Source organism: Undibacterium sp. 14-3-2 (assembly GCF_016595265.1).
Taxonomy (GTDB): domain Bacteria; phylum Pseudomonadota; class Gammaproteobacteria; order Burkholderiales; family Burkholderiaceae_D; genus Undibacterium; species Undibacterium aquatile.
Window position 1 is genome coordinate 1 of the sequence record NZ_JAENGS010000007.1, and the last position, 115343, is coordinate 115343.

Genomic DNA, 115343 nt, shown 5'->3' on the forward strand with positions numbered 1-115343 from the left:
CGAAGGTTTGTTTGACAAACTCAAAGTCGAAGCCGTCAAAGTACCGCAACCGGAAGTCCATATTCGTGGCGACCAGAATGTGCGTTACGAATTCGTTGGCAAAACCATCCTGACCGCCCAGCGCGCCGGGATCACCAAGGTCGGGTTCGTGATCGAACCACCACCACGGAACTAAGGAAAAGGACCAGATATGGGAATGCAAATAGGCTCAGGCAGCTCCTCCGCCGATCCTGAAGTGATGATAGAAATGAACATGACGCCGTTAATCGACGTCATGTTGGTGCTGATCATCATGCTCATCATCACAATCCCGATTCAGAATCACTCCGTGAATCTGAACATGCCGACGAACACCCCGAGTAAGCCGACAGAACCACCGGTCGTGATCAACATCGACGTTGACTTTGACGGCACGGTATTGTGGAACGGTGTGGCCGTGGCCAGCCGTAACGAACTCGAAGCGAAGCTGGGTGAAGTGGCGGCACAGCCGAATCAACCGGAAGTGCATCTGCGTCCGAACGCGGTGGTGCCGTACAAATCGGTGGCGGCGGTAATGGCCTCGGCGCAGCGTCTTGGGGTGACCAAGATCGGTATGGTCGGCAATGAGCAGTTCTTGAAGTGATCCATATAAATCAAATTTCGGACACTTCAATGGTCAATTCTTGATGTATTATAAAAAATGGCAGGGGCATCCCTGCCTTTTTTCATATTTGCCAGAATGTGTACTTTCGGGTCACGAATATGTACCTTTCTGAGTTTATTTAATTTATTGATTGAGAGATCAACATATGAAGCAACTTCGCTTTTCTCGTATCGCTGCCGTGTTTGCAGCAATCGGCTTTGCTGCCGTACCAGAATTAACCAATATCGCAGCTAATACTGCTTATGCACAAGAAGCAATGCGTCCTGAAATTGGTCGTATTGTGCAGGCGGCAGGTGAGTTGTTTAAGGCGAAGAAGTATAAAGATGCTTTGTCTAAGATTCATGAGGCTGATAGTGTCAGCGGTAAAACTGTCAATGAAAATTTTACGATTGAGCGTATGCGCTTGTCGATTGCATCTGCTGCTGGTGATAACGACACTGTGATCCGTGCTGCCGAAACGATTATCGCAGCCGGTAAGTTGCCTTCAAAAGATCAGTTGCAGATGATACAGGTATTGGCAAATGCTTATTACAAGTCGGGCAATTACTCCAAAGCTGCTCAATGGTATAACCGCTATTATGCCGATGGTGGTACAGACCAGTCCTTGCGTCCTTACCTGATCCAGGCAATGAATCAGGGTGGTGACAGCGCTAAAGCGCTCAAGGAAGTAACCGCCGATCTGGCGGCAGATGAAAAAGCTGGACGCACACCTAGTCTGGCGAATCTGGAATTCTATGCTGACGCGGCGCGCAAACAAAAAGATATGGCTGGTTACTCCAGTGCGCTGGAAAAAATGGTGGCATATCATGGCAAAAAAGAATATTGGGTGAATTTGCTGAATAACGTTGAGCGTAAACCTGGTTATTCTGCTCGCCTGAAACTTGATTTGCTCCGTCTGAAACTGGCTCTGGGTCAGGTGACGAAAGCAAACGACTTCATGGATTTGTCTTTGATGGCAATTCAGGCTGGTTACCCTGCTGAGGCAACTAAAATTATCGAAGCAGGTTATAAGGCGGGTGCTTTAGGTGCTGGTAATGATGCTGAGCGACATAAGCGTTTGCGCGATATGGCAGCCAAGGCGCTTGATGAATCAAATAAAGGCGCAGCGGCCGCAGAAGCTGAAGCAAAACAAAGCAAAGATGGTAATGGTCTCGTTAGTCTGGGTTATGCCAGTGTCACAGCAGGTAAATTTGATCAGGGCCTGGCAATGATGGAAGAGGGCATCAAAAAAGGTTCTCTGAAAAATCCGGAAGACGCTAAATTGCATCTGGGTATTGCGCAATTCCAGGCTGGTAAAAAAGCCAATGCAATCAAAACCTGGAAAACCGTGCAAGGCAATGATGGTACTTCAGATCTGGCGCGTTACTGGACAATTTACGCGAATCAGAAATAACGCATTTTTACTTGTAAAAAAGGGTGCTGATCACGGCACCCTTTTTTTATTGACTCAGCCTTACAGGTTCATCATGCGTTAATGAAAACCGCAATTAACCATGAGGCTTCCTGCTGCTTTTTGCATTCGCGACTAATGTTTTTCCGCTTGATACCACAACCTTATTGCGATGTGCCGGCTTAGAGTGAGAGGCAACTGTAATGTGGCGGGATTTTGCGAGAACAGGGACCTGGATTTGCAAATTTTGTCCTGCGTTGACGTTATCACGCTTCAGATTATTCCAGCTCTTTAAATCGGCAACGCTGACCTTGTAGCGCTGGGCGATGCTATTCAGATTGTCTTTTTTGCCAACGCGATAATGTAATTGGCGCGTTGCGATTCCTTTTTCTATGACTAACTGAGCTTTGTCGGCAATTTCGGGCGATATATCCTGATCGGGGGCTTTTTCTGACTTTGGAACCAGAATGGTTGAGCCTGCTTTGACCAGCATGCTTGCCGGAATCATGTTCACTTCACGGATAAATTCCGGTTTGTGCCCAAGTTTATGCGCGAGTGACTCAATTTTTTCAGTTTTTGCTACTGTATAAGTGGACCAGCTTGACAGCGGGCCTTGCCACTTACTGAGGTTTTCCTTAAACAGTGCAGCATTGTCTGTCGGTAATAAAATCTTGGTGTCGCTGTTGCCGGTAATGACCGGGCGGTTGAATTGCGGGTTGAGTGCGGTGAACTCATCCATCGGCAGTTCTGCCAACTGCGCAGCGACGCGAACATCAATGTCCCGGGTTTTTTCAACGGTCACAAAGTAGGGCTGATTCTCTAACTTAGGCAGTGCAATATTAAATTGCTCAGGGTGGCCGATGATGTTTTTGACTGCTTGTAACTTCGGTAGATAATTTCTTGTTTCCGCTGGCATCAGCGCGGACATGCTGTCGAAGTCCACAGGTAAGCCCAGCGCCTGCTGTTTTTTGATCGCGCGTTGAACCGAGCCTTCACCCCAGTTATATGCGGCAAGAGCGAGTTGCCAGTCGCCGAACATCCCGTACAGACGTTCAAGATAATTCAATGCTGCGTCTGTCGAGTCGAGGACACCGCGTCTGTCATCCTTAAACATGTTTTGTTTAAGATTGAAATCTTTCCCGGTGGCAGCCATAAATTGCCACATGCCGCTGGCTTTTGCGGTTGAAATCGCCTGCGGATTAAAGGCTGACTCGATAAATGGCAGTAACGCCAGTTCAGATGGCATGCCGCGCTTTTCCAGCTCTTCAACGACATGATACAGATAGCGCGATCCGCGCTGGACCGTGCGCAAAATGTAGTCGGTTCGCGTGCTATACCAGGTCAGTTGATTATCCACTAGTTTGTTGCTCAGATCCGGTATCGCATAACCAGCGCGTATACGCTCCCACAAATCGGCTTCCTGATTTGTATAAACGAAAGGCGTGATTTCGGCCGGAGAACTAACTACAGAGGGGGAAGTGTTGCGGCTGATGCTGGCTTCTGGTGCATTACTCAGAACAGCGAGTGAAGATGAATCTGCGTGGCTGATATTAGGAAGTGCCCAGAATAGTAAGGCAGAGGCCGTAAAAGCAATCAGAGGGCGGGTTTGGTGTCGTAATCGTTTCATAGGCGGGATGATGTGCTCATCGACCATGGTCGACTTTGATAGAAGAATCGTAAGAGTGTACGCAAGGGCAGGCGGGTGCGTCAAGGGAAATGTCATTGTGCTGACATTTTAATTGGCCTCATAAAGGAGATGCGTGGAGTTGGCGTCTCAATGGCACTACGTTAGATATGACTTGGATGAAGATGCGGCTTTTGTAATTTTTTGTGACTGTTTTAGTGCTTCTTTTTTAGCTCTTTTACGATGTGCGGATAGGTAGCGCACGGATGCAGAATCCTCGATGTCTATTCCGCCATTTATCCTACAATGTCAGCCTGTAATTTTCCGACTGGCTCTTTATGATTTTAATTGAAACAGGTTTGTCTTTGATCGCCGTGACGGTTTTGATGTCGATATCAGCGTACGCCACGGCTGATACGATGATTGAAAATGCGAATGGTTACACATTAAATCGTCAGCAAAAGTTGATCCGCTTTGATGCGATTGTTTTTGATGATAGTGGAAAAATCACCGCAGTCGGACGTAGTAAAAAACTGCTCCGGCAATTTCCTCTGGCGCAGCGTATTAATCTTCACGGCAAAACCTTGTTGCCCGGACTGATTGACGCACACGGACATGTGCTGGCGTTGGGGCACCACCAGGCGCAGTTAAGTTTGCGCGAAACGCGGACGTTGGCTGAGGCGCAGGGGAGCATCAGCGATTACGCACAACGCTTTCCGTCACAGCAATGGATACTTGGCGGTGAATGGAATCAGGTTAACTGGGATTCGGGTCGCTTTCCAACCGCACACGATATTGACGCCGTTGTCAGCGACCGTCCGGTCTGGCTGAGCCGGGTGGATGGCCATGCAGCGTGGGCAAACAGTCGTGCGATGCAACTGGCCGGTATTGGCCGTGATACGCCTGATCCCGTTGGCGGCAAAATAGAGAGAGATGCGCAGGGCAATCCTACCGGTATGTTGATCGACAATGCGATGGATCTGATTCAAGCGGTCATCCCTCACGCCAGCGATGCCGGTAACCGTATGGCGTTGGATGCAGCTTTACTCACACTTGCGCAGTCCGGCCTGACCAGCGTGCATGACGCCGGTGTGTCTGCCGAAGCTGATCGTTTGTTCCGTGAATACGCTGCAAATGGCAAACTCAGTGTTCGTATTTACGGCATGATCAGTGGCACCGATGATTTTTTTGAGCGCATTTCCACAGAGGGGCCTTTACTCAGCGATGGACAGGATCGCTATGCTTTGCGTGCCGTCAAATTGTTTGCGGACGGTGCGCTCGGTAGTCGTGGTGCAGCGCTGGCGGCGCCGTATTCCGATGCGCCCGACACTTCGGGCTTATTGTTTCAAACGAAGTCGGCTATGGCTGCGATGATAAAAAAAGCGGCTGACAAAGGCTATCAGGTCAATGTGCATGCGATAGGTGACGCGGCCAATCGCCAGATACTGGATGGTTTTGCGGCTTTACCTGCAGCAGCACGAAAGTTGGCGCGGCACAGGATAGAGCATGCGCAAGTCCTTGCTGTTGAGGATATTCCTCGTTTTAAGTCGCTCAATATTATTCCCTCTATGCAGCCTGTACATGCCACCTCAGACATGACGATGGCTGAGCAAAGGGTAGGGCATGAACGCATCAAGGGGGCGTATGCATGGCGCCGCTATTTAAAGCAGGGATCGAGGATCGCCTGTGGTTCCGATTTTCCGGTTGAGTCAGCCAATCCGTTCTGGGGGATACACGCGGCAGTAACGCGCCGCAGCCGCGATGGTGAACCTTTGCATGGCTGGTATGCCGATCAGGCAATGACGCTGACCGAAGCTTTCCGCTGCTTCACGCTGGATGCCGCGTATGCTGCCCATCAGGAAAATATCATCGGCAGTCTGGAGAAGGGAAAATGGGCAGACTTTATCGTTGTTGATCGTGACATGTTCACGATCCCGGCTCAGCAGATCCATCAGATTCAGGTAGTGCAGACCTGGCTTGCGGGGAAAGTGGTTTATCAGAATGAAGCGCTTTCTCTGAAATAAGCTCTTCGTCAGATCAGTCGCTCTGTGAATCGTATGTTGAATAAGTGCGCCTGCATTCTCGCCGGGTTATGCGGCAGGAATGCAGGCGTCCTTGATCAGGCACTCATACAGAATACGTTCAGTTTATTGCCATCGAGGTCACGGAAATATCCGGCGTAAAATCCACTGTCTCCGCGCGGGCCCGCAGCGCCTTCATCTTTGGCGCCGAGTTCAATGGCTTTGTTGTACACCGCATCCACTTTTTCTTTTGAATCGACGATCAGTGCGACCATCACACCGTTGCCGACTGTTGCTGCTTGTCCGTCGTAGGGTTTGATAATACTCAGTCTGGCCTGATTCGGGCCGTTGCCCCAGGCGATGAACTCCGGTGTTTCAAACAAACGTTTGGCACCGATTACTGCCAACAAATTGTCGTAGAAATGAGCTGCGCGTTCAAAGTTGTTTGTTCCCAGTGTGACGTAGCCGATCATATGTTCTCCTTTGGTGTCATGTCAGGCGCAGTTGTGCATGTTTTTATTGCATCGTCATTGTGCCAGTAAAAATACGGAATTGTTGGCTCAGGCATGTTCTGACGCCAGATTAAATTGCAATGCAGCCAGTTTGGCATAGACACCACCTTGCGCAACCAGACTGGCATGGGTGCCGGTTTCAACGATGCGACCATGTTCCATGACGATGATTTTATCGGCCCGCTGCACCGTTGCCAGGCGGTGCGCAATAATCAGCGTGGTGCGGTCTTGCATCGCGACTTCCAGTGCACCTTGCACCAGACGTTCCGATTCGGCATCCAGCGCACTGGTGGCTTCATCCAGTAACAGTAATGGCGGATTTTTTAGTAAGGCGCGGGCGATCGCAATCCGCTGCCTTTGTCCGCCCGACAGGCGCACGCCGCGCTCGCCCAGAAATGACTGATAGCCTTCCGGCAGCTTTTCTATGAATTCATGGGCTGCCGCCATTTTTGCGGCGGCGATCACTTCGGCATCGCTGGCGTCAGCGCGGCCATAGCGAATGTTGTCCATCGCATTCGCCGAAAAGATGATGGTCTCTTGCGGCACGACGCCAATTGCATTGCGCAGTGTGTGTAAATCGAGATCGCGGATGTTCACACCATCGAGTTGAATTTCTCCGCTTTGCGGATCATAAAAGCGCAGCAGCAATTGAAATAAGGTAGTTTTCCCTGCGCCGGAAGAACCGACGACAGCGATCGTCTGTCCGGCGGGAATATCCAGCGTGACGCCTGCAATCGAAGCAGTATCCGGGCGGGATGGATAATGAAAGCGGATGTCGCGTATCGATAAACTGGCGCCGCCCGCTTGCTTCACCGTACGTTGCGGCAACTGCAGCGGACGTGCCGGATTTTGTATCGGTGACTGCACTTCCATTAATTCCAGCAGACGTTCAGTTGCGCCAGCAGCACGTTGGGCGTCGCCCATGACTTCTGATAACGCGCCCAGCGCACCGGCGACGATAGAGGCATACAGAATGAATTGCCCGAGTTCGCCGCCGCTCATCGTGCCGTCCATGACCGCACGGGCACCCAGCCATAGCACGAAGACGATGGCGCCGAACACCAGCAAAATCGCCGTCATGGTCAGTAGCGAGCGTGCGCGGATGCGGCGCATGGCAGTGCCAAACGCGTTTTCGACCGAATCTGCAAAGCGTCGTGCCTCGATGGTTTCGTGAGTAAATGCCTGTACCGTCGGCATCGCATTCAGAATTTCACCGGCAATCGCAGACGCATCAGCGATTTTGTCTTGCGAATCGCGCGACAGCTTGCGAACCCGTCGGCCAAACAAAATGATTGGCAACACCACCAGTGCCAGCATCACGATGATGATGGACGAGAGTTTGATGCTGGTGATAAATAGCATCACCAGACCGCCGATAAACAGCAGGACATTACGCAGCGCCATCGAAATGCTGGTGCCAACCACCGTCTGTATCAACGTGGTGTCGGTGGTCAGGCGCGACAACACTTCGCCGGTTTGTGTGGTTTCGAAAAACTGCGGACTCTGCGTAACCACATGCGAATACACCGCATTGCGGATATCGGCGGTGACACGTTCACCCAGCCACGACACCATGTAAAAGCGGGCGGCCGTCGCGATGCCAAGAACGCAGGCAACAGCAAACAGCGCGAGGAAAGTCAGATCCACATGCTGAATGTTGCGCTGCCCGTTGTGACCGAAGCCCAAATCGATCATCTGCCGAAAGGCTGCCGGAATCGCCAGCGTCGCACAGGCGGCGACCAGTAAAGCGATACCGGCAAGGATGAACTGGCGGCGATAGGGGAGCAGGAAAGGGAGCAAACCTTTCAGTGTGCTCAGGCTGCTGCGTTCCTTGGGGATGTCAGTGCTCATAGTGGATATCGACCGTTTGAGTGTATGTGAAATAGCGAAACAGCTACATGAAGACCTTCAGCAGGAAATCAAGCGCGTGGAATGAGGAAGCTGGTATAGAAATGTAACAGGCCGCTGCGGCCTCTGCTGGCGAATATGCTTTGAATATGTTTTGCGCTTTCGGCTGGTGAGGTACGCGTGTTTGTTTTATCTTGCTGTCAACAATGTTGCAGTGGCAGCCGTTGTAGTAATTCTTCCGGACTTCTCTCTTTTTCATCATGCGCCTTTCTGATTATGGATTACGTACATTACTGACTTGCTGCGCCATGACAGGCGTGCTGTTACTGAGCGCTTGTCAGAGCACCATCAATCGTATGAATGACTGTCGCAGCGGTGACTGGCAACTGATAGGCAACAAAGATGGTAAGGATGGTCTGAACAGAAATTTTGAAGAGCGCCGACGTTTTTGCGCCTCGGTGGATGCCGATAAAATCCGTGCTGAATCCGCCGGTTTGTATGAAACAGGCTGGGTGGCCGGTAACCAGCAATTCTGGTATCAACTCGGACGGGACGATGGTCGCAAGGCTTTTCCGGTGACACAATATCTGGTGCAAAGCACTTCTGCGCGTATCCGCGATCAGCATACGCCTTTAAATCAGCCATCTTACGAACAGGGCTGGCAGCAGGGCATCAATGACTACTGGTTTAATACCGGCATGAACGATGGTAAGGCCGGGCGCAATGCCAGCGAAGAAAAAGTGCATGCGACGAACCTAGGCAGCGCGGGTTTTCGTGCCGATGCTTATCGTCAGGGCTGGAGCGAAGGTAATTACAGCTATTGGGAAAACCTCGGATATCAGGATGCACACGTAGGTATACCTGATTCGACATTGACAAGCCATGCTGCAGCGGCGAAAAGTCGTGAGCTGCTCGTGCGTGAAGACGCGTATCACAATGGCTGGAATCGCGAGATCGTTGAATACTGGAAGCAATTGGGTTGGAATGATGCCGTCAGCGGACGCGATATTCAGCTGCGCCGCGATGATGCCCGTCGCCGTGGTTTGAAAATCATGGAAGCAGAATATCAGCAGCAGTGGCAGCGCCGGCTGATGCAATACTGGGAAGAGGCGGGAACGGCGGACGGTTACGGCCAGCCTTTCCAGCTTGAACAACGTATGAACAATGCGCGCAACGATCAGGTGTTCGTCATACCGCAGACGCGCGACATCTATACGCAAGCGTGGAACCGCCAGAATGCCGCTTACTGTACGGTCGATAATGCGTTTAACTGGGCGCGCCAGAATCAGCGCATGGCGATAGAAGTCTGCCCGGTGTCTTTGCAATTCCGTCTGCAGCAAGCGCAGATGAGCGGGCGCGATTATGAAGATATCAGTCACCGTTCGCGATCCTTGCATCGCGAGCTGGGCGAGCAACAGGACAAATACCGCGACACCGAGCAAAGGCTGAATCGTATCGAAGCAGAAATACGTCGCAATCAGGACGACAAGAATCGCCCGAATAATCAGGATAACGTGAATGCCGACCGCAGAAATGAACGTGACCGCAACGAGCTGCGCGACCAGTTACAGTCACTGCGCCGCCGTATCGACGATATGCGCAGCCGCGAATCTCGCTATGAACAGCAATTACAGCAAATAAAACGGGATCTGCGTTTTTGATCGGGCTGACACCGTGTTTTGCAACTGCCGGATTGCTACGTAATGGCTACTCAGCGCTATTTTTGCGTGAATTTTCATATACTCCCCCCATTATTTGATGTTTTTGCCCTCATGTCCTTATAAAAAAAGGGCTTCAAAATATACTGGGGGGAGTATATTTTTGCCCCAAAACGGCCTCTGCAAGCATTTCCTGCATCACCTGCCTGTAATGAGACGTTTGTCTCGTTTCGCCGAAATAATTGGCTTCCGCTGGCGGCAAACCTATCCAAGCCGATCTAAGCCTTATATAATCGTGCGACTTGATCGGGAGAGTGCCGTGACATTAATGCTATGCACAGCCGCCGAAGGGGCTACAACCCAAAAACTCTCAGGCAAAAGGACCGGTCAGCGGGGCATGCAGATGCCTCACACTCTGGAGAGCGGTAGCGGCAGATATGTTTATTTTTATAAATATTCGCCGTACTACCCACCGAAGGTGCGCACGAGACTGCAAATGATTTTGCACTCGTAATCTCTCAGGTATCAGGACAGAGGGGTATGCGATTTTTCGCATGCGGCGAGCTATGTTCGTCAGCGTGCGTTTGTTCGTCCCTTCTAATCTGGTAACGAGGCATTCATGACGCAAGCAGCGACATCACTCAAAGTAACTCCTCTCAATGCAGCCCATCGTGCGGCTGGCGCAAAAATGGTTGATTTCGGCGGCTGGGATATGCCTGTCAACTATGGTTCCCAAATCGAAGAACATCATGCGGTACGTACTGATTGCGGTATGTTCGATGTGTCACATATGTGCGTGGTCGATCTGCGTGGCGAGAATGTCCGTTCTTTCCTGCGCGGTCTGGTTGCCAATAACGTCGATAAACTGCAAGTACCTGGTAAAGCGCTGTATTCCTGCATGCTGAAACCAGAAGGCACCGTCATCGACGATCTGATCATTTACTTCTTCAGCGAAAACTGGTTCCGCCTCGTCGTCAATGCTGGCACGGCAGAAAAAGATGTGGCCTGGATGAATGCCCGCAACGCCGCGACAAACAGCGGTATCACGATCACTCAGCGTCGCGACGGCGCAAATGCGTTTGCTCTGGTCGCAGTACAAGGCCCGAACGCGCGTGCCAAAGCATGGGAAGTGCTGCCGGAAACCAAAGCTGCCAGCGCCGACATCAAACCATTCAATGCCATCATCGTTGAAGGCACTGCATACGGTGAAGTGATGGTGGCGCGCACTGGTTACACCGGCGAAGACGGTTTTGAAATTGCAGTTGCGGCAGACCGTGTGAATGATTTGTGGAATGCGCTGACTGCCGTCGGCGTCAAACCTGCCGGTCTGGGCGCGCGCGATACCTTGCGCCTGGAAGCCGGGATGAATCTCTACGGTCAGGATATGGATGAATCCATCAACCCACTCGATGCAGGTCTCGCATGGACGATAGATCTGGTCAGTGAACGTGATTTCACCGGTAAGCAAGCTTTGCTGGAACAAGGTCAAAAAGCGCAGTTCCTCGGCCTGATTCTGCGCGAAAAAGGCGGCATCCTGCGTGCACATCAACAAGTCGTGACAGCACAAGGCAACGGCGAAATTACCAGCGGTACTTTCAGCCCGACCATGCAACAAGCGATTGCGCTGGCGCGTCTGCCTATGGGTGTTGCCATCGGCGACACTGTGCACGTGGTGATCCGCGATAAACAACTCGCGGCAACGGTCGTGAAATTACCGTTTGTACGCAACGGTAAAATTCTCGCTGTCTGATTTTTAAATATTATTTTTTAGCATTTCCTTTTTGAATAATTAACACTCCGGAGTCCACCATGAATGTACCAGCAGATCTGAAATACACTTCCTCCCACGAATGGGTACGCGTTGAAGTCGATGGCACGCTGACAGTCGGCATCACCGACTTCGCACAAGATGCATTGGGCGATATCGTGTATGTTGAATTGCCAAAAGTTGGCTCAACTCTGACTGCAGGAAAAGAATGCGCCGTGGTTGAATCCGTCAAAGCTGCTGGCGACATCTATTCACCAGTCAGCGGTGAAGTGGTTGGCGTGAATGAAGCATTGGCAGATGCACCTGAATCAGTGAATACCGATGCATTCGGTGCATGGTTGTTCAAGCTGAAACCAGCGAATGCAGCAGACGTTGATGCTTTGCTGAGTGCTGACGCTTACGCTCAGAACATCGGCTGATCCTGACGCAACTATTTTTCTGACCGGCGCTGGCAACGATGTCAGCGCTGGCGGATTTCCCCAGAACACTTCCTGCCGTTCATCTACCATGACCCGTCCATCTTTGTCTCAACTGGAAGCCACTGACGCTTTCATTTCCCGCCATATTGCCCCGTCTGACGCTGAACAAGCGAAGATGCTGGCAGTGCTTGGCTATGCTGACCGCACCGCGCTGATTGATGCGATTGTGCCTGCCAACATTCGTCGTCACGATGTCTTGCCGCTGGCTGACTTCACTGAACCGAAAACGGAGCAGGCTGCGCTGGTGCAATTGAAAGCGCTTGCCGGTAAAAATAAAGTGCTCAAGTCTTTCATTGGACAAGGCTATTACAACACGCATACACCGGGCGTGATTCTGCGTAACATCTTTGAAAATCCAGCCTGGTACACCGCTTATACGCCTTATCAACCTGAAATTTCTCAGGGACGTCTGGAAGCGATGTTGAATTTCCAGACCATGATCACCGATCTGACTGGCATGGATATAGCGAATGCTTCCATGCTGGATGAGGGAACAGCGGCAGCAGAAGCGATGACGCTGATTCAACGTGTCGGCAAATCCAATTCCAATGTGTTTTATGTAGCCGCAGACGTGTTGCCGCAAACCCTGGAAATTATTCACACCCGGGCAAAGCCGCTGGGCATAGAAGTCCGTATTTGCAATGGTACAGATGCGCTGGAAAACGAGTGTTTCGGTGTTCTGCTGCAATACCCAGGCGTGAATGGCGATATCCGTGATTATCGTGAATACGCCGCCGCGATCCATGCGAAAGGCGGTATGGTGATTGCTGCCGCTGACTTGCTGGCGCTGACCTTGATCACGCCACCGGGCGAGTGGGGCGCTGATGTGGTTGTCGGTAACAGCCAACGTTTTGGTGTGCCGCTGGGTTTTGGTGGCCCACATGCAGGCTACATGTCGACACGCGATGCGTTCAAGCGCAGCATGCCGGGTCGTCTGGTTGGTGTGACCGTGGATGCGCAAGGTCAGCAAGCTTATCGTCTGGCATTGCAAACGCGCGAACAACATATCCGCCGCGAAAAAGCGACATCAAATATTTGTACAGCGCAGGTCTTGCTGGCGGTGATGGCGTCGATGTACTCCGTCTATCACGGTCCTGACGGTCTGCGCCGCATCGCCCAGCGCGTACAGCGTTTCACGGCAATTCTGGCAGCAGGCGTGCAGCAGATAGGTCTGAGTCTGGCGAACAGCACTTACTTCGATACGCTGACCATTAATGTGAGCGATGCGGGTGCGGTGCATGCAGCAGCAACGGCGGCGGGTATGAATTTGCGTCAGATCAGCAATACACAAGTCGGCGTCTCGCTCGACGAAACCGTGGTACGTGAAGACATCGTCAGTTTGCTGACGGTGCTGGCGCAGGGTAAAAATGTGCCTGACTTCGCTGCACTTGAAGCGCAGGCCAGCGATGCTGTGCCTGCATCTCTGTTACGTAGCAGCGCCTTCCTGACGCATCCTACTTTCAGCCGTTATCATGCAGAGCATGAAATGCTGCGTTATCTGCGCAGTCTGGCCGATAAAGATCTGGCGCTGGATCGCAGCATGATTCCGCTGGGCTCATGCACGATGAAGCTCAATGCGACATCCGAAATGATTCCGGTGACCTGGCCTGAGTTTTCCAATATCCATCCGTTTGCGCCGAATGATCAGACCGTTGGTTATCGCGAAATGATAGCTCAGCTCGAAGCGATGTTGTGTGCAGCAACGGGTTACGCGGCTGTTTCCTTGCAACCGAATGCCGGTTCGCAAGGTGAATACGCCGGTTTGCTGGTCATCAAAAAATACCATGAATCGCGTGGTGACCATCACCGCAATATTTGCCTGATTCCGTCGTCCGCCCATGGCACCAACCCGGCGTCAGCAGCAATGGCCGGGTTAGAAGTCGTGGTGGTGGCATGTGATGAACGCGGCAATGTGGACTTGGCAGATTTGCAGGCGAAAGCAGAAAAACACAGCACCAATCTGGCTGCCGTGATGGTGACTTATCCATCCACGCACGGGGTGTTTGAAGAAGGTATTCAGCAATTATGCGAGATCGTCCATCAACATGGCGGTCAGGTGTATGTCGATGGCGCGAACATGAATGCGCTGGTCGGCGTAGCGGCACCGGGCAAATTCGGTGGTGACGTCAGCCATCTGAATCTGCATAAAACATTCTGTATTCCGCATGGCGGCGGCGGACCTGGTGTTGGCCCTGTTGCCGTTGGTGCGCATCTGGCGCAATTCCTGCCGAATCAGACGTCGACCGGTTATGTTCGTGGCGAAGCAGGTATCTCTGCCGTCAGCGCCGCTGCGTTTGGCTCTGCATCGATTCTGCCTATCTCATGGATGTATATCGCCATGATGGGCGCCGAGGGCTTGAAGGCGGCTACGGAAACAGCAATCCTGGCAGCGAATTACATCGCTAAGCGCCTGGCACCGCATTACCCTGTGCTATATGCAGGTCATGACGGTTTGGTAGCGCATGAATGTATTCTCGATCTGCGCCCATTGACCGATGCAACAGGCATTTCGAATGAAGACGTGGCAAAACGTCTGATCGACTTTGGTTTCCATGCGCCGACCATGAGCTTCCCAGTTCCTGGTACGCTGATGATAGAACCAACAGAAAGTGAATCTCTGGCAGAACTGGATCGCTTCATCGACGCGATGATCACGATTCGTGAAGAAATTGCCAAAGTGGCCAGTGGTGAGTTTGATGCGAAAGATAATCCGCTGAAACACGCGCCGCATACCATCCAGACTTTGTTGTCTGCAGAATGGAATCATGCATATAGCCGTGAAGTCGCGGCTTATCCGGTGGCCAGCCTGCGTCATCAGAAATACTGGGCGCCGGTCGGTCGTGCTGATAACGTGTATGGTGACCGCAATCTGTTCTGCTCTTGCGTACCGCTGTCGGATTATCAGTAATCTGTATTGAGTCCGTAAGTAAAAAAAGGCTGGTGCAAACACCAGCCTTTTTTATTTGTATTCCCGAGTAGCAGAAATTTTACACAAATGATTTTCAGATAAAGTTAAAACACCTGATGTGTTGGTGTTCTCTACTTCCGCATCAGCACCGTAAAATCATCCGGTAAATAGCCGGAAATAATCTCAGTAGCCGGGTCAAGTTGACGACAGAAATTCAGGACTTCGTTCTGATCGTAAGCGCGTAAAACCTCATCGCTTTCAAACTGTGCCGCATCAAGTAAATTAAACACTACGCCCTTGTTTGCGGCTTCCCACATACGGCTGATGCTTTGCCACGGATGCAGGGCATTCTCGGAGCGATAGTTCAGACTGCCTGAGGCGATAACGATATCTACCTCGGGTAAGCCTACTGTCAGAAAGTCTGCCTGAAAAAATTGGGTATTGGCTAATTCGCCGTAACGCAACTGAGCACCCTCGATGAACTCTTTTAAAAAGTCGACACCGAGGTAAACAAAGTCTTTGTAATGCTGATCCAGAAAAGCTTTCAGATCACCAAAGCCGCAGCCTAAATCTAATACCGAACAGTGTGAAAAATCCCCCAGTTGTAGTAAGGACTGAAAGCGCCGGGTCTGGCTTTCCTGACTACGATACCCAAGCGCCTGTATGGTGCTGCCGTTTAGCCTGCTGCGGTGAAATGCCTGCACCGTTGCTTTTTCTATGAGGTGCATATTACGAAGCTCAGATGGTCAGGAAAGTAGTCTTGTTTCATTTCAGTAGCCACCTGTACTCAGTGATGATATTTCTTTTCCATTGCTGAGCCAGTGCTCGTTATTGGCCGAGCAGTAAGTGATGTTCACCTTTAACTGGTGCGCCTGTAATTTCACATCAAAGGCGGTCGCCGCTTCGGGGTCACTGATAGCCAAACCAATCACAGTCTCACCGGGCATGATTTTCTGTCCGATCAGGGGCATGCTGTTCCATTGCAGATTGTTATCGGGGCCTAACACTGCCTCCAGTGCAGTCTTGGCATCGGCAATTGCCTGCCCATCCAGCAGTATTTCGACTTTCTTGATGATGGCATAGCCAGTTCCCTGATTTCTGATAACCCAGCGGAACCCTTTATCATCGTCTTGCAGCGACCACATAATGATAGGAAATCCTAGTCCTTGGCGCTGTGGCAGGGCATTTTGCCGTAATGGCACGTCACGTTTTGAACGCAGATAAAGATAACCAAAGAAAATGCCAGAGATAATAATCAGCAAGGAAATAATGAACGGCAATTTTCCTTTCGATAAATTGACCATATAGGGATCATAGAAAAGCAGTAAAGTAAAAAGCAGGAAGATGGGAATCAGCATCAGCGCTAATACCCATAAAAAGTATTTCTTCACCAGATTCTGCACTTCACAATACTTGAAATAGAGTATGGCTAAAGTAATTGCCAGTAACACTAGCAGTGTCAGCATTAATTGTAGATAGCCGCGATAGACGCAGGTGAATTTTTCGATAACGGAAGGCTGGTTTTCTACCTGATCTTGTTCCCGGATATTTTTCAATAAACACAAAGCGATGTTTTTAGCGTTGTTGCATGACTGCGTCATATCAGTGATGGGCGTTGCCAGATTGTTGAAATCCGGCGCCCATAAACCAACCCCGCCAAAATTATCGCTTGCGTACACGATATCGTCTTCCAGTTGCTGCCAGTTATGATTGTCAAACTGCACAACCGGAATCACCCGACGCAAAAACCTCGCACGTCTTTCCCCATGTAAGCCCGCTTCATTCTCGATATCACCTTGCAGACGTTTCTTTGCATCGGAACTGGGCTCTTCTAACAAAACCAGTATGTATTCCTCGACGACAGGTTTATTACCGCCGGAACCGCTTAATTGCAGATCCGCCTTTTTCTGCAAGTTCACCAGATTGGACAAGCTTAAAGCGCTGCGTTTATTTTCCTGACTATTGGTAAAGGTGTCTTGTGATACCAGAATATTGAGCCAGACTTTATCCTGCGCTAACTCTTTACGCAGGTCAGCATAAAACTCATTGAAGAGCAGTACAGCGTCGGCATCTTGCGGATAGTTTTGAAAATATATGGTAACGCCGTCCCCACGCGTCGGTGTTTTTGCCAGACCGAAACTGGTGTACGGTCTTAATTTAGAAGCGGTATCGGTCAGTCTGGTATGCAATAACAAGGCAATATTACTCACCAGTTTTTTAAACACAGCTTGTTTGTTTGCCCTGGATTGTTTGCGCCAATCGCCATTCCAGTCATTTTTTTGTATCACCCAATCTACTTTTGAATTGTATTGACGTGCAGTATTCAAGAACTGATTTTCTTTGGCACTGCCATTTCTTATATCAAAATTGTCTGACCCAAGATGCAGTTCGCCAACGTTGTCTACCGTTAAACCATAGTAAGCAACCCGGTTCAGTACCTGGAAGTTGATGGTCTGCGGCGTTTTCTGATTGTTCCAGTATGGGTAAAAACCATAAACTGTTCCGGAAAATTCATCTAAAGCGCAACCGCAATCGCTGCCTTTTATCTGTATCGGAGAAATTTCGTCAGGGATGCGTTTTTTTGCGATGTTTTCAATCGCAACTCCCAGATAAGTCTGATAAATGCTTTGCACCAGAGTTCTGGAATTTCGCAGAGTATCGCTATCGCAGACACTGAGCTGGGCACGCAGTTTTTCCAGCTCGCTGAACGCGTTATCGATGCTGTTTCCTATCGTGTTTTTTCCATCGATCGCTTGTACTTGCAAACTGCTAAGCTCTTTTTTTAGAAGAGAAAATTCTTCATCGCTCATTCTGAGTGTGCCGACAAAGCTGTTATTGGATGGCGAATTCAGCTTGCAGGCACCGATACTCATCGCGATTTTAGAAATCGCAGCAGTCCTGAAAAGGCTTACTTCCGGATAATTGACATCTTTAATTTGTTGTAAAGCACGAACGATAACGGCGGGCAGGCCGGTATTCTGTATGTTGCCTTTCAGCTCGCTTTTAATGATATTGATCGACTGTTCCGTCAGGTGTACGTTGTCGAACACCAGCGCTGCATTGGCAATACTATTGCGTTCATCGTCAGAGAGCGGTATGACTGTTTCACCGAGTACTTTCAGAAACTTGTCGAAATCATCCTTTTCCTTGAAGTATTGTGTTCCCTGTAAACGCAATTCATCGATGACGGCGGCAGGGAACTCGCTCGTCTGTTTTAACTTCGTCAGTGCCGCTTCATTGATGAGATAGCCATCGAATACACCTGCATTTCTTTCGATTAAAGGCCAAAGTTGCCGGATGAAATAATCGCGCCCGCCCATTGCCTGAGATACGGCAACCCTGAGTGCTTCGGTTGAATTGAATTCTTTATCCTTTAATGTGCTCAGAATCTGAATTACCTGATCTTTACTGCCAAGAACTTCAAGATCTGCCTGGCTCAGGCTATAAGTAAAGTAAGCACTTTCATCGATGTTTCTGTTTTGGGCGATTCGTGGCGCCGTTTTTCTGCTACCGCGAAAGCGATTAACGAGATCTATCAGTTCGCTGTCATTTCCCTGGCGGCGGATCTGATAGTCTTTTGCTTTGATTTTCTCTGACTGAGATGAATCCCAGCTTTCAAATTCCGGGCTTACTAAAATTTGCAATTCGCTTTTGTGTTTCTCACCGAAAGCTGCGATGCGGTTAATATTGTCGGCGAAGGCATTCGCATAATCACCTTCCGTATTGACCTTGAAATTAAATCCGAATCGTTGCAGCCATGAAAGCGTGATGGGGCCGACGACGCCGTCACTTAAGGGGGCCTGTTTGAGTGCAAAGTCCCGCTTCCATTCAGCCAGATCCTGGTAGATCAAACCCAGTTGTTTTTGCATCTGAAGAACACTAGTTTTACTCATACCTTTAAAGTGTTCTTGCCGGATATGACGGTTGTAACCCGTGACGGCTACCACTTGTGTATTTGTAGCCGCTGTCGTTTTCTGTATCTCAGCAGGTTTATTGTTTTCTGCGCCTTTGCTTGAAGTTGGCGTTTCTGCTGACGCGACGGGGGCGCTGGCAGATGCGCTCTGGGCGTGACTGACACCGGCAGTCAGCAACAGCAGACTGGTGATTAGGGTGAGATTTCTCAGTATTACGCCCGGATTCATTCGTAAACGAAAAAACGCATCTGTCCGGCGATCTTCTTTTACTTGTGTAATATGGAATAGCGGTTTCACAATGTTTTCCCATCCTTCATCAATTCTCTGCTGATACCCGCCAGCAGGTCGTCTTGTATGATTACATCCCGATGATTTCTGACTGCCCGGATCGCAGCATAACGAGCCACATTCAGTAGTGCGCCACCGGCAAGTTCATAGCGCTCCGCAATCTCTCCGAAATTCACATCTGGTGCCAGCTTTCCTGTGGTTCCGAAAAGACCTTGCCAGAGCCGCTCCCGCTGTTTTGCATCCGGCATGGCGAAATAGACTTCACTCTGAAAACGACGCGAGAATGCGGCGTCAATGTTGGCTTTCAGATTGGTTGCGAGGATGATGACCCCGGGGAAATCTTCGACCCGTTGCAGCAGATAAGAGATTTCCTGATTCGCATGCCGGTCATTCGAATTACTCGTCTGTGTGCGCTTTCCAAAAAGAGAGTCAGCTTCGTCGAAAAACAATATCCAGCGTTTGTTCTGTGCCTGATCAAAAACGCTGGCCAGATTTTTTTCAGTTTCACCGATGTACTTTGATACCAGCATCGACAAGTCAATGCGGTAAACATCGGCATTCACGGCTTTGCCGATCAAGCTCGCAGTGAGTGTTTTACCGGTTCCGGGCGGGCCGTAAAATAATGTGCGATAACCGGGTTTCAGAGATTTTTCTAATCCCCATGTCTGTAGAATCTGGGTTGGTTGTTGCAGCCAGGTGACGATGTTTTCCACTTCTTCCATGACGTCGGCATTTAAGACCAGATCAGACCAGGTCAGTTGCGATTGCATCAGCTTGGCTGGAAAGCTGGCGCTGAAATCAGGTTTGTGAATTTCTCCATCTGCCAGACGTTGCAGGTATTCGTTGCTGAGCGACAGGGCAGAGTTAAAGAAGGGTTCGCCACTGTCTTTCTGTTCCAGTTTGAGTATTCCATGCTTGTGAAAAAAATGCTCATCTCTGAACAGGCGGGCAACGGCAAAACGTTTTGCAAGGTCAGTTCCTGCCAGAATAAACGAAGCAGTTTCGCAGGTAGGTAAAAAGCCAATGTGACTCTTTCCATGCCAGCCGCCAATTTCGCTATAAGGGCGTCCCAATACGGCATTCTGCATAGAAAAAATATCGAGCACCTGTGGTCGTAAATGAGGAATGAATGCGAGCATCAGTACGATACGCTCATAAAAACTCATGTTGTGTTCACGTACCAGACTCGCGTAGGGGCTGGGAGACTGCGAGATATCTGGTGCAGGACAGCTTGCTTCCAGATCGATCTTTTTTTCGCTCTGCTGGAAATACGCATTCATGCGGGTCTCACAGACACGGCTGAACCAGGCAATTTCTTGTTCCAGACAATCGGCAATAGTATTTGTCATCATCATAAGAGCCATGATCAGTGATTAACGCCAGGTAACGTGCAAGGGTTCGGGCATCCACGGGAACTTAATGGTGGAGAAGCTCCAGGGAAGACGATCTAACAGCATGTCGAACGTTGCTGATGGAATATGTAATTGCCAGCTTTCTTCTTGCTTGAATAAATGTCCTTCTCTTTGCAGAAACGTTTCACGCAGGCCCTGGATCGACGTTTTTCCGATCGCGCTCCAGTGTGTAATTACGCCCACCAGCATTTGCTGGATTACTTCCTTTTCATGCTCCGTCATCTGTATTCCTGCAACGATGGGGACGCCTCCATGTACGCCGCATAATAGTTTGTTCAAGGTCAATTGATATTCTGGTGTTTGTTCTTCGCCTGTGACGACGTACTGTAAAAGATGTATTGCTCGTTGCGCGGCAGCGTCGTCGATAAAGGCCGCATTTTTTGTAAGTTCTAAAATACCGAACAGGCGTTGAATGTATGGCGCGACGATAACCAAGCCAGCATTCAAGACATATGAATCTCTATTGAACATAGCCTGTTCCGCCGGAATCTGTGCCGATGTTTCGGTGCTTTGAGGGTGTGTTTGCACTACTTTTTCAATTTCAGTATGTTCGCGATATTCCTTGAGTAACTGCAGGCAGATATCAATGTCTGGCAACGGATATACACTGCACAGCTCGCGTAGGAAGCGAGTGACAAATTCCTGCATTGTCAACGGACGTGACTTGGCAAACTGAGCTCGATAAATTGCTAACCACGTCTGCTTTAAAAAAATGGTTTGAGTTAGCTTCAGGTTGATTCCCAGCGCATTTTCTATCTGTGTTACTAACTCAGGTAATCGCATATCCAGTTCCGGCATAAGACAATGACATAGTCTTTGCAGGGTTGCGCAGGACGCTGCTTCAACCAGCCTGGCGACAGCGACTTCCGAATGCAAGGCGAGCGATATTTCTTCACGGGTGGAAGAGGGCATCTCAAAGATTTTATCTAAGATAAAGTTCAGAAATTGTTCATCACGCATCGATAGAGGCGCATGCTTTTGCAGCAGCAATACACATTGTGAAATCCAGTTTTCCAGTGTTGCTTGTTTCGCCTGCGTACCATTCGCGGTCTTACTTACATTGCCATCAGACGATAGCAAAGATGGCTTCGTCAATTTCAACGCAGCCATTACCATCGCCTGGTAGATATAGTCAGGGTTTCCTGCTGTCTGAACAGATGCCGTATGCTGGGTATTGATCAGGGAGCCTGGAGCGTTGTCTGTGACATGAGCCCTGGCAGTATCGGTTTTTCTGCTGGTTTCTTCATGCAATACATTGGCTGGCGCAAGCTGAACAGTATTCCTTTCCAGATGTCGGGCAAGGCTTTTCCAGAATTCTCTGGTGACTGTCGGATCGCTTTGCTTTAAACGGCGACGTAACTGTTGTTGCCACTCTTGCTTGTGCCAGTCTGTCTCAGGAAATAGGACCTGAAGGGCAGTAAACCAATGCGGTGTCTGTCCGTGTTGGCTCGCCGCTTTCCAGTAAATGGCGATTTCTTGCGTAAGGGGATGAGACAACGGCTTTTCCGTCAGTGCCGTCAGAATTGTGGCGGCGACAGCAGAGACATCTTCTGAATCTGTCTTTTGCTCGAGAAGAGCATTAAACATGGATGCCAGGCTCTTCTGTTGGCACGTCATTAATGACATGTCGTTTCGTAACGCTGGTCGATAAATTTCCCATTGATGCCATAATTCTTCGAGAAGATGGGCTGCCGTCTCAGACAGCGCAGCGATCAAGTCCTTCAGTATCGCCGGATCGTGATCTGTGATCAGTTTGCTGCGCAGATCGATACGACGTAAATAACGCCACTGCGCTTGCGCTAACAGATCACCATGATATTGAATCAGTTCAGGCCAGATATGACTCAGCTTGTTTAACTGACTATGCAACAAAGCATGGGCAAGCTGCCCGGTCAGTGTCGTTTGCGTGCTCATAGGCAGAGGCGACTGATGGCTCGCTGTGACGTTATCAGGGGTATTGTCCCGCGTTGACGAGAACTCATCAGACGTGATTCTGTTCCAGGGGACCTGATGAATGAGCTCGACACATTGCTGATAGGCGATCTCATCTGCCGAATTATTCCGGCCACGCTTGTTTATGAGTGACCAGAATTGTTTATCCAGATGGAAGCTGGCATCGGCAATTTCCTGAAACGTTTTTACGATAGATGCTGGCGCCGTGTTGTTGATTGCTTGCAGTAAGTTCGTAAAAATTTCTGTGGATGTATTTGAAAAGTTAATTTCGAGTTGCAATTCATCTGGCGGGTTTTCGTCAAGAAATGAGGATGCGGTTAAGTTCAGCCATTGATAAACCCACTGACGAAACACCAGTTTATTCAGAGTTGGTAAAAGCTCTGTTGAGTAATTCGTCGTATCAGATACCTGCTTTGCGTGCCAATTTTCTCCGGTGATACCGATGCTATTGATAACAGATGGTTGGGGGCTATTTATCGACGAGGTAGCTGATAATAACTGCAGCAATTGTGAGTTGAATGACGTTTTATCCTTCGTTGCGGCATCTGGTTTAGTCATGGGGATATACTCTGCTCCAGTAAGACCGCTCAACGGTAACTGACGCCGATCATCAATGGCGTATGTGCTTGTTTCCGTTAGTTTTCCACGCAGTGTTTCCAGGTTCGGCAGATTGCCATTTTTTTCATTCAGGAGTTGCCGGATGATGTTGATATAAAAAAGACGAATGGATTTTGTTGTCAACGCCAGATTTTCCATTTCATCTAAAAATACAGATGAAATGCCTTTACTCGCAGCCTGATTCACCCATGTTGAAATGAACCGATGTAATTGGGCGCTGCGTAATATTGTCAATACTTCCGGCTGCCGTTTCAGCAGTGCAACGACGTCACTCCAGCCTGTCTCTGACAATAAAGCCTGATCAACTTGATTAAGTAACTCAATATTTTCCATGAGTGTGGGTTGGGTTGCACTTGTCTCGTGGTTAGCAGAGGCGAAGTATGCTTCGTCTAGATTTTTCGGACGGTTTTCAGCAGGATCGTCAGTCGTTGATTCGAAAGCTTGAGCTTGCTGGCGCGAGGTGGTTGGCTGATTTTCTGCTTTTTTTCGTAACGACTCTATGTCAACGTTTTCGCCATTTCTGATCGCTTCAAGTACGTATTGCAGGAAAAGCTCTGGTGCGCTGGAATGTTTTTCCGCTTCTTTGATACTGGCTAACATCAGACTGAAATCTTTTCCTTCGTTAGCGTTTTGATGCCACATCAGCCAATGTAAATAGCGAAGTAATTCATTTCTGTTGAGACCTAAATTCTGCAGTTGTATCCTGTCTTGGTGCCACGCCCTGAAACTATCTGCCAAGGGCGTGCTCTCGTTTTTCAAAGATACGTTTTCAGAAGGAAAAATATGACGCAGATACTTTGTATCAGCTAAGCGGGCGTCGTTACAGACGCGCCGCAAGCTATTTTCGTCAATGTTCGATTTGTCTGCGAAAGCCACCATAAAAATATTTTTAATCGTCATTTTTTCCGACGATGACTCTGCCTGCAAACAAAATGTGCATACCTTGTCCAATATGACGTTGGCGGAAATTTTTTCTGCTGCCAACGAAATTGTTGCTCTGTTATCCGAGATAATGTTTGCCAGCGCAGTGGCGTAAACACTCATTTCTTTTACATAGTGCGCAAAGTTCGGATGCAAAATCTGTATCAAGACAAGCTGTTTTTCTATCGGCAACTGGACAATTAATGTATTTCTCTGATCATTGGTGAGTGAGAACCACGTAGTTTGTAATTGTCTGGTGTGACTCGCAATCAGTGCAGGCCAGATTGCGTTTATCCGATGCATGTCTGCGCGCTGAAAAGCAATAGTTAGCTCATTCAGCTCATCAGGAACAGCGTTAGTGTTTCCGTTATTTCTGATGGGAGTGTTGGTCACCAGCCTGGCGTTGTCAGCGTCGCTGCTCTCAAGTGGTTTTTCATCCAACGCAATAATCGCGTTGAGTTGTTCTCTGCTGAAAGAATTTTCTGGGCTGGCTAACAGCAAGGGAAGAAGTCTCTCTACGGTAGAGAAAGAAATGCCTTTTTTTGCCTGCAATATTGCCTGAAGTTCAGGGCGTATCGATGCATGCAATTGAAGAATGAGCAGGTGAAGCAGATGTTTCGGCAGGTTTTTCCACCACCTGCGCCAATGCTGATGTCGGATGCGAATCAGCAGAGGCATATCGTTTGCCAACGCGTATTCAATTGCATTGGAAAGCGTGCTTACATCGTTGCTGCAAAGTGCTGATTGCAACGTAGATATTGTTGTGTAGTTATCCGTCTCGTTATCAACAACTGTAGTAGCAAGCTTAGTAGCTGTAGTGATAGGCGCATGATGCGTCAAGGGGGATGGTGCAGTCGCATTTTCGACGATCGACTGCAAGATGACAGCCAACGACGGTTGCTCCTGAACCAGTGATTTTATTTTAGCGATAAAAATTTGTACTGATAAAGTCTGAGTCTTTGCAGTAAATAAAATGTCAAAGCCGGCGCGGGTCGCTGCATCAATCTGGCCGTGATAACCCAACTGGATTTTGGGTTGCCATACGCGACTGGCTTCTGTTTGTACAATTCTGCCGATGTCGCTCAGGAAGTGCAGCGGAAAATGGTTCAGCCATTGTATTTTGTAATCCGGTAATAACTTGATAATCAGTGCTGGATGCTTGTTGATCAACAGATTCCATAGGCCTGATAAACGCGGGATGTCAGCATTTTTTAATGCACTTAATATCTGGCTTTGGGGATTTTTTTTTGTAACTTCAGGTGTAGCTTCATTTTTTTCTATGCCAACACTTTTTCGTGGCTCTGACCCGTGTACTTGTTTGGGAAATGGCGTAGCCAATATCCTGTTCCCTGCCAACATACGCTCCAGGTCTGCGACTTCAAGGCTATTGACCCGCGCAGATAGCGCATACGTAACAAGCTGATCCAGACACTCTTTACTGAGAGTGTGCAGATTATTCTTTAATTGTCCGCGGATGTACTCACTACAATGCTCTTGCAGGACAGCGATCAGCTCAAGGCAACTTATTACTGGAAATTCACTTAACCACTGCTGCCAGCAATCACTGTGTTGTGCCCTTATGGACTCGACGTTGCTATTGAATAGTTGATTCAACGAAGCGGCTGGGGTTGGATTTTCTCTGTCGGAATAGGATAGTGCGCTCGTCGATTGCCGGCTTATATTCCTGTCGTCGGCATCTTCCGTAATGCTTGTATTTGATGTTGACGGGGACGAGATTTTTCTCGTCCTGGATTTTTCTTCTGAGGATAAATATTCTGCATTGGCAGGCAGCCTTCTCGACGCCATTATTTTGAAGCGATATGAACGTACAAGCTCGTCCGATATGCTGTTTATCGGTAATTTTTCTGATGACACAGAAGTAGCCGTTGCTGCGCGAAGTTTTTGTATCGCCTCATTCATCGCGACACGTGACTGCCGTGATAAATATGAATTTTTTTCAAGAAAATTTTGGTAAATGTGGATTACCTGGTTTTTATTTTTTTGCTGGGCAGACAACCACGCTTGTATCACTGAGTCGAAATTCTTGTCAGCAGAATCAAGAAGCGGTAGTACTGACAACCAGAATTGTTCAATTAACGGACGCTTACCATGAAGGGTGATGAGTTCCAGACTCAGCCAGTCAAACAATAAATCCTGATTATCTTCCGGCCACTCTCGTAACTCCTGACGCAATATGGCGAACAATGTGCCGGTATCAAATTGACGGATTAGGCGCAGTAAGCGGCGCTGATTCGACACTACACTACGCAATAAGTCATCGGGCGTTTCTTCGTCAAGTACGGCTTGCAAAAGTTTTTTATGTGCGTTTGTCCGGTCACTTAAATACTTCCAACTGATTTGTCCTGTTTGCAGAAAGTCCAGCAGATGCTGATGGGCTTCGCTGGTGGCTTCCGGTGGGGCAATATCATGAGAAGAATCGCTTATTTGGAAATATAAGGCGTTACGCAATTGAGCGTGCAGGCGGCGTGCTAATTCGGATTCTGATTCGGCCTGCAGAATACATCCCAAGTCGATTTCCAGTTTTTCTATTCGTTTAACTTCCTTTTTTCCTATTCCCAATTCGATACATATGTCATCCAATACCTGATCTATGACAGGCAGCAGAGACGATTTAATCCAATCAGCTGAGGTAGCGCCATCCGTTTGCATGTCAGCAAACGACAGATCAAACACTAAATGATGGATGAGATTGGACGTTCGCATTTTTCTTATATCCAGAAATGTCTGGTTTGCTGATGACGATTTTTTTTCAAAAACTCAATCAGATCGCCCGCTTTATTATCCAGATCTTGGGCGTCAGCTTTGTAGCCTGCCAGCGCAAAAGTTTTTAGTGCGCTCATCCAATTTTTATAGCGCAGTTCAAATTGCGCCAGAAAGGCAAATTCCAACCAGAAAAATTCCGGCAAGATGTGGGCAGGAAGATGTTGCGCAATCAGATTTTCTATCCAGTTGCGACATTTTTGATCAGCATATCTTGCGGTAAAACCCGGCAGGATAACGCTGACGCGATGGGCATAAAAATCATGTGAAATCTTACGATGAGTTTTCTCACCGCGTGGGCGCAGTAAGATGTGCTCGACAACATGAAATCCTTCACAATCCATACTTAGCTGGATTAAGGCATGTTGCATGTGTTGCGCATACAGACTGATTTTTTCGGTCGGCAAAAGAAGAAGAGGCCAGATTTCTTCCGTCTGCACAGTCAGGCATAACCATGCATGCGTACGCCCAGCGGGCAGGGATCTGAAACTAGCCCAATCGACTCCGGCACGCAGCAAGTATTCGCATACTTCCATGTCAGGAAGGGCAAATGCCGGATCAGACATATAGTCAGCGGGTTTAGCAAGCGCTTTGGTATTTTCGTAGGCAATTGTGTTGGGGGCGTTGACTTGCTTTAGACGTCCGTCTTTATAACGGCCATTGCTGATGAATTTAATTTTTTCCCGGAGTGCTTCCGTTAGTGAATTTACTTTTTTGTCATTGACTGAACCGGTCAGAATTTGCAGACGTTTCTGTAAAGGAGTAAGACTTTCAACATCCCATTCTTTCTGAACATTGATTGCACTACCGCGTCGGCTGCTGAGTTCACACAGGTGTTTCAAAAAATGTATTTTGTTGTTAATCAGATCCTGTTCCAGCTTTTCGTCTTGATAGTAGTTATAGCGTCGCAGGTCTTCGGTGGGAAATTCTTCGCCGTAGATGGCGAGCAATGAGTCCAGTACACGGCTGCGTCTGTCATAGACGTTATCTTGTCCGGCAATAATTTTTGCGACTTCTGACTCGTTTGCTTTTGATGTATATAAATGCTTAATGTCAGGAATTTCTGCATTCGTAAGAAACTGCGAAAAATAACTGCGATCCAGCGTTTTATCGATGGAATAAAGACTACGTATGTTTTCTAATGACGCAAAGTAATTCGCCATCATTTGTTCGAACGGATAAAGGTAGGCCTTTAATTGTCGTGCTCTGGCATGAACCTCTGGTGGCTCTGACTTTGGTACGCCATAGTGATTGATGCCATAGATTGCAGGAGTATTTTCACCAAGCGAACTGTATTGTGCGAAGTCGCGGTGCTGCCCTTGAGGCAGTTGTATGATGTGATCGATTTTTCCTTTGTTGCGGCGAAATGCATTATGTTCAAATTCATATTTTTTTAAATACAAAGCGATTTGTTCGCCGAACTCCCGGGTTTCATATTTGTTTTGCAGAGTGTTTTTCTGAACGTTTTTTTCATCATCATGACTCGCGTCCAGCGACGTGGTTCTTCCATGTACCAGACGCAGGGCGTGTATTTTTTCGCTTTGTTCAACAAAGTGCAATGCAGGACAGTTGATATCTTTGTGGCCGATATGCACCAATTCTAGGTTAGCCCCGTTTTCATCGACCAGAAACAGCGATTTGACATTTTTTACGCCTGGAATATGACGCACTAAAGTAATCAGCTTCATGACATCAATGTCATAATTTTCCTGGGAAAAATCTCTTTCGTTGATATACCCATGGGTTGTTAAAGGCCCGCACAGAATTTCCTCCCATCGCAGTCCCTGATGTATGGCGTCTTCAAAACGTAAAATCTGGCTACCAGCGGTTATCAGTTTTGCGCAGCGGAAGTAAATATCGGCGTAAATTTCAGCACGCGGACGACTATCGTCAATTTCGATTTCACCCGCTAATGTATAGGCTTGCGGAGTGACGACGTGGATCTCATCGATGTCGCGGCAGAGGTTGCGATGTTCTGATAACAAGCGGATGACATCATTGCGTAAGGTGTGCTGCACCTGACGAGTATCTTTTTTACTTGGAAGGAATAAGGATTCGTGGGGTTTGATGAAGACGGAAAACATACCCGGTATCGGGTGATCGTCATTTGCTGACAATATCCACACGTCCTCTACTTCTGGCAAACTGTCGTAAATTAATTTACAAAAATCGAGATCAGTCAGCGCTTGATTGACGAAAATCTCTTGCGGTGCATAGAGCGCTAAGGCTTTGTAATCGATACCGCCGTCCTGTCCGCATAAAAAGTCGCTGACGTCAAAATCGGTGCGGTAGACCAGATCGGTCAGGCCATAACAAAGTAATTCCAGCAGAGTGACGCCAGGGTCGTGCAAATTGTAATCTGTCCATTTTTCTTTGGACAAACTTTGCAAAAGCTCGAGACCCTGCATCCTGAGACCATCGAAGTCGAGGCCGTCAGAATCTGCTTGCAGACGATTAATGTGATCTTTACTGATCACTTTCCTTTGCCTCCTGCATTTGCTGGTGCATGCTGTGTAACAGGGCACTGACACGCTTGTAGGGCATTTCCCCCAGTACACTCAGAATCAGACGCAACTGACTGGCGCTGACGTTGATGGTACCGATATCCTCTTCATCCGATCCTTCGGGAAAGCTTGCTGCCGCTTGTTGGTTCAGATGTCCTATCGTTTCAAAAACTTCTTTAAATGGCCGTTCAACCAGTGCTTCCAGTATCAGATTGCCCTGAGCAAGACTCAAAGAGAATGAAATTAAATCTTTCATGGATTAATTTTTAACCTTGCCTTTGGCATCGTACTGAGGAACCGGCTGACGTAATGGTTTCTGATCGCTTTCTAACATCAGGGTATCCAGCCAGAGTTGGGTCAGATGATATTTAATCCATACATCATCACCGTAGCTGCAACCAACCCGCATTTGTAATTTAAATTCAAATGGTTTTTCGGGATTGTCATTGATCCATCGAAGTTCGATCCGGCTGCATTTGTTGCCGAAATGTGTTTGATGATAAGTAATGCTGCCATTTGCATTAAATGCATTTAATGCAAACGCATGGGTCAGCGCATAACGGCCATCGCTGTCTTTTGCTCCGGCTCCGGCGATCACTTCCCATGCCTGGCAGCCCGTCATCGTTTCAGTAATGTCGTACCAGCGACCATCGGCTGGTACTGCTAATTCTCCTTCGCGCCCGATGCGGCCGTGAGATGCAATACAGCCAGCAACGTCCAGCTCGTGCTGCGGTTGGGTTTTGCGGATGCCTACTGCCGTGCGATGCACGCCATCGACTCCGGTTGTACTGGATAAGGTCAGAAGTGCCTGATTGCGGGCATCCTGAATACTCAGATTGTCGCTGGATTTTTCCAGCCCAAGAGACCAGAGTGCATTTCCGATATTAATGTCCTTGTAAAAACTGACCAGTTTTCCATCGCGTAGTTGCGCGACTTTGAATCCTGCTTCTGGTGTTTTATCGAAACCTTCATCCAGCATGTTCAGCATGGATTCGATTAAATCGGAAAAATCTTCCTCAGTCGGCATTTTTCCATATTTAAACTGCTCTTGTAGCATTTGACGCGTTCTTCGGGTCATGTCTCTGTTCTCGCTGGAATAATGAATGTGGAACCTACTTTGAGCTCATTGACGCCAATGGCTTTCGCAGAGTGTTGTCCGGGTTTGTCGGCAATGACTATCCAGTGATCGTTAATTGGTACCGCGATACTCCATGGATAACTTGGCTGCAGGTCTTTCTCCTGATGTGAAAATTTGGCGTTATCTTTTAATGCGTACAGTAGTTCTGCAGAGCTGCCGACCGGGCAAATTTGCAACATGGATACGCCGCTGACTTCATCGACATATTCAAGATCATGCAGAAATGAAACGACGTTATGCTGCTGTATCGACCATCCGAAATGCCGATGCTGGCCGTGTACATTCCACGGTGAGAGGTAGTCGCAAATAGCCTGATTAATCTGCTCGATATAACGTCCGCCAAAACGGCTGTTATTGAACTCTGTTTTCAGCTTGATAGTGCAACGCACTTGTATTTCTTCATACACTGGATTTTCTACACTGATGGTCGCGTCAGCCGGGGCGTAAGTTTTGATGAAGCTCTGAATTTCATGAATCAGATGTCCGCTCAGATTAGGTTTCTGATTGCTATGCCCCCCCTGATTTAAGTGGGGAATAGGGACGATGAGAATATGCCCTGGCCGTATCTGTCTGCGTGAGCCATGATCTGTACACAGGTTGGAAAAACACTTTACCTTATAGACCTGAGGGAATTTTTCCAGAATCAGCGATTCATAATCCGATGCAGTCAGGCTGCGATTTTTATGGCGCAGACGTTCGCTCGCCCGTGTTCTGAATTGTGAAACGCTTTCTTCTGACTTCCCATCAAAACTGCATCTGATTTGTAGTATCTGGTCGATACCGGCAATATTCTTGCGGCTTTTATTGATACTGAATGCTGGTAATACGGAGGTCAGTTTTTGCCCCTGATTTGCATCCCACGTGACTTTGATTGCCTGAGTATAGATACCGTACAGGCTGCAAAACCGTTCCAGCCCGCGCTGCGCCGTGACTTTCAGCCAGAACATATCATTTGGCATCACCGTATGATCGCTGTCGATATCATCGGGTAACTGCAATTGCACGATGCCACTGGTCATGAATCCTTGCGTGGAGTCATCCAGAATTTGTGCCTGCTGTAATTTTTTCCAGCGATTGGATGATAAATACGACCAGGTCAGATTGGCATCTGCAATCTTTGTCATTGGCAGCGAGTCTTCACGTAAATAGAAATAGAGACTCAACGGTCCGGAAAGACGTTGTGCAGTTAAACCAATCAATAAATTTCCTGTTCCGTCGTAGTCAGGAATCAAGGCAACATCTTTGTTATCGTGAATCTGAATCGCCTCGTAACCGATGGGGTGGAGATGAATAAATTGTTCAGAAAAAAAAGAATGTATTTCTGATTTATTGTGTTCGAAGCTTATTTTCGAACAGGCCTCGTAGTTCAAAACAATACGGCTGATTTGTGGCGTGTAGGGTGGGTTAGGTAAGGCTTTTCTCAGATTTATTTTTTTGGTTTGCGCATTGCTTGTCAGCGTTTGCGATAGCAAATGTGGATATTCCTGATGGCCAAAAGCACCATCGGGAGCATTCAGACTGATTTTGAACATACCGTTCATGGTTGCTGACGTATAGCTGAACGCCGTACTTGCTGTTGCCTGAGGTGTTGGTAAGCTCTGTTTATAGAACGGGATAACTGAACGAAAACTGAGACGGTTTTCAGTACGCACTTGATTGCTATGCGTTCCATCGTCATTCGTTTGATGCTGGAACAGATTGTCATTGACGCTTGCGCTGATCCACTTGCCATCGGCCAATACCGACATTTTTATCTGCACTGCGCCGGATTGGAGCGGTGAATCATAAGCACTGTAATAGCTGACGAATCCCCCGGGAGAGCTTGGTAATCCCGCCCACTCAACATCAACTGAAAGATCACGTAGTTGTTTACTTAATATTTCTTCGCAACCCAAAACTAAGTAAGAGCCGATATCGGGAAGGGGGCCAAACGGTAAAAAAGGTGCGAGTGTACTGACCTGTCCTATGTGATTATGCAATACAAGCTGACGGCATCCATTGACGTGCACGTCGATATGAATTTCGTCAAGAAACCACTGATTTAAAATATCGTAGGGATAGGCATATTCATTCTGCGTCATTTCTCCCCGCAGAACAGGAAGGGCTGTCTGGAACCCAGCTCCGTGAATACTCTCCTGGTATTCTGTGATCGCCGGAGCGCTGGCTGGCAGGGTGAATGTAATGGTCAGGCAGTTGGCGCTTAATTCAGCATTTAATCCCTGGTATTCAGGACGATATTCAGTGATCTGGTGCCAGCCAGTGGCGCTGGTCAGTGAGAGAAGAAACATACTGCGAACGAGCTTCACAAACACATCGACATTCCTTAGCCGTGATGTCTGCCCATGTTGTGTATGTTTTTCCTGTTGCCAAATCTGATTGGCAATTTCTTTCAGACTGGACTCAAGGGTATATTTGCTGTTATTGCGGAACTGGAATGTGAGGCATACGGTACGCTCGCCCTCGTGCATCAGCAACGTATGGCTTGCAATCGCAAAACCAAAACGAGCTGCGCTTCCTCCGGATACGTGCTCCCCGTGTTTCGGCGCACCCATCAGAGGAAGGGGCGGCAGACTTTCATGCAGGGATTGTTCTCCATCCGGCGGTGGAGGCTCTATCGTGCGCAAATAGGCTGATTGCGTCGTCAGTAATTGAGACGCCGACGCATGCTTATCGAAAAAAAGTGTGTGTATCGCCGCAATTTTTGCATCGCTGAGCTGAGCGCTGTTATCCGCTTTGTAAACAATGTCGCGTTGCGCAGTATCGTTTCCTGCGATGAACTCTGCTCCTTTTTCGATGAAAATCTGGCGTACGGCTGTATTGGTTTTGACGACGATATGCGCGCTGTCTGGCCGTTGCCGTTGCGGCTCCATACCGAGAACCTGGCCATAATAAAAATCGATATGCTTATCGCTGAACCGATTAAGCCGTTTTTTTAGTTTTTCAAAAAGACGTATGAAACTGATTAATAAGCTGATAGCCGGATCGTGATTGCCGCTTGTAATGGACGTTGGTAATAGTTTCTTTACCCCGTTTTGCAACATGTTGATTGCCAGATTCAGCGTATGGAAATTATGACGAATCTGCGTCGTTGAAACAGTTAGTTTTTCTACCGGTGAATTTACGGTTACTGAGTTTGTTGGCCATTCAACGAGTTCTTTAAATTGTTTGCTGAACAAAGCATTCACATAGACTTTCAGTTCTGCGGGAGTACTGTTGATCAGGCTTTGAATTTCCCATTTCAGACCACGCAATATACCTTCCAATAAGGTTTTGGCTTGGCTGGCGAGATTATTTGGTAAAAGGCTGAATGCGGTCAGCCACTGATTCAGTAAACGGAGAACCAGTAATGGCGAGTTAATCAGATCCCGATACGATGCGTCCAACTTTGTTGCGATGTCGGTACGGAACCAGTCGCTATAATCCGGTTCGCTTTGCAATCGATGTTCAAACTGCTTTGAGAGAAATTGTGTGTCAACAGCCAATATGGTCGCTATCAACACCGTTTCATCCGCAGCGAAGAACTGGTACCAGTCGCCATCGGTACTGAGATCAGGCTGATAAAAATGCATCAGGCGCGCATATTCACTCGCGATAGCGAGGAGTTGTTCAAAGCGCATCTCGTTGAGATGGAAGTAATCTCCACTTAATGCCGGTAACTGGCGCTGCAACTGACTGCGGCCATCGCTGATCATCAACTGTGACTTCATACCGATCCTGATGCGGGCTTAGAGTTGCACATCGGTGCCTTCACGCAAGTAGAAGGGGTAGACAATATTGTGACGGGTGTTGGTGCTGATGATCGTGTAGAAAATCGTGAAGTTCAGCTTACCTTCGTAAGCCTCAGACGCATCGGTCACAATATTTTCAAGAATCACACGTGGTTCATAAAACAGGATCGCGCGCCCGATCATGTCTTTCAGTATCGTTACCGTACTTTCATTGATATTTTCATAGACCTGATTTTTCAGTCCACAACCAAAATTGGGTTGCATTACACGTTCGCCGGGTGAGGTTGACAGCAATATGAACAAGCTTTGCCTGATATCTTCTTCTGCACTGACCATGATCACGTTGCCACGCTTTGAGAATTCGGGAGGGAAATTCCAGCCGGTGCCAAGAAATGATATGTTTTGATTCATTTTATCTCCCGAATAAAATCAGCCACCGATCATGACTGTCGGAAAACCAAGCGCGATATTTCCACCGTGCGCGGTCGTATCGCCGATTCTCGCTGCCGGGCGGCTGCTGATCATGACTGTTGCGCTACCTTTAACTATGCTGTCTGGAGGTCCAACACAGACGCATAGGTCTCCGACCACGGCTGCCGGTAGGCCGCCTATCAGCACATTTGGTACACAAGGTCCGGAAATTGGTCCGCCGACATGCGGGATCGGTGGCAGACCCGGAGTCACCATGGGACAAACATGCATGTCGGTTATTCTTGCGGCAGGAGGCATGGTTGTGACTTTCTTCCGTTTAGTTAATCATGACCATGGCGCCTTTTACCGTAGTCTGACCGGCAGCAGACAGCTCTGCGCTGGCGGTTCCTTTGGCGACGAAGCTGACGTTGGCTGTGCTATTAATATTGAGACCTGTGGTTTTGACATCCATCTGCGAGGTAATTTCGACATTTTGTACAGCTGAAATTGCTACTTTTCCTTTTGCATTGATGGTGACGTCTTTGGGACTATCCAACAAAATGCCGCTCGGGCTCAGCTCGACCTTGTTATTGTTCTGATCCTGAAGCAGGATGGATTTATCTTCGTCACTGATGACGACTTTATTTTTACCCGGTGTAATCAAGGTAATAATTTTCTTTTCCTCGTCAAATTCAAGTTTCAGTTTGCTGCGTGTGACGATCGCTTTAAAATTATTTTCTGCTGCGAGCTCATATGGCGGTACATGTTTGCTGCTGTACAAACTACCTAGAATAACGGGGCAGGATGGATCATTGTTAAAGAACCCCAGAATGACTTCATCACCAATTTCCGGAATAATGAATGCGCCAAAACCCGATGAGCCGTAAAAGCTCGAAAACCGGGCCCAGACGCCAACGGTAGCCGCATTCATTAATGGGATCGAAACTTGTATTTTGTATTGACCTTCAGGATCAGCATCGAGTTTCAGCACGATGCCTATGTGTAATCCGCTAATACCAGCGGTCCATGCCGCCGCCTCTGGCGCTTGTATCTGATGTTCTTCGGTAAACCAATATGTCGGCATACCGAATTCAACTTCGGTGACCCAGTTACCGTCACTGATACTGTGAATGACATTGCTCGCGATGACATTTCCATTGAAATGTTTTCCTACGCCTTTCAGTTCCAGTAACACGCCCGGTTTTGCCAGCGCGCTTCCCTGAAACTGCATCCGGCCACGGATCCGTGAGAGTGCTGCTTTGGTTTGCTGCGCTTTACTCCAGGCTGTTAAGGCGTCGCTTTCTAACGGTGCCGCGGTTTGCAAACCAAAATCACCGGCATTCAGTACTGCTGCAAGCGTCTTTGAATCAAGATCCCCCTGACCAGTCAGTTTTTCCGGTTGTGCAGTTTGCTGCACGATGGCTAGCTTTGCCAGATCCCAGCTGGTGCTGGTGACGCTGCTCAATTGCCAGCAGGAGTCGAGTTCCGCCTGGAATTCCTGCAGATCGGCACCATAAGTCAGAGTGAGTACAGGGCTTCCGCTGGTTGCAGGCGCTGCGACACTCACTTTTCCTGCGTCAACATTGACAAGCAAGCCATTCACTTCAGCGCGCGCCATCATGTAATCCCAATCCGTCACGTAATACTGAACAAGTTCTTTATAGGTGACGCTGGTGCTATCGACTGTGGCGCTTAAATCCGCATGATTGCTGATCAGCGTTGAAATGATTTGATTGTCCGTTTTGTTGACGTAGCTGGCATTTTTGCGGCCAACCGTCATGGCTAACGCCTTATCACGACACTCGATAATGAGTCGCGAATAATTTTCGCCATTAATTTTTACGGCATGCTTAATAACGATGCCTTCAAAGATCACCTGAGTTTTCGAATCATAGCCTGCACTGATAACGATTTTTGTTCCGGGTTTGAAATTTCCCGCATCGGCAACAGGAAAGTGTCCGTTTGGCATATCGCCATCCAGAATGGTGATTGTCGCAGAGGGAATCCGGTTAAAACTATGCCGGGTTTCTATAGAGACCACTTTGACCAGGTCTGGCATGCTCTGACCGTCGCAGGTAATCAGAAAACTCAGAACCCCTGTACTGTCGTTCAATGGAGAATTAGCCATGGTTGTTTATTTCAAATTAGTAACAGCATCGTCGGATATCTTTAGTTCGCCAATGGCGGAAACTTAAGCGTTGTTCCGGGTGTTAAATTGCGAAAAGAACTAAGACCATTGATGCGAGCGACTTCCATATAGTAGCCACTGTCGCGGTAAATCCTGTCGCATAACAGCGGCAGCGTGTCGCCAGCTTTGACCGTGATCAGATGAGTCAGGTCTGGTGAGCTTGCAGCCTTCTTTTTCCCCATTTCCCCTGGGCTGATGTACTCCACAAAGTTGAGTGTGATTTTTGCGCGCAGCGGTTCACCGTTCGGTTTGAACAGTGTGTAATCAAATTTCATTCCTTCTGCACGCCCGTAGAAAATCAGACTGCCCCACACGATTTGTACAATAGGGGTTTCATGCTTTACTCCTACATAGCTGTAGATCGTGTTTCGTAAAGTCTGAACTTGTTCTTTTACCGTTTTTTTTGTGCCGGGAATGACACCCGTCCCATCCAAAATCAGTTCTTTGAGATTGAGTTTTTGTGGTTGGCTGGCGTGAAATTTTGCCTCATTCCCAGCTTGACCCAAGGTCTGGTTTTTTGCATATTTGATAGAAAAATCATGTCCGTATCCTGAGGGGTTAATCAGCGCCTCAAAAAATGGGCGGCTGCTATCAACGCTGATAGATCCGTTTTCAGCGACGGTGCAACCTGAAATTTTGAGCAGTGTTTTTTGCCCGGACACGATCAGCGCTCCCTCGGTTCACGTAGAAGACTTTGTACCATCTGCCGGAGCTCCGTCAGAATTTCGTCTTTGATGAGTTGTTTATCCACAATAACTTCATCCTCCTTATTCTGAGGATGATTCAGTATCGTCGTTTTGATAATCAGCTCTTTAATTTCTATCGACATGATTTCGCCAGATCATTTACTACGTTTCGAATAGGTATAGGCAAAAGTCATCTTCTCGATTGCCACTTCATTTTTTGTCGCGTTAAATCCTTCGACATCCCACTTAACGGGATAAGCATCAATGAAAGCCCATGCCCGTAGTACTTGTCCATCTGCGCCATTGAGTTTAACGATAATCGTTTGAGGAACGATCAACTTGATAAAGGCACCTTCCAATGTATCTTTGCACCATTTGACCAACGGCGAGTTGAGCATGGAAATGCCGCGCTTCAATTCAAGGTTAGGATGTTTGATACTCTTTGGAAGCTGATGCACAAAGCGGTTTTCTCCACCTTCCACAACAGCTTCCGTTTCCATCTCCAGACTGATTCCTGACACTTCGCTGAAGGAAGCATCAGGAACCTGTACGCCGTTACCAAAGGTAACCGTGAAATAAAACGCGGCAGGAGGGTAGCCTTCCTCGAAATATTCACCAGTCATATCAATGCTTATTTATTAGCGATAGTCAGACCTTCGTGGACAATTTCGATAGATTCGATCGCCACTTCATTGCCTTCTGATTTCAAGTCGGTACTTGAAATCTTCGTTGGCCACGCATTAGTCAAAGTCCATACCATTGTGTCATTACCTTCTTCATCAAGCAGACTGATCGTGACCGGAACACGTTTGATGGTGTTCATCTTAATTTTGTTGAGCCAGTCCCAGAACTTGTTATCACCTTTAAACACGCCTTTTTTCATCGTGATGTTGCCGTATTTTTTCATTCCGGGCATTTTAATCACGGAGAAAACAGGGCTGTTTCCGTGACGGTATTTAATTTCTTCTGACTGAACATCTAGGCCAGATACCTCCTGGAATGACATTTCGTTGGAGTCCCATTTCACGCGGAAATAGAATTTTGGCAAAGGCCATACATTCGCTGATTGTTTAGATCCATCATCTGCCATAACAAACCTCTTTAAGAAAGTAACTTTAAAAAATACGCTGATTAATGACGCGGTATTGCGTTATAAAAGCATTTTTAAGATTTCTGCATCTGCTGTTGGAACGTAATTTCAATGAACTCGGCCGGGCGGCTCAGTGCAACCAGAATAGTGACGCGCAAAATGCCTTCCAGAATATCTTCAGCAGTCATCGTCTCTCCCAGGCCGACATGCACGCTGAATGCATCTTCCGGGCTTGCTCCGGCCAGGCCGCCGCGCTTCCAGATGCCTGTCAGGAAATTGCTTGCCATGCTTTTGATCGTCACCCAGGTGCCGCTGACGTTCGGTTCGAAAACATAAGCTTTCGTTGCCAGACGCAGGGATTCTTCCAGCATGATCATGGTCCGACGCACGTTGATGTAGCGCCAGTCGAGACTATTGCCATCCAAGGTTCTGGCACCCCAGACCAGCGTTCCTTCGCCGATGAAGCTACGGATCGCATTGATCGATTTACCTGCGGTCGTGACATTCAGATCTTCTTGTTCGTCGTGGGTGATATTGACTGAAGGAGAAACAACCGACGCCAGGCTGACATTGGCTGGTGCTTTCCACACGCCGCGTGAATTATCGACCAGTGTGTAAACGCCGGCCATGGCAGCTGATGGTGGCAACAGATTCAGCTTGACCTGAATGGCACTTAAAATTTTCACGTACAAAGGGCTGATCGTGAACAATGTTTTGTGCAATTCAGCCGGCGCTGAACTGATTTCTGCCTCCGCTTTCGTCTTTTTATCAGCGTCTTCTTTCGCTTTTTTCTTATCTTCGTCCGACATTGCTTCTAACGCGGCTCTTTCTTTCGCTCTGTCTTCGGCGGTTTTTTTCGAGTCGGATTCCGCTGTTGCTTTTTTATCGGCTTTCAGCTTTTCAGCTGCTGCCAGTACCGATTCTATGCTGTCGATTTGCTCGTTATAAGCATCCTTCTTATCCTGATGCAGGGTGCTGATATTCACTTCTGCTTTCAGGCATTCGCTCAACTTTTTGAGATCAGCGATATTGGAAAAACCTAAATCAGAGAGTTGTACGATGGACGTGTTTGCCCAGGGATAGTAAGCAGAACCAAAGTCGAGAAAGCTGGTGCCTAAAGCATTGCGGAATTTTGCGATGCAGTCACCATCGTCACGACGATCTTTGTAGCCATCATAAATATCAAGAATGGAGAAGCGATTCTTCATTTTTCCGCCGCAGTGCATCAGACTTGCCTGTTGCAGTGAAATACAGTCATCCATGCTGAGGGACATCGCATCAGGAATGACGATCATTGTCGGTTCCTGTTCCTTGAGCAGTTCGTCAAATGCACTTTCAAGAGCGGCTTTTTCGATTTTTGCCTGATAGTCACCAACAGAAACGACGTAGCATGCGCCGCCACCGTTCTGAAAAAACAACTTCATACCGTAGTAGAGATAGTTGCGGCTTTTGGTGTTAAGTAACTGATATTCGTCGTCGCCAATTCTGAAATCGCTGTTAGGCGCATTTTTTACATTGGCATCTTCACTCGGGAATGTATCGATGGCGAACTTATCATTCGGAGCGCCACCAAAAAAATTGACGAATTCAGACATGGAGGAAATGCGCCAGGGCTTATTTTTAAGCGACGCTCCTTTGTTACTTGCTATTTCGGTGTATCCGATAAATGCAGGAACTGCAGTCGCAACCTCGACAACTGAGTTAGGAAAAGCATTTTTTTCTACGATATAGACACCAGGGGTTTTATACGCGCCAGCCATATGTATTCCTTTGAAAATTATTGATGAATATAAATTTCCGCAACGACGAATGAATGCCCGTCGGGACGTCTTTCTTTGCCAATATGCTGCACGTTGGCATTTGGTAATCGCTTCATTAATACTTTTCCTGTGACACCCTCTTCACACAGTTGAAAACGTTGTGACGGAATGCTTCTCATCGGCAGTGCCGCTTCAGAAACGAAGGCAACACTGGTCTTGCTAACTACCTGAGACGAAGGGATGAAGCGGATACCTTCGTCTTCATTGCTACTGTTTAAATCAATGATTTTTAATTTGCGCGATGCCAGAGCGCCTGAAAAAAAATATTTCCAATGTATGGGGCGCGCTTCCAGCTGAATCCAGAACTCTCTTGCATCAATTTTTTTCGTATTTACCGGAAAGTCGTCCGTTATCGAAACTAGAAATAGAGGTTCTTTCGTGCTGACATAAGCGCTCTTTTTTGCGGCATTTTCGTTGACCATTTCTTCTGCATGCAGCAGTTCGTTCACACTGTCAGCCGTTGCCGCAGAATTTTTGAAGCAGAGCGGTAGCGGCATTGGCCAGCGCGTGTAGAAATTCATTAATGGGTCGTCAGAAAAGACGGCAAAGCAGAAGTTCCATTTTTCAGTGCTTGTGACTTGATTTTCAATGTCGCTGGTTTCGAGCCAGATCTCTACGCTATCAGAGCTTTTCCGCAGCAAGATATTTTCCCGTTGCATGAAAAGGGCGCATTCCTTCGTCGGCTCAAAACGGATATGCGTACCAGCTCCCTGATCGAAAAAATCATGCCGTACATACACCGTAAATAAGCGCAGGTATTCGCTCACGATTGCATGCCCACTTCAAATGAGTGCTGAGTTTTTGTAATAAGCGGTACCTGACCGATAACGGCCTCGCTCTCGACGGTAATCATGCGCACTTTGTAAAAAACCGACGGCAGGTAGCGTCCGCCTAGCAGACTCCACAAATTATTCAAATCAGGAATTTTTAAATTTTCTATATCCAGTATCAGTTTTTCGATACGTGGGTCGAGACCAGGGCTGTTTTTATGATCGAATGAGGCTTGTTGCTGGAAAAAGCTGATTGCCTGAGAAATAGATTTAAGTGCTTCAGCGTAATTGCCTGCGCCGAAATTTGCCGCCATCATCACATATAAGTTCAGATATAAAGGGCTGCTTTGCACTACCTGGCGTTCATCTTGCGTGCGCGTTATCTGGTTCGCGCGATAAGGCAGGGTGTCTTTTTCAATATTAACCAGTGTCAGTACCAGTTTATTATTGGCTTGCGCTGCTGCTGTTCCGTCCGTTTCAAAGAGATTCGATACAACAGCAATATCTTCTATCAGTTGAAAATTATTTTTGAACTGTTGATTCAGTTGTCCGGCGAGGTGACTTAAGGCGGCGTTAATCATCAGTGACTCCGCAGCAGATAGCAGAGAAATAAACAAATGTTAAACGGAACAAAATTCGTAACATGCTTGCGTTCTTTCTCTCAGTTGACGCGGGCACTGAAAATTCAATTTATCGGATGAATCTTGAATTGTTTTTTAGTAAACGTTGCGTGATTATCTATATTTTTATTGTTTATTTCAATAGTGAAAATAAAAACTTTTTTTATTAATATTTTGAATATTTCTGATAGAAAAGCGCGATAACGAAGCGCCTACTGAATATAGGCCTGTATTTTTTATCTGTTCAGATTGTGGAAAAGTGAGCCTTTTATATAAAAATGTGTTGCTTAAATGCACGTAGCCGTTTGCTATGCCCTGCAAATTTGACGTGGATACAGGTGTTTTATTTCTCCCTGATTTGTTCGCGCTGATTATTTTCATTTTTTCTTGTCTGGCGACGTACTTTGATCCGGCGCTGCTAAGATGACGACCGTTCACCGCTTCTCAAACTGACTTTTCAAATGAATGCATTGATTCACGCCAGCTTTGGCGTTTCTGATTTCTGGACTTTTCTGTTAGGGACAATCTTCATTGTTTTGCTTCCGGGGCCCAATTCCCTTTATGTACTGAGCGTCGCAGCGCAGCGTGGCGTGCGAGCAGGGTATCGCGGTGCTTGTGGAATATTTGTCGGTGATCTGGTGCTGATGGTGCTGTCTGCCGGAGGGATGGCGGCGCTGCTGAAAAGTAATGCGGGTTTGTTTTATGCCGTGAAATATGTTGGCGCGGCTTACCTCGGCTGGATAGGTATTCAGATGTTGTTGCAATGTCTGAAAATGCTGAAAACGAGGCAGGTGGTGGTCGCAGCAAAGATACTGCCTGTTCAGGCCGGTGACCCATTTGCAAAAGCTTTGATCATCAGCCTGATGAATCCTAAGGCGATACTGTTTTTCATCTCTTTTTTCATACAGTTTGTTGATCCTGAATTTCATGCGCCACTGTTGTCATATTGCCTTCTGGGGCTGATTTGTCAGTTGACCAGTTTTACGTATCTGACGTTGATTATTTTTGCCGGTGCCAGACTCTCGGAGTCTTTCCGTCAGCGCCGGCGGCTTTCTGCGCTCATGTCGGGCGGGGTCGGTGCGATGTTTATTGGTTTTGGCCTGAAGTTGGCGACGGCGACTCTTTAAGGCGCTTAGTGCTGATGTATAACAATCATTGTTATCGTTGTTTGCCTCAGATGCAGTGCAAAATCATTGTTTCGCGTTGATTGTTTTTACTGCTTTCGTTTCAGCCCGGCGCATGTAGGAAAGCGCAGGCTGCACCGTGTTTATTCTGAGGACTTATGCCCGCTGTTGAACCCAATCTGAATAATATGGCCAATCCTGTGCTGCGCTATCTGATGGCGACGCGGCCAGCATTTCTGACAGTCACCTTGTTTGCAGGTTTCATTGGCCTCGCCAGCGCTTATGCCGATGGCGTGCAGATCGATTTGCTGACGGCGGGAATGAGCTTGTTGTTTGGTCTGGTGGCTCACGCCGGTATTAACGTCCTCAATGATTATTACGATGCCCTGAACGGCACTGATGACGCGAACAATGAGCGTATTTTCCCGTTTACCGGCGGTAGTCGCTTTATTCAGAACGGCGTCTTATCCCGACGTGAAACCGCAATCTTCGGCGGCATACTGATGTTGCTTGTTGTCGTTGCCGGACTCTGGCTGATGCTGGTTTCTGACGCTGCGCTGCTATGGATAGGGGCAGCTGGTTTATTCATAGGCTGGTCGTATTCAGCACCGCCGTTCAAACTCAATAGCCGAGGGCTGGGTGAAATCGGCGTCTGGGCTGGGTTTGCACTGATTGCGATCGGGAGTGATGTTGTCCAGCGCGGTACATTCTCCGTCAAGCCGTTGATTGCGGTTGCGAGTTACGCATTGTTGGTCACAGATCTTTTGTTCATCAATCAGTTTCCGGATGAAAAGGCCGATGGCATTGCCGGTAAACGTCACTGGGTTGTACGTCTGGGGCATCACAAGGCTCGCTGGCTATATGCTGTCATCGCGGCGGCTGCATATCTCTGGCTCGCAGCGGCGGTGTGGGTCGGTGCTTTACCGCGACTTACGTTGCTGGCGTTGGCTTCCGCAGCGTTATCGTTACAGGCGGCCAGAACCCTGATTCAACATTCCGCGACGCCGTCGTCGCTGACACCAGCGATACAACAGACCATCGCCGCGGCAGCTTTACATGGCTTACTTTTATCCATTGGTATCGCCGCCGCAGTCGTGTTCTGATCAGGCGTACTGATCTCCAAAAAAAGCATGAAGGAAATGTTGTATTTACTTTTCAGATTGCTGCGGGCTGACCTGAAAATCTTGTCGGCGGTAGCCAAGTGATTCGGCTTTTTTCCATAACTGCTGTAGTGTTTCCTGATTCAGTGTCGGCGTGCGGGCAAGTATCCAGCCATATTTTCTGGATGGTTCACCAACCAGTACCCATTGGTATCCGGGGTCCAGATCAAGTATCCAGTAATCGCCGTAAAAAGGCCGGAAAAAACTGACACGCAATTTCGCGTTATTGCTGCCAGCGACCGGCTCGGCAACACCGATAGCCTCTTCCATACTGCGGTCTGCTTTACGACAACGATTGATCACGCGAATGCTGTCACCCTGTGGAACATATTCCGCCGTGGTATCGCTGACGCACATGGATTGAAAGCGATTGGGGATCAGGGCGATCTGATACCAGGTTCCCTGATAACGTTGCAGCTTCACTTCACTGACAACGGGCAGCGGTGGATATGAGGCGCTGGTACATGCTGCCAGTTCCATGACCGATGTGATGACAAGCAGGTACCTCATCAACGCGCTTAATGGTTTCGCAGGTTTCGCTGGTTTTAATGGTTTGTGCATGGTGATGGTCTGGTGATCGGTAAAAGCAAATGTCTCGAATCTGACTGGCATCTGCTGCGAGGCGGCGGTATTTTACTATTGTACGTAACCGACGTTTTCCGCGCTGACCGTTTAGCTTTCTGCTTCGCGAAGTGTTGTTTAGAGTCTGGTCTCTAATGTCCGGAATGAATTCCTTTCCTCATAGTGCTTTTATCTGTTTTGCCGCTGTCCCTGACCTTGATCTGTACGATCAGGTGAAGTTATTTTGTTGCATTGCAAGTTGACATCATCGGCGTTGATTTCGATACTGCGCTGCGATCTTCCTGTCTGCATCATTGCTCTCTAGCTTATGCATTTATGCGAGGCGGACGGCTGGATTGTTTTTGTTTTCTGATCTCTGTATTCCATGGTTTTTCATCCAGGCAGCACTCAACAAGGAGTTGAATGATGAAGTTAATGCGGATAATGATTACCCTGATGCTGTTGTCGCTGGCAGCAATATCCAGCATCGCCAGTGCCACTAATTACACCTTGTGGATTAATGGTCGCGGTGGTGGCGGTGTGGTTGGCGACTACAACAGTTTTACCTACTGGGGACCTTCGTCCACCGCGGCCGGCGTGAATAAAAAAGCGGTCAACTGGGATGGCTACAACAGTATTTCATCGCAAAACAGCAAGATACGCGATGCGCTGGATTGCTTCTGTACCGGCAGTAACTGGTGTTATGTGGCGACGCACAGCGCTGGCGATCTGATGCTGGGCTATACGCTGGCAAACTATGGCGGCTCGACACGTACCAAGAAAAACGCCGTGGCCAATTCCTCCGGTCAGTGTGGTAACAGCGATGGCACGACACAGGTGGGTTGGAATATCAAGTGGGTCAGAACGGCGTCTGGTGCCGGTGGTGGTTCGGAACTATCTGATGTCGGCTCCTGGGCGGTATCAGAACCGTTGGTGAAAGATCTGAAAACAACAACCGCCAGAGCGATGTACAACCATAACGAAACCCGCAACGTCTGGTTCTATATGTATGCCGGAGCGAAAGGCACAGTGTATTCCGGAATTCTGCCCGGACAGGATGACGAGGCCGTGGCTTATCACAGCACCGGTGGTGTGGCAGGTTCCGCCGGACAATCCTTATGCAATCCGAGTGACTGGCTATGCAATGACCTGACGCTGGGAACGGCGGCGAATGAGGGCGGTTCCGTCAAATGGAGTTATCACTCGGTCAGTTTCAGGGACGATGCGGAAGCCTACAATCACTACGCCAATAGTAACTGGCAAGGCATTATTTCTGTCGTGCGGGCGGCGATGGTAAGTAATGCGACGTAATAATGCCACGTAAGCCAGCATCCTCCGAACGCCCTCAGCACCGGCGAGGTAAGCCACCAGTCGATGGTGGTTCATCTTCCGGTGCCGGTGGGTTCAGTCGCTATAAATTCATCGCCATCATTGCTCTGCTGGTAGTGGTGGTGATGGCTGCTGGCTGGAACTGGTTTCCTGAAGCACCTGCCGGCCAGGTCGTTGCGACGACAACAAAGAATGAACATTTTCTGGCGATGCCTGCTGCTGGCGCACAACCAGCAGCAGCGGTCTTACCGAAAGACGCACAACGCCAGTTGCTGGTTGCGCAACTGGAACAGGCCGATCAGGCGCTTTGCAATTATGTTGAATCAACCCGTTACCCGAATAGCTCCCGCCCGCTGAGCGAACATCCGGATCAGGTTTACCCTAACCAACCGGTCGCAGAATCGCATCCCATGCGAAAAAAAGGTGGCGGTACGGACAAAGAAATTCAAATCCAGACGACGCAATCGCGTGTTTATCTGGCGGCTGGCGAAGCTGTCATATTCACCATCAAAGCGACCGACACCAGCGGCAAGCCGCTCGCACTCAGTGTCGATAAAGCGATTGCACGTGGCCTGGTGTATGCCGGTGGTCGCGAGACGTCGCCGGTGTCCGTGCCTATGTCGGACAATGGCCGTGAGGGCGATGCGATTGCTGGTGATGGTATTTACAGCGGTATGCTGGCACCAGCCCAGACCGGGTTCGCCAGTTTCAACGGCACGATACGTACAGAATTAACTTATGTCGTGAATGGTCAGACCGGTTTCGTGTTTTTCGATGTGATTTATTCGTCGGAAACACCAGCCATCTGGAGCGGCAATATCCGTGAATCGACCGAAGGTGGCTCGCTCAGGTTTATCCTGAAAGCCAATGTCAACACGCCGGGGCGTTACATCGTCAATGGCCGTGTCGATGATGCGAAAGGAAAGCCCTTTGCTCTGGTGACTTTTAACGACCTGCTGCCGCAGGGCAGTAATGATATTCCGCTGACAGTCGTTGGTAATCTGCTGCGTGACCAGCAACCGGCAATGCCGCTGACTTTGCGTGATGTTGATGCGTATTTGCTGAAAGAAAATACCGATCCTGACCGTGCGCTGATGCTGCGTCTGGAAGGCAGCGCCTATGTCAGCAAAACCTACCCGCTGAAGACGTTTTCGGATGCCGAATGGAGCAGCGAAGAGCGCAGCCGCTACATCACCGAATTCAGCAAGGATGTGGCGTTGGCCAAATCTGCGTTGCTGCAATTTGATCCTGAACAGGAGCGCAAACCTTTACCGCAGAGCGAATGCAGCAGAAATAAAAAGCCGAAAAATTAGGCGTGCAGACGCAGTTGATTTATCGTCCGTCAAAACAGACCACAGCGATGGTGGTATCGTGTGTTTTATTATCGGATTGCGGTCAGTTGCATGCGATCTGACATGATGCAGCCGTGCCCATTCAGCGTCATCAGCAAGGATGTGATCTTGCATTTTCAGGAGAACTATTATGCGTTTGAAAGATAAAAACATCATCATCACTGGTGGTGCCAGCGGCATCGGTCTGGCAACGGCTGAGCGTTGTCTGCAAGAGGGCGCGAATGTGGTGATTGCTGATTTGCCGGGTGCTGCCCATGAACAACTGGCGCGTGATCTCGACGCGCGCTTCACGGGGCGCTGCCTGTTTATCGCGGCGGATGTCAGCTCGACCGCGCAAGCCGATGCACTGATTGCGGCGACGGTTGTGGCACTCGGAAGTGTTGATGGTGTGTTCAATAATGCCGGCATCGGTGGCCTGAGTCCGGCGGATATCTATACCGATGAAGAGTTTCTGCGCGTGATCGATATCAACCTGATGGGCGTGTTCCGGATTGCCCGCGCTGCCTTGCATCAGATGTATCAGCAGGGCAGCGGCAGCATCGTTAATTGCGCATCGATACTCGGTGTATTCGGTCAGAGCATGACGGCGGCCTATTCTGCGGCAAAAGGTGGCGTGGTTAATCTGACCCGCACGCTGGCGCTTGAATCGGCGGCAAAAGGCGTGCGGGTAAATGCTGTTGCGCCAGGTTATATCGACACACCTTTGTTGTCGCTGCTTGATGACAATATGCGCAAAGCTTTAATCAGTCTGCATCCTGTCGGTCGCCTCGGGCGGCCTGAGGAGGTGGCGAATGCGGTCGTGTTTTTACTGAGTGACGAAGCCAGTTTTGTGACCGGTGCCAATTTACTGGTCGATGGCGGTTTTACGGCGGGTAAATCCTGATTTTTCGCGCAGCGATGTGTAAGGCCGCAGCGCGGCCTTTTTTTATATTTTATCCGCCAAAACGGCTTAAATATACTGGGGGGAGTATTTTATAAACCCCTTTATTGACGCTGAGATTAGCGCGAAATGAATGGATACTCCCCATTTTTGATGAAAATAGGGCCTCGCTGCAAACGGATTGTGTGGCTGTTAACGCATCAGCCAGCGGCGTATCGCAAAGCTCAGCGCATCCACCAGCGCGACCAGTATCAGCATCGCGATAATGACGGTTGCCGCTGTCGGCATCTGAAACAGCGACAGATGGTATTTCAACATTTGCCCCAGTCCGCCTGCACCGACAACACCGAGAATGGCGGCGGCGCGGATATTGTTTTCCCAACGATACAAGGTGTATGACAGCATTTGCGGCAAACCTTGCGGCAAGGTCGCATACAGAAACGCATTGCCAGCACTGACGCCGTTTGTACGCAGACTCGTTTCCGCATGTGGTGGCAGGTTTTCCAGAGTTTCGGCGAACAAGCGACCCAGCACACCAGTGGTATGCGCTGCCAGCGCAACCGTACCGGCAAAGGGTCCCAGCCCGGCGGCGATCAGCATGATAGACGCCCACACCAGTTCGGGAATCGCCCGCAGGATATTCAACAGCAGTCGCGCAATTCGCATGGCGACACCGCCGAAACGACCGCTGGCAGGCAAGGCCATCAATAAGCCCAGCAAGGCGGCAATTAAGGTGCCGAGGGCGGACATTGCCAGTGTTTCCAGTGCCGCGAAAAAGACCTTGTTCACTAAACCGGCACTGGTGTCGGGCGGTGTGAAACCACGCAAGAATTCTGCCGAAGTACGAATCGCCTCTTCGCTCAGCAGCGTGCGCCAGTCGATTTGCAGACTGTAAAAACTGGCGGCCACCAGCAGCACCAGCGTCAGCAACACCAGTGCCGTATTGCGACTGATAAGCGCCGGTGCTGGCGGTAATGCAAGCGGATCTGCCTGGTTGATAGACGACGGTTTCATCATTCCAGACCTTTGCGGAAAAACTGACTGAGCGCATCCGCCGCCGCAACCAGCAAGACGAACACGATCAGCATTGTCGATACTTCGGCACCCGCCAGCATTTTCATCGACTCATCCATACGCTGACCTAATCCGCCTGCGCCGACGAAGCCCATCACGACCGAGCCGCGAATCGCGCATTCCCAGCGATAGACGGTGTACGACACTAATTCTGACGCGGCATTCGGCAGCGTGCCGTATAAAAATGCCGCCAACCGCGAGCTGCCATTTTCGAGTAACACGCGGGTGGCCTGTGGTTCGCTGGCTTCGATGATTTCAGCGTAAACTTTCCCCAGCATGCCGCAGTAAGTGAGGGCGATTGCCAGTACGCCAGCGGTGGGGCCGAGCCCGACGATGCGCACGAACAGCAAAGCCCAGACCAGCTCGGGAACACTGCGCAATAACACCAGTAGCCAGCGCATACTTTGTCGCAGCAAGCGCGCAACGAAATGCATGCGGCCAGTGCCGAGACGGGAAATGGATAACTGTTCATTCACCAGCAGCGTCATCGGGATCGCGGCGGCGATCGCCAGAGTGACCCCGGCCGTTGCCATGGCGACGGTTTGCCAGGTCGCTTCCAGCACGATCAGTAAAAATTCTTTGTCATGCGCTGGTGGAAAAAAATTGGCGAGAAAACGTCCGGTGGCGCTCAGGCTTTGCGCATCAATCAGCGCCCACGGGCGGAATTCCGTCAGCAGCAAAGTCGGCCAGAGCACGATCAGCGCCAGTATGGTCAGCGTGATGCGGCTGCGCCACGCGGGGTCGCGCGGCATCTCTGCGGTGATTGCAGGAGATAGGGAAGGTGAAGCAGGATTAGTGTGCATTGCCGCAGATGAGTTCAGAAACAACGGGCCTGACCGGTATGGACTTCGCCGGAAACGGAGGTACTCCGGGCCTCTGCATTTGTAGCCGCATTCTTCTCTTCAGATTCGGTAAGCGACTGTGCGTTCTTGTATAAATCCGCGATCATCTGGTCGCTGACATGCTTGCTGTCGAACAGAATTTTGCCATCGCGTAAGCCGATAATCCGGCTGAAATGACTGCGCGCCAGCTCGACCTGATGCAGGCTACAGATCAGGCTGGCATTGCGTTGACGCGCCTCTTGCTGCAAGCTTGCCAGCGTTTGCTGTGCCAGCGTCGGGTCCAGTGCCGACAGCGGTTCATCCACCAGCAACAGCTGCGCATCGGACAGCAGCAAACGGGCAAGGCCGCAGCGTTGGCGTTCGCCACCGGACAGTTGATCGACACGCGCATACAGCTTATGTTGCAGATGAAAGCGCGCCAGAGCATCAAATGCCCCACGGGGATCTACAGGTCTGATCAGGTTACGTATGGCTTTCAGCAAAGACCAGTGCGGCAAACGCCCTGCCAGTACCGAAGTGACGACACGCTGACGTGCAGGCAGAGGTGGTGTTTGCGGCGCCAGAAATAACTGGCTGCGCAGTTGATGGCGTGCTGAGTGCGACAGTTGCCAGACGGGTTGCCCATTAAAAATCAACTCGCCTTGCGTTGGCTGACTGGCGCAGGCAAGGGTGTGCAGCAAAGTGGTTTTGCCAGCGCCGGACGGGCCGATGATGGCAATCTGCTCGCCTTGCTGTATCTGCAGATTAATATCCTGCAGCGCAAACGATGCTGCTGGCTGTTGGCGGAATAACTGCCTGCCACCGGACGCAGCAGTTTGCGGATGCCTGACGAACAAACTCCGCACGAGCACTTGCGGTTGCGGAGAACGCTCCATTATTTCAATAAACCGGCATTGTGAGCGGCTGCTTCAATTGCCTTGTAGTTTTCTGCTTTGGTTGGAATAAAACGGCTGGCGCGTTGCAGCTCCAGAATTTCCTTATCTTCGGCTTTGCTTGCATCCAGAGACAGGAATGCATCCGTGATTTTCTTGCGCAGTTCGGCTGGCATATCGGCGCGGACTGTCCAGTTGTAATCGAAGTAGCCGGGCGTTGTGTAAAACACGCGTACCTGTTTGGTATCGACTTTGTTCTGCGCTACCAGTTTGTCCCAGACCGAAATATTTAATGCACCAGCATCAACCTTGCCGCCGGAAACCGCAGCGACAGTCGCATCATGCGCACCCGAAAATGCAATGCGCTTCAGATCGGTATCCGGATTGATTTTTGCCGCCAGCAAATAAGAGCGCGGCATCAGGTGGCCGGACGTCGATGACTCGGAACCGAAAGTGAAGGTCTTTCCTTTCAGGTCTTCCAGCTTGTGTATGTCTTTGTTGGTGGTGATGAAAACGGATTTGAATTTTTCATCCTCTTCACGTTGCACCAGCGGGATCACCTGATCTTTACTGCGGACTTTGGCTTGCACGAAAGTGAAGCCGCCAAACCAGACCATATCCAGTTTTTTATTGATCAGGCCTTCAACTGATGCGGCGTAATCGGTCACTGGAATGAATTCCACTTTCATGCCGGTTTTTTTTTCCAGATACGCGCCCAGAGGTTTGAATTTACGTTGTAACTCGGTCGGCGCTTCATCCGGAATCGCCGACACACGCAATACTTGCTGAGCTTGCGACTGCGCCATGCTGAAGCCGCTGAAACCGAGCAGACTCAGCAAGCCAGCTGCGAGCAAAGCTGTGCTGCGACGGCGCGAAGGGCGGGAAATATGTAAGGAATGAGTTGGCAACATGATTCTCTCTGTGTCGGTTGATTCGAGGATGGTAAGGATGACAGCCGTGCTGTCATTGCGCTTGCCGCTGGTTGCTTATTTAGTGCTCGTTTAGCTTTTTGATGACTTGATGATGCTTACTGCCGGACTGAAGAATCTTATGCCGCACTGTTTTTGCTCTGCGCTTGTTTCGTAACATCAGCCGTTTGGGGTAACTGCGGCAGTTTCAGAAAAATTGCTTTGTTCCGGCCATTGTTTTTAGCGGCATACAGAGCAGCATCGGCTGTTTTCAGTAACAGCGCGGGATCGCTGCCATCTGCATTGCAATAGCAGCTGTAACCGATACTGATACTGACGTGCTCGCTGATCGGCGATTTCTCATGCCGGATCGCCAGATTGGCCACGGCGGCTCTTATTTTTTCGGCAAACTGTATGGCGCCTTCTTTGCTCATATCCGGCATGATGACGATAAATTCTTCACCGCCAAAGCGCGCAATCGCATCGCTGGCTCTGACCAACTGGCTTTTGAGTCCGGTTGCGACCTGTACCAGGGCTTTATCACCTGCGACATGACCATAGTGATCGTTGTAATCTTTAAAGAAATCAATATCGATCATGAAGACGGCCAGCGGGTTGTTCTGACGAATCGCATTTGCCAGCGCGATTTTGTAATGTTCGTCAAAAAAACGACGGTTGTAGATGCCGGTCAGGCTGTCGGTAGTGGCTTCTTTTTTGAGTATCTCAGAATGGGTACGCAGAATTTTTTCGCGTTTGATCGATGCACTGGAATCAGAAATCTGTACCAGACACCAGCGCTCACCTTCGACGCTGAGCGGCGTCAGAGTGATGGACTGATGCAGACGCTTTTTCTCTCCGGCTTCATCGGCTTGCTCGAACAAGGCCAGCGGGAAACGGTGCAGGGCGTTTGATAACACGACCGGTAAGCCGTAATTCAGCGTGTTGCCGAGTGCAGTTAAAAAAGCACGTGTCGGCGCGTCTTCAAACGCCGCATTGATATGCAGTCCTTGCGCTTCGTCGGCACTGATGCCGCTGTGTTTTTCAACCCAGCCATTCCAGAGCACAACGTGTTGTTTTGCATTAACGACGATCAAACCCAAATTGATGGTCTTTAAAATTTCCACTGTTGCTGAGGGCGACAGCGGTAATACATCCGACATCAAATTTCTCCCAGATATCGTTCTATCTGAATGATCAGACTTTCAAGGGAAGTTGAACTTAACAAAAAGATCAAGTGGCCCTCGGAACGGCGTTTTTCGATCGCCAGATCAATGTGCAACAGTAAGACGTAAGGCTGTTTTTCGTCATCACTGACACGCCGGAATATTTCTTCGGTGGTGGCGACGGTGTAGTCAGGCAGTGAGCAGTCGAGCGGGATGTTGAGCATATCTGCCATGGCAGACAGGCAGGCGTTCAGGATGATATTGCCGAGTTCGCACATTGCTTCCTGCTCAAATTCGGCAAGGTCTTCCAGACTGATCTGCGAGCCCATCATATCGCGCACGATTTCGAGCGCATGTTCTTCGGTGAATAATAGTAAGGCTTCGGCCTGAAACGAACCGCTGAAGGTCTGGTGGACAGTGCCAAAACGATTGCTTTCAAGTGAGATGGCCGACAAATCGATCTCAGAGGATTTACGGATCTCTACCGAAGGAACAGACAGCAGAACTTCGTCACCAACGATTTCAGACAGGCTGGCCGCTGCTCTGCCGGCGCCGACATTGAAGACTTCGCTTAATGCATCGAGATGAAGTTCGCTCAGAGTGTTCATTATTCGCTCATGAAGTGATGGATAACGATCGCAATGGATTTTTCTGTGACTGGTTTTGCTACAAAAATAGCGCCGAGTGCATGCGCCCGTGTTTGCATGGTGTCTTGTACGTTTGCTGAGAAAATGGCGATACGCATGTGTGGATGGGCTTGCAATATCTGTTCTGCTGCATCGGTTCCCAGCATGCCTGGCATATTGATGTCCATGGTACAGAAATCCGGCGCATGTTGCTCTACCATTTTGATCGCTTCCTCGCCTGAGGCTGCTTCAATAAATTCCCATTCAGGCTGAACTGCTTTCACGTGGGCGCGGATAACCATGCGCGAGACTTTACTATCATCAACAATAAGTAATTTTTTCATATTTCACCGTTGCAATTCGGCAGTGAGGGGGATATCGGAAATTGGGGCTCATTTTACCTTACAGACTGATGATTTTCATCGCCTGATTTGTCGTTAATTTGTAGTTGCTTTAATTTTCGCCAAAGCGTTGTCCTGCTGATGCCAAGATGGGCGGCAACGGCGTCCCGCTGATAACCGAAACGCTGCATGATTTCTTCCAGCGTTTCCTGGTTGGCAGCCCGCATACCCGGTAACTGCTCTTCTACCTGAGGGATCTGATGGATGACTTTTGTCGTTTCGTTCGTCGTGATTTTGTCTGATAATTCCGGCAAGATTTTGCTGACAAACGCCGGACTCAGCGCCTGCAATGGCTCTGCGGCGAGAAATAGTGCCAGCCTTTCCATCATGTTGCGCATTTCTCTGACGTTGCCGGGCCATGGGTAAGTTTCAAATAAGCCGGTGCAACTGCTGATTTCCGCATGCAGATTCGGATGAGGGCGAGCACCCATCGCCGCCAGTGCATGTTTCAGACTCCATTCGGCCAGTGGCATGATGTCGACATGTCGCTCGCGCAGCGGTGGCAATTGCAGACGCAACACCGCAAGCCTGTAAAACAGGTCTGAGCGGAATTTTCCTTCTCTGATTCTGGCTTCCAGATCGCAATGCGTGGCGCTGACGATGCGCACATCAACCGCCACCGGCCGTACGCCGCCGACCCTGACGATTTCGCGCTCTTCCAGAACGCGCAGCAGACGGGTTTGCAGGTTCAGCGGCATTTCGCCGATTTCATCCAGAAATAAGGTGCCGCGATTGGCGGCTTCGAATAAGCCCGCATGACCGCCACGGCGCGCACCGGTGAATGCGCCTTCGTCATAACCGAATAATTCCGATTCCAGCAGCGATTCCGCAATCGCACCGCAATTGACAGCAACAAAAGGCTGCCGTGCCCGTGGGCTTTCGCTGTGAATGGCCTGCGCAGCCAGTTCTTTACCGGTGCCGGTTTCGCCCTGCAGTAACACCGTGGCGGGGGAACGCGCAAATAAGGTGATCGCGCGGCGGGTATTTTCCATGATTGCCGACTCACCGCGCAGGTCATTGATCCCGTGCTTGGTACGTAAGGCGTCTGCGGCCGGATGATGGCGGCCGCGTTGTGATTCCAGGCGTGTCAGCCGGGCAATTTCGAGCGCGTCGTCAAATGCCTGACGAATTGAGGTGGCGGAGTACATAAAAATACCGGTCAGACCTGCCTCGACTGCCAGATCGGTAATCAGGCCGGCACCGACGATCGCCTGAATACCGCTGGCCTTGAGTTCGCTGATCTGCGCTCTGGCATCTTCTTCAGTCACGTAGGTGCGTTGTTCTATTTTGAAGCCAAAAGTATTTTTAAAATCAGCCAGTTCGGGCATGGTTTCCTGATAGGTGATCAGACCAATTTCTTTGGATACCTTGCGCGCCCGCGCCAGTGCCTGCATGACGTCAAAGCCGCTGGCCTTGGCGGTGACAACCGGAATCGGCAGGCGGCTTTTCAGATACGCGGCATTCGAGCCAGCCGCAACGACCGCGTCGCAGCGTTCGGTTTGCAGGCGTTCGCGGATGTGCTGTACCGCTTCCTCAAAACCCATATTGAGCGGAACGATATCGGCATTGGCATCGTATTCCACCATGATGTCGCGGAACATATCGAATAGGCGGGAAATCGATACCGTCCAGATCACGGGTTTGTCTTGTGTTTCACGCGGCGGCAATGGCGGTTGTTTCATATTTGTTTCAATCCTGAAAAATGTGTTTCATTTTTCGTTTTATGAAACATCATTATGAAACATTTTATGCTTAATGTGCAATTGATTATTCTTAATCTGCGCTGTTTAAGTCCTTGATTTTTAACATTCCCGGTCTAAGCTGTTGCGATGCCGGCTGGTGCTGGCATGTTGATTGCAATAGACGCTGGCAACTTCATTAACCTGAAAGACATCAACGATATGAGCAACTACTCCGCAGGTGCGGCCTTCCGTAAGGCGATGCAAGAAGAATCCCCGTTACAAGTGGTCGGCGCGATCAACGCGAACCACGCTTTGTTGGCCAAACGCGCTGGCTTCAAGGCTATTTATCTCTCTGGTGGCGGCGTCGCTGCCGGTTCTCTGGGGTTGCCAGATCTGGGTATTTCCAATCTGGACGACGTGCTGACCGATGTCCGCCGTATTACTGACGTGTGCGACCTGCCTTTGCTGGTGGACGTGGATACCGGTTTCGGTTCATCTGCGTTCAACGTGGCACGTACAGTCAAATCGATGATCAAATTCGGCGCTGCGGCGATGCATATTGAAGATCAGGTCGGCGCCAAGCGTTGCGGCCATCGTCCGAACAAAGAAATCGTCACCAAGCAGGAAATGGTCGATCGTATCAAAGCGGCAGTCGATGCGCGTACTGATGAAAATTTCGTGATTATGGCGCGTACCGATGCGCTCGCCGTCGAAGGTCTGGAAGCCGCGATTGATCGCGCTCAGGCGTGTGTTGAAGCGGGTGCCGACATGATTTTCCCGGAAGCGATCACCGAACTGGCGATGTACAAACAATTCGCTAACGCGGTCAAAGTACCGATTCTGGCAAACATCACAGAATTCGGTGCGACACCGTTATATACCGTCGAAGAACTGGCCGCAGTGGATGTCGGTCTCGTGTTGTATCCATTGTCCGCATTCCGCGCGATGAACAAAGCTGCAGAAAACGTGTACACCGCGATTCGCCGCGACGGCTCGCAAAAGAACGTGGTCGATACCATGCAGACACGGATGGAATTATACGAACGCATCAACTATCACGATTTTGAGCAAAAACTGGATGCCTTGTTTGCGCAGCAAAAGAACAAATAATTCCTTATTTTTTACCGGATTCCATTCATTTTAAAACCGTATAAAAACACATACTCCCCCTGTTTTTTTAAATAATCGCCTTATCCTCAGCAGATTCATTGGGCGTTAAAAAATACTGGGGGGAGTATCTAATTATCTCAGGAGAGCACCATGACCGAAGCAGTTCCTTTCAAACCAAAGAAATCCGTTGCCTTGTCTGGCGTAACTGCGGGTAATACCGCTTTGTGTACCGTGGGTAAAACCGGTAACGACCTGCATTACCGTGGTTACGATATTCTCGACGTGGCCGATGCCTGCGAGTTTGAAGAAATCGCCCATTTGCTGGTGCACGGCAAATTGCCGACGGTCGCCGAATTGCATGCCTACAAAGCGAAACTGAAAGCATTGCGCGGCTTGCCTGCGAATGTCAAAGCAGCGCTTGAGTGGCTGCCAGCATCGTCGCATCCTATGGACGTGATGCGTACCGGTGTTTCCGCACTGGGTTGCGTTTTGCCAGAAAAAGATGACCACAACACACCGGGCGCACGTGATATCGCTGATCGCCTGATGGCGTCACTAGGTTCCATGCTGCTGTACTGGTACCACTACAGCCACAACGGCAAACGCATAGAAACCGAAACCGACGACGAATCGATCGGCGGCCATTTCCTGCACTTGTTGCATGGCCAAAAGCCAAGCAAGCTGTGGGAAAAAGCCATGCATACCTCACTGATTCTGTATGCAGAACATGAATTCAATGCATCGACATTTACCGGTCGTGTGATCGCCGGTACCGGTTCCGATATGTATTCTGCGATTACCGGCGCAATCGGCGCATTGCGTGGTCCTAAGCATGGCGGCGCAAATGAAGTGGCGTTTGAAATCCAGAAACGCTATGACAATCCGGATGAGGCAGAAGCGGACATCAAAAAACGTGTTGAAAATAAAGAAGTCGTGATCGGTTTCGGTCACCCTGTCTACACGATCTCTGATCCACGTAACAAAGTGATCAAAGAAGTCGCGCGCAATCTGTCGAAAGATGCGGGCGCTATGAAAATGTACGATATCGCTGAACGTCTGGAAACAGTGATGTGGGACATCAAAAAAATGTTCCCGAATCTGGACTGGTTCTCTGCTGTGTCGTATCACATGATGGGCGTGCCAACAGCGATGTTCACACCATTGTTCGTGATCGCCCGCACATCCGGCTGGGCGGCACACATCATAGAACAGCGTATCGATAACAAGATCATTCGTCCTAGCGCAAATTATGTCGGTCCTGAGGACTTGAAATTTGTGCCGATCAAGAGCCGTAAATAATCTGTCATTTGTCTGAGGCGCTGACGCTGCTTACTCATGTGTAAGCAGCGTCAGCGCAGAAAAGAGGGTAAAGACGCAGCAAGAGATTGCCACGCGTTTCGCTCCCGGAACATCCATTATTCCTGAATAAGCCATGAACACTGCAAACCGCAAACCACTCCCCGGCACCCAACTGGATTTTTTCGACGCCCGTGCGGCAGTCGATGCGATTCAACCCGGCGCCTATGACAAGCTGCCATACACATCTCGCGTACTGGCTGAAAATCTGGTGCGTCGTTGCGATCCAGCGACCCTGACTGATTCTCTGAAACAGTTCATCGAACGCAAACGCGAACTCGATTTTCCGTGGTTCCCCGCGCGCGTGGTCTGTCACGATATTCTGGGACAGACTGCGCTGGTCGATCTGGCGGGTTTGCGTGATGCGATTGCAGAGCAGGGCGGTGATCCGGCGCAAGTAAATCCGGTCGTGCCGGTGCAACTGATTGTCGATCACTCGCTGGCCGTGGAATGCGGTGGTTTTGATCCTGACGCGTTCGCCAAAAACCGTGCGATTGAAGATCGTCGTAATGAAGATCGCTTTGACTTCATTAACTGGACCAAAAAAGCCTTCAAAAATGTCGATGTGATCCCACCGGGTAACGGCATCATGCATCAGATCAATCTGGAACGGATGTCACCGGTGATTCATGCGAAAGATGGCGTGGCATTCCCTGATACGCTGGTCGGTACCGACAGCCATACGCCGCACGTTGATGCGCTGGGTGTGATCGCGATTGGTGTTGGTGGTCTGGAAGCAGAAAACGTCATGCTGGGTCGCGCATCATGGATGCGTCTGCCGGACATCATCGGCGTGGAACTATCTGGTCGTCCGCAGCCAGGCATCACTGCAACTGACGTGGTGCTGGCATTGACTGAATTCCTGCGTAAGCAAAAAGTGGTGGGTGCCTACCTTGAATTTTACGGCGCTGGCGCTGCTGCGCTGACGCTCGGTGATCGCGCGACGATTTCGAATATGGCACCGGAATACGGTGCGACAGCGGCGATGTTCGCGATCGATCAGCAAACCATCGATTATCTGAAACTGACAGGTCGCACTGATGAACAGGTGAAACTGGTCGAGACTTATGCGAAAGCTGCCGGTCTGTGGGCAGACAGTCTGATCAATGCTGAGTACGAACGCGTATTGACATTCGATTTGTCCAGCGTGGTGCGCAATATGGCTGGTCCATCCAATCCGCATGCACGTGTGGCAACAGCCGATCTGGCCGCCAAAGGCATCGCTGCAAAATGGGATGATGTGCCAGGGCGAATGCCAGATGGTGCCGTGATTATCGCCGCCATTACCAGCTGCACGAATACCAGTAATCCACGCAATGTGATTGCCGCAGCGCTGCTGGCACGTAACGCTAACCGACTCGGGCTGACCCGCAAACCGTGGGTGAAATCCTCACTGGCGCCAGGCTCCAAAGCCGTTACGTTGTATCTGGAAGAAGCTGGTTTGATGGATGATCTGGAAAAGCTGGGCTTCGGCGTGGTTGCCTATGCCTGCACGTCTTGCAATGGCATGTCCGGCGCGCTTGATCCTGTGATTCAGCAAGAAATTATTGATCGCGATTTATACGCGACAGCCGTGTTATCCGGTAACCGTAATTTCGACGGACGTATCCATCCGTATGCAAAACAAGCATTCCTCGCATCGCCACCGCTGGTCGTTGCGTATGCGATTGCCGGGACGATACGTTTTGATATTGAGAAGGATGTACTGACCGTCGTCGATGGCAAAGAAATCCGTCTGAAAGATATCTGGCCTACCGATGAAGAAATTGATGCGATCGTGAAATCCAGCGTCAAGCCTGAAATGTTCCGTCAGGTGTATGAACCTATGTTTGCGATTCAGGCCGACAACGGTGAGAAAGTCAGCCCGCTGTATGACTGGCGTCCGCAAACGACGTATATCCGCCGTCCACCATACTGGGAAGGCGCGCTTGCTGCACCACGTACGATGACGGGCATGCGTCCTTTGGCGGTATTGGGCGACAACATCACCACCGATCATTTGTCACCATCGAATGCGATCATGCTCGACAGTGCGGCGGGTGCTTACCTCGCAAAAATGGGCTTGCCGGAAGAAGATTTCAATTCCTACGCAACCCATCGCGGCGATCATCTGACAGCGCAGCGCGCGACCTTTGCGAATCCGACATTGAAAAATGAAATGGTACAGGTCGATGGCAAAGTGAAAGCAGGTTCGCTGGCTCGCATAGAGCCGGAAGGTAAAGTGACCCGCATGTGGGAAGCGATTGAAACCTATATGGAGCGCAAGCAGCCATTGATCATTATCGCCGGTGCGGATTACGGTCAGGGTTCATCGCGTGACTGGGCAGCCAAAGGTGTACGTCTGGCGGGTGTGGAAGCGATTGTGGCTGAAGGTTTCGAACGTATCCATCGTACGAATCTGGTCGGTATGGGCGTATTGCCTCTCGAATTCAAACCAGGCGTGAACCGCCTGACGCTGAATATCGATGGCAGCGAAACTTTTGATGTCGTTGGTCAACGCACGCCACGCGCTACGCTGACGCTGATCATTCATCGTAAAAATGGTGAACGCGTCGAAGTGCCTGTCACCTGCCGCCTGGATACTGCAGAAGAAGTCTCTATTTATGAGGCCGGCGGTGTGTTGCAGCGCTTTGCGCAAGACTTTTTGGAATCCACAAAAGCCGCTTGATCTAAGTCTGTGCAGCAGAACGATGGTGAGTCGTCCGCGCCATCGTTTCAGTCAGATAATGATCGCTGCATAGGTCACAATTAGTCACTAGCAGTTTTCAGGTATAGAAAAGTACGAAAGATAAATAATGGCTCATCCAGCTCAAATTAAAATTCCCGCGACGTATATTCGTGGTGGCACCAGCAAAGGCGTGTTTTTCCGTTTGCAGGATTTGCCGCAGGCGGCACAAGTACCCGGTGGTGCGCGTGATGCGATTCTGTTGCGCGTGATCGGTAGCCCCGATCCTTACGGCAAACAAATCGACGGCATGGGCGGTGCGACATCCAGCACCAGCAAGACCGTGATTCTGTCGAAAAGCACGAGAGCTGATCACGATGTCGATTACCTGTTCGGTCAGGTGTCGATAGATAAGGCTTTTGTTGACTGGAGCGGTAATTGCGGCAATCTGTCGGCAGCGGTCGGTTCATTCGCGATTAGCGCCGGTCTGGTGGATGCGAGTCGTGTTCCGCAAAACGGCGTTGCCGTAGTACGCATCTGGCAGGCGAATATCAGTAAAACCATCATCGCTCATGTGCCAATCACGAATGGCGAAGTGCAGGAAACCGGTGATTTTGAACTCGATGGCGTAACTTTTCCTGCCGCTGAAGTGCAGCTCGAATTCATGGATCCTGCCGCCGATGAAGAAGGCGCTGGCGGTTCCATGTTCCCGACTGGGAATCTGGTCGATGATCTGGAAGTGCCCGGTATCGGTACGCTGAAAGCGACGATGATTAATGCCGGTATTCCGACGATTTTTGTGAATGCTGAAGCGATAGGCTACACCGGCACGGAGTTGCAAGACGCGATCAACAGTGACGCTGCTGCACTCGCTAAGTTCGAGACTATCCGCGCTTACGGTGCAGTCCGCATGGGCTTGATCAAGCATATTGACGAAGCGGCTCAACGCCAGCATACGCCTAAGGTAGCTTTCGTTGCAAAACCGCAATCGTATGTTTCTTCCAGTGGCAAGCAAGTCAATGCAACGGAAATCGATTTGTTAGTGCGCGCTTTGTCTATGGGCAAACTACACCACGCGATGATGGGGACAGCAGCGGTTGCTATCGGCACAGCAGCGGCGATTCCTGGCACGCTCGTCAATCTGGCGGCAGGTGGCGGCGAGCATACTGCGGTGCGCTTCGGACATCCATCCGGTACATTGCGGGTCGGTGCGGAAGCAACGCAGGTGAATGGTGAATGGACCGTCAAAAAAGCCATCATGAGCCGCAGTGCCCGCGTGCTGATGGAAGGCTGGGTGCGCATTCCCGGTGACACGTTCTGATTTTACACATCATCATATGTCAACTGACCGCACAATCCGCTTCGTCATGACGACGACTCTCTTGTTGAAAGAGTGTCTGCGTACGGTGTTGCGGTTGGTTTCTTCCTACCTGAGGTCTTATCAACCATGGCTGGCAGGAACGCTGGAAAGATCATGCAAATGCTCGCATTCGCATCGCTCGTCACGCGCAGAAACAACGCAGAACAATCAGACGCGACCCGTTAAACGGTCGCGTTTTTTCTTGGTCGCTTACATAAAACTTACAGATTCATTCGCATTTCGCTGACCCGGAATGCAGCACAATAAAAAACAGGAGAGAGTATGTCTTACGCAGCGTTTTATCAGCAATCGATACAAAATCCAGAATCATTCTGGGATGATCAGGCCAAATTGATCGACTGGCACAAACCTTACCAGCAGGTACTTGATCACAGCCAGCCGCCATTTGCCAAATGGTTTGTCGGTGGTGAAACGAATCTTTGCTATAACGCGGTTGATCGCTGGGTTGCAACGCAGCCGGATAAAGCGGCACTGATTGCGATTTCTACCGAAACCAATACGGAGAAAGTGTATAGCTTTGCTGAGTTGCATCAGGAAGTGCAACGTATGGCGGCGATTATGTTGTCGCTGGGCGTGCAGCGCGGTGACCGTGTTCTGATTTATATGCCGATGATTGCCGAGGCCGCGTTTGCGATGCTGGCCTGTGCCCGTATCGGTGCCGTGCATTCAGTGGTGTTCGGTGGCTTTGCTTCAAAAAGTCTGGCAACCCGTATTGACGATGCCAAGCCGATACTGGTTGTATCGGCAGATGCCGGTATGCGTGGCGGTAAGGCCGTTCCATATAAGCCATTGTTGAATGATGCAATTGAATTAGCCGAACATAAGCCAGCGCATGTGCTGATTGTGAATCGCGGTCTTGATGCAATGACGCTGGTTGCGGGGCGCGACGTCGATTACGCGGCATTGCGTGCACAACATATGCAGACACCGGTGCCAGTAACTTGGCTGGAATCAAACGAGATGTCGTATGTGCTGTATACATCGGGAACGACTGGCAAACCGAAAGGCGTGCAGCGCGATGTCGGTGGTTATGCGGTGGCGCTGGCTGCGTCGATGAAACATATCTATTGCGGCAATGCCGGTGAAACCTACTTTGCTACATCCGATATCGGTTGGGTAGTCGGACATTCTTACATTGTCTATGGCCCGCTGATCGCAGGCATGGCGACGATTATGTACGAGGGCACACCGATTCGTCCTGATGCGGGTATTTGGTGGAGCATCGTTGAAAAATACAAAGTCACGCGCATGTTTTCTGCACCGACGGCGATTCGTGTGCTGAAAAAACATCCGCCTGAACTGATGAAGAAATATGATTTATCTTCGTTGAAGGCTTTGTATCTGGCGGGTGAACCGCTGGATGAAACAACCTCAAGCTGGATCGCGACCGAGCTTGGTGTGCCGATTATCGACAATTACTGGCAGACAGAAACCGGCTGGCCAATTTTGTCGGTCGCCCGTGCCATTGAAAATACCCCGACCCGGCTGGGTAGCCCCGGTGTCGCGATGTATGGTTACAACGTTCAGATCATTAATGAAATGACGGGCGCTGAATGCGGCCCGAATGAAAAAGGTGTTGTTGCGATTCGCGGCCCTTTGCCGCCGGGTTGTATGCAAACGGTGTATGGTGATGACCAGCGTTTCGTCAGTACCTATTGGGCAAATTTTGCGCATGAGCAGTTGTATTCAACTTTTGACTGGGGTATTAAAGACGAAGATGGTTATTACTTCATCCTTGGACGTACTGATGATGTGATTAATGTCGCTGGTCATCGTCTTGGTACGCGTGAAATCGAAGAGAGTATTTCCAGTCATCCACAGATTTCTGAAGTTGCTGTGGTCGGCATCGAAGATAAACTCAAAGGGCAGGTTGCTGTCGCCTTCGCGACACTGAAGCATCCTGATACCGCGACGACGCCAGAGCAAAAGCATGCATTGGAAGCGGAAGTGATGGCTGTTGTAGATAAGCAACTTGGTGCGGTTGCCAGACCATCCCGTGTGTATTTTGTCGGGATGTTGCCTAAAACCCGTTCGGGTAAATTACTGCGTCGCTCAATACAGGCGATTTGCGAGGGCAGGGATGCGGGTGACCTGACAACCATCGAAGATCCTCATTCATTAGCGCAAATCAAGGATGTGGTTGGTCAGAAGGTGTAGTCAGATGTTCTCAGCATAAAAAGAGGTGGATATGCATAGACCGCATATCCACCTCTTTTTTTTACTGTTGTTGTTTTACACCAGCAAGGCCGATGTCAGGCTGCTGACCTCCTCGTCAGACTCTTCCAGTATGCTGTTGAGCGTGCCGTCGCCGACAACAAAATCGATTTCAGATGCGAATTGTTCTGCTTCCGCATAAGAATTGTAGTCAAAAGGGGATTTTGTTCTGGCCAGCTCATTCGCCAGTAAGATGGTATCGCCCAGCGTTTCTGGCGGCATCGCGCGCAAGCCAAACCATAGCGCCTCCAGCGCTTCGACTACGGTTGGCGGTAGTTGCAGAGTCTGGATGACAGCACGGCCAATAATCGCTTCGCTTGAATCACCTTCGTCCTCATCCAGCGGATCTTCAGACACCGATTTTTCGCTTGTTTCTATGATGGGATATTCGATTTCGAGTAAAGATGGGAATTCTTCGGCACGAGATAACAGATAGAAATTACCGACTTCATGCACGATGCCAGCGAACATCGCTGTCTCTGGATCAACTTTCGTGATTTTGCGTGCAATGACCCGCGACAGGGCGGCAACTTGCGCCGAGTGTTCCCACAACGTGCTGACCATGCCCTGAATACGTCTGTCTTTGCTACTTCCGGCTAACTGCCGGACTACAATCGACGCCACTATTGCGTTCAGGGTGGCAAACCCAACACGGTTGATCGCTGCCTTCACGTTGTTGACGACATTGCCTCTGCTATACGCTGCAGAGTTTGCCGTTGCCACCACGCGTGCCGCCAGCAGCGGCTCATTCAGTACCAGCCTGGCAGCAAGATCTGCTGAACATTCGGGGTCTTTGATCGCTTGTTGAATTTTTACGGATGCCGCGATATTCGTAGGGAATACCAGGTCGCCGTTGTTGGCTTGTTCAACAATGTATTTAAGCGCTGTGGATCTGTTCATCGCAGAGGTCATGTTGGTTAAACGTCGCTGATGTTTCCGGTTTGCGTTTGCCTGCTACACCACCGGAGAAAGAAAACTCGATTTACTGCTTCTGTCACCGTTGCTGTGGCTTAGCCCCAAATACCATTCATTACATTGTAAGTGTTAATTTTAACAATGAAGTTATGAGGCAATGAATATCATTGCCTCATTCTGCTCGACTTGACACTGAAGGTCAATCAAGCTTCTGTAAAAATACGTAAATGTTTCTTCGTTTATTTCATTTGCTTCTGATCATTGATCCACTTCAATACCTTTGTTTCAAGCAAGGAGAGTGGCAGCGTGCCGTCGCTCAATACGACATTGTGGAAACGTCGCAAATCAAAACGATCGCCCAGTGCTGTCTGAGCTTTCTGGCGTAACTCCATGATTTTGAGTGAACCTATCTTATATCCTAATGCCTGACCTGGCCACGCCATATAGCGTTCTATACATTGGCGTGAAACGGCCTCACTGTATCCCAGTGTCTGTTGCAGATATTGGATTCCCTGTTCGCGGGTCCAGCCTTTGGCGTGCATGCCGGTATCGACAACCAGTCTGGTCGCGCGCAGCATTTCATCGCTCAGATGACCGTAATAGGCCGCGGGGTCATTTTCAAACAAACCCATTTCACGGCCCAGGGTCTCTGCATAAAGCGCCCAGCCTTCTGTGTAGGCATTATTACCACCGACCTTACGGAACTTCGGTACATCTAACTCTTGTAAGGTCGCCAGATGAAAATGATGTCCCGGTTGCCCTTCGTGCAGGAATAAGGTTTTCATTCCTGTGGTGGCGTAATCCTCTGGCTTATTTATAACTGCCCAGAATACGCCTGGACGAGAGCCATCAATGGCCGGCGCTGTGTAGTGATCGGATGCTGTTGCGCGGCTGATTTCTGGTTCAGGGCGAATTTCCAATGCTGCTTTTGGCGTTTTCTCAAAGAATTCCGGCAGCTTTTGTCTGACAATGCCATCAATCGCAATATAAGCGTCGAGCACTTCTTTTTCGGTTTTGAATGGGCGGTAGCTTGTTTGCGCTTCCATCCATTCAGGCAGGGATTCAGGTGTGCCCTGATAACCGAGTTTTGGCCCAAGTATTGCGTATTCACGCTGGATGCGGGCGACTTCTTTAAGGCCAGTTGCATGAATTTGTTCTGGTGTCAGGTGCGTTGTCGTCTGATCCTCAACCCATGCCTGATACCACTGTGCGCCACCCGGCAATGCACTCCATCCTGTGCTGTCGCGGCTGGCAGGTAGATACTCGTCTTTCAGAAATTGATTAAAGCGGCGTAGTGCTGGTAATACTTGTTTTTGTATCGCGGATTGATAATCTTTACTCAGACGCAGTTTGTCTGCCTCGGTAAATTCAGCCGGAAAATTTTTAACCGGAAGATAGTATGGATGTTCGGTTGCCTGATCTGTTACCAGTTGCGCGAACTGAGGCAACATTGAAATCACCAGTGCTTTTGGTAGCACGATCTTACGACGCATTCCTTCGCGCATATTGGTGCTCGCCTGTTGCAACCATTCTGGCAACTGCCGGATCCGCTTCAGATAATTGTCGTATTGGGGAACGGTCTTCAATAATTGCGCACTTTGTCCACTGGCGAAATGTGCCAGCGTCAGCGGCACGTTGTCCATTTGATTTACTGGCATGAGCCTGTCGTCAAATTTCGACATGCGAATTGCGGCTGCGATTTCAAATTGCAGGCAATCATAAGTGACCTGGTCAGGTGTGCTCAGCGCATTGCGCCGGATAGCCGACAGTGCTTTTGATATCTGGCTCAACTGGGCTATTTGTTTTGCCTTGATTGCCGGATTTAAAGTCTGCGGCAATTTGTCGTCGTAGCGGCTGTCGCCGTTATAGGTCGCGGCTATCGGTTCAAATTTAGCCTGCGTTTCATAGTAACGCTCCGCCAGTGCCTCCAGTTTTTTCGCTGCCGTGACGGAATGTTCTGCGTGCGTTGGCACTGCTGCCGAAGATGGCAAATTCTCTGCGTACGTTAGAGATATTCCGCTACCCAGGTAGCCGATGCTGAGAGCGAGCACTGTTAAAGAGATTGAACGACGTAACATGTGATGATGTCCTGAAAAATAGTATATGCCAGCGCTTTCAGTAGTAATTGATGTTTCAACTGGCGAGTCTGCCCGCTATTTTATGTCAGCAAGCTCCTTTGTTCCGAGCAATTTATTGTCATCGCCGTGCTGACTTATTTCTCTGAAACTTCTTCAGGTAAAATCAGGCTTAACCGAATTACCTCAGGAATGTTGATGAAGCTTGCTACTCTTAAAGATGGATCGCGTGACGGGCAATTAGTGGTCGTGGCCAGGGATTTGAAAACAGCCTGTATTGCGGACGGTATTGCGTCAACATTGCAGCGTGCGCTGGACGATTGGAATTTCATTGCTCCCCAACTCGGTGAGTTGTATGACAGATTAAACGCTGGCAGAGCGGTGAATAGTTTTGAGTTTGAGCCGCAGAATTGTATGGCGCCGTTGCCACGCGCTTTTCAATGGGCGGATGGCTCATCGTATGTGAATCACGTTGAGCTGGTGCGCAAAGCCCGAAATGCTGAAATGCCGGATAGTTTTTGGCATGATCCTTTGATGTATCAGGGCGGCAGTGATGATTTTATCGGGCCTTGCGACGACATCGTTACGCGCTCAGCGGAATGGGGAATTGATTTTGAAAGTGAAATCGCGGTCATCACTGGCGACGTACCAATGGGAGTGAAAGTGCAGCATGCAGGGGAAGCGATACGCTTACTGATGCTGGTGAACGACGTCTCGCTGCGGAATCTGATTCCGGCTGAACTGGCAAAAGGATTCGGTTTTTTGCAGTCTAAACCCGCGACCAGTTTTTCTCCGGTAGCGGTAACGCCTGATGAATTGGGTGACGCGTGGAAGGATGGGAAAGTCCATCTGCCGCTGAGATCCAGCTGGAACGGCAATCTTGTCGGGCAGCCTAATGCAGGCGTGGATATGGTGTTTTCTTTCCCGCAATTGATTACCCATTTGTGTAAAACACGGAATGTGCGAGCCGGTTCAATTGTCGGTTCGGGAACTGTATCGAATAAGGATGCGGCTAAGGGATATAGCTGCATCGCTGAAAAACGTGCACTGGAGATGATCGCAACCGGTGAGCCCCTGACGCCATTCATGCAATATGGCGACAGCATTAAAATCGAAATGCTGGATAAGAATGGAAAATCAATTTTTGGTGCGATTGATCAAAGTGTTGTTGAGGCGGACGGAGTCTGATATACCGCGTGTTTATTGAGTAAGAGCTGCGTGGACAGTAAACTTGCTAATACACTTTCTCGAACAAAAAAACAGCGATGCCGTCTAGCATCGCTGTTTTTCATTATTGCCTGCCCAGCTGAAAGAAAATATTTCTTGCGCCATTCTGCCCGAAAGCAAAGCCGAGGTAGATAGGGCCGATAAAGCTGTTAAATCCGGCAAACAGACTCATGCTTTTACGAAAAGAGGCAGCTGTTATTTCTTTGCTGGTGTTCCAGGTATTGCCAGCTTCTAATGATGTGCCGAGGAACAGGCTTTGTCCCGCCATTTCAAAATTTACAGCACGTAATAAATAAGTGGCGCTCCCATACAACATGTAGTTGCCGCTAAACTGATCAGGCTGGTATGCGGAAAGCTTTTGAAAACCGCCGAGCATAGAACCTATTCCCCGGATTTGCGCATCGTTCTGAAATAAGCCAGCGGCACTTAGCTTCAGATTGACGCTATGGTTGTTGATGCTCTTGGCCCATATCGCATTCAGGTTCAGTTCCTGGTAAGTTTTCTTCGGACTGTTTAAACCAACAAACAGGCTACTGTCGAATTTGTAGCCTTCACGTGGAAAACTGGGGTCGCTGAGTTGATCGATGATGACGCTGGTTTTGATGCCTACCTGCTGTAAGTCGGCGCTGGGCAGGCTGCCATTTGACTGACTACCATCCAGATTATTGATAAGTAAGCCGCCGAGCTTAGGACGAACGCTGTAACTATTAAAATTCACGCCGACCCGGGCTTCGCCTAGAACGCTTTGTTCGCCGATACGGAAGGCGAGATCAACGCCAGCCTTTTCCGATCGCAAAGTGTATTCTGCGAGTCTGACATTGTCTTTATAGTAGTTCAGCGTATTTTCGTTGTAGGCAAGATAGGGGGAGACATACATGCCCTCACGTTCAAAAAGAGGCTGACGCAATTCTGTGCGCAAGTTGATCATGTTGCCGAATTCGATATCGTTTCGCCATTCAAGTCCACCTGCGGTCAGCCAAGGGCGACGATGGCCTACTTGCAGTCTGTATCCGCCAGCACCTTCAAAGCCGCTGGAGAGGCTCAGGCCGAAACGCAGGAAGTGTGGCCCCCAGTTTCGTCCCGTTGCGTTGATGCGTATGCCATATTCGTCACCACGCTGAACGAGTTCGTGGTTGATACTGTCAAATTCACGCGCATTGTTCAGAATGGCGAGTTTGCGATTGATTTCTTCAGCGTCGTACATTGTGCCGACTTTAATCGATAACTGACGCCGGATGTCGCTCTCAGGGATCGCACCGTTGGTTTCAATGTCAACAAAGCCTATGCGTAGCGGGGGGAGTTGCGGATTCAAACGCAGTTGCTGGGTTGCTGTGTGCAGATGATCTGGCAACTGTAATGCGACAAGTTTGGCGGCGATATTCTGAGTTGCTTTCTCTCCGATGGCTGTGGCTTCTTTTGAACGATCAAAATCCATGAAGCCGATATTACCCAACTGAGGTTCAATCAGAACGTCTTCCGGGCGGAGCAGGCCTTTTTGCACGTTCACATTTTGTTCGGTCAGGATATTCACCATCTGCTGGCTGACATTGAACAAGGTTTGCAGCTGATCTCTTGGCATTAATGGTGTGCCGATATTCACCGCAATGATGATATCTGCACCCATATCTCGTGCAATATCAACTGGCAGGTTGCGAACCAGGCCACCGTCGGATAATAATTTCCCGTCTATTTCTATCGGTGCAAAAACGCCGGGCGCGGCCATGCTGGCACGCACCGCTTTGTGCAATGAGCCTTTGTTGAAGACGATCATTTTTCCAGTTTCGAGGTCAGTTGCAACAGCTCTGAATGGAATTGGCAGGTTATCAAAGTTGATATCGGGTGGCAGGTGGGCGGTCCAGTTTTGCAACAGCTCCTGAAACTGGCTGGCTTGCACAACACCTGCAGGCAACTTGACACCATTCGCACTCAGCCCCAGGGTGGCGCCGAGTGGATATTGCTCGTCTTCTTCGCGGACTGACTGTGGCAGAAGGCGGCGATCAACCCGGTCGAGCGCGATATCATTGAGTTTCAGGCTTGCCAGTCTTTTTTCTATTTCTGTGGCAGGCAGGCCTGCCGCATACAGACCGCCGACAACCGCACCCATGCTGGTTCCTGCAATGCAGTCTATGGGAATATGCATTGCTTCCAGTTGTTTTAACACGCCGATATGCGCAAAACCACGGGCACCGCCACCGGATAATACCAGGCATATTTTAGGTGCTTTGGTTTGCAGATGCTGCACGGTAGTGCTTTCTGCGCGTGCATCATGCATACTTAAAATGAGGTTTGCCCACGAAAGTAAACTGATAAAAAGCAGTTTCCAACAAAATGAAAGTCGATTGAGCATGGAATTCTTGTCTTGGTCTCTATATACTGCTGGAAGTATATCAACTTAGCTTTTTTAAATTTAAAAGCATAAGCCAACTATTTAGCGCTCCCCATGAACTTACATCAATTACGTTTTGTACGAGAAGCCGTCAGGCAGAATTTTAATCTGACTGAGGCGGCGAAAGCTTTATTTACTTCGCAACCAGGTGTTTCAAAGGCAATTATCGAGTTGGAAGAAGAGTTGGGGGTTGATATATTTACCCGCCATGGCAAGCGGATACGTGGTTTGACTGAGCCCGGTCGGGCGGTGTTGAAATCGGTAGAGCTGATCATGCAAGAGATCGATGGTCTCAAGCGCATAGGCAAGGAATACGCAGCGCAGGACAGCGGCAGCTTTACCATCGCCACAACGCATACCCAGGCACGTTATGCCTTACCCAAGGTGGTGCAGGCGTTTATGCAAAAGTATCCAAAGGTGCGTTTGTCTTTGTTGCAGGGGAATCCCAAGCAAATTGCTGAGATGGTCATGCGCGATCAGGCCGATCTCGTCATCGCAACAGAGTCTATCTCTGGTTTTGATGGCTTAATCTCTTTGCCTTGCTATCAGTGGGAGCACGTGGTGATCGTGCCGCCCGAGCATTCTTTGTTAAAGCTAAAGAATGTGACGCTGGAAGAGATAGCACACTATCCGCTGGTGACTTATGACTCGGCTTTCGCGGGACGCAGCAAAATTGATCACGCATTTCAGTTGCGGGATTTGAAACCCGATGTATTGCTGGAGGCGATCGATGCCGATGTGATTAAGACCTATGTTGAATTAGGTATGGGCATCGGTATTATTGCCGGTATGGCTTTTGATGCCGAGCGCGATAAGCATCTGCGTGCAATCCCTGTTGGCCACTTGTTTGGTATGAATGTGTCCCGGGTCGCGATCAAGCAGGGCGCTTATTTGCGCAGCTATATTTACACCTTTATTGAATTACTGAATCCGACTCTGACACGCAAGATGGTCGATAGCGTTTTGCAAGGCAATAAAGATAATTACGATTTGTGATTCTCGCACCGAGACTTTCGGTCCCCGGATGGTCTGAAGTGAAGTCCGTGGAGCGGGATGAGTTGTTAAAAAATTTGACTAGATTAGAAATAAGTATGATTGAAAACACCATGCGTGATTATTATGCTCAGCGCGCCAACACTCTTGAGCAGATTTACCAGCGTCCTGAACGTCAGCAGGATTTGCTGGATATGCAGCAACGCATTGCTGACTTATTGAAAAACCATAAAGTAATCGAAGCGGCTTGCGGTACCGGTTATTGGACAGAAAAATATGCGCCATATGCTGAGTCTGTATATGCGACCGACGTGAATCAGGTGATGCTGGATATTGCGCAGACTAAGAGTTACCCTTCCGATAAAGTTCATTTCGGTATTGCAGATGTGTTCGATTTGCCAGAAGCCAAAGCAGGTGCATACACTGCGTGTTTTGCCGGTTTTTTATGGTCGCACATTAAGCGCGAACAGCAGACTGATTTACTGGCAAAGTTGAGTCAGGGGGCAGGTAAGGGTAGTTTGCTGGTATTGATAGACAATATTTATGTCGAGGGTAGCAGTACGCCGATTGCGCGTACTGATGCTGAGGGAAATACCTATCAACTCCGCACGCAGGAAGACGGTAGCCGGGTTGAGATAGTAAAAAACTTTCCGACTGACAGCGCGTTGCGGAAAAAATTTGCACCGGCTGTTCGGGATATTCGTATTTACAGAAATGAACACTACTGGTTGCTTAGTTGCATCCTTAAGTGACAGGCTGCTATTCTAGTATTGATCCTCCATTGTTTCCCGATTCTTTCCTATGCTACATTGCGGGTCATTTCAATAAAAGGAGCAGACATGGATTTGCAAGCTTGCACAGAAACGATACGTTCTAAAGTTGGTGATAACAGCGGACTGAACGCTACTTTGAAATTCGACTGCGGTGCCGATGGCGTCGTTTTCGTTGATGCAGTCGCACCCCCAAACACTGTCTCCAATGAAAACAAAGAAGCCTCCTGCACGATCACGATTGCATTGGCTGATTTAGCCGCATTGCTGACCGGACAGTTAAATCCTATGAATGGCTTTATGATGGGTAAACTGAAAGTGGCGGGCGATATGGGTGTGGCTATGCGTTTGCAAACCGTCGTCTAAGACTCAGCGGGCAAGTTCGTTTTGCCATACAAAGCCGCAGATCGTTATTGATCCTGCGGTTTTTTTATGTTGTGGTGCGCGAGGTGAATATGGATGATGTCAAAAGCAGGCAAATCAACGTGCAACCATCAGGCTGGCAATGTGCTGCCGGACCTGGCGAAAGCTTGCTGGAGGCTGCCTTGTTGTCTGGGGTGCGTTTGCCTAATTCATGTCGAAACGGAACCTGTCGGACCTGTATGTGTAAGCTGCTGCAAGGTTCCGTTTCTTATCGAATAGAGTGGCCGGGTTTGAGCACCGAAGAAAAATCAGAAGGATGGATACTTCCATGCGTTGCCCTCGCCGAAAGTGATGTCACTCTTGATGTTCCAGGTGCCGTTAAGGTTTTGTAGTGGAGATGAAATCGGTTTTGGCATTGCTGCAAAGTTTGATGCTCGCATCTCCCTGCTGCCAGCAAGGTGTTGTCGCTTCTGGTACAGGAATGGGGACGCCGTCCGGATTGATTTTTGCCAGCCGCGTATCCCAGGCCTTGACACCGGATTTGTTGAGCTCCAGCCTGGTTATCCAGCCGCGAGTCTGTGGCTCATTGTCTAATTCGTCGATAACGAAATTACCAAGGCTGTAAATAATCGGTTTGCCTTTGTATTGTTCGGTTTCCTGAATAACGTGTGGATGTCCGCCGATAACAGCGTCAGCGCCTGCATCTATCATCAGATGGGCCAGTTGCCGTTGGCGCGCAGTCGAATGCTTGTCATTTTCCCAGCCCCAGTGCATAAATGGGATAACCAGATCGGCGCTGGATTCGGTGCGCGCTTTCCGGATGTCTGCAACCACCTGTTCATCTTCGCTCCAGGCAACACCGGCTTCGCTGGCAGTCGCTTCAAAGCTGCGCGGCATGAATTCGTTGTATCCCAGAAGCGCGATTTTCAGGCCATTTTTTTCTATCAGCAAAGGTGCGTGTGCTTCGTGCAGGTGACGTCCGCCACCGAAGTATTTCACTTGATATTGATTCAGATGGTTGAGCATCTCGGCGAACGCTTCGCGGCCAAAATCGCCGGAATGGTTATTGGCAATCGAGACCGCATCAAAATGCCGGCGCAAGGTAGCGAGTGTTTTTGGTGCTGCACGGAAGGTGAAATTCTTATCTGCTGCCCGACCAGATGTAGCAACGACACACTCAAGGTTGGCAACCCTGATGTCCGTTGTTTTGAATATGTCGGAAAATGGTGCCAGCGGATCCTTTCCCTCAGCGATCATTTTTCCCGGTATGCCATCAAGAACGATATCGCCCGCAAAGAGAATACTGACACTATTATTTTTATCGTTCGCATGCGCTTGTTGCAGCAGGGCGGTCAGTGTAAGGGATGCCGCGAGGATTTTTTTTACAGTTGAGAGGTGGAATATCATGGTTGTTTATCTTCCAGCGTGCATTGATATTGCAATTCGCGTTCGACATCACCTGCATAAATAGAATTCTTCGGCGTGAATGGCGTTTCTTGTTTACTTAACTGAAATGGCGGGTAGTAAGTTGCCTGATGAATCGGAACGTCGGCAGACCTTGTTTGGAAAAACGCATATAGTTTGATGTAATTGATGGTGCTGGCACTACCGTTCATCACTGCTTTAAATTTAAAACGTCCATTGATATCGACCGACTCAACGGAGTAGGGATCGTTGGTTACTCCTGTTTCGATGAGTTGTGTGCTACCTGCGTAGCCCACCACGCAACGTAACCACGGCGTCGCATGGGCATTGACGGACGCTGTGCATAAGCAAATTAAAAAAAACGATGCTGAAAACAAGCGTTGATAATGGCCGTTGCTTTGGATTGTTATAGGTTTCTTTTGTCTCATGTTGACGGCACTTTTGATTAAAAAAATGGAAAAGCATTATTGCAGCGATTGGTAAGATTGCAAAGAGGCCAGTCGTTTCCATTTTTCGCTGCCATGTTCGGGAAGACTGAGTGCATGCGCTTCAGATTTTGATGCAGAATAAACGGATGTTGCGGCCATTTTGATCGTTGACTCTTTCCGGACTCGCCCGTTATTTTTCTGTGCCGTGATGATGTTTTAGTTTTTTGCTGTTGCTGTGTAGGAAAAGGCGGTGGCGTATGCCTCATAGTGGCGAAAAAAGACCAAAAATGAGGATAATTCTCGTTAATCACATTTTTATTTTACTTTCTCTCAAAAATTGTGCGTATAATCAGATAGTCGTTGAGATTCAAAGTGGTAGTGCAGTATCAGTCTGTCATTTCTTACTTGGTTGAAACGATTTACCGGGCACATGCCCACATTAACTGAAATAGGAAATAGTAATGGCAACAGGTATTGTTAAATGGTTCAATGATTCTAAAGGTTTTGGTTTCATTACTCCAGACGAAGGTGGTGAAGATTTGTTTGCTCACTTCTCTGCAATCGTATCCTCCGGCTTCAAATCTTTGAAAGAAAACCAACGCGTTTCTTTCGAAGTAACGACAGGCCCTAAAGGCAAACAAGCTTCTAACATTCAACCTCTGTAATTCAGACGTTAAATGGCTTTATAAGCCTTGTTGTAAAAGTCCCCGATTCGTCGGGGATTTTTTTTGTCTTTTTTAAAAAAAGTCAGTCGCTAAACTGCGATAAGGACTTTATACTTCGATTACCGACAAAAGAAAATGTTGTCTTCAATCAACACATTTCCTCTCAATTTTTGTATTCTTCTTTGAACCTATTCGGGCATAAAAAAGGAAATTAAATAATGTTCAATTTAACGATTCGATTGCGGCTCATTGGTACTATGGGAGTGATGGCAATTATGCTGACCATAGGCGGATTGATGGGTATCTATGGTGTGCATAATAGTAATACCGTAATCAAGGAGTTATTTACGAATCAGCTCCCTTCGGTTCAGGCGTTGAGTGAGGCAAGAGATCATTTGTTAAGATCGCGGGTTGTTGTGGATCGGGCGATTGCTCATCCTGATAGTGCTACGCTCGCCGCCACAGTAGCGCGTGCCGAAGAGTTTTTAAAGAAATCAGATGAAGCGTGGAGCAAATATCAGAGTTTGCCGCAAGACGCCGAAGAGAAAAAAATTGCCGATACGGCGGCGTTGACGCGCGACCAGTTTCTCAAAAATGCTTATCTGCCTTTGCTGGCGGCATTGAAAGCAGGTAACACAGAAGATGCTGATAAGCTGAACGTCGCAAACGTACCAAAATTGTTTACAGCGTATTCGGATGATGTGACGAAATTGGCGGAGTATCAATTTGGTTCATCCGAGTCACTGCTGGCGCAGAGTGAAAAAGAGTTCACGATATTTGTTTGGGTGGATGTTATCGGTGTAATGGCTGGTCTGGTTGGCGTATTCATTTCGGCATATCTTTTGTTGCGCGCGATTTCCCACCCGTTACGTTTTACGCTCAAGCAGTTTGATGCTATTGGTAATGGCGATTTGTCACATCAGATCAAGCCTGATTCGAAGGATGAAATGGGGCAGTTGTTAGCTGGCCTGGAAAATATGCGTCAAAGCCTGATTCAGACGGTGACTGTAGTGCGTCAGGGCAGTAGCTCGATTGCCTTGTCTGCGGATGAAATCGCTACTGGCAATATGGATTTATCTTCCCGTACCGAGCAACAGGCCGCGAGCCTCGAAGAAACCGCATCGTCAATGGAAGAGCTGACATCCACGGTGCAGCAGAATGCTGACAATGCGCGCCAGGCAAATACACTGGCAGTCGCTGCCTCACAGGTGGCGACCCGTGGCGGACAAGTTGTGGGGGACGTCGTGCATACGATGTCATCGATCAAAGATAGCTCGAAAAAAATCGTCGATATTATTGGTGTTATTGATGGGATTGCCTTCCAGACCAATATTCTGGCGCTGAATGCTGCGGTCGAAGCGGCTCGTGCCGGCGAGCAAGGGCGAGGTTTCGCGGTGGTGGCAACTGAGGTGCGTAATCTGGCACAACGTTCCGCTGGTGCTGCGAAAGAAATTAAAACACTGATTGCAGATTCGGTTGATAAGGTTGAAGCCGGCACACGCCTGGTGGATGATGCAGGTAAGACGATGGATGAAATCGTATCTTCTATTCAAAGTGTTGCCGATATTATGGCTGAAATTACTGCGGCCAGCGCAGAGCAACGCGATGGTATTCAACAGGTAAATCAGGCAATTACAAAAATGGATGAGGCCACTCAGCAAAATGCGGCTCTGGTTGAAGAAGCAGCAGCTGCAGCGGGTAGCATGCGTGAACAGGCAAATAATCTGAATCAGGCCGTTGGTATTTTTAAACTGCAGGAAAATACGGCCGGTACGCCACACAGGTCTGCTGCTCCGGTCGCATCCCGTCCAGTTGTAAAGCCCGCCCCGGCATCTGCTCCAGTCGCAAAAGTTGCCAAAGTCGCTGCAATTCCGGCAGCTTCTAATTCGCAGAAAGTCAGTAAGCAAGCGAAAGAAGATGATTGGGAAGAGTTTTAATCTGCATTGAACGATGAAAAAAACGGGCGCTTGAAGCGCCCGTTTTTTTACGCTTTTTTTTGCTCAGAATTTCTTCCAGTAATCGGGCTTGTTGTATGCCTGCCTTAGAAAATCGACGAATGCTCTGATCCGCAAAGGTAGATGGCGTCGTTGCGCAAATATCGCATAAATATCATTTCCAGGCGCTGTGTACTCATCGAGTACAGTGATCAACTGGCCTGATTCAATCTCTGCGCCGACTTCCCACATGGATCGCCAAGCCAGTCCTTTGCCGGAAACCGCCCAGTCATGCAAGACTTCACCATCATTGCAAACCATGTTGCCTTCAACTTTCACCGTCATGTTTTTACCATTTTGCCTGAAGGTCCAGCCGCGCTGGCTGCCATCGGCGCTGAATGCGAGGCAGTTGTGACTGCTTAATTCATCAATGCTACGCGGCGCACCATGACGTTTAAGGTAATCAGGCGAGGCAACGACGACCCGTTTGTTGTCGGCGAGTTTAACGCCGATCAGATTCGAGTCGGTGAGTGACGCAATGCGGATCGCAACATCCACGCCTTCACCGATCAGATCGACCACGCGATCATTCAGGCTCAGTGTCAGTTTTAAATCCTGATGCTCACTCAGAAAAGAGGGAATTAGCGGTGCTACATGCTGGCGGCCAAAACCTGCCGGAGCCGATACGGTCAGCAGCCCGCTGGCGTGCGCATTGCGTTCCGATACCGATGATTCCGCTGCTTCGAGGTCGGTGAGTATGCGTTGGCAATCCTCCAGAAACGATGCACCCTCATTGGTTAAGGCGATCTTTCTGGTTGTGCGTTGTAGTAACTTTACGCCCAGGCGTTCTTCTAAGGCATCCAGTCTTCTGCTGATCATGGCCGGTGCAACACCTTCGGCACGCGCAGCAGCAGAGAGGCTGCCACGGCTGGCAACTTCTGCAAAAGTTGAGATTTGTTTGAATTGATCCATAGTTGCTCGCCGGGTGAAGATTGGGAGGTGGTCAGCATACAAGAATTATTGTGCATCTATTTTTAACTTAAAGTAAAAGATAAAGTGATAAAACTGTATATTTATGTTGGTTTTTATTGAATATACTGTACTCATCAGAAATGCATAGTGCATTTATTGCCTGTTTGAGGAGTGACATGTCTATCAGTGCGATTGCCTTTGATGCCTACGGTACCTTGTTTGATGTGTACTCCATCAGTCAGTCAGGTGACAAGCTGTTTCCCGGTAAGGGTGAGGCTTTGGCGCAATTATGGCGCAGCAAACAGATCGAATACACGCAATTACGCACGATGTGCAGCATGTATAAGCCGTTCTGGGAAGTGACTCAGGATGCCTTGATTTTCACATGCAAGAAATTACAGTTAGATTTGACGCTGGACGCGCAAAACGCGCTGATGGGGCAGTATGCGCGGCTTGATACGTTTCCCGAAAATCTTGAGGTATTACAGCAGTTGCGTGCAAGCGGAATGAAATTGTCGATTTTGTCGAACGGAACCACACACATGCTGCAGGCCGCAGTTGATGCTGCTGGTATGCAAGGTATTTTCAGCCACTTATTGTCTGTTGATTCAGTGAGGAAGTACAAGACAGCGCCGGAGGCATATCAGCTCGGGCCGGATGTATTCGGATTGCCTGCAAAGAATATTTTATTTGTCTCGGGGAATGCCTGGGATGTGTGCTGTGCGACGTGGTTTGGTTATACAACATTCTGGGTGAATCGCCATGATGCACCCCTTGAAGAGTTAGGCGTGACGCCGCATGGAACAGGGCGTTCACTCAGGGATGTAGCCAGTTTTATTGAACAAATGCAGTAATAATTTTTGTTTTATTTTCTAGGAGAGCAGCATGACACAACTGAACTTACCTGCAGGTATGCAGATTACTGGTGAAATCAAACCAGGTTTTGAACAGATTCTGACGCCAGAAGCGCTGGCGCTGGTTGCCAAAATGAGCCGTGCGTTTGAGCCACGCCGTCAGGAATTACTCGCCGCACGCGTAGAGCGCGCAAAGCGCCTGGATGCTGGCGAGACACCGGACTTTTTGCCGGAAACCAAGCATATCCGCGAAGGCGACTGGAAGATCGCCCCTATTCCTAAAGCACTCGAATGCCGCCGGGTAGAAATTACTGGTCCAGTTGAACGCAAAATGGTCATCAATGCGTTTAACTCTGGCGCTGATAGTTACATGACTGACTTTGAAGATTCCAATACACCGAACTGGGATAACCAGATCACTGGTCAGATCAATATGCGCGACGCTGTTCGCCGCACCATCAGCCTGGAACAAAATGGCAAGTCTTACAAACTGAATGACAAGATTGCGACGCTGGTTGTTCGTCCACGTGGTTGGCATCTGGATGAAAAGCATGTACTGGTCGACGGTAAGCGTATTTCCGGCGGTATCTTTGACTTCGCGCTGTTCCTGTTCCATAACGCCAAAGAACAATTGGCACGCGGCGCTGGTCCTTATTTCTACCTGCCGAAAATGGAATCGCATCTGGAAGCGCGCCTGTGGAACGATATTTTTGTCATGGCACAAAATGAAATCGGCATCCCACAAGGCACGATCAAAGCGACAGTCCTGATCGAAACCATCGTCGCTGCATTTGAGATGGATGAAATCCTGTACGAATTGCGTGAACACAGCTCCGGTCTGAATGCCGGCCGCTGGGATTACATTTTCTCTTGCATCAAAAAATTCAAGAACGACAAAGATTTCTGCCTCGCAGATCGCGCGAAAGTCACGATGACTGCGCCATTCATGCGCTCGTACGCTTTGTTGCTGCTGAAAACCTGCCACAAGCGTAATGCACCGGCGATTGGCGGTATGGCAGCACTGATCCCGATCAAAAACGATCCAGAGAAAAATGACATCGCGATGGGCGGCGTTCGCAACGACAAAGCACGCGATGCGACTGACGGCTACGATGGCGGCTGGGTTGCGCATCCTGGCTTGGTAGATCTGGCGATGGCTGAGTTCAAAAAAGTGTTGGGCGACGCACCAAATCAGATATCCAAGCAGCGTCCGGATATCGAAGTGACGGCAAAAGATTTGCTGAACTTCCAGCCTGAAACGCCGATTACAGAAGCCGGTCTGCGTTACAACATCAACGTTGGTATTCATTACCTCGGCGCATGGCTGGCAGGTAATGGTTGCGTACCGATTCACAATCTGATGGAAGATGCCGCAACGGCAGAGATCAGCCGTTCCCAGGTCTGGCAATGGATACGTTCAGCCAAGGGTAATCTGGAAGATGGTCGCAAAGTGACTGCTGATATGGTCCGCGCGATGATTCCTGAAGAATTGGCGAAGGTAAAAGAAGTGGCTGGCAACGGTGCAACTTACGACCGTGCAGCGCAGATTTTTGAAGAAATGTCGACTTCTGAAGATTTTGCAGAATTCCTGACACTGCCTTTGTACGAAGAAATTTAATCTGCCTGTAATCGCTGATATGCGGTTGAATATGAACCTTAATATTCAACTGAATATGCAGCAGATAATGCGACGAATCCTTGCCTGACGGCAGCGCATAGTAGCAAATCGAGTCAGCGGCCCGGAATTTTTCCGGGCCTTTTTTACGCCAATTTTTGTCGGTGCTCAGAGGTTGGTCTCTGGTCGCATGCTATCCTTGCACTCTTTTAGACGAACCCAATTTCCTATGTCACAAGCAAACTCTCTTTCACACGACGACATCATCGCGCAAACCACCGAATGGTTGGAAAAGGCAGTGATTGGTCTGAATTTATGTCCGTTTGCAAAGGCTGTGCACGTCAAAAAGCAAATTCGTTATGTCGTCAGCGACGCGACGACACCGGAAGTTTTGCTCGAAGAATTGCAGCGTGAGCTGGAAGTGCTGGCAGAAGCGAATCCGGAAAAAATCGACACCATTTTGTTAATCCATCCTTACGTGCTGAAGGACTTTCTCGATTTTAATGATTTTCTCGATGTGGCCGATGGATTGTTGGAAGAGCTGGAGCTCGATGGCATCCTGCAAATTGCAAATTTCCATCCTGATTATCAGTTTGCTGACACCAGCATTGATGACATCGAGAATTACACCAACCGCGCACCATTCCAAACTTTGCATTTATTGCGCGAAGAAAGCATAGACCGTGCAGTCGAGTCTTTTCCGGAAGCGGAAACGATCTATGAAAAAAACATCGAAACCATGCAGAAACTCGGCATAGAAGGCTGGCATCAGCTGTTTTCAGGGAGCAAAGAATAATACGTGAAACAGGCGAGGGCAGTGGGACGCCGATGTTTCTGCCGCGCTGCCGCAGATGGTGTGGTGAGATCACTTTTTTCTACTATCGATTGCTTATATTGATATGCGAAAAAGTAATGTTGCTTCCTTTTCGTCTGATCAGTGTCACAGTGCTGTTAAAGGTGATTTTTTTACCTGTATATACTCCGGGGAGTATATATAAACACCCATATTTCATGCTGAGGTTAGGGCAAAATTGACGCATACTCCCCTGAAAATGCCAATTTCGGGATATTTCGATGAAGGTTTTCCGAATTGCCTGTAAAACGCAGGCACATAGTCATTATTCGGTTTTCTGGTGAATTTTTTTCTTCAAACAAGAGAAAATTTGTCGGAAATATCGTGATTGCCGCGTATTCTTCAGCATTCATGCCGCATCGCTCCTTGTTATTTTGCAGAGCAGCATGTACAGTAAGGGGTTGATTTACCTCATTTTTTACTCCTTCAGTCTTATATATCTATGGCTTTAATCGTCCACAAATACGGCGGGACTTCGATGGGTTCCACTGAACGCATCAAGAACGTCGCCAAGCGCGTCGCCAAATGGCATGATGCCGGTCACCAGATAGTCGTGGTGCCATCAGCAATGTCCGGCGAAACCAATCGCATCATTGGTCTCGCTAAAGAAATTATGGCGCAACCTGATCCACGTGAACTTGACATGATTGCCTCGACCGGCGAACAAGTGTCAGTCGGTTTGCTCTCCATGGCACTGCAGGCCATTGGCAAACAAGCCGTGTCTTACGCTGGCTGGCAAGTCCCGATCAAGACCGATTCCGCTTACACCAAAGCGCGTATCGAATCGATTGATGATGCCAAAGTCAAAGCCGATCTGGATGCCGGGAAAATTGTCGTCATCACCGGTTTTCAGGGCGTGGACGAGAAGGGCAATATCACGACACTGGGCCGTGGTGGCTCTGATACATCAGCTGTTGCGATTGCCGCTGCATTGAAGGCGCAGGAATGTCTGATTTATACCGACGTTGATGGCGTCTATACGACTGATCCACGTGTGGTTTCCGACGCGCGCCGCCTGAACACCGTGACATTTGAAGAAATGCTGGAAATGGCATCGCTGGGTTCCAAAGTACTGCAAATCCGCTCGGTCGAATTTGCCGGTAACTACCGCATGCCTACCCGCGTTTTATCGTCACTGACTGACCCGTTAATGCCGCTGGAAGAAGAAGCGAATTCCGGCACTCTGATTTCGTTTGAGGAAGATACAAATATGGAACAAGCCACCATCACTGGCATCGCGTTCAGTCGTGATGAAGCAAAAATCACTGTGTTAGGCGTGCCTGATAAGCCAGGAATTGCTTATCAGATTCTGGGCCCGGTCGCTGATGCGAATATCGAAGTGGATATGATTATCCAGAATCAGTCCGTTGAAGGTAAAACCGATTTCACGTTTACCGTACCACGCGGTGAATACACCAAAGCGATGGCGGTTCTCGAAGGTAGCGTGAAGGCACACATCGGTGCGGCAAGCATCGTTGGCGATACGAAAGTTTCTAAAGTGTCTGTGGTCGGTGTCGGCATGCGCAGCCACGTTGGTATCGCATCGCAAATGTTCCGTACCTTGTCTGAAGAGGGCATCAATATCCTGATGATCTCGACATCTGAAATCAAAATTTCAGTACTAATTGACGAGAAATATATGGAGTTGGCAGTGCGCTCGCTGCACAAAGCTTTTGGTCTGGAAAGCGCTTGATTATTAAGTTTGCAAAAAAGCTGTTTTTGTTTCTCTGAGTAGTTGACCAAAAGCAGTTCAGCAGATATGATCTTGGTCTCGATTGCAGCTAAGTTGTAAGACTTGGTTGTGAAAGTGTGGAGACGTGGCCGAGTGGCCGAAGGCACTTCCCTGCTAAGGAAGCATCTGGGGTAACCTGGGTCGTGAGTTCGAATCTCACCGTCTCCGCCAGCAACACTGAAAAAGCCCTTGAGTTTCAAGGGCTTTTTCTTTTTCTGGTTGACAAGTCTTAATGGCCGACATTCTCTGAGTTTTATGGGCTCTGTTGAGGCTCGGACACTCAAATTTCCAGCTGTCAATGCCTTCGCTGCGTGTCTTTATCTTCTGATTTTCCAAACGCCATCGTTTGCCTATGCGCTGATTTTCTACCGCATTAAATATGCGTGATTAATGGGCAAAAAGGTCATTGACATCGTATGCACCTGACGGTGAATTAAATGGCGAGAGGAATATAGAGCAAGCGCGCATTGAATGAACATTTCCTTGTGCCCTTTATCCCCCCACGCGCAAGTTTTTGGTCATGCCTGGGCAGAAAGCCGCTGGCTAAGGTTCTGCAAATAGTCAGCGCGAAAACGTCTCAAAACATAATCTTTGAAGTTATTGTTTTTTAACGTCACCCAGGCAAGTTCACGTTTCTTGCCTGACTCCTCTTTTGCTTTCATTAAGTCGTCGTTGTTCAACTCCGCACAGGCAGGGGTCATCAATTCATAGGAATATAAGTGCATATAGTCTTTGCATACAGTTTCAATGACCTCTATTTCATCCAAGCTTAATTGCTGTTTAAACTTGTCTTTATTGGCTAATAACGGTGGGAAGCAATTGCTTTCCCATAATGCGGATAATTGCGCTATCTGTTGCGCCTCATTCGAGTGCTCAACATCTAACATTGCAGGAATAAACTTTATCTCAAAGAATTGACATATTCTCCGCAATACCGCTTCTTGATTCAATAAAAAGTCTTCATAACGTATGGTGAGAGTTCTCTCCGGATACAGAGTAATGATTTCTCTGGCTAGTCTGTGAGCATTTGCCCAAGCCATGGCATTCAGTGTCGAGTCGTAATCGTGAATAATGGCACGATTCATAGAGGCAACTTGCGCACGTGGATCTCGTACTACATTCAGAAACAGCATGTTTGGAAATAGCACCATTAGCTCTTTGGCATATTGCACACTGTCTAATGATTTATCCATTACAACTGTTGCGTGATGTTGTTCTCCAGCCCGTAAAAGTAGCTCCCATAGTATCCGATGGACACTGCGTGTTTGATATCGTATTGATTCAAAAATATCGACTGGATCAAAAACAATATCCCGCCATTTGACCATGCTGGCGGACTGCAAACCGATCAGATCGACGACTAAACGAAAATAATTTTCATCGTTTTCCAAATCGCCATAAAGTGGAACTAAAGGCATAAAATCAACAATGTGCAATGGGTACGGTGAATAAAATTCCGGGCTGTTGTTCAGTCTTAAGCGTAATGCATGACTGCCACAGCGACGCAATGGAATCATCAGAACGGGCCTTGGTCGTTTCGTGTCATGGTCGCTCGTTGTATTTTCTTGAATTTCGTCTCTGACAGTCATCTCATTCTCCTGAAAAGAGTTAATTAAAACCAACAAAATGCCGTTTTATTGCTAGCTCAAACTCTGAGCAAAATGCAGTTATTCGAAGTTTTGATGAGGCTCAAAATAAGCGAAAAATTCTTTTCTGAAATTCTCAAAATCATTGCCTTTAAGATGGTTGATGCCCGCTGCTAATGAGCGCCCGCCACCCGTGGGAAATTGCACGCATAAGCCGCTGGCAGGTTGCTTTTCAGGTTGAGCTGAGCGCACGCTTACCACATAACCATCTGTAAATTTTGGTGTTAATACTGCAAAGGACTGGTCTTTTGCCTGCGTTTTCAATTGATTTGCAAATAACCCTGATACTCTTCTTGCCCAAGGTTCATCAGGCAAGACATAGATGGAGGCTAGCTTGCCCGTATATGTGGGACGTATTTGCTGAGAAAAAACACTGTCTTCAGCGTATGCGGATTGAAGCTTGGGGAAAGATTGTGAACAATGAATAAAATCATCGACCTCATTGTAGGTATGAACATCCTGATAAAGTACCGCGGGGTGAATGTGCAAATCGCGAACGTCTTCGCCATAAGCATTGTAGTTAAGCAGCGAACCCAATTCGCACATGTTTTGCATTTGCACTTCACTAAACCCGTGTTCTTTCGCTAAAGCGCGACCGACATCAAATAAGTTGTCGCCAAATGCCGCAACGATCGCCCACGCGATGTATTTTCCTGACAGGTGCTTGTTGACCAACAAGCTGGAACATACGTCGCTACTATCATTCCAAAAAAAAGTCAGATTAGGATGTTGTATGGAGTGATGCGCAGTGTGATGATCAAAATAGACAATCTTTGCACCGGCCTCCAAATGACGCTTCAACGCCACAATGTTGGCATCTATTGAAATATCCAGCACCGTTATCAGATCCCCCGATTGGGCTTGTACTTGCTCAAGTAATTGGATATCCCTTTTTACGCCTGTCACTAAAATTGCATCTCTTGGTGTATCGAGTCTAAGCTGATGCAAGGCACAAATGCCGTCAGCGTCGCCGTTAAATACGTCAAATGAAATCTGAGCTCTAACTGGGGGCAGGGACATCATTGCCTCAGCAAGTAAAATGGTGGGCGACGAGATACTGGTACAGAATTTCCGCTATCTCATCTACTGTCTGCAGTTCTGTTTTAATTTCGATGCGGGGATTTTGTGGCATTTCATACGGAGCCGAAATGCCGGTGAATTCTAAAATTTCACCTTTACGCGCTTTCGCGTATAAGCCTTTAGTGTCCCTCCGCTCGCATACCTCAGTCGATGTATTTACGTAGACTTCGACAAATCGATGCGGACCGATAATGTCTGCTGCCATCATCCGGTCCGCGATCAAAGGCGATATAAATGCTGTGATGACGATTAATCCCGCTTCATTTAAAAGATGTGCTACCTCGGCTGCCCGTCGAATATTTTCTCTTCTATCCTCGGGAGAAAAACCCAGGTCACTATTGAGGTGATGGCGCAAGTTATCGCCATCGACAACAAATCCACAATGCCCCCGATCCAATAGAAGTTTTTCTAAAGTATAGGCAATCGTCGACTTACCAGCTCCGCTTAATCCCGTGAGCCATATCGTTGCAGGATGTTGTTGCAATAAATCTGCTCTTTCATTTGCGCAGACAACGCTAGAGTGCCATGTCACATCAATGGCATGTGGTTGTGGGCGCTCAACAAAGCGACCAAAACTGTTTCTTGCATCACGCTTGGCGTCGGGACTTAATTTTTCAATCTGACTTTCAGGATGGACTTTCATTGCGTACTCCTTTTGCAGAAAAAGGATGAATAAAAAATTGGCGAATTCTAAGATGAAGTGCGATTGATTATTGCCGCTGACGAATCATTAATTTTTTACGTCAATTCAGTGCATTTCGCGATGAAACGCTTAGGTAATTGAAATTGATCTTTGATTTGTTCTGAAAAGGGGGGGGCTTGCTGCTGTGTCGAGCAAAGATAACGGATGAGTTGATTTTTTAGTGACTCTGCGTGCCTGCTCTCATTCAAGGTAAGACCTGCGGTCCTTGGTAAGCGTCGCTCTAGATGTTTGTATGGGAGGATTTGCTTTTTGGGCCGAGGAATCTGGTTGAGGTAACTCACAACCAGAACAAGAATTGGCCGTATGAACATGAAATCAAGGTAGACACCGATACTTGAACGTATTGTCACTTTCGTATTCTTGATATTCATAACTTCTCCAAAACTAATCTAACGAAATAGTTCAGAACACAGTCAATCAACCAGCTTGATTCATTCGTGAGTCCAGCATATTGGGAACGGTGACGCGTCTTTTCATCAATAAGACGTACTAAATGAGGTAAGAAAATAAATCTGAATAAATTGCCACAATAAAACCAATCGGTAGTTCAATAAGTTGGATTAAAAGCATTGTTGCATAACATAGTAAAAAAAGTACTAACTTTATTTAATTTTCTTCTAACAAAATTAAGAGAGTGACGATTGTTTCAGTGCATGGGTGTTCTTACTCATGTCGTTGCGCGCCTCGCTGACAGATGCAGGCAGAGGGGCATAACGTAAAAACGCACAATGAATGCCAAGGAAGTGGGGCATGTAAGATGTATTTTGTTAATACTTCAATACTCCAGCAGACACAGTTGCAGGTGCAATTGATATGAAGGTGTGCCAGATAGTTTTTGAGACCGTTTATTTATTGCGAGTTGCACTATGTAGAAATCAGGTGATCCGGTAAAACTCGGTCAAGCAAATTGTTCGCTTTTTAGTCTTCATTGATTTCGCCATTGCTCATCGATAGAGTCATATAGAGCCAGTTAGTCTGAACAGACTATATGACCGATGTATTTAACACTTTATCATCTCGCTATTTACAGTTCGTCATGTTGGTGAGTTGCGAAGTACTTGATTTCTATCTGGATCAAAAAATTCTCTCAGCGGTTGCAATTGCCTCATTGGCGGGCTAGACACATACAGGGAGAATGCAGTTGATCATCCGATCTTATATTCATATCGATAAAAAATTACTGGTAACCGTATTCGCCGCAATGTTCCTGACTGCTTGCGGCGGCGGTAGCAATGGTGTTGCTACCGATGCTACGTCGGTGACGCCAGCGACCCCACAGGTGATCGCAAAAAATGTTGTCGCATTCGCCACTGTAAATTCTGCGCCAGTAACTGCCTGCGCCAGCGGTGGCATCACTGTTCAATCCGGGGTTGATATCAACGGAAACGGCGTTTTGGATCAGAGCGAAGTCAGTAATACGCAATTTGTTTGCAACGGCGTTAATGGAACAAACGGTACCAACGGCACCAATGGCACCAACGGTACGAATGGTAAAAATGGCCTCAACGGAGTTAATGCCCTGATCGCTACTACGGTCGAGCCAGTCGGAAATAATTGCCCCAGCGGTGGTTCCAAAATCAGTTCCGGAGCGGATACCAATGGCAATGGCCTTCTCGACAGCACAGAAGTGACTTCGGTTTCTTATATCTGCAACGGCCTCTCTGGCAGCGATGGTACTAACGGTAAGAATGGCACCAATGGCACCAATGGCACCAATGGCACCAACGGTACTAATGGTACTGATGGCACAAATGGATCAACTACATTAGTCAAAATCGTTGCCGGTGTTGCCGCCAACATCTGTCCCGCTAACGGTAATCAGATACAGTCTGGCCTCGATCTGAATAACGACGGTATATTGCAGTTATCGGAAGTCACCACGACGGCTTATGTATGTAACGGAGCAACAGGGGCAACAGGGGCCACGGGGGCGACTGGCGCAACCGGTAGCGATGGTTTAACGACATTAGTGACGACGGTTACTGAGCCTGCCGGAGCCAATTGTACCAACGGCGGCAGCAAAATAACTTCCGGTCCGGATGTTAATCGTGACGGCAATCTTGCTGCGGGCGAGGTAACATCGACCACTTACATCTGCAACGGTGCGACAGGTGCTACCGGATCTACAGGGCCGACCGGGCCAACAGGACCAACCGGCCCAACCGGCCCAACCGGCCCGACAGGGCCTGCTGGTCCTTCAGGTCGCCTCAATTGGGTGACTACAACGGATGCGAGTGTGCAGGCAGCGACCAATAGTGGATATATCACCAATAACGGCAGTACCGGCGTCGCCGTCATGCTGCCAACGGCTCCCGCCATCGGTGACCAGGTGCAGGTTATAGGTTTAGCAGCCTGGACGCTGATCCCCAATTTCAATCAGACCATTATTCAGAATATGGCAGGTACAGGTGCGGTGACGGGCGGAGGCTTGTCCGGTGCTTTAGGCGACTCTGTATTGCTGCAATACGTCGGTAACAATACGTTTATGGTGACTGCCTTTGTAGGGCATATTAATTCGATCAGCAGTGATATCTTTGCTCGCAACGGCGTGATCTGGACGCCGCCGACGTTTAATATTAATGGCGCCTATACTTGGGCGGATGGCACGACCTATTGCACGAATACGACATTTGGTGGTTTAGGCGGCTGGCGTTTGCCAACGTCCGCTGAACTGGTCTCGCTTGATAACTTTGGCGTGAAGGGTACACATGGCTGGCCTTCAACTGCGGGCAATATGTGGACGTCAGACATCGATCCCAGCTATGCGAACTCTTATGGTGTCGTCGCGTTTACTTATGGAGTGGCAGTCTACCAGTCAGCAGTGAATCACCTCTTTGTGGCTTGCGCCCGGTCGTGATGTCCCGATCGCCTGAGCATGGTTTTGCTGATAGCCCATTGTGAAGATATAACAAGGCGAATTAAAGTTATTGCTCCTGACTTGTTGGCAGGAGTAATGACAGTTCTTTATACAGCAGTAATGGCGATACCGGCTTGTGCATTAATGGCAGGCCGGTCGCTGCAGCTTCGCGTAAGCGTATCGGCGCAGTATCTCCGGTCACCAGAATCGCTGGTATCTCTGTTTTGCAAACACTGCGTATCGCCTGAATTACATCGGTTCCTTTACAGTGATCGCGCAGGCGGTAATCGCTGATAATCAGGTCTGGCGGGTGACGGCGGGCGAGTACGAGACTCTCTTCTTGCGATTCAGCGAGATCGCAGTGACATCCCCATTCTGCCAATACCTGTGCCATTGCCTGACGCACGATCGCATCATCATCGACGACTAACACCCGGGCGTACAATTGCGGTATCCTTAGTGGCGCCGTACTGATGTCATCGTCCAGCACGGCAAGCTGTGTCAGCGGCAGACTTAATTTGAATACGCTGCCGCGCCCCGGGCGAGATGCCAGTTGCAATTCAAGTCCAAGCAAATCCACCATTTTTCTGACGATTGCGAGTCCCAGCCCCAGGCCTTTCTGCCGGTCGCGTTCGCTATTTCCCAGTTGCTGAAATTCACTGAAAATATTCTCAAATTGCGAGGAGGCTATGCCGATGCCGCTGTCCCACACTTCCAGATTCAGTCGCGATTGATGTTTTCTGCACAGGATCAGCACGCCGCCGTGATGCGTGTAACGGATCGCATTTGAGACAAGGTTTCTGAGAATTAACTCAATTAATGCAGGATCGGAATGAACAACTGCATGAGTTTCGGGACTGCGGTAGAGCAGCCCTTTGGTGTTTGCCTGCGGTGCCAGTTCATTCTCTATTTTGCTGAGCAATGTTTGCAAACGGAATGCTCGCGCTTGCGGCTCAACCACACCAGCCTCAATGCGTGAGTAGTCGAGCAAGGTGTGCAGCATCTCGGTAGTAGCGTTGGTTGCTGAGCTGATGCTGTTGACCAGCTCACGTTGATGTTGCGATAAATTTGTCGTCTGCAATACTTCCAGAAATAAACCCTGCGCATGGATGGGCTGCCTCAGATCATGACTCGCGGCTGCCAGAAACTGCGATTTTTCTGCATTCGCCCGCTCAGCGGCGGCGAGCGCCTTCGCTGCTTTTTCCGACGCAGCACTCAGTTGTTGAATCAGATCCAGATTGTCGAAACGCAATTGTATGGAGTTGCGCACCGTACGCGAAGAATTATATGCCTGACCCATCAGCGTCACGACATACAGTGCGACGGCAATGCCGATAGCCCAATAGGCAGGATCGTTGAGGGAGATGACCGCATAAACGATAGAGCCAAGTTCACACACAACGAATACAACAAACACCGGTAATACCGGTGACAAGATCGACATCGAATTAGCAGCAATGCCTGCCAGCACCGCTAATATCAGCACGCTTCCAGCATTGGTGGAAGTAGACAGGCTCAGCCAGGCTAATGAACCCCATATCGCACCATCCATTGCGTGCAGCAGCATCAGCCGTATTTTCAGTGCAGCCGTCTGATCGAGGTGAATTCCACGGCGGATGATGCGTTTTGCGTCATACACGTCAAACAGTTTCGACGCACTGACCGCGATCAGCCATATTGCCAGACTAAGTTCATTGCTATGATTTTTCAGCGTCAGATACAGGATCAGCGCAACCAGAATACCGGGTAAGGTCGAGCTGCCGAGATTCTTCATCAGCAACAGTTGCAGCTCGCGCTGTATATTTTTTTCGACGACGCTGACCATTTTGATCACTCAGTTCACCAGACCTTTGCGGCGTGCCGCGAATGCGGCTTCAGAGCGATTCGATACCTGTAATGTCGTCAGCACCACCTGCACATGACAGCGCACTGTGTTTTCCGACAGATCCAGACGACGCGCAATCAGCTTGTTTGATAAACCCTGACAGACCAGATCCAGAACCTCGTATTGACGCGGGGTCAGCAAAGGCTTTGCAGCGTTTGCTCTGGTTTTTTCCTGCATCTGTTGCGCTGACATTTCCGCATCGTCTGCTTCACCGCGGAGGACGCTGAGGATCGCCGCGAGAATATTGTCAGCAGTGTCGCCTTTCGAAATAAAACTGCGTGCGCCACGTTCACGCGCCAGCTGTGCGGTTTCGGGCGCATCGTCTGCAGACAGAACAAGCACTGGTGTCTCCGGCCATTTTCTCTTCAGTAAGGCAATGCCTTCTAGTCCGTTGAGTCCTTGTAATTTGATGTCGAGCAAAATCAAGTGAATATCTGTCAGATCAACCCGCATGGTTTCTTCCAGCGATGCCGCTTCCAGTACACTGACGTCTTGTAAACCGTTGCAAATCAAGGCTCTCAGCCCGGTGCGAAACAAACTGTGATCGTCTATCAGTAGTATTTTTGAGCTTAACATGGAGGGTAATAAGATTGCTTCATAGCCAGATTTTGCCATGATTGACCGTATGCAGGGGAATAACTCGCCCTGCGGCGTCATTCGCATGCGCCGCAGGGCCGTATGTATTGCGGGTGCAAGCAGATTGCGTCTTTCTGATGTGACTTTGCAGACCAGTAAAATCCAGATTGGATACCCTAATAAAAATAAGCCTCGTGGAGGCTTTTTGTTCTGTGAGGCACGTATTTATTAAGGGATGTCGTTCAACGGTTGTCGTTGTGGAGAAATGACGATGGGTGAGCTTCTGCTGCTCCAGTCACACACCAGTCACACACCAGTCATGCGCCAGGCTCGTTGAGCCTGGCGATGGTGAAAATTACGCTGCCTGGCGTAATTGTTTTGCCGCTGCCACCATGTTTCTGAGGGCGGGGATGACTTCTTCCCAACTGCGGGTTTTTAAGCCGCAATCCGGGTTCACCCATAAGCGTTCTGTGGGAATGCGTTCTGCCGCTTTGCGCATCAGTTGCACGATGTGTTCCTGCGCCGGAATGTTGGGCGAGTGTATGTCATAGACACCGGGGCCGATTTCATTCGGGTAACTAAAGTGGTCAAATGCGTCGAGTAATTCCATATCCGAACGCGATGTTTCTATGGTGATGACATCGGCGTCCATCGCTGCAATAGAGGCAATGATGTCGTTGAATTCGGAATAGCACATGTGCGTGTGTATCTGTGTTTCGTCGCTGACGCCATTGGCGGCAATGCGGAACGATTCGACTGCCCAGCGCAAATAGCTGTCCCACTCAGTGCGTCGCAATGGCAAGCCTTCGCGCAGCGCTGCTTCATCAATCTGAATAATGCGCACGCCGCTTTTTTCCAGATCCAGCACTTCCTGTCGTATCGCCAGTGCGAGCTGGTAGCAGGATACCGAGCGCGGTTGATCATCACGCACGAAAGACCAGTTGAGGATAGTGACGGGGCCGGTCAGCATTCCTTTCATCGGTTTTTCCGTCAGTGACTGTGCAAATTTAATCCAGTCCACTGTCATTGGTTTCGGGCGGTGGATGTCGCCAAATAAAATCGGTGGTTTGACGCAGCGTGAGCCATACGATTGCACCCAGCCGAATTCACTGAAAGCATAGCCTTCCAGTTGTTCGCCAAAGTATTCAACCATGTCGTTGCGTTCAGCTTCGCCATGCACAAATACATCCAGTTCCAGCGCTTCCTGTTCTTGCACGCAGCGGGCAATTTCGTTTTGCATGAATGTTTTGTAGCTGGCTTCGTCGAGTTGCCCAAGACGGTAGCGACTGCGCGCCTGACGAATCTCTGGTGTCTGCGGAAATGAGCCTATGGTGGTCGTTGGAAAGGCGGGCAGTTGTAAACAGGCAGATTGTTTTTTTGCGCGCTGTTCGTAATTGCTTAGCCGTTGTCCCAGGCTGGCGTTGATGTCGGCAACGGCGGCTTTGACGGCTGGGTTGTGCACGAGGGACGAGTTTTTTCGGCTGTTGATGGCTGCGCTGTTGGCGACCAGTGCATCTTGTACTGACACACGGCCTTTGTTCAATGCCTGTGCGAGGATATGCAGTTCATCGAGTTTTTGTTGAGCGAATGCCAGCCAGTATTGAATATGACTGGCCAGTTTGTTTTCACTGCGCAAATCAACCGGCACATGAAGCAGAGAGCACGAGGGTGCTATCCATAAGCGTGACTGCAATACGCGGTGTATCGGTTCCAGCCATTCCAGGGTTGCGTGTAAATCGGTTTTCCAAATGTTGCGACCATTGATGACGCCCAGTGATAACACCATGCTATCCGGTAACAAGGTTTGCAGTTGTTCCAGCTCATGCCGCGCATTGATCGCGTCAATATGAATGCCGTCGACAGGTAATGCACATGCGAGGCTGAGGTTCTCTTGCAGATCGCCAAAATAGGTCGTCAACAACAGTTTCAGTTTGCGCGGAGCCAGCGCCTGATACGCTGTGGTGAATGCCTGTTGCCATGCCGGATCAAGCTCGGTCACCAACACCGGCTCATCGATTTGCACCCACTCCACACCTTCGGCTGCCAGCGTATCCAGCAGTTGTGCATAGACAGGCAAGAGCTTGGGCAGCAAGGCCAGTTTGTCTGATGCGTCTTTTGTTTTTCCCAGCCACAGATAACTGACAGGCCCGATGATGACGGGTTTCGCCGTTACGCCAAGCGTAGCCGCTTGTCTGATCTGCTTCAGCAGGCGCGAGGCATCGAGGGAAAAAGTCGTCGCCGCATCAAATTCCGGGACGATGTAGTGATAATTGGTATCAAACCATTTCGTCATTTCACCCGCATGCACGCAATGGCATGCAGAGTCCTGCGCTGAGCGTCCACGGGCAACGCGGAAATAGTTGTCCAGCGTATTGCCTTCATGATGACGCACGCGGGCCGGAATATTCCCCAGCAGGAAACTCATATCGAGCACCTGATCGTAAAACGAAAAGTCGCCGACCGGAACAAAATCCAGCTGTGACTGATGTTGCCAATGGCGTTGCCGTAACAATGCGCCAGTGTCTTCGAGCTGGGTCTGAGATAAGTTTCCTTTCCAATAGTCTTCTAAAGCGAACTTCAGTTCACGTTTTGCGCCTATGCGTGGAAAGCCGAGATTGTGTGTCGTAACCATATAACTCCTCATGTGTAGGAGTGCATGATAGATAATTTAATCCATGAATAATAATGGTATTATTTAATGAATTGATTATTAATATTCATGGAATAAAATATGCTGGAACGCCTTCATCTGACACTGATACGCGAGGTTGATCGCCAGGGCTCATTGACCGCAGCAGCGGACGTACTGTGTCTGACGCAATCGGCGCTGAGTCACACGGTAAAGAAAATGGAAATGTTTTTGGGGACGCCAGTCTGGGCGCGTGAGGGGCGGCAATTACGTCTGACGCAGGCTGGCCAGTATTTACTCGGTCTGGCAAACCGCTTGTTGCCGCAGTTTGAGTATGCCGAAGAAGTCATGCGGCAATATGCAGAAGGTGGCCGAGGCACCTTGCGGATTGGCATGGAATGTCACCCTTGTTATCAATGGCTGCTGAAGGTGGTGGCGCCGTATCTGAGTCGCTGGCAGGATGTCGATGTCGATGTGAAACAGAAATTTCAATTCGGCGGCATTGGCGCTTTGCTGAATGATGAAATCGATCTGTTGGTCACGCCTGATCCCTTGTATAAAACCGGCTTATTGTTCACCCCGGTTTTTGATTATGAGCAAGTGTTGGTCGTGAGGCGCGAACACAGACTGGCCGGAAAAAAATATGTTTCCCCCAACGAGTTACTGGAAGAAACGCTGATTACCTATCCGGTCGCAATTGAACGCTTAGATATTTATAAGCAGTTTTTATTGCCAGCGAACTGCGCCCCTAAAAAACATAAAACCATAGAAACAACCGACATCATGTTACAGATGGTTGCCAGTGGCCGGGGTGTAGCTGCATTACCGGGCTGGCTGGTGGCGGAGTACGCCAGCAAAATGCAGATCGCACAAGTCCGTTTAGGTAAGCGGGGAATCGCGAAACAGATTTTTCTGGGCGTGCGGGAAGCGGATACAGAAATCGATTACCTGAAAGCGTTTATCACCCTCGCAGGAGAGATTGTGCATTGAGCGGGGAAAGTTTATTTTGCCTGATGCTGCTGCCGGAAAAATTTTTGAATGTCATCCGTTTTGATGACGCCGGATAACGCGGTGCGCTCACCTTTTTCATTAAACCAGTAGCTGCGGGGCATTTCGCCATGCCATTTGGGATCGACTGAGAAACGCAATCTTTCCGGCGCCTCTTCGCCGAATGCCCAGGCATCTTTGCTCAGACCAAATTCGTTTAACTTTTGCTTCATCAGGCTGGCATTCTGCTCATCCAGTATTGAATCTGTTCCTATCGTGATGACCCGGACATATTTATTTTTCTTTTTACTTTGTCCCAGCGTTGCCAGACTTGCCTGACAGAATTCGCAATCGAGTGACCAAACCACCAAAACGAATGCTTTTCCTTTCTGACTTTGCAGTAGCTGGTGCATGCTGTCTGATTTGAATTCCTGTAATGGTGTCGCATGGCTTGATGTGGCGATGAGCAGTAAAGACAGTGCAAGCAGTTTCAGTGTTTTCAAACAGGTTTTCATTTTTTGCTCCCGAATGGAATAATTTGGATACCTTCATTTTGTGTACGCCACACCAGCGCAGGTCCAGTTGGCGTGGCGAGTAAATGTGGTTGATCCGAATTGCCCAGTGTTTTGGCGATGCTGAGGTCTTGCCATGTGTTACCGGCGTCATCTGACCGCTTTGCCAGTATTACACTGGCATTACCATCAAATTGTTTCCAGGCGATGGCGACGGTGTTGCCGGTGACAATCACATCCGCGTGCTCCGCCTGCGCGTTACCCAACCGCATTGGTTCGTTGAGTGTCCCTTTGGAATTTGTTGCGGCGTAAAAAACACCCCCTTCGTCAGCTTTGACGTTGAACCACGTTTGATGGCGTTGTCCTTCATGATCAAAAGCGACAGATGGCCCGTGGTGCGGACATGCATCGATGCGCCATTCATCAAAGGTGGTGCGTATCAACGGCGCAGTATGACCATCGGCGTTTAATTCACTCAGCGCGTGATCGCGGAAATTCGGCTCGAATACATGACGCCACATCGCGACGGGCTTTCCCGCCGGATTGAGGGCTAAGGCGATGCGGCAGCATTCGCAACTATGTTCGGCCAGTTTGTAATCCGCTTGGAAACTGGCCCCCTGATCTGTAGAAACGCTGTAGTAAATCGCTGCACCAGCGTATTTTTCTTTCTTTGCCCGGGCTGCTTCTGCATCGCGTTTATCTATCCAGGCGATAAAAATGCGACCGCTTTTATCGACGATCATTGATTCAAAGCGGTGCGTGATTTCATCGCGATTGCTATGTACCGTGATGGGGGGAGAAAAACTACGTCCGCCATCGACCGAGCGCGCAAAACGAATTTCACCTGTGTACGGTTTGCTTAATGGCTTGGTGTAAGCAACATAGATTTCTCCCTTCGTTCCAAAGGCCAGCTTGGGACGATTTTCACCATCAGCAGAAATCGGCTCAGGCTGGGATTGCACTTTTATGGCGGGCGACCATGATTTTCCCATGTCCGGTGAATACTGCAGGACGACATAACCGGCAGCCCCTTCGCCTGTGCTTTCTTTGGTCGCGACCCATAACTTGCCCTGCGAATCAAATGCGGCAGATGTTCCTAGTTCTGCTCTGGCAGCTTTGTGTTTGCCGTGATTCATCTGGGCATGTGCCACGGCAGGTAAGAGTGTCCACAGTGCGAGTGCACTGGCAAAAAATAAGCGATGGGCAAGTGTCATGATGAGCTTTGGCGTGATATTAATAATCAAATTTCATGCTGGCAAAGAACGTACGTTGTGGATAAGGATTCGGATTCACATAGTACTTATAGCTACCGATGTTATTGATGCCGACAGAGCCCGTCCACTGGCGCGCCAGTTTGTACTGGAGTTTTGCATCAAACACGCTGTATTTGCTCACCGCACCATACACGTCAGGGTTAATGTCGTTGTATTGTTTGGTCGCGGTGTTAAAAAGCGCATTGTGTTGATGCCCGCTGTAGCGATAGCTGAGACTGTACGTCAGTCGTTCGTTCGCGTGGTATGTCGCCACCATCGTCGCCCGCCATGCAGGTATGCGCGGCTGATCGGTATCAACTAATCCCGGATTGCGGCTGTTGGCAACGATGGTCGAATTGGTGTAAGTCACGCTGCCATTCAGGTCTAGCCCATTGACCAGCGCATCATTGAGTCCAAGCACCGCCTCGATGCCATACGTACGCACTTTATCGACATTCTGAATGCTGGATATGTTAGGTATAACTGTGGTGTCGCTTTGCGAGATCAGGGCGTCACGCTTGTCTTCAAAAAAGAAAGAAGTCCGCAAGCTGCCTTTGCTCAGATTGGTTTCGGCGACGAGCTCTGCCGAGCGTACTTTTTCCGGCTTCAGATTCGGGTCATTTTGTTTGACATTGTTAGGCAGATTAATCACCTGAAATATTTCAGCAACGGTCGGATAGCGTACTCCTTGTCCGAATGATGCGCGGTAAGCCCAGTCTTTACTTGCCTGATAAGAGATCGATAGTTTGGGTGAAAAATCGTTGCTGGTGCGGCTGGCATAATTCATTTGCTGGTATGCGGGTACATTGGCGGCATTGAAGTTGCTGCCATCATAGGCTTTCCATTGTTCCAGGCGGCCACCAACAACCGTTTTCCATGTTGGCGTAATTTGCCAGGCATCTTGCAGATAGACTGCTTGTGTTTGTGTCTTGCCAAAAGAGTTGGAACTCGGCGTTGCGGCCGGATCGCCGCTTAACCAGTCATTCAGAATAGTCGATGTCACCGACTTTAATTCGTAGCGATCAAAGTGATAGCCAAAACTCAGGCGGTGCGCGCTCTTCAGATCGCCGCCGGGACGGTATTCGCTGCGTAAATCCAATGTCGTCCAGCCTGTACCATCGCCGGTTGTGATCGTGCCGCCCGGTCTGCTATTGCCTAATCCAGAATCGTACAAATTAGCTTTGTTAGCAGCAGTGAGCGAGTTGTCTTTACGCTGATCGTACAAGCTGGCAATCACCTCCCAATCCCAGGCACCTCTGGTGCTGCTTTTCAGCGAGAGCCCGTGCATGTAGTGTTCGCTTTCGCTGTAGCCGGGAGAGGTACCACTCAGTGTGTAGTAACTGGTATCTCCATTGAATTTCACATACTTTCCTGCGCCGCTGCTGCTGGTGTTGAATACCGCGTTGCCGCTGGCATCACGCAGATAATTGCTGACATAAGTAGTTGACTTATTTTGCCATGTTCCCAGCGTATAGCTGGCGCGTAGCTCCGGTGAAATGTCGTAAGCAAGTTTGAGCGTGGCATTATCCTGTACTGTTGCATCAGCGCCGATGGCGCTGGTAATGATGCGCGGATTGCCACTGGTATCGATGTCACGAATTTCACCGCTGACATTGGTGAACGCTGGTGTGCCGGTAACGCTGGCTTTCGTTGCAGCACCAAAGGTTTGAGGTTGGCCATTGTTGTCGAGATGATCGACATTCACCAGCCATGACCAGTTGTTTGATTTACTGCCTATCGACAGACTGCCGTGTGTACCGTTATAACTTTGATCAGTACCGTAAAGTTTAAAATTTTGTTTGAACACATCTAGTTTCGCATGCGCTTCAAAGCGTTCTGGCATACGGGTGGACATCAGCACGACACCACCGGCAGAGTTACCCGGATACAGGGCAGAGAATGGGCCGTACAAAACATCAATGCGATCAATTTCTTCTGGCGCGACCATGCCCCAGCGCGGCGCTGTACTGTAACTATTGTTCAGAAAATTCGAGAGCAACAGATTATCTGCATACACGGTTGTTTGCGCGCTGGCGACAGAGCTGTTAACTCGCATGACAAGGATGCCGTTGCGGTCGCCTATGTAGCGTTCGCGCACATGGGTACTGGGCAGGTAATTCAATGCCTCAGCGGTGGTAATAGCATTGATGTTTTCCGCAATTTGCTTAGCAGTGATCGATTCCTTTGTGCCAGAAGTGATAGCTCCGGCTAACTTATTACTTTGTACAACGACTTCTTGAATTGAGCTCTCAACACTGTTGGTGTCAGGCGTTGATGAGTCTGCGGCAAAGGCAGTAGCGTGAGAAAAAGCAGCGATGATGGCGAGATGTAAACGACGTTGAAGAAATAATGGGTGTTGCATATTCAGACTCTGATGTAATCCCGGCAAGGGATGGATTCAAATAAGCATCACGTCGCGTCACATGATTTCATAGCGAAACAGAGAAATGCTGAAGCGGCGATGCGGCGATTGCACAGCAACTACAGATGCGGCAGACGCGTCTTCCTATGTCAAAAAACGACGAGATAGAAAGGAACTGTGCGGTTGATAACGCTGAACGAACGTTGCTGCAATGCTGCAATGCTGCAATGCGAGATTGATTTCTCAGGTCAGCAAGGGTGGGGCGCGCGACTGGACTGAGGCCCAGACAAATAACGGGGAGGGGGATGTATAAAACAGCGCTGGCAGTGGTAACGCTTGTATGCGGATGGGAAGACTCAGCGCGACAGCCGGAGGCAAGGCAAACGAAGCTGCGCTGGTAAAACAATAAGCGCAATGCCCCGCTTGCATATCGCTATCGCCGGAATGTGGCGCGTTGTCTTGCGATGCTTGCAGCGAATGATCTGCATTGTTTGCGCTACTGATTTGCGTGGTACATATCCCTGACCAGAATGAATCTTGGTTTTTTGCGGCGAGCGCAGAAGAAACAGACGGCATGAACAATGCCAGCAATATCGCAAAACATGCGAGTAGTGCTGTGTATCGTTGTGTGCGGGAATGTTGTTTCATGGCGACATTTTATCATTAATGCTGTGCGTTACAGGCATAGCATGTTGTCGTAAGAATATAGAAAAGGTTAACTTTTCTCAAATCACGTAACAATTGACAATTGTCAACAGTAAATGTTTTTTTAGCGATATATGCTGATGTCCAGCTTTTCTGTCGGCGTTTCACTGAATATGTTTGCATGAAATTGCAAAGCGCAAAAAAGGTCGTCATTGATTACGATTCACAACCCAGTAAAAACCGAACCTTTCGAGCAGTAATTTACCGGAGAGACATTTATGAAATTATCAAACCTGCCTATTGGTACGCGGCTGGGTGCTGGCTTTGCCCTTGTGCTGCTTATGCTGATTGGTGTGGCCTACCTCGGTATTCACGGTATGCAGCAATCCAACCAAGCATTACATCATGTTGTGACAGTGAACGTTAAAAAAATGGATGCGCTTGAGGATATGTCCAGGTCTGTCCATATCGTTTCGCGGGTAATACGATCAATCGCTTTGCTAACAGATGAAGCACAGGCCAAGCTGGAACATAAAAAAATTGATGAGGCCAGGGTCCATTACGATGAGGCTTTTTCCAAATTGGAAAAAATGCCCCTTGATGAAACAGGAAAAAAAATTGTTGCCAGTATTAAAGAGGATCAGCTCGCAGCAAGAGCACTGAATAACAAGTTTGCAGAAATGGTTCAGACAAACCGAGAAGAAGCAGTGCAATTTCTTTTGAAGGAAGCCAATCCAGCGACCACAAAATGGCAGGATGCTATTCGGGATTTTATAACTCTTCAGGAAGAAAAAAATACGATTGACGAGGAAGCTGCAGCACATGCATATCAATCAGCATTGATGCTGATGATTTCCATTGCAGTTCTTGCTGTTATTTGCGGCGCGGCAGTTGCCTGGTTCACGTCCAGATCGATTACTGCGCCGATAGGTGTCGCGGTTGATCTGGCAAAAACAGTTGCTAAAGGGGATTTAACCTCAGAAATTCAGGTACATTCGACAGATGAAACTGGTCAGTTGATGCAGGCGCTGAAAGACATGAACGGGAATCTGATTGATATTGTGAGTAAGGTGAGGGTTGGCACTGAAACTATTCATACCGCTGCCACTGAAATCGCTTCAGGAAATCTGGATTTGTCGTCTCGCACCGAAGAGCAAGCAGGTGCACTGGAAGAAACCGCTTCTTCAATGGAAGAGTTGACATCGACCGTCAAGCACAATACGGATAACGCGCGGCAAGCGAATCAATTGGCTATTTCTGCGTCAGAAGTCGCTGCCAAAGGCGGTGCCGTGGTCAATGAAGTGGTTCATACGATGGGGGCAATTAATGCATCATCGAAAAAAATCGTGGATATTATCGGGGTCATTGATGGTATTGCTTTTCAAACTAATATTCTCGCGTTGAATGCCGCGGTGGAAGCGGCGCGAGCAGGCGAACAGGGACGTGGCTTCGCAGTCGTTGCCAGTGAAGTGCGCAATCTTGCGCAGAGATCGGCTGGTGCCGCCAAAGAAATTAAAACCCTGATAGGAGACTCGGTAGAGCAGGTGGAAATTGGTTCTCGCTTGGTGGATCAGGCTGGTTCCACCATGGATTCTGTCGTATCCAGTATCAAAAATGTTACCGATATCATGGGGGAAATGAGTCTTGCAAGCCAGGAGCAGACCTCCGGTATCGAGCAAATTAATCACGCGGTGACGCAAATGGACGAAGTCACTCAGCAAAATGCGGCGCTGGTTGAAGAGGCCGCAGCTGCAGCCGCATCGCTGGAAGAGCAAGCACAAGTCCTGACGCAAATTGTGAGTGTCTTTAAAATTCCCGGGGCGCATGGTGGATTTGCACCCACGTCGAAAACCAATGACCGTGTTGCACCTGCTTCTGTGCGAAACAATCAGACTCAACGAGGTCAGGTAAAACGTCTTGCCGGTAGTGTCAAGGTTGCGGATGGCGGGAAATCAATCAAGGCAGCTGGTGGCGAAGAGTGGGACGAATTTTAATTTAATTATATTGTGTGTCGCTTCTGGAATTGCTGTTGTTGTCGTTGTTACTGTTTTGCACTGTTGAAGTGGTCTGAGTCTTGAAGTTATTTTTTTGGGGCTCTTGCTTGAGTAGGATTTTTTTTAAAAATTGAAGGAGATGATGAAATGAATAAAACAGTTTGTATGGCTGTCTTGGGTTTGTTATCTGTATCATCCGGCCTGGCTCTGGCAGATGATAAGGCTCATGCTCCTCACTGGGGCTATGAAGGAAAAACTGCGCCCGCGCATTGGTCTGAGCTGGATGCTGCCAATACTGCTTGTAAAATGAGTAAAGAGCAGTCACCAATTAACATCGTTGAGCGCAATGCAAAAAAAGCCGCCTTGCTGCCGTTGGATTTTAAGTATGTCAGCAACAGTGCTGAGGTAATCAATAATGGTCATACGGTGCAGGTCAATGTACCTGCTGGTAATAGTCTTAAAACTGGCGATGATGAAGGTAGCCTGTTGCAATTCCACTTTCATACGCCTAGTGAAGAAAAAATAAATGGGGTCAGCTATCCTATGGTTGCGCATTTTGTGCACAAATTAAACGACGGTAAATTATCTGTTGTTGCTGTCCTGTTTAAAAAAGGGAAGGAAAATGCTGCATTGGCACCGGTCTTTTCTGCCTTGCCTGCAGAAGGGAAAACAACTCCGTTAACTAATTTTGATCCAGCCAGTGTTTTGCCAGCGACACGTACTTACTACAAATTCACCGGTTCATTGACAACGCCTCCATGCAGTGATGGGGTGCGCTGGCAAGTGCTGAAGCAGCCGGTTGAATTGTCCGCGAGTCAGATCGCGGCGTTTAAAAAGCTTTATAAAATGAATGCCCGACCAGTGCAGCCATTGAATGGACGTTTAGTCGAGGTCAGTGAGTAATCCCTGATTTTAGTCCGAACGCAAGGGGGATATTGGCGAGTTTTCTTATCAAGCCTATGCATTCTCATTGTTGCGTCAAGATATGATGAACAAAACGCCAACTGAAAAAATTCAGTTGGCGTTTTGTTGTATCTGCTCTTGGAAATAGATCAGGCAACAGCTTTCAATGCGACAGCTTGTTCCAGCATAGTGCCAGTTTCACGATAACGGACATGCCAGGAAAACGCCTTCTCCAAGACGTGTGGAGTCTGTCCGCCACGTAATTCTGCCTCCGCCAGATAATCTAGTAACATTTGTTTGTAAGGCTCTGCCACACAGTTCTGAATGATTTTCTGTGCGCGTTCACGCGGTGCTAATCCGCGCAGATCTGCTAGGCCGACATCGGTCACGATAATGTCAACGTCATGTTCATTGTGGTCAACGTGCGTGACCATAGGAACGATACTCGATATCTTTCCATTCTTGGCAATCGCCTTGGTCGCAAATACCGACAGGTAGGCGTTGCGGGCAAAATCGCCCGAGCCGCCAATACCGTTCATCATGTGTGTGCCGAGTACATGTGTGGAGTTCACATTGCCATAAATGTCGGCTTCAAGCGCGGTGTTGATGGCGATGATGCCGAGACGACGAATGACCTCGGGATGATTGCTGACCTCTTGCGGACGGAGCACCAGGCGATCTTTGTATTTACCGATATTGGCAAATACTTCCTGACTTTTTTGCGCCGACAGTGTGATCGATGAGCCGGAAGCAAAGTCCAGTTTTCCGGCATCAAAAAGATCGAAAGTGGAATCTTGCAAGACCTCTGAATACATTTGCAAATGTTCAAAGGGGCTGTCAATGAAGCCCGTCATGACCGCATTCGCTATCGTGCCTATACCCGCCTGCATGGGCATCAGGCTATTAGTCAGTCGGCCATCTTTGACTTCTTGTTTGAAAAATTCAACAAGGTGGGCTGCGATCTGCGCTGTTTCTTCATCTGGTGGCAAAATGGTCGAAGCGCTGTCGGCTTTTTCGGTAATGACGATCGCAACAATTTTTTCTGGCGGGATCATGATTGCCGTTGTTCCAACGCGGTCGCTTGCCGACATGATAGGAATTGGTTCCCGTTGCGGTCTGTGCTTAGGAATGAAAATATCGTGCAGACCTTCCAGTTCCAATGACTGTGTCAGATTGATTTCGACGATGACCTGATCTGCCAGGATAGCAAAGCTGGCGCTGTTACCGACAGATGTGGTCGGGATGATGGCGCCGGTTTCTGTGATCGCAATGGCTTCAATGATGGCGACGTCAATCGCATTGATCTGGCGCGTGCGCAATTGCTCAACTGTTTCGGATAAGTGCTGATCGACATACATGATCTCGCCGCGATTGATTGCCGCGCGCAAGGTCGGGTCTGCCTGAAATGGCATGCGGCGTGTCATAGCGCCGGCTTCGGTCAGTGTTTTGTCGACATCGCTACCCAGTGATGCGCCAGTCATCAGGGTGATTTTCAGTTGTTCAGATTTTGCCCGTTCCGCAATCGCGAGGGGAACAACTTTTGCGTCACCAGCTCGCGTAAAACCGCTCATGCCTACCGTCATTCCGTCTTCTATCCACGACGCTGCCCGTTCGGCAGTCGTGACGCGATTTCTTAATTCTGGAAGACGTATCCGTTGTTGTTGAGCTTCGTGCATTTTTATATTCCTTTGTCTCTGAAAGTAGATGGGAGAATTACTTTATGTTCTGATTTCCTGATTCTGCGACCAGGTTGTTGTTGCCGGTGTTTCTGAAATCCGTACTTCTTTTGTGGCCTAAGTCAGCCGATAACCCACCGGTAGCATTGGTGCGGGGAGCGGGGCATGTTGTATTGCTTCGAGTAAATCAATTTCGATGGCACGACAGATTGCATCTAATGGCAAATCATTCGCGTCAAGACCAAAGGGCTCTTCGATTTCATCGCCGAGTGCATCTAAGCCAAAGAAGGTATAGGCAACAATTGCCACCACAAATGGCGTCATAAAGCCGATCGAATCTACCAGTCCGAAAGGCAGCAGAAAACAGTAGATATAGGCAGTCCGGTGCAGCAGCAATGTGTAAGAAAAAGGAATGGGCGTATTTTTTATGCGCTCGCACGCGGCAGCGGCGGCTGTGATGGCTGATAAGGTAGTGTCAATATTGGCCGCGAGACAGGGATCGATGCGCTTTTCATTCATACTTTGCTGCAAATCCAGCGCCATACGATTAATTAAAAAATCGGGTTTGTTTTTGGATGATTGAATCAGCGTGACCTCTTCTTGAGTCAGCCATTGCGGCATATCCTCACCCGGCAAATCGCGCAGCAGATTTTTAAGTGCGTAGGAAAAGGCGATTGCCCGGTAAATCATGCGTACCCTGATATCTGTCAGCCCATTTGATGCCACTGCTGTGATCGGGTAGGCAATCAGGCTTTGACATTGGCGTGACAGGTTACGGCTCCTGATCAGTAGTTCGCCCCAGAGTTTGCGCGCTTCCCAAAAGCGGTCATACGCAGTGTTATTCCGGAACCCGAGAAAAATGGAGATAGGCAAGCCGATCAGGGTAAACGGGATGGTTGTCAGCGTGATCTTAAGTTTGAATAAGTCACCATGTGACATGGTGACCAGAGTTGCAATCAATATGTTAATTGTCAGAGCCGGCAATATTCTTGGCAATACAGAGCCACGCAACATGAGAAACAACCGAAAGCCAGACGGGCGATCCCTGACTATCATGCTTTTTCCCAATTTTTTATATGTTTCACCGATAACCCACCAGAATACTAATATATTAGTGAATTAAAACACTAATATATTAGTAAGTCAATCTGTACAATGGCTTTGAATTATTGAAAATAATTAATCTGAATGGAGTCAACATGAATCACAGGATTGCCTACCGAAATCTGCCGCAACTGTTTTTGAAGGCCCGCGCGAATCTGATGAGTCACTTCCGTCCGATATTGAGTCGGTTTGGATTAACGGATCAGCAGTGGCGAATTTTTCGTGTGCTTGATGAACACGGCCAACTCGAACCACGAGAATTATGTGATTTATGTCAGATATCCAGCCCTAGCATGGCAGGTGTACTCAAGCGCATGGAAGAGCTTGATCTGATCCGCCGCTGTGACGTGAAAGGGGATCAACGTCGCGTCTTAATTGCGTTGTCAGATCAGGGGGATGCGCTGATGCTGAAAATTGCCCCATTGATTGACACGCAATATCAATATGTTGAGCAGGCATTCGGAAGTGAAGCGATTGATGAACTGATTGCTGCTCTTGAACGGTTTAATGAGGTAAAAACAGACGCGGTCGAGCAGGTTGCGTTGGATTAACTTTTACGGTTTTCTAATCTCTGGCAAAGTAAGGGCTAGGGATACAAATCAAATTCTCTATTTATACCGACCAGCGTTGATGTTTCGACGTACTTGAAATCATATTGCGCGATCGATTGCAGTGATATTCATGGGCATAGTTCGTGTGATGTTTGATTTGCAATTGAGTTTTTTGCTAAAAGGTAAATTTATTCTCTTTCCGTCTGAGCGAGACAACATATGTCGTACTAGTTCCTGCCCGGTGAGGTTACTATTTATGTGCTAACTGTTGCGTATTAACTTAATATGTTCTTTTTTTGTTTTGGACTATTGAGTTTGCCTCTGGAATGCCCTATTGTGCAACGCACCAATAATTACAAGGTACGCAATTGGATAATCATCAAACGAAAAGCAGTCTGGCAGGATTGACGTTAGCGGCAGTCGGCATTGTTTATGGCGATATCGGAACCAGTCCTCTCTATACGATGAAGGAAGTGTTTGCGCCCGCCCACGGATTGCAGCTAACGCAAGCCAATATCTTTGGTATCGTCTCTATGATTTTATGGGGATTGATTATCATTGTTTCCCTCAAGTACGTGACGCTTGTGCTGCGTGCAGATAACCGCGGAGAGGGCGGGATTATGGCGCTGACGGCGCTGTCCCTCGAATCGGTTAGTAAAAATTCTAAACTCTACTTTCCCCTGACTGTGCTTGGCTTGTTTGGTGCTTCACTGTTTTACGGTGACGGTGTGATCACACCAGCGATGTCGGTATTGTCGGCAATGGAAGGTATTGAAGTTGCCACACCCAGTTTTAAACCAGTCGTTGTTCCTATTACGCTGATTGTTCTGATTTGTTTATATGCCGTTCAGCGTAAAGGCACTGCAGGCATAGGGAAGATGTTCGGCCCGGTGATGTTGTTGTGGTTTTCAGTTCTGGCCTTGATGGGCTTGTATAACATCATCCGCGTTCCGGGAATTCTTGCCGCTTTCAATCCCTTATACGCAGTGAACTTTGTGATTGACCATCACTGGGGGGCCTTTTTTGCGCTGGGTGCTGTCGTGCTGGCGTTTACCGGTTCCGAAGCTTTGTATGCGGATATGGGGCATTTTGGCGCTAAACCGATTCGTGCTGCCTGGTTTTTTATTGTGTTTCCCGCACTGGCGCTGAATTACCTTGGACAAGGCGCGCTGCTGATGTTTAATCCGGCAGCAGTGACCAATCCTTTTTATTATCAGTTGGGTGCGTGGAGTATTTATCCTCTGGTCATCTTATCGACGGTTGCTGCAGTGATTGCATCTCAGTCGACGATATCCGGGACGTTCTCGATGACCAAACAAGCTATTTCGCTCGGCTTTTTGCCGCGTATGAAGATTGTGCATACGTCAGCTAAAGAAATTGGCCAGATTTATATTCCGGTGGCGAACTGGATGCAATTGTTTGTAGTTGTTGGCGCAGTGATTGGCTTTGGATCATCGACGAATCTTGCATCGGCTTACGGTATCGCAAATACCGGTACGATGCTGGTGACGTCATTGCTGACGTTTTTTGTTATCCGGTTTGGCTGGAAATACAATCTTCTATTGTGTGTTGCTGCGACATTTTTCTTTTTAGCCATCGACGTTTCTCTGTTTTCTGCCAATGCATTGAAATTCTTCCATGGTGGTTACTTCCCTATTGTGCTGGGATTGATTATTTTCACCTTGATGCTGACGTGGAAACGTGGACGTGAGTTGGTATTTGAAAATCTGAAAAAACATGCAATTCCGCTGGAGGATTTCCTAGCGTCCCTGTTTGTATCTGCGCCAACCCGGGTTTACGGTACTGCCGTATTCTTACGAGGTGAGGCAGATGGTGTACCGCATGCACTTTTGCATAATTTATCGCACAACAAAATATTGCATGAACGGGTGGTTTTTCTGACGCTGCATAACAGGGAAATTCCATGGGTACCATTTTCTGAACGTATTAAGATTTCCGATCTTGGTAATTCGTGTTATCAGATCGATCTGTTTTACGGATTTAAAAATGAGCCGGATATTCCAGCTGCGCTTGCTTTGTGTGCATCGAGTGGTCTGATTTTTGAGCCTATGGAAACTTCTTACTTTATTTCCAGGCAGACGATTATCTCTACGCCAGGCGGTGGCATGGCGAGATGGCGTGAGGGCATTTTTGTTGCCATGTCTCGCAACGCACGTGATGCAGCGGACTACTATCACATCCCAAGCAATCGTGTGATTGAAGTCGGCGCTCAGGTTGAAATTTGAAATAATGGCAGGAGGGCTTATAAAATCAAAAGTCCTATGCTATAATTTTGTTTTTCGCGGCTGTAGCTCAGCTGGATAGAGTACTTGGCTACGAACCAAGGGGTCGTGGGTTCGATTCCTGCCAGCCGCACCAGATTCAAGGGACTAGATGCAAATCTAGTCCCTTTTTTCTATTCTGCGTTTCTTTTTTTTTCTTGTTCATTTTATTCCCCGGTTCGCTGCATTTTTTTTGCTTGCCGTAATGCTTATTTATCCCGCGTCACAAAAGTTGAGCGGAGGGGCTTTAAATGTTGGGTTTACTTGTGCTATAATTTTCTTCTTCGCGGCTGTAGCTCAGCTGGATAGAGTACTTGGCTACGAACCAAGGGGTCGTGGGTTCGATTCCTGCCAGCCGCACCAGATTCAAGGGACTAGATGCAAATCTAGTCCCTTTTTTCTATTCTACGGTATTCAATTGAAGAAGGTGCTCACGCTGATATGAACACCGAATTGGCTTAGTGATTGACTAGTCCGCGAGTATTAACCTGCGTAGGCTCCAGTTTTCAGGCGCCTCCTGATTGAGGGAGCTTCGCTTGATTGGTCCGGATTGCATGCTCTCTTCAATAGATGTGATGAGTCGGTGTAGTTGCGAGGAGTCCGGCAACATCGTGCCGAGGAATGCCACGTCGTCGTCGTATTGAATCAGGATGGTAGGGAAATTTTCAATTTCTATATCCTCGACCAGATGGGCATGGTCTTCTATGTCGACCCAGGCAAAGCACTTTTCCGGATGGCGGGCAGCCAGTTCTTTGAATGCAGTGCGATAAATATTACAGGTGTCGCACCATGCAGCGCAAAGGCAGGCGACCAGCCATTGTTTGGACTTCAGTTGATTTTTCAACTGTTTCAGATCATTAGTGTGAATATGTGCGTTCATGTTGTAATTCTAACCGATTCAATCTCAATAGAAATCCAGCCTTGCACTGAAGTGAACGCGGTAAAATACGTCTATGACAACGATTTTAGCAATAGAAACATCGACCGAACTGGCATCAGCAGCTTTGCTTGTCGATGATCAGATTTATGTGCGCGAGTTATCTGGCGTGCAGACCCATTCACAAGGAATTTTGCCTGCATTGCAGTCATTGCTGTCGGAGGCCGGCATCGCGCTGTCTGACTGTGATGTTTTGGCTTACGGATGCGGCCCCGGTGCATTTACAGGAATACGCACCGCTTGCGGCATTGTTCAGGGACTTGCCTATGGCGTAGAGTTAAACGTTGTGCCAGTGGTTAGTCTGCAAGCGATGGCGTTGGCAGCATTCGCGGAGGTAAAGGCGGAAAATTTTATTTGCGTTCTGGATGCGCGTATGAGCGAGGTGTACTGGGCGCAGTACTGCTTTGTAGGCGGAGTCTGCGTAGAAGTTAGCGCTCCTGTGTTGGCGAAGATAGAAGACATTACGCCGAGTGCTGATCTTGATTCACCGTATTTTGTCCTTGGGAATGGCGTTGTTTTGCCTTCTCAATTTATTCAGTTTTCATCGATTCCGATGATGCCACATGCCAAGCAGGTTGCGGAGTTAGCTAAGCTGGCGCTGGCAAGTGGTCAGGATGTCTCACCAGAGCTGGCGCAGCCGCTGTACCTGAGAAATAAGATCGCTTTAACTACTGCCGAACGGGCTTTGGTGCAAGGGCAGAAGTGATATGCGGCTTTTTCGTACGGAATGTAAACACATGCATAACTTTGTGAAATTGGGGTTTGCGGATATTGATCAGATACTGACGATTGAGGAAACGGTGTACTCACATCCCTGGTCCAGAGGAAATTTCACTGATTCGTTTTTAAGTGGCTATCAGGCATTTGGTATTCGCGATCATTCCGGAGAAGTTGCCGCTTATTTTTTTGTAATGCCTGTCGTTGATGAATTACATCTGCTGAATTTCGCAGTTCGTAAAGAAAATCAGGGGCAGGGATATGCGAGCGCCATGTTGAGATACTTGCATCTTTATGCAAAAGAACAGGGCATGACGTCAGTTTTGTTGGAAGTCCGGCGTAGTAATTATCGGGCAATTGAAGTGTACCTTGCCGATGGCTTTGAGGAAATCGGCAGAAGAAAAGCCTACTATCCTGTCGATGTAAATACCCGTGAAGATGCAATCGTGATGCGGAGAATGTGCTGATGAATGCTGCCGAACAAACGGCTCGTATCAAAATTCTGAATGCAATGGGTTTGGGCCCGTTGTGGCTCTCCCGCTATGCGTCTGAGGAGGTAACTCCAGTAGCTGCGACGTTGGCGTTGGCGGATGTTCCTCCTGCGGCTGTTTTGCCTGACGGTGGTGTCACCGATGTTGTAACAGTGGCGGACCTACCCCCGTCTTCAGCGCCAGCGGCGTCTGATCCCGTGGATCGCGTATCTGTGATGTCCTGGGATGCATTGCAAGCCGAAGTCGCGTCTTGTGTGGCTTGTGGCTTGTGTAAAGGTAGGACAAAAACAGTTTTTGGCACTGGAGATGCCGCAGCGACATGGTTGTTTGTCGGTGAGGGGCCTGGCTATAACGAAAACTTACAGGGTGAGCCGTTTGTCGGCGCAGCCGGACAGTTGCTTGATAATATGCTGCGGGCACTTGGTGTGCAGCGCGGTGAACGTGCGTATATTGCGAATGTTGTCAAATGTCGACCGACTGATAGCAGCGGTAAAGACCGGCCACCAACGCCCGATGAAATGCAGGCTTGTCTGCCGTATTTGCAGCTCCAGATTGCCTTAATTCAGCCGAAAGTGATTGTTGCTCTGGGTAAGACGGCAGCAGTTGCCTTATTGGGGGCAGATCCTGATACGCCTGTTTCGCAATTGCGTGGAAAAGAACATCGAGTAAACGGTGTTCCCATGATTGTGACCTATCACCCGGCGTATTTATTGCGTAAACCTGTAGAAAAAAGTAAGGCGTGGCGCGATTTGTGTCTCGCTCAAAACGCTTTACCAACAAACGTCTGATGCGAGTCTATCCAGACTATCAGGCACAGTTTTATCAGCAGTGGGGACATCTGAACGATGTGCATGTCCGCTCACTCGCATGGTTGTTAAGTTCTCCCGATTTGCTCGATCAGCAGTCCCCTGTGTGGCAAGGTGCGATCGTCGCACCGGAGCTGCCATCTCAGAGTCAGCTTGAACGGTGGTTAACCAAGCTTGATGTATTTCCTGAGCCTTTGCATCAGGCCTTGCGTGACGCGCCGACAAAACGACTGGGTTTGTATGCGGAGGTGTTGCTTGCTTTTTATCTTGCTGATTCAGGTGAGCTGTTTGCGCATGGTCTGCAAGTGAATGACGAGCAGGCACGTACCATAGGAGAATTTGACTTTCTGGTAAAAGAAGGTGCGGGGCTTGTGCATTGGGAGTTGGCGACAAAGTTTTATTTGTTTTTTTCTGACGCGGCATCTGAACAAAACGGAGCACCTGATTTGTTTAATTATCTCGGCCCGAATCTCGCGGATACGCTGGGTGCCAAGATGAAGAAAATAGTGCTGCAGCAATTGCGTCTGGGTTTGCATCCGGCAGCAAAGAAATTGTTGCCTTTTCCTTTGCTGCGTTCTCAAGCACTTGTCAAAGGCTGGTTGTTTTATCGCGATATGGATATCGGTCGAGCAGGCTCTGCGGTTGATGGGGTATCGGAGCAGCATTGTCGTGGTTACATCTGGACTTTGCGTGATTTGCAGGAAATGCCTGAATGCGAAGGCGTTATTTTGCAGCGCCTTGCCTGGCTGGCACCGGTGCAACTGATTAGTGACGCTGTATTCGGAAAGCAAGAATTACTGACACAGATCAAATCACATTTTTCGATATCGACTGCGCCAGTGTTGCTGGCGATCACCCTCACCCAGAACGGTATTGCCCGGGAAGTTTGCCGCGGTATGCTGATCCCGGAAGACTGGTGGGATCGGGCTTCTGCGGCAAAATTGCATCCCTAGTGTTTATGCTCACCTATCAGTGCCAGTGAATCAAACTGGCGCTGGTTTGCACTATGCTTTCTCATCACAATGAACATTGTACTCGCCACAAATAAGCCGAAGATCACAATCACAGCCTGAATGTTCAGGTCTAAATAGATCATCAGTGCATACAAGCCCAACATGATCAGTACTGATAAGTTCTCATTGAAATTCTGTACCGCAACTGAATGTCCAGCACTCATCAGTACATGGCCGCGGTGCTGTAAGAGGGCATTCATAGGCACTACAAAGAAGCCTGCCAGTGCACCAACCAGAACAAGTAAAGGATAGGCGAGCCAGACGCTGTGTACGAAGATCATGGTGGTGACGACTAGTCCCATTGCGATGCCCATGGGCATGACTGCCAGTGATTTTTTGAGTGGGACAAATTTAGCAGCAGCAACTGCGCCGATGGCAATGCCGATAGCGACAACACCTTGTAATACCGCTGCTTTATTCAGCGGCATTTGCAAAGATTCTTCTGCCCATTTTAAAACGATAAACTGCAGTGTTGCCCCGGCGCCCCAGAACAGCGTAGTGACCGCCAGTGAAATCTGCCCCAATTTGTCTTTCCATAGTGTGACAAAGCAATGAGAAAAGTCACACACTAATTGCACTGGATGGGGCTTTTGATGGGCGTAACGGGCACCTGTGTCGGGGATGCGCAAATTAAATAGAGCAGCAAGCCCATAAAAGAAGGTAATGACACAGAGTGCTGCCTCGGTCGGCGTATTAATTGGAAAATCAACTACCGGGAAATCAAAATTCAGCAAGGTCGCCGAAATATGAGGGGTGACCAGCGCACCACCAAGTACGGTGCCGAGAATGATGGAGGTCACGGTTAAGCCTTCGATCCAGCCGTTTGCGGCGACCAGTTTTTCGGGGGGGAGCAATTCCGTCAGAATGCCATATTTTGCTGGTGAATACGCTGCAGCACCAAATCCGACGAGAGCATAGGCAATCAAGGGATGCACATGAAAAAACATTAAAGCGCAACCAAGGACTTTAATCATATTCGTAATGAACATGACCTTGCCTTTGGGGAGTGCATCAGCAAAGGCGCCGACAAAGGCCGCTAGTAATACGTAAGAGACAGCGAAGAAAAATTTCAGTAAAGGTGGCATCCAGCTTGGCGATTGCATCGATACCAGTAACGCCATGGAGGCAATCAGTAGCGCATTGTCGGCCAGCGAAGAAAAAAACTGTGCCGCCATAATTGTATAGAAACCACGTCTCATGCTTGTCGTTTGCCTGTTACAAAGTGTTATCGGTCAGCTTTATACCATGAAAATCTCGCCTGATCGCGGAATTAGAGCATGTATATCAGAAAATACTGGGTAAAATATCAGTGTTTATTTCGTTTTCAATGAAAAGTTATGGCTAAGGCAAAAACTAATTACACCTGCACGGAGTGCGGCGGCATCGTCAATAAATGGGCCGGGCAGTGTCCTTCGTGCGGGCAATGGAATACCTTGGTCGAAACGATCATGGAGGCAGCTGGCAATCGTTTTTCGGGGAAACACCAAAGTCTCGCGCAAACCGCACCAGTGTTGAATCTTTCCGATATTGAAGCGTCAGATGTGCCACGTTTTGGTACGGGTATTGATGAGTTTGATCGTGTCCTGGGTGGCGGCTTAGTGCCGGGTGGCGTCGTTTTGATCGGTGGCGATCCCGGGATCGGAAAATCCACACTGTTGTTACAAGCCTTGTCGAATCTGACCAAGATAAAGAAAGTGCTGTATGTCAGCGGTGAGGAGTCTGGCGCGCAGATCGCTTTAAGGGCGAACCGGCTGGCGCTTGATACGCATGGGCTGGCTTTGCAGGCGGAGATTCAGCTCGAAAAAATTCTGAACACACTGGCGGATCATAAGCCGGAAGTAGTAGTTATTGATTCGATTCAGACGATTTATTCTGATGCGTTGAGTTCGGCGCCGGGCTCGGTGGCGCAGGTACGTGAATGTGCGGCGAAGCTGACACGCGTCGCAAAAACCATGAATATCACCATGATTCTGGTAGGTCATGTGACGAAAGAGGGCGCCCTGGCGGGACCGCGCGTGTTGGAACACATTGTGGATACTGTGCTGTACTTTGAAGGTGATACACATTCGAGTTTTCGTCTGGTCAGGGCGATTAAAAACCGCTTTGGCGCGGTGAATGAACTGGGTGTGTTCGC

General features: G+C 48.9%; 90 protein-coding genes, 3 tRNA genes and 2 riboswitches (1 of these 95 running past the window's edge). Of the genes, 43 read left to right on the forward strand and 50 right to left on the reverse strand.

The window, feature by feature from the left end; translation table 11 throughout:
* The 3 genes from Undi14_RS15020 to Undi14_RS15030 form a co-directional block, all read left to right on the forward strand.
* Positions 1 to 175 (forward strand): biopolymer transporter ExbD (locus tag Undi14_RS15020; RefSeq protein WP_200178121.1); only part of this gene is annotated, 175 nt, incomplete at its 5' end.
* A gap of 15 nt (positions 176 to 190) precedes the next feature.
* Positions 191 to 622: a biopolymer transporter ExbD gene (locus Undi14_RS15025; RefSeq protein ID WP_186898662.1), complete on the forward strand. Its 432-nt coding sequence runs from the start codon at positions 191 to 193 to the stop codon at positions 620 to 622.
* 166 nt (positions 623 to 788) lie between these two features.
* Positions 789 to 2036, forward strand: coding sequence for a hypothetical protein (locus Undi14_RS15030; protein ID WP_200181274.1), 1248 nt, complete (start codon positions 789 to 791; stop codon positions 2034 to 2036).
* Positions 2037 to 2130: 94 nt separating this feature from the next.
* Here Undi14_RS15030 and Undi14_RS15035 read toward each other — a convergent pair whose 3' ends face one another.
* Positions 2131 to 3660 carry a transglycosylase SLT domain-containing protein gene (locus Undi14_RS15035; RefSeq protein WP_200181276.1) on the reverse strand — a complete coding sequence of 510 codons (1530 nt, stop codon included), beginning with the start codon at positions 3658 to 3660 and terminating at the stop codon, positions 2131 to 2133.
* Between the two features lie 335 nt (positions 3661 to 3995).
* On the opposite strand from Undi14_RS15035, the gene Undi14_RS15040 reads away from it, so the two are divergent.
* The gene (locus Undi14_RS15040) at positions 3996 to 5681 is read left to right on the forward strand and encodes an amidohydrolase (protein ID WP_200181278.1); all 1686 of its coding nucleotides are present in this window, start codon (positions 3996 to 3998) and stop codon (positions 5679 to 5681) included.
* Positions 5682 to 5776: 95 nt separating this feature from the next.
* On the opposite strand, the gene Undi14_RS15045 is transcribed toward Undi14_RS15040, so the two are convergent.
* The gene (locus Undi14_RS15045; RefSeq protein WP_200181280.1) at positions 5777 to 6151 is read right to left on the reverse strand and encodes a VOC family protein; all 375 of its coding nucleotides are present in this window, start codon (positions 6149 to 6151) and stop codon (positions 5777 to 5779) included.
* 87 nt (positions 6152 to 6238) lie between these two features.
* Positions 6239 to 8041, reverse strand: coding sequence for an ABC transporter transmembrane domain-containing protein (locus Undi14_RS15050; RefSeq protein WP_200181282.1), 1803 nt, complete (start codon positions 8039 to 8041; stop codon positions 6239 to 6241).
* 305 nt (positions 8042 to 8346) lie between these two features.
* Between Undi14_RS15050 and Undi14_RS15055 the strand changes: the two genes are divergently transcribed.
* From Undi14_RS15055 to gcvP, 4 genes are all read left to right on the forward strand, one after another.
* The gene (locus Undi14_RS15055; protein ID WP_200181284.1) at positions 8347 to 9699 is read left to right on the forward strand and encodes a DUF2799 domain-containing protein; all 1353 of its coding nucleotides are present in this window, start codon (positions 8347 to 8349) and stop codon (positions 9697 to 9699) included.
* Between the two features lie 294 nt (positions 9700 to 9993).
* A riboswitch (glycine riboswitch) is annotated at positions 9994 to 10092 on the forward strand.
* Positions 10093 to 10101: 9 nt separating this feature from the next.
* Positions 10102 to 10240, forward strand: a riboswitch (glycine riboswitch).
* A gap of 75 nt (positions 10241 to 10315) precedes the next feature.
* Positions 10316 to 11446, forward strand: a complete 1131-nt coding sequence (gene gcvT, locus Undi14_RS15060) for a glycine cleavage system aminomethyltransferase GcvT (protein WP_200181286.1) — start codon at positions 10316 to 10318, stop codon at positions 11444 to 11446.
* A gap of 59 nt (positions 11447 to 11505) precedes the next feature.
* Positions 11506 to 11883, forward strand: coding sequence for a glycine cleavage system protein GcvH (gcvH, locus tag Undi14_RS15065; RefSeq protein WP_200181288.1), 378 nt, complete (start codon positions 11506 to 11508; stop codon positions 11881 to 11883).
* 88 nt (positions 11884 to 11971) lie between these two features.
* Positions 11972 to 14851, forward strand: a complete 2880-nt coding sequence (gene gcvP / locus Undi14_RS15070; protein WP_200181575.1) for an aminomethyl-transferring glycine dehydrogenase — start codon at positions 11972 to 11974, stop codon at positions 14849 to 14851.
* A 131-nt stretch (positions 14852 to 14982) separates the two neighbouring features.
* Here gcvP and Undi14_RS15075 read toward each other — a convergent pair whose 3' ends face one another.
* The 18 genes from Undi14_RS15075 to Undi14_RS15160 all read right to left on the reverse strand — a co-directional run bounded on the left by Undi14_RS15075 (position 14983) and on the right by Undi14_RS15160 (position 41654).
* Positions 14983 to 15579, reverse strand: coding sequence for a trans-aconitate 2-methyltransferase (locus Undi14_RS15075; RefSeq protein WP_200181290.1), 597 nt, complete (start codon positions 15577 to 15579; stop codon positions 14983 to 14985).
* A 42-nt stretch (positions 15580 to 15621) separates the two neighbouring features.
* Positions 15622 to 19062 carry a hypothetical protein gene (locus Undi14_RS15080; RefSeq protein WP_200181292.1) on the reverse strand — a complete coding sequence of 1147 codons (3441 nt, stop codon included), beginning with the start codon at positions 19060 to 19062 and terminating at the stop codon, positions 15622 to 15624.
* Complete coding sequence (locus tag Undi14_RS15085; protein ID WP_200181293.1) at positions 19059 to 20408, reverse strand: ATP-binding protein; 1350 nt, start codon at positions 20406 to 20408, stop codon at positions 19059 to 19061. Before Undi14_RS15085 ends, Undi14_RS15080 begins: the two co-directional genes overlap by 4 nt.
* Positions 20409 to 20426: 18 nt before the next feature.
* A complete protein-coding gene (locus Undi14_RS15090) occupies positions 20427 to 26681 on the reverse strand; it encodes a contractile injection system tape measure protein (protein WP_255520393.1) in 6255 nt (2084 codons plus the stop codon).
* A gap of 5 nt (positions 26682 to 26686) precedes the next feature.
* A complete protein-coding gene (locus Undi14_RS15095) occupies positions 26687 to 29215 on the reverse strand; it encodes a hypothetical protein (protein ID WP_200181295.1) in 2529 nt (842 codons plus the stop codon).
* The gene (locus Undi14_RS15100; RefSeq protein ID WP_200181296.1) at positions 29205 to 29498 is read right to left on the reverse strand and encodes a hypothetical protein; all 294 of its coding nucleotides are present in this window, start codon (positions 29496 to 29498) and stop codon (positions 29205 to 29207) included. The genes Undi14_RS15095 and Undi14_RS15100 overlap by 11 nt, the downstream gene beginning before the upstream one ends.
* Positions 29499 to 29501: 3 nt before the next feature.
* Positions 29502 to 30320, reverse strand: coding sequence for a hypothetical protein (locus tag Undi14_RS15105; protein WP_200181297.1), 819 nt, complete (start codon positions 30318 to 30320; stop codon positions 29502 to 29504).
* Positions 30317 to 34087 (reverse strand): baseplate J/gp47 family protein, encoded by a 3771-nt coding sequence (locus Undi14_RS15110; protein ID WP_200181298.1) that lies wholly within the window; start codon positions 34085 to 34087, stop codon positions 30317 to 30319. Before Undi14_RS15110 ends, Undi14_RS15105 begins: the two co-directional genes overlap by 4 nt.
* An 18-nt stretch (positions 34088 to 34105) precedes the next feature.
* Positions 34106 to 34519 (reverse strand): GPW/gp25 family protein, encoded by a 414-nt coding sequence (locus Undi14_RS15115; protein ID WP_200181300.1) that lies wholly within the window; start codon positions 34517 to 34519, stop codon positions 34106 to 34108.
* Positions 34520 to 34537: 18 nt separating this feature from the next.
* Entirely contained in the window at positions 34538 to 34810 is a 273-nt protein-coding gene (locus Undi14_RS15120) for a PAAR domain-containing protein (protein WP_223826899.1), read from the reverse strand.
* A gap of 46 nt (positions 34811 to 34856) precedes the next feature.
* The gene (gene vgrG, locus Undi14_RS15125) at positions 34857 to 36647 is read right to left on the reverse strand and encodes a type VI secretion system tip protein VgrG (RefSeq protein ID WP_200181302.1); all 1791 of its coding nucleotides are present in this window, start codon (positions 36645 to 36647) and stop codon (positions 34857 to 34859) included.
* A gap of 41 nt (positions 36648 to 36688) precedes the next feature.
* Positions 36689 to 37369 (reverse strand): peptidoglycan-binding protein, encoded by a 681-nt coding sequence (locus Undi14_RS15130; RefSeq protein ID WP_370527212.1) that lies wholly within the window; start codon positions 37367 to 37369, stop codon positions 36689 to 36691.
* A gap of 2 nt (positions 37370 to 37371) precedes the next feature.
* A complete protein-coding gene (locus Undi14_RS15135) occupies positions 37372 to 37536 on the reverse strand; it encodes a DUF5908 family protein (protein WP_186883739.1) in 165 nt (54 codons plus the stop codon).
* Between the two features lie 12 nt (positions 37537 to 37548).
* Positions 37549 to 38016 carry a phage tail protein gene (locus Undi14_RS15140; protein WP_186883738.1) on the reverse strand — a complete coding sequence of 156 codons (468 nt, stop codon included), beginning with the start codon at positions 38014 to 38016 and terminating at the stop codon, positions 37549 to 37551.
* A gap of 8 nt (positions 38017 to 38024) precedes the next feature.
* Positions 38025 to 38483, reverse strand: a complete 459-nt coding sequence (locus Undi14_RS15145; protein WP_186883737.1) for a phage tail protein — start codon at positions 38481 to 38483, stop codon at positions 38025 to 38027.
* 74 nt (positions 38484 to 38557) lie between these two features.
* On the reverse strand, positions 38558 to 40243 hold the full coding sequence (locus Undi14_RS18320) for a phage tail sheath C-terminal domain-containing protein (RefSeq protein ID WP_190478725.1): 1686 nt from the start codon (positions 40241 to 40243) through the stop codon (positions 38558 to 38560).
* A gap of 17 nt (positions 40244 to 40260) precedes the next feature.
* Positions 40261 to 41070, reverse strand: a complete 810-nt coding sequence (locus Undi14_RS15155) for a hypothetical protein (RefSeq protein WP_200181305.1) — start codon at positions 41068 to 41070, stop codon at positions 40261 to 40263.
* Complete coding sequence (locus tag Undi14_RS15160) at positions 41067 to 41654, reverse strand: DUF4255 domain-containing protein (RefSeq protein ID WP_200181306.1); 588 nt, start codon at positions 41652 to 41654, stop codon at positions 41067 to 41069. Before Undi14_RS15160 ends, Undi14_RS15155 begins: the two co-directional genes overlap by 4 nt.
* A 500-nt stretch (positions 41655 to 42154) precedes the next feature.
* On the opposite strand from Undi14_RS15160, the gene leuE reads away from it, so the two are divergent.
* On the forward strand, positions 42155 to 42820 hold the full coding sequence (gene leuE, locus Undi14_RS15165) for a leucine efflux protein LeuE (RefSeq protein ID WP_200181307.1): 666 nt from the start codon (positions 42155 to 42157) through the stop codon (positions 42818 to 42820).
* A gap of 155 nt (positions 42821 to 42975) precedes the next feature.
* Positions 42976 to 43920 (forward strand): prenyltransferase, encoded by a 945-nt coding sequence (locus Undi14_RS15170; protein WP_200181308.1) that lies wholly within the window; start codon positions 42976 to 42978, stop codon positions 43918 to 43920.
* A 45-nt stretch (positions 43921 to 43965) separates the two neighbouring features.
* Here the strand turns inward: Undi14_RS15170 and Undi14_RS15175 are convergent, their stop codons facing one another.
* Complete coding sequence (locus Undi14_RS15175) at positions 43966 to 44589, reverse strand: lipocalin family protein (protein ID WP_234030633.1); 624 nt, start codon at positions 44587 to 44589, stop codon at positions 43966 to 43968.
* A gap of 372 nt (positions 44590 to 44961) precedes the next feature.
* On the opposite strand from Undi14_RS15175, the gene Undi14_RS15180 reads away from it, so the two are divergent.
* The 3 genes from Undi14_RS15180 to Undi14_RS15190 all read left to right on the forward strand — a co-directional run bounded on the left by Undi14_RS15180 (position 44962) and on the right by Undi14_RS15190 (position 48102).
* A complete protein-coding gene (locus tag Undi14_RS15180; protein WP_200181309.1) occupies positions 44962 to 45849 on the forward strand; it encodes a hypothetical protein in 888 nt (295 codons plus the stop codon).
* Positions 45850 to 45851: 2 nt separating this feature from the next.
* Positions 45852 to 47180, forward strand: a complete 1329-nt coding sequence (locus tag Undi14_RS15185; RefSeq protein ID WP_200181310.1) for a choice-of-anchor X domain-containing protein — start codon at positions 45852 to 45854, stop codon at positions 47178 to 47180.
* A gap of 169 nt (positions 47181 to 47349) precedes the next feature.
* Positions 47350 to 48102 (forward strand): SDR family NAD(P)-dependent oxidoreductase, encoded by a 753-nt coding sequence (locus Undi14_RS15190; protein ID WP_200181312.1) that lies wholly within the window; start codon positions 47350 to 47352, stop codon positions 48100 to 48102.
* A gap of 189 nt (positions 48103 to 48291) precedes the next feature.
* On the opposite strand, the gene phnE is transcribed toward Undi14_RS15190, so the two are convergent.
* From phnE to prpR, 8 genes are all read right to left on the reverse strand, one after another.
* On the reverse strand, positions 48292 to 49113 hold the full coding sequence (gene phnE / locus Undi14_RS15195; RefSeq protein ID WP_200181581.1) for a phosphonate ABC transporter, permease protein PhnE: 822 nt from the start codon (positions 49111 to 49113) through the stop codon (positions 48292 to 48294).
* Complete coding sequence (locus Undi14_RS15200) at positions 49113 to 49976, reverse strand: ABC transporter permease (protein WP_234030634.1); 864 nt, start codon at positions 49974 to 49976, stop codon at positions 49113 to 49115. The genes phnE and Undi14_RS15200 overlap by 1 nt, the downstream gene beginning before the upstream one ends.
* 14 nt (positions 49977 to 49990) lie before the next feature.
* Positions 49991 to 50890: a phosphonate ABC transporter ATP-binding protein gene (locus Undi14_RS15205; protein ID WP_200181314.1), complete on the reverse strand. Its 900-nt coding sequence runs from the start codon at positions 50888 to 50890 to the stop codon at positions 49991 to 49993.
* Positions 50890 to 51798 carry a putative selenate ABC transporter substrate-binding protein gene (locus tag Undi14_RS15210; RefSeq protein ID WP_200181316.1) on the reverse strand — a complete coding sequence of 303 codons (909 nt, stop codon included), beginning with the start codon at positions 51796 to 51798 and terminating at the stop codon, positions 50890 to 50892. The genes Undi14_RS15205 and Undi14_RS15210 overlap by 1 nt, the downstream gene beginning before the upstream one ends.
* A gap of 137 nt (positions 51799 to 51935) precedes the next feature.
* Positions 51936 to 52955 (reverse strand): GGDEF domain-containing protein, encoded by a 1020-nt coding sequence (locus tag Undi14_RS15215; protein WP_186883727.1) that lies wholly within the window; start codon positions 52953 to 52955, stop codon positions 51936 to 51938.
* Positions 52955 to 53566 (reverse strand): chemotaxis protein CheC, encoded by a 612-nt coding sequence (locus Undi14_RS15220; protein WP_200181319.1) that lies wholly within the window; start codon positions 53564 to 53566, stop codon positions 52955 to 52957. Before Undi14_RS15220 ends, Undi14_RS15215 begins: the two co-directional genes overlap by 1 nt.
* A complete protein-coding gene (locus tag Undi14_RS15225; RefSeq protein ID WP_200181321.1) occupies positions 53566 to 53928 on the reverse strand; it encodes a response regulator in 363 nt (120 codons plus the stop codon). The genes Undi14_RS15220 and Undi14_RS15225 overlap by 1 nt, the downstream gene beginning before the upstream one ends.
* Positions 53929 to 53981: 53 nt before the next feature.
* Positions 53982 to 55667, reverse strand: a complete 1686-nt coding sequence (gene prpR / locus Undi14_RS15230; protein ID WP_200181322.1) for a propionate catabolism operon regulatory protein PrpR — start codon at positions 55665 to 55667, stop codon at positions 53982 to 53984.
* A gap of 219 nt (positions 55668 to 55886) precedes the next feature.
* Between prpR and prpB the strand changes: the two genes are divergently transcribed.
* From prpB to Undi14_RS15255, 5 genes are all read left to right on the forward strand, one after another.
* On the forward strand, positions 55887 to 56777 hold the full coding sequence (gene prpB, locus Undi14_RS15235; RefSeq protein ID WP_186883795.1) for a methylisocitrate lyase: 891 nt from the start codon (positions 55887 to 55889) through the stop codon (positions 56775 to 56777).
* Between the two features lie 150 nt (positions 56778 to 56927).
* Positions 56928 to 58076, forward strand: a complete 1149-nt coding sequence (prpC, locus tag Undi14_RS15240; RefSeq protein ID WP_186883723.1) for a 2-methylcitrate synthase — start codon at positions 56928 to 56930, stop codon at positions 58074 to 58076.
* Between the two features lie 133 nt (positions 58077 to 58209).
* Positions 58210 to 60801 carry a Fe/S-dependent 2-methylisocitrate dehydratase AcnD gene (gene acnD, locus Undi14_RS15245; RefSeq protein ID WP_200181324.1) on the forward strand — a complete coding sequence of 864 codons (2592 nt, stop codon included), beginning with the start codon at positions 58210 to 58212 and terminating at the stop codon, positions 60799 to 60801.
* A gap of 127 nt (positions 60802 to 60928) precedes the next feature.
* Complete coding sequence (gene prpF / locus Undi14_RS15250) at positions 60929 to 62119, forward strand: 2-methylaconitate cis-trans isomerase PrpF (RefSeq protein ID WP_200181326.1); 1191 nt, start codon at positions 60929 to 60931, stop codon at positions 62117 to 62119.
* Positions 62120 to 62440: 321 nt separating this feature from the next.
* Positions 62441 to 64336, forward strand: a complete 1896-nt coding sequence (locus tag Undi14_RS15255; protein WP_200181328.1) for a propionate--CoA ligase — start codon at positions 62441 to 62443, stop codon at positions 64334 to 64336.
* 75 nt (positions 64337 to 64411) lie between these two features.
* Here the strand turns inward: Undi14_RS15255 and Undi14_RS15260 are convergent, their stop codons facing one another.
* Together Undi14_RS15260 and Undi14_RS15265 are read right to left on the reverse strand one after the other, a co-directional pair.
* Positions 64412 to 65293: an HDOD domain-containing protein gene (locus tag Undi14_RS15260; RefSeq protein ID WP_186883719.1), complete on the reverse strand. Its 882-nt coding sequence runs from the start codon at positions 65291 to 65293 to the stop codon at positions 64412 to 64414.
* A 254-nt stretch (positions 65294 to 65547) separates the two neighbouring features.
* A complete protein-coding gene (locus Undi14_RS15265; protein WP_200181330.1) occupies positions 65548 to 67386 on the reverse strand; it encodes a DUF885 family protein in 1839 nt (612 codons plus the stop codon).
* Between the two features lie 195 nt (positions 67387 to 67581).
* Between Undi14_RS15265 and Undi14_RS15270 the strand changes: the two genes are divergently transcribed.
* The gene (locus Undi14_RS15270) at positions 67582 to 68571 is read left to right on the forward strand and encodes a fumarylacetoacetate hydrolase family protein (RefSeq protein ID WP_200181332.1); all 990 of its coding nucleotides are present in this window, start codon (positions 67582 to 67584) and stop codon (positions 68569 to 68571) included.
* A 103-nt stretch (positions 68572 to 68674) separates the two neighbouring features.
* On the opposite strand, the gene Undi14_RS15275 is transcribed toward Undi14_RS15270, so the two are convergent.
* Positions 68675 to 70882 carry a patatin-like phospholipase family protein gene (locus tag Undi14_RS15275; RefSeq protein WP_200181334.1) on the reverse strand — a complete coding sequence of 736 codons (2208 nt, stop codon included), beginning with the start codon at positions 70880 to 70882 and terminating at the stop codon, positions 68675 to 68677.
* Between the two features lie 168 nt (positions 70883 to 71050).
* On the opposite strand from Undi14_RS15275, the gene Undi14_RS15280 reads away from it, so the two are divergent.
* The 4 genes from Undi14_RS15280 (at position 71051) to Undi14_RS15295 (ending at position 73514) form a co-directional block, all read left to right on the forward strand.
* Positions 71051 to 71992: a CysB family HTH-type transcriptional regulator gene (locus Undi14_RS15280; RefSeq protein WP_200181337.1), complete on the forward strand. Its 942-nt coding sequence runs from the start codon at positions 71051 to 71053 to the stop codon at positions 71990 to 71992.
* Between the two features lie 95 nt (positions 71993 to 72087).
* Positions 72088 to 72741, forward strand: a complete 654-nt coding sequence (locus tag Undi14_RS15285; protein WP_200181339.1) for a class I SAM-dependent methyltransferase — start codon at positions 72088 to 72090, stop codon at positions 72739 to 72741.
* Between the two features lie 87 nt (positions 72742 to 72828).
* Positions 72829 to 73125 (forward strand): SCP2 sterol-binding domain-containing protein, encoded by a 297-nt coding sequence (locus tag Undi14_RS15290; protein ID WP_200181341.1) that lies wholly within the window; start codon positions 72829 to 72831, stop codon positions 73123 to 73125.
* 89 nt (positions 73126 to 73214) lie between these two features.
* Positions 73215 to 73514 (forward strand): 2Fe-2S iron-sulfur cluster-binding protein, encoded by a 300-nt coding sequence (locus Undi14_RS15295; protein ID WP_200181342.1) that lies wholly within the window; start codon positions 73215 to 73217, stop codon positions 73512 to 73514.
* Here Undi14_RS15295 and Undi14_RS15300 read toward each other — a convergent pair.
* Together Undi14_RS15300 and Undi14_RS15305 are read right to left on the reverse strand one after the other, a co-directional pair.
* Positions 73501 to 74529, reverse strand: a complete 1029-nt coding sequence (locus Undi14_RS15300; protein ID WP_200181343.1) for a CapA family protein — start codon at positions 74527 to 74529, stop codon at positions 73501 to 73503. The two genes, Undi14_RS15295 and Undi14_RS15300, sit on opposite strands and share 14 nt — an antisense overlap.
* Positions 74526 to 74975 carry a hypothetical protein gene (locus Undi14_RS15305; protein ID WP_234030635.1) on the reverse strand — a complete coding sequence of 150 codons (450 nt, stop codon included), beginning with the start codon at positions 74973 to 74975 and terminating at the stop codon, positions 74526 to 74528. Before Undi14_RS15305 ends, Undi14_RS15300 begins: the two co-directional genes overlap by 4 nt.
* Before the next feature lie 461 nt (positions 74976 to 75436).
* On the opposite strand from Undi14_RS15305, the gene Undi14_RS15310 reads away from it, so the two are divergent.
* The gene (locus Undi14_RS15310; protein WP_162021796.1) at positions 75437 to 75640 is read left to right on the forward strand and encodes a cold-shock protein; all 204 of its coding nucleotides are present in this window, start codon (positions 75437 to 75439) and stop codon (positions 75638 to 75640) included.
* Between the two features lie 218 nt (positions 75641 to 75858).
* Positions 75859 to 77577: a methyl-accepting chemotaxis protein gene (locus tag Undi14_RS18415; protein ID WP_200181344.1), complete on the forward strand. Its 1719-nt coding sequence runs from the start codon at positions 75859 to 75861 to the stop codon at positions 77575 to 77577.
* 63 nt (positions 77578 to 77640) lie between these two features.
* Here the strand turns inward: Undi14_RS18415 and Undi14_RS15320 are convergent, their stop codons facing one another.
* On the reverse strand, positions 77641 to 78546 hold the full coding sequence (locus Undi14_RS15320; RefSeq protein WP_190478689.1) for a LysR family transcriptional regulator: 906 nt from the start codon (positions 78544 to 78546) through the stop codon (positions 77641 to 77643).
* A gap of 176 nt (positions 78547 to 78722) precedes the next feature.
* Here Undi14_RS15320 and Undi14_RS15325 point away from each other — a divergent pair, with 176 nt between their 5' ends.
* The 5 genes from Undi14_RS15325 (at position 78723) to Undi14_RS15350 (ending at position 83771) form a co-directional block, all read left to right on the forward strand.
* Positions 78723 to 79400 (forward strand): haloacid dehalogenase type II, encoded by a 678-nt coding sequence (locus tag Undi14_RS15325; RefSeq protein WP_200181345.1) that lies wholly within the window; start codon positions 78723 to 78725, stop codon positions 79398 to 79400.
* Between the two features lie 31 nt (positions 79401 to 79431).
* The gene (gene aceB, locus Undi14_RS15330) at positions 79432 to 81018 is read left to right on the forward strand and encodes a malate synthase A (protein ID WP_200181346.1); all 1587 of its coding nucleotides are present in this window, start codon (positions 79432 to 79434) and stop codon (positions 81016 to 81018) included.
* A 226-nt stretch (positions 81019 to 81244) separates the two neighbouring features.
* The gene (locus Undi14_RS15335; protein WP_200181347.1) at positions 81245 to 81811 is read left to right on the forward strand and encodes a DUF1415 domain-containing protein; all 567 of its coding nucleotides are present in this window, start codon (positions 81245 to 81247) and stop codon (positions 81809 to 81811) included.
* Positions 81812 to 82310: 499 nt separating this feature from the next.
* Positions 82311 to 83561 carry an aspartate kinase gene (locus Undi14_RS15345; protein ID WP_200181350.1) on the forward strand — a complete coding sequence of 417 codons (1251 nt, stop codon included), beginning with the start codon at positions 82311 to 82313 and terminating at the stop codon, positions 83559 to 83561.
* Between the two features lie 118 nt (positions 83562 to 83679).
* Positions 83680 to 83771: transfer RNA gene (locus Undi14_RS15350), tRNA-Ser, on the forward strand.
* Positions 83772 to 84118: 347 nt separating this feature from the next.
* On the opposite strand, the gene Undi14_RS15355 is transcribed toward Undi14_RS15350, so the two are convergent.
* From Undi14_RS15355 to cysC, 3 genes are all read right to left on the reverse strand, one after another.
* Positions 84119 to 85189 carry a sulfotransferase gene (locus Undi14_RS15355; RefSeq protein WP_200181352.1) on the reverse strand — a complete coding sequence of 357 codons (1071 nt, stop codon included), beginning with the start codon at positions 85187 to 85189 and terminating at the stop codon, positions 84119 to 84121.
* A gap of 78 nt (positions 85190 to 85267) precedes the next feature.
* Positions 85268 to 86269, reverse strand: a complete 1002-nt coding sequence (locus tag Undi14_RS15360) for a DHH family phosphoesterase (protein WP_200181354.1) — start codon at positions 86267 to 86269, stop codon at positions 85268 to 85270.
* Between the two features lie 4 nt (positions 86270 to 86273).
* The gene (gene cysC / locus Undi14_RS15365; RefSeq protein ID WP_200181356.1) at positions 86274 to 86969 is read right to left on the reverse strand and encodes an adenylyl-sulfate kinase; all 696 of its coding nucleotides are present in this window, start codon (positions 86967 to 86969) and stop codon (positions 86274 to 86276) included.
* A gap of 1201 nt (positions 86970 to 88170) precedes the next feature.
* On the opposite strand from cysC, the gene Undi14_RS18480 reads away from it, so the two are divergent.
* On the forward strand, positions 88171 to 89886 hold the full coding sequence (locus tag Undi14_RS18480; RefSeq protein ID WP_200181358.1) for a DUF1566 domain-containing protein: 1716 nt from the start codon (positions 88171 to 88173) through the stop codon (positions 89884 to 89886).
* 67 nt (positions 89887 to 89953) lie between these two features.
* On the opposite strand, the gene Undi14_RS15375 is transcribed toward Undi14_RS18480, so the two are convergent.
* The 3 genes from Undi14_RS15375 to metE all read right to left on the reverse strand — a co-directional run bounded on the left by Undi14_RS15375 (position 89954) and on the right by metE (position 94979).
* On the reverse strand, positions 89954 to 91711 hold the full coding sequence (locus tag Undi14_RS15375) for a hybrid sensor histidine kinase/response regulator (protein ID WP_200181360.1): 1758 nt from the start codon (positions 91709 to 91711) through the stop codon (positions 89954 to 89956).
* 9 nt (positions 91712 to 91720) lie between these two features.
* Entirely contained in the window at positions 91721 to 92386 is a 666-nt protein-coding gene (locus Undi14_RS15380; RefSeq protein WP_223826893.1) for a response regulator transcription factor, read from the reverse strand.
* 316 nt (positions 92387 to 92702) lie between these two features.
* Positions 92703 to 94979, reverse strand: coding sequence for a 5-methyltetrahydropteroyltriglutamate--homocysteine S-methyltransferase (gene metE, locus Undi14_RS15385; protein ID WP_200181362.1), 2277 nt, complete (start codon positions 94977 to 94979; stop codon positions 92703 to 92705).
* Positions 94980 to 95078: 99 nt separating this feature from the next.
* Between metE and Undi14_RS15390 the strand changes: the two genes are divergently transcribed.
* The gene (locus tag Undi14_RS15390; RefSeq protein WP_200181364.1) at positions 95079 to 95966 is read left to right on the forward strand and encodes a LysR family transcriptional regulator; all 888 of its coding nucleotides are present in this window, start codon (positions 95079 to 95081) and stop codon (positions 95964 to 95966) included.
* A gap of 11 nt (positions 95967 to 95977) precedes the next feature.
* On the opposite strand, the gene Undi14_RS15395 is transcribed toward Undi14_RS15390, so the two are convergent.
* The 4 genes from Undi14_RS15395 to Undi14_RS15410 all read right to left on the reverse strand — a co-directional run bounded on the left by Undi14_RS15395 (position 95978) and on the right by Undi14_RS15410 (position 100738).
* Positions 95978 to 96478: a hypothetical protein gene (locus Undi14_RS15395; RefSeq protein ID WP_200181366.1), complete on the reverse strand. Its 501-nt coding sequence runs from the start codon at positions 96476 to 96478 to the stop codon at positions 95978 to 95980.
* Complete coding sequence (locus Undi14_RS15400) at positions 96475 to 97689, reverse strand: sialidase family protein (protein WP_200181368.1); 1215 nt, start codon at positions 97687 to 97689, stop codon at positions 96475 to 96477. Before Undi14_RS15400 ends, Undi14_RS15395 begins: the two co-directional genes overlap by 4 nt.
* Before the next feature lie 19 nt (positions 97690 to 97708).
* Positions 97709 to 100090, reverse strand: coding sequence for a TonB-dependent receptor (locus tag Undi14_RS15405; protein WP_200181370.1), 2382 nt, complete (start codon positions 100088 to 100090; stop codon positions 97709 to 97711).
* A gap of 243 nt (positions 100091 to 100333) precedes the next feature.
* A complete protein-coding gene (locus Undi14_RS15410) occupies positions 100334 to 100738 on the reverse strand; it encodes a DUF2946 domain-containing protein (protein ID WP_200181372.1) in 405 nt (134 codons plus the stop codon).
* A 275-nt stretch (positions 100739 to 101013) separates the two neighbouring features.
* Here Undi14_RS15410 and Undi14_RS15415 point away from each other — a divergent pair, with 275 nt between their 5' ends.
* Both Undi14_RS15415 and Undi14_RS15420 read left to right on the forward strand, forming a co-directional pair.
* The gene (locus Undi14_RS15415; RefSeq protein ID WP_200181374.1) at positions 101014 to 102729 is read left to right on the forward strand and encodes a methyl-accepting chemotaxis protein; all 1716 of its coding nucleotides are present in this window, start codon (positions 101014 to 101016) and stop codon (positions 102727 to 102729) included.
* Between the two features lie 147 nt (positions 102730 to 102876).
* Positions 102877 to 103632 carry a carbonic anhydrase gene (locus Undi14_RS15420; protein ID WP_186898480.1) on the forward strand — a complete coding sequence of 252 codons (756 nt, stop codon included), beginning with the start codon at positions 102877 to 102879 and terminating at the stop codon, positions 103630 to 103632.
* A 149-nt stretch (positions 103633 to 103781) separates the two neighbouring features.
* On the opposite strand, the gene Undi14_RS15425 is transcribed toward Undi14_RS15420, so the two are convergent.
* Complete coding sequence (locus tag Undi14_RS15425; RefSeq protein ID WP_200181376.1) at positions 103782 to 105308, reverse strand: acetyl-CoA hydrolase/transferase family protein; 1527 nt, start codon at positions 105306 to 105308, stop codon at positions 103782 to 103784.
* 117 nt (positions 105309 to 105425) lie between these two features.
* On the reverse strand, positions 105426 to 106364 hold the full coding sequence (locus Undi14_RS15430) for a bestrophin family protein (protein ID WP_200181378.1): 939 nt from the start codon (positions 106362 to 106364) through the stop codon (positions 105426 to 105428).
* Between the two features lie 143 nt (positions 106365 to 106507).
* Between Undi14_RS15430 and hpaR the strand changes: the two genes are divergently transcribed.
* The 4 genes from hpaR (at position 106508) to Undi14_RS15450 (ending at position 109608) form a co-directional block, all read left to right on the forward strand.
* Positions 106508 to 106963 (forward strand): homoprotocatechuate degradation operon regulator HpaR, encoded by a 456-nt coding sequence (gene hpaR / locus Undi14_RS15435; RefSeq protein WP_200181380.1) that lies wholly within the window; start codon positions 106508 to 106510, stop codon positions 106961 to 106963.
* Positions 106964 to 107331: 368 nt separating this feature from the next.
* Complete coding sequence (locus Undi14_RS15440) at positions 107332 to 109209, forward strand: potassium transporter Kup (protein WP_223826891.1); 1878 nt, start codon at positions 107332 to 107334, stop codon at positions 109207 to 109209.
* 56 nt (positions 109210 to 109265) lie between these two features.
* Positions 109266 to 109342 (forward strand) — tRNA-Arg (locus Undi14_RS15445).
* 189 nt (positions 109343 to 109531) lie between these two features.
* Positions 109532 to 109608: transfer RNA gene (locus Undi14_RS15450), tRNA-Arg, on the forward strand.
* Between the two features lie 106 nt (positions 109609 to 109714).
* Here the strand turns inward: Undi14_RS15450 and Undi14_RS15455 are convergent.
* Positions 109715 to 110125: a thioredoxin family protein gene (locus tag Undi14_RS15455; RefSeq protein ID WP_200181382.1), complete on the reverse strand. Its 411-nt coding sequence runs from the start codon at positions 110123 to 110125 to the stop codon at positions 109715 to 109717.
* A gap of 73 nt (positions 110126 to 110198) precedes the next feature.
* Between Undi14_RS15455 and tsaB the strand changes: the two genes are divergently transcribed.
* Genes tsaB through Undi14_RS15475 form a run of 4 tightly spaced genes read left to right on the forward strand, consistent with a single transcriptional unit; the run spans position 110199 to position 113149 of the window.
* The gene (gene tsaB / locus Undi14_RS15460; protein WP_200181383.1) at positions 110199 to 110888 is read left to right on the forward strand and encodes a tRNA (adenosine(37)-N6)-threonylcarbamoyltransferase complex dimerization subunit type 1 TsaB; all 690 of its coding nucleotides are present in this window, start codon (positions 110199 to 110201) and stop codon (positions 110886 to 110888) included.
* Positions 110889 to 110919: 31 nt separating this feature from the next.
* Entirely contained in the window at positions 110920 to 111366 is a 447-nt protein-coding gene (gene rimI / locus Undi14_RS15465; RefSeq protein WP_200181384.1) for a ribosomal protein S18-alanine N-acetyltransferase, read from the forward strand.
* The gene (locus Undi14_RS15470; protein ID WP_200181385.1) at positions 111366 to 112178 is read left to right on the forward strand and encodes a uracil-DNA glycosylase family protein; all 813 of its coding nucleotides are present in this window, start codon (positions 111366 to 111368) and stop codon (positions 112176 to 112178) included. Before rimI ends, Undi14_RS15470 begins: the two co-directional genes overlap by 1 nt.
* A complete protein-coding gene (locus Undi14_RS15475; RefSeq protein ID WP_200181588.1) occupies positions 112178 to 113149 on the forward strand; it encodes a DUF1853 family protein in 972 nt (323 codons plus the stop codon). The genes Undi14_RS15470 and Undi14_RS15475 overlap by 1 nt, the downstream gene beginning before the upstream one ends.
* On the opposite strand, the gene lplT is transcribed toward Undi14_RS15475, so the two are convergent.
* Complete coding sequence (gene lplT / locus Undi14_RS15480) at positions 113146 to 114408, reverse strand: lysophospholipid transporter LplT (RefSeq protein WP_186883690.1); 1263 nt, start codon at positions 114406 to 114408, stop codon at positions 113146 to 113148. The two genes, Undi14_RS15475 and lplT, sit on opposite strands and share 4 nt — an antisense overlap.
* A 138-nt stretch (positions 114409 to 114546) precedes the next feature.
* On the opposite strand from lplT, the gene radA reads away from it, so the two are divergent.
* Positions 114547 to 115343, forward strand: the 5' portion of a protein-coding gene (gene radA, locus Undi14_RS15485) for a DNA repair protein RadA (RefSeq protein WP_200181386.1). The gene runs 583 nt beyond the window's last position; only the first 797 of its 1380 coding nucleotides appear in the window; its start codon is at positions 114547 to 114549; its stop codon lies beyond the right edge, outside the window.

Excerpts from the sequence above, each read along its gene's own strand:
- Undi14_RS15025 (WP_186898662.1), top strand. The coding sequence starts at position 191 with ATGGGAATGCAAATAGGCTCAGGCAGCTCCTCCGCCGATCCTGAAGTG.
- Undi14_RS15030 (WP_200181274.1), top strand. The coding sequence starts at position 789 with ATGAAGCAACTTCGCTTTTCTCGTATCGCTGCCGTGTTTGCAGCAATC.
- Undi14_RS15035 (WP_200181276.1), bottom strand. The coding sequence starts at position 3,660 with ATGAAACGATTACGACACCAAACCCGCCCTCTGATTGCTTTTACGGCC.
- Undi14_RS15040 (WP_200181278.1), top strand. The coding sequence starts at position 3,996 with ATGATTTTAATTGAAACAGGTTTGTCTTTGATCGCCGTGACGGTTTTG.
- Undi14_RS15045 (WP_200181280.1), bottom strand. The coding sequence starts at position 6,151 with ATGATCGGCTACGTCACACTGGGAACAAACAACTTTGAACGCGCAGCT.
- Undi14_RS15050 (WP_200181282.1), bottom strand. The coding sequence starts at position 8,041 with ATGAGCACTGACATCCCCAAGGAACGCAGCAGCCTGAGCACACTGAAA.
- Undi14_RS15055 (WP_200181284.1), top strand. The coding sequence starts at position 8,347 with ATGACAGGCGTGCTGTTACTGAGCGCTTGTCAGAGCACCATCAATCGT.
- gcvT (WP_200181286.1), top strand. The coding sequence starts at position 10,316 with ATGACGCAAGCAGCGACATCACTCAAAGTAACTCCTCTCAATGCAGCC.
- gcvH (WP_200181288.1), top strand. The coding sequence starts at position 11,506 with ATGAATGTACCAGCAGATCTGAAATACACTTCCTCCCACGAATGGGTA.
- gcvP (WP_200181575.1), top strand. The coding sequence starts at position 11,972 with ATGACCCGTCCATCTTTGTCTCAACTGGAAGCCACTGACGCTTTCATT.
- Undi14_RS15075 (WP_200181290.1), bottom strand. The coding sequence starts at position 15,579 with ATGCACCTCATAGAAAAAGCAACGGTGCAGGCATTTCACCGCAGCAGG.
- Undi14_RS15085 (WP_200181293.1), bottom strand. The coding sequence starts at position 20,408 with ATGATGATGACAAATACTATTGCCGATTGTCTGGAACAAGAAATTGCC.
- Undi14_RS15090 (WP_255520393.1), bottom strand. The coding sequence starts at position 26,681 with ATGCGAACGTCCAATCTCATCCATCATTTAGTGTTTGATCTGTCGTTT.
- Undi14_RS15100 (WP_200181296.1), bottom strand. The coding sequence starts at position 29,498 with ATGAAAGATTTAATTTCATTCTCTTTGAGTCTTGCTCAGGGCAATCTG.
- Undi14_RS15105 (WP_200181297.1), bottom strand. The coding sequence starts at position 30,320 with ATGACCCGAAGAACGCGTCAAATGCTACAAGAGCAGTTTAAATATGGA.
- Undi14_RS15110 (WP_200181298.1), bottom strand. The coding sequence starts at position 34,087 with ATGAAGTCACAGTTGATGATCAGCGATGGCCGCAGTCAGTTGCAGCGC.
- Undi14_RS15115 (WP_200181300.1), bottom strand. The coding sequence starts at position 34,519 with ATGAATCAAAACATATCATTTCTTGGCACCGGCTGGAATTTCCCTCCC.
- Undi14_RS15120 (WP_223826899.1), bottom strand. The coding sequence starts at position 34,810 with ATGCATGTTTGTCCCATGGTGACTCCGGGTCTGCCACCGATCCCGCAT.
- vgrG (WP_200181302.1), bottom strand. The coding sequence starts at position 36,647 with ATGGCTAATTCTCCATTGAACGACAGTACAGGGGTTCTGAGTTTTCTG.
- Undi14_RS15135 (WP_186883739.1), bottom strand. The coding sequence starts at position 37,536 with ATGTCGATAGAAATTAAAGAGCTGATTATCAAAACGACGATACTGAAT.
- Undi14_RS15140 (WP_186883738.1), bottom strand. The coding sequence starts at position 38,016 with ATGACTGGTGAATATTTCGAGGAAGGCTACCCTCCTGCCGCGTTTTAT.
- Undi14_RS15145 (WP_186883737.1), bottom strand. The coding sequence starts at position 38,483 with ATGGCAGATGATGGATCTAAACAATCAGCGAATGTATGGCCTTTGCCA.
- Undi14_RS18320 (WP_190478725.1), bottom strand. The coding sequence starts at position 40,243 with ATGGCTGGCGCGTATAAAACCCCTGGTGTCTATATCGTAGAAAAAAAT.
- Undi14_RS15160 (WP_200181306.1), bottom strand. The coding sequence starts at position 41,654 with ATGATTAACGCCGCCTTAAGTCACCTCGCCGGACAACTGAATCAACAG.
- leuE (WP_200181307.1), top strand. The coding sequence starts at position 42,155 with ATGAATGCATTGATTCACGCCAGCTTTGGCGTTTCTGATTTCTGGACT.
- Undi14_RS15170 (WP_200181308.1), top strand. The coding sequence starts at position 42,976 with ATGCCCGCTGTTGAACCCAATCTGAATAATATGGCCAATCCTGTGCTG.
- Undi14_RS15175 (WP_234030633.1), bottom strand. The coding sequence starts at position 44,589 with ATGCCAGTCAGATTCGAGACATTTGCTTTTACCGATCACCAGACCATC.
- Undi14_RS15180 (WP_200181309.1), top strand. The coding sequence starts at position 44,962 with ATGATGAAGTTAATGCGGATAATGATTACCCTGATGCTGTTGTCGCTG.
- Undi14_RS15185 (WP_200181310.1), top strand. The coding sequence starts at position 45,852 with ATGCCACGTAAGCCAGCATCCTCCGAACGCCCTCAGCACCGGCGAGGT.
- Undi14_RS15190 (WP_200181312.1), top strand. The coding sequence starts at position 47,350 with ATGCGTTTGAAAGATAAAAACATCATCATCACTGGTGGTGCCAGCGGC.
- phnE (WP_200181581.1), bottom strand. The coding sequence starts at position 49,113 with ATGAAACCGTCGTCTATCAACCAGGCAGATCCGCTTGCATTACCGCCA.
- Undi14_RS15200 (WP_234030634.1), bottom strand. The coding sequence starts at position 49,976 with ATGCACACTAATCCTGCTTCACCTTCCCTATCTCCTGCAATCACCGCA.
- Undi14_RS15205 (WP_200181314.1), bottom strand. The coding sequence starts at position 50,890 with ATGGAGCGTTCTCCGCAACCGCAAGTGCTCGTGCGGAGTTTGTTCGTC.
- Undi14_RS15210 (WP_200181316.1), bottom strand. The coding sequence starts at position 51,798 with ATGTTGCCAACTCATTCCTTACATATTTCCCGCCCTTCGCGCCGTCGC.
- Undi14_RS15215 (WP_186883727.1), bottom strand. The coding sequence starts at position 52,955 with ATGTCGGATGTATTACCGCTGTCGCCCTCAGCAACAGTGGAAATTTTA.
- Undi14_RS15220 (WP_200181319.1), bottom strand. The coding sequence starts at position 53,566 with ATGAACACTCTGAGCGAACTTCATCTCGATGCATTAAGCGAAGTCTTC.
- Undi14_RS15225 (WP_200181321.1), bottom strand. The coding sequence starts at position 53,928 with ATGAAAAAATTACTTATTGTTGATGATAGTAAAGTCTCGCGCATGGTT.
- prpR (WP_200181322.1), bottom strand. The coding sequence starts at position 55,667 with ATGAAACAACCGCCATTGCCGCCGCGTGAAACACAAGACAAACCCGTG.
- prpB (WP_186883795.1), top strand. The coding sequence starts at position 55,887 with ATGAGCAACTACTCCGCAGGTGCGGCCTTCCGTAAGGCGATGCAAGAA.
- prpC (WP_186883723.1), top strand. The coding sequence starts at position 56,928 with ATGACCGAAGCAGTTCCTTTCAAACCAAAGAAATCCGTTGCCTTGTCT.
- acnD (WP_200181324.1), top strand. The coding sequence starts at position 58,210 with ATGAACACTGCAAACCGCAAACCACTCCCCGGCACCCAACTGGATTTT.
- prpF (WP_200181326.1), top strand. The coding sequence starts at position 60,929 with ATGGCTCATCCAGCTCAAATTAAAATTCCCGCGACGTATATTCGTGGT.
- Undi14_RS15255 (WP_200181328.1), top strand. The coding sequence starts at position 62,441 with ATGTCTTACGCAGCGTTTTATCAGCAATCGATACAAAATCCAGAATCA.
- Undi14_RS15260 (WP_186883719.1), bottom strand. The coding sequence starts at position 65,293 with ATGAACAGATCCACAGCGCTTAAATACATTGTTGAACAAGCCAACAAC.
- Undi14_RS15265 (WP_200181330.1), bottom strand. The coding sequence starts at position 67,386 with ATGTTACGTCGTTCAATCTCTTTAACAGTGCTCGCTCTCAGCATCGGC.
- Undi14_RS15270 (WP_200181332.1), top strand. The coding sequence starts at position 67,582 with ATGAAGCTTGCTACTCTTAAAGATGGATCGCGTGACGGGCAATTAGTG.
- Undi14_RS15275 (WP_200181334.1), bottom strand. The coding sequence starts at position 70,882 with ATGCATGATGCACGCGCAGAAAGCACTACCGTGCAGCATCTGCAAACC.
- Undi14_RS15280 (WP_200181337.1), top strand. The coding sequence starts at position 71,051 with ATGAACTTACATCAATTACGTTTTGTACGAGAAGCCGTCAGGCAGAAT.
- Undi14_RS15285 (WP_200181339.1), top strand. The coding sequence starts at position 72,088 with ATGATTGAAAACACCATGCGTGATTATTATGCTCAGCGCGCCAACACT.
- Undi14_RS15290 (WP_200181341.1), top strand. The coding sequence starts at position 72,829 with ATGGATTTGCAAGCTTGCACAGAAACGATACGTTCTAAAGTTGGTGAT.
- Undi14_RS15295 (WP_200181342.1), top strand. The coding sequence starts at position 73,215 with ATGGATGATGTCAAAAGCAGGCAAATCAACGTGCAACCATCAGGCTGG.
- Undi14_RS15300 (WP_200181343.1), bottom strand. The coding sequence starts at position 74,529 with ATGATATTCCACCTCTCAACTGTAAAAAAAATCCTCGCGGCATCCCTT.
- Undi14_RS15305 (WP_234030635.1), bottom strand. The coding sequence starts at position 74,975 with ATGAGACAAAAGAAACCTATAACAATCCAAAGCAACGGCCATTATCAA.
- Undi14_RS15310 (WP_162021796.1), top strand. The coding sequence starts at position 75,437 with ATGGCAACAGGTATTGTTAAATGGTTCAATGATTCTAAAGGTTTTGGT.
- Undi14_RS18415 (WP_200181344.1), top strand. The coding sequence starts at position 75,859 with ATGTTCAATTTAACGATTCGATTGCGGCTCATTGGTACTATGGGAGTG.
- Undi14_RS15320 (WP_190478689.1), bottom strand. The coding sequence starts at position 78,546 with ATGGATCAATTCAAACAAATCTCAACTTTTGCAGAAGTTGCCAGCCGT.
- Undi14_RS15325 (WP_200181345.1), top strand. The coding sequence starts at position 78,723 with ATGTCTATCAGTGCGATTGCCTTTGATGCCTACGGTACCTTGTTTGAT.
- aceB (WP_200181346.1), top strand. The coding sequence starts at position 79,432 with ATGACACAACTGAACTTACCTGCAGGTATGCAGATTACTGGTGAAATC.
- Undi14_RS15335 (WP_200181347.1), top strand. The coding sequence starts at position 81,245 with ATGTCACAAGCAAACTCTCTTTCACACGACGACATCATCGCGCAAACC.
- Undi14_RS15345 (WP_200181350.1), top strand. The coding sequence starts at position 82,311 with ATGGCTTTAATCGTCCACAAATACGGCGGGACTTCGATGGGTTCCACT.
- Undi14_RS15355 (WP_200181352.1), bottom strand. The coding sequence starts at position 85,189 with ATGACTGTCAGAGACGAAATTCAAGAAAATACAACGAGCGACCATGAC.
- Undi14_RS15360 (WP_200181354.1), bottom strand. The coding sequence starts at position 86,269 with ATGATGTCCCTGCCCCCAGTTAGAGCTCAGATTTCATTTGACGTATTT.
- cysC (WP_200181356.1), bottom strand. The coding sequence starts at position 86,969 with ATGAAAGTCCATCCTGAAAGTCAGATTGAAAAATTAAGTCCCGACGCC.
- Undi14_RS15375 (WP_200181360.1), bottom strand. The coding sequence starts at position 91,711 with ATGGTCAGCGTCGTCGAAAAAAATATACAGCGCGAGCTGCAACTGTTG.
- Undi14_RS15380 (WP_223826893.1), bottom strand. The coding sequence starts at position 92,386 with ATGGCAAAATCTGGCTATGAAGCAATCTTATTACCCTCCATGTTAAGC.
- metE (WP_200181362.1), bottom strand. The coding sequence starts at position 94,979 with ATGGTTACGACACACAATCTCGGCTTTCCACGCATAGGCGCAAAACGT.
- Undi14_RS15390 (WP_200181364.1), top strand. The coding sequence starts at position 95,079 with ATGCTGGAACGCCTTCATCTGACACTGATACGCGAGGTTGATCGCCAG.
- Undi14_RS15395 (WP_200181366.1), bottom strand. The coding sequence starts at position 96,478 with ATGAAAACCTGTTTGAAAACACTGAAACTGCTTGCACTGTCTTTACTG.
- Undi14_RS15400 (WP_200181368.1), bottom strand. The coding sequence starts at position 97,689 with ATGACACTTGCCCATCGCTTATTTTTTGCCAGTGCACTCGCACTGTGG.
- Undi14_RS15405 (WP_200181370.1), bottom strand. The coding sequence starts at position 100,090 with ATGCAACACCCATTATTTCTTCAACGTCGTTTACATCTCGCCATCATC.
- Undi14_RS15410 (WP_200181372.1), bottom strand. The coding sequence starts at position 100,738 with ATGAAACAACATTCCCGCACACAACGATACACAGCACTACTCGCATGT.
- Undi14_RS15415 (WP_200181374.1), top strand. The coding sequence starts at position 101,014 with ATGAAATTATCAAACCTGCCTATTGGTACGCGGCTGGGTGCTGGCTTT.
- Undi14_RS15420 (WP_186898480.1), top strand. The coding sequence starts at position 102,877 with ATGAATAAAACAGTTTGTATGGCTGTCTTGGGTTTGTTATCTGTATCA.
- Undi14_RS15425 (WP_200181376.1), bottom strand. The coding sequence starts at position 105,308 with ATGCACGAAGCTCAACAACAACGGATACGTCTTCCAGAATTAAGAAAT.
- Undi14_RS15430 (WP_200181378.1), bottom strand. The coding sequence starts at position 106,364 with ATGATAGTCAGGGATCGCCCGTCTGGCTTTCGGTTGTTTCTCATGTTG.
- hpaR (WP_200181380.1), top strand. The coding sequence starts at position 106,508 with ATGAATCACAGGATTGCCTACCGAAATCTGCCGCAACTGTTTTTGAAG.
- Undi14_RS15455 (WP_200181382.1), bottom strand. The coding sequence starts at position 110,125 with ATGAACGCACATATTCACACTAATGATCTGAAACAGTTGAAAAATCAA.
- tsaB (WP_200181383.1), top strand. The coding sequence starts at position 110,199 with ATGACAACGATTTTAGCAATAGAAACATCGACCGAACTGGCATCAGCA.
- rimI (WP_200181384.1), top strand. The coding sequence starts at position 110,920 with ATGCATAACTTTGTGAAATTGGGGTTTGCGGATATTGATCAGATACTG.
- Undi14_RS15470 (WP_200181385.1), top strand. The coding sequence starts at position 111,366 with ATGAATGCTGCCGAACAAACGGCTCGTATCAAAATTCTGAATGCAATG.
- Undi14_RS15475 (WP_200181588.1), top strand. The coding sequence starts at position 112,178 with ATGCGAGTCTATCCAGACTATCAGGCACAGTTTTATCAGCAGTGGGGA.
- lplT (WP_186883690.1), bottom strand. The coding sequence starts at position 114,408 with ATGAGACGTGGTTTCTATACAATTATGGCGGCACAGTTTTTTTCTTCG.